Annotated in this window: 75 protein-coding genes, 1 tRNA gene and 1 pseudogene; 39 read left to right on the top strand and 38 right to left on the bottom strand. The window is 73.7% G+C overall.

All coding sequences use genetic code 11. The features are described from left to right. A pseudogene (locus IN07_RS25680) lies at positions 1-693 on the top strand (DNA polymerase III subunit gamma/tau); the annotation flags it as partial. Between the two features lie 15 nt (positions 694-708). Here IN07_RS25680 and IN07_RS08300 read toward each other — a convergent pair. From IN07_RS08300 to IN07_RS08310, 3 genes are all read right to left on the bottom strand, one after another. Continuing rightward, entirely contained in the window at positions 709-1,911 is a 1,203-nt protein-coding gene (locus tag IN07_RS08300) for a cation:proton antiporter (protein ID WP_036335092.1), read from the bottom strand. After that, positions 1,911-2,393, bottom strand: coding sequence for a cation:proton antiporter regulatory subunit (locus IN07_RS08305; RefSeq protein ID WP_036335095.1), 483 nt, complete (start codon positions 2,391-2,393; stop codon positions 1,911-1,913). The genes IN07_RS08300 and IN07_RS08305 overlap by 1 nt, the downstream gene beginning before the upstream one ends. A gap of 76 nt (positions 2,394-2,469) precedes the next feature. After that, entirely contained in the window at positions 2,470-3,720 is a 1,251-nt protein-coding gene (locus IN07_RS08310; RefSeq protein ID WP_156119087.1) for an MFS transporter, read from the bottom strand. A 96-nt stretch (positions 3,721-3,816) separates the two neighbouring features. Here IN07_RS08310 and IN07_RS08315 point away from each other — a divergent pair, with 96 nt between their 5' ends. The 5 genes from IN07_RS08315 (at position 3,817) to IN07_RS08335 (ending at position 7,663) form a co-directional block, all read left to right on the top strand. Then, the gene (locus IN07_RS08315) at positions 3,817-4,152 is read left to right on the top strand and encodes a YbaB/EbfC family nucleoid-associated protein (protein WP_036335186.1); all 336 of its coding nucleotides are present in this window, start codon (positions 3,817-3,819) and stop codon (positions 4,150-4,152) included. Positions 4,153-4,195: 43 nt separating this feature from the next. Beyond that, positions 4,196-4,795 (top strand): recombination mediator RecR, encoded by a 600-nt coding sequence (recR, locus tag IN07_RS08320; RefSeq protein WP_036335096.1) that lies wholly within the window; start codon positions 4,196-4,198, stop codon positions 4,793-4,795. Positions 4,796-5,064: 269 nt separating this feature from the next. Continuing rightward, positions 5,065-6,150, top strand: coding sequence for a methionine ABC transporter ATP-binding protein (locus IN07_RS08325; protein ID WP_036335098.1), 1,086 nt, complete (start codon positions 5,065-5,067; stop codon positions 6,148-6,150). Then, complete coding sequence (locus IN07_RS08330) at positions 6,147-6,806, top strand: methionine ABC transporter permease (RefSeq protein ID WP_036335099.1); 660 nt, start codon at positions 6,147-6,149, stop codon at positions 6,804-6,806. Before IN07_RS08325 ends, IN07_RS08330 begins: the two co-directional genes overlap by 4 nt. A gap of 35 nt (positions 6,807-6,841) precedes the next feature. After that, positions 6,842-7,663 carry a MetQ/NlpA family ABC transporter substrate-binding protein gene (locus tag IN07_RS08335; protein ID WP_036335101.1) on the top strand — a complete coding sequence of 274 codons (822 nt, stop codon included), beginning with the start codon at positions 6,842-6,844 and terminating at the stop codon, positions 7,661-7,663. A 49-nt stretch (positions 7,664-7,712) separates the two neighbouring features. On the opposite strand, the gene IN07_RS08340 is transcribed toward IN07_RS08335, so the two are convergent. Next, positions 7,713-8,066 carry a Rieske (2Fe-2S) protein gene (locus IN07_RS08340; RefSeq protein WP_036335102.1) on the bottom strand — a complete coding sequence of 118 codons (354 nt, stop codon included), beginning with the start codon at positions 8,064-8,066 and terminating at the stop codon, positions 7,713-7,715. A 141-nt stretch (positions 8,067-8,207) separates the two neighbouring features. Between IN07_RS08340 and IN07_RS08345 the strand changes: the two genes are divergently transcribed. The 7 genes from IN07_RS08345 to IN07_RS08375 all read left to right on the top strand — a co-directional run bounded on the left by IN07_RS08345 (position 8,208) and on the right by IN07_RS08375 (position 17,545). Next, entirely contained in the window at positions 8,208-8,966 is a 759-nt protein-coding gene (locus tag IN07_RS08345; protein WP_036335103.1) for a VOC family protein, read from the top strand. 255 nt (positions 8,967-9,221) lie between these two features. Next, positions 9,222-9,548 carry a hypothetical protein gene (locus IN07_RS08350; protein WP_231558058.1) on the top strand — a complete coding sequence of 109 codons (327 nt, stop codon included), beginning with the start codon at positions 9,222-9,224 and terminating at the stop codon, positions 9,546-9,548. A 17-nt stretch (positions 9,549-9,565) separates the two neighbouring features. Beyond that, a complete protein-coding gene (locus IN07_RS26660; protein ID WP_036335104.1) occupies positions 9,566-11,644 on the top strand; it encodes a TPM domain-containing protein in 2,079 nt (692 codons plus the stop codon). A 184-nt stretch (positions 11,645-11,828) separates the two neighbouring features. Then, complete coding sequence (locus IN07_RS08360; RefSeq protein ID WP_036335105.1) at positions 11,829-13,466, top strand: ABC transporter substrate-binding protein; 1,638 nt, start codon at positions 11,829-11,831, stop codon at positions 13,464-13,466. A gap of 89 nt (positions 13,467-13,555) precedes the next feature. Then, a complete protein-coding gene (locus IN07_RS08365) occupies positions 13,556-14,665 on the top strand; it encodes an ABC transporter permease (RefSeq protein ID WP_036335106.1) in 1,110 nt (369 codons plus the stop codon). A 1-nt stretch (position 14,666) separates the two neighbouring features. Then, positions 14,667-15,863 carry an ABC transporter permease gene (locus IN07_RS08370; protein WP_036335108.1) on the top strand — a complete coding sequence of 399 codons (1,197 nt, stop codon included), beginning with the start codon at positions 14,667-14,669 and terminating at the stop codon, positions 15,861-15,863. Further along, positions 15,860-17,545, top strand: a complete 1,686-nt coding sequence (locus IN07_RS08375) for a dipeptide ABC transporter ATP-binding protein (RefSeq protein ID WP_036335110.1) — start codon at positions 15,860-15,862, stop codon at positions 17,543-17,545. The genes IN07_RS08370 and IN07_RS08375 overlap by 4 nt, the downstream gene beginning before the upstream one ends. Before the next feature lie 45 nt (positions 17,546-17,590). On the opposite strand, the gene IN07_RS08380 is transcribed toward IN07_RS08375, so the two are convergent. Continuing rightward, positions 17,591-18,556 (bottom strand): pirin family protein, encoded by a 966-nt coding sequence (locus tag IN07_RS08380; protein ID WP_036335112.1) that lies wholly within the window; start codon positions 18,554-18,556, stop codon positions 17,591-17,593. A 10-nt stretch (positions 18,557-18,566) separates the two neighbouring features. Next, positions 18,567-19,565 carry a pirin family protein gene (locus tag IN07_RS08385; RefSeq protein WP_036335114.1) on the bottom strand — a complete coding sequence of 333 codons (999 nt, stop codon included), beginning with the start codon at positions 19,563-19,565 and terminating at the stop codon, positions 18,567-18,569. A gap of 239 nt (positions 19,566-19,804) precedes the next feature. On the opposite strand from IN07_RS08385, the gene IN07_RS08390 reads away from it, so the two are divergent. Then, the gene (locus IN07_RS08390; RefSeq protein WP_036335115.1) at positions 19,805-21,139 is read left to right on the top strand and encodes a glycoside hydrolase family 6 protein; all 1,335 of its coding nucleotides are present in this window, start codon (positions 19,805-19,807) and stop codon (positions 21,137-21,139) included. Between the two features lie 123 nt (positions 21,140-21,262). Here the strand turns inward: IN07_RS08390 and IN07_RS08395 are convergent, their stop codons facing one another. The 8 genes from IN07_RS08395 to IN07_RS08430 form a co-directional block, all read right to left on the bottom strand. Beyond that, positions 21,263-21,892, bottom strand: coding sequence for a maleylpyruvate isomerase family mycothiol-dependent enzyme (locus IN07_RS08395; protein WP_036335117.1), 630 nt, complete (start codon positions 21,890-21,892; stop codon positions 21,263-21,265). A gap of 73 nt (positions 21,893-21,965) precedes the next feature. Beyond that, the gene (locus tag IN07_RS08400) at positions 21,966-22,916 is read right to left on the bottom strand and encodes a glycoside hydrolase family 88 protein (RefSeq protein WP_036335118.1); all 951 of its coding nucleotides are present in this window, start codon (positions 22,914-22,916) and stop codon (positions 21,966-21,968) included. A 21-nt stretch (positions 22,917-22,937) separates the two neighbouring features. Beyond that, positions 22,938-23,660, bottom strand: coding sequence for an SDR family NAD(P)-dependent oxidoreductase (locus IN07_RS08405; protein ID WP_036335119.1), 723 nt, complete (start codon positions 23,658-23,660; stop codon positions 22,938-22,940). After that, entirely contained in the window at positions 23,657-25,054 is a 1,398-nt protein-coding gene (locus IN07_RS08410; protein ID WP_036335120.1) for a GH1 family beta-glucosidase, read from the bottom strand. Before IN07_RS08410 ends, IN07_RS08405 begins: the two co-directional genes overlap by 4 nt. A gap of 132 nt (positions 25,055-25,186) precedes the next feature. Continuing rightward, positions 25,187-26,284, bottom strand: a complete 1,098-nt coding sequence (locus IN07_RS08415) for an ABC transporter ATP-binding protein (protein WP_036335121.1) — start codon at positions 26,282-26,284, stop codon at positions 25,187-25,189. Positions 26,285-26,336: 52 nt separating this feature from the next. Next, positions 26,337-27,248, bottom strand: a complete 912-nt coding sequence (locus IN07_RS08420; protein WP_036335123.1) for a carbohydrate ABC transporter permease — start codon at positions 27,246-27,248, stop codon at positions 26,337-26,339. Between the two features lie 9 nt (positions 27,249-27,257). Continuing rightward, positions 27,258-28,241 (bottom strand): carbohydrate ABC transporter permease, encoded by a 984-nt coding sequence (locus IN07_RS08425; RefSeq protein WP_036335124.1) that lies wholly within the window; start codon positions 28,239-28,241, stop codon positions 27,258-27,260. 153 nt (positions 28,242-28,394) lie between these two features. Then, complete coding sequence (locus IN07_RS08430; protein ID WP_036335126.1) at positions 28,395-29,726, bottom strand: ABC transporter substrate-binding protein; 1,332 nt, start codon at positions 29,724-29,726, stop codon at positions 28,395-28,397. A 198-nt stretch (positions 29,727-29,924) separates the two neighbouring features. Here IN07_RS08430 and IN07_RS08435 point away from each other — a divergent pair, with 198 nt between their 5' ends. The 12 genes from IN07_RS08435 (at position 29,925) to mnhG (ending at position 43,848) form a co-directional block, all read left to right on the top strand. Beyond that, positions 29,925-30,953: a LacI family DNA-binding transcriptional regulator gene (locus IN07_RS08435; RefSeq protein ID WP_036335128.1), complete on the top strand. Its 1,029-nt coding sequence runs from the start codon at positions 29,925-29,927 to the stop codon at positions 30,951-30,953. An 81-nt stretch (positions 30,954-31,034) separates the two neighbouring features. Beyond that, positions 31,035-32,675, top strand: coding sequence for a circularly permuted type 2 ATP-grasp protein (locus IN07_RS08440; protein WP_231558059.1), 1,641 nt, complete (start codon positions 31,035-31,037; stop codon positions 32,673-32,675). Further along, positions 32,669-33,619, top strand: a complete 951-nt coding sequence (locus tag IN07_RS08445; protein ID WP_036335131.1) for an alpha-E domain-containing protein — start codon at positions 32,669-32,671, stop codon at positions 33,617-33,619. The genes IN07_RS08440 and IN07_RS08445 overlap by 7 nt, the downstream gene beginning before the upstream one ends. Before the next feature lie 5 nt (positions 33,620-33,624). Beyond that, entirely contained in the window at positions 33,625-34,530 is a 906-nt protein-coding gene (locus IN07_RS08450) for a transglutaminase family protein (protein ID WP_231558060.1), read from the top strand. Between the two features lie 69 nt (positions 34,531-34,599). After that, positions 34,600-35,244 (top strand): dihydrofolate reductase family protein, encoded by a 645-nt coding sequence (locus IN07_RS08455; protein WP_036335132.1) that lies wholly within the window; start codon positions 34,600-34,602, stop codon positions 35,242-35,244. Positions 35,245-35,304: 60 nt separating this feature from the next. Then, positions 35,305-37,122 carry an ABC-F family ATP-binding cassette domain-containing protein gene (locus IN07_RS08460; protein ID WP_036335135.1) on the top strand — a complete coding sequence of 606 codons (1,818 nt, stop codon included), beginning with the start codon at positions 35,305-35,307 and terminating at the stop codon, positions 37,120-37,122. 131 nt (positions 37,123-37,253) lie between these two features. Beyond that, entirely contained in the window at positions 37,254-40,142 is a 2,889-nt protein-coding gene (locus IN07_RS08465) for a Na+/H+ antiporter subunit A (protein ID WP_036335138.1), read from the top strand. Beyond that, positions 40,139-40,681, top strand: a complete 543-nt coding sequence (locus IN07_RS08470; protein WP_036335141.1) for a Na(+)/H(+) antiporter subunit C — start codon at positions 40,139-40,141, stop codon at positions 40,679-40,681. The genes IN07_RS08465 and IN07_RS08470 overlap by 4 nt, the downstream gene beginning before the upstream one ends. 23 nt (positions 40,682-40,704) lie before the next feature. Then, a complete protein-coding gene (locus IN07_RS08475; RefSeq protein ID WP_231558061.1) occupies positions 40,705-42,432 on the top strand; it encodes a Na+/H+ antiporter subunit D in 1,728 nt (575 codons plus the stop codon). After that, entirely contained in the window at positions 42,429-43,022 is a 594-nt protein-coding gene (locus IN07_RS08480) for a Na+/H+ antiporter subunit E (RefSeq protein WP_052091037.1), read from the top strand. Before IN07_RS08475 ends, IN07_RS08480 begins: the two co-directional genes overlap by 4 nt. Next, the gene (locus IN07_RS08485; RefSeq protein ID WP_036335146.1) at positions 43,019-43,360 is read left to right on the top strand and encodes a monovalent cation/H+ antiporter complex subunit F; all 342 of its coding nucleotides are present in this window, start codon (positions 43,019-43,021) and stop codon (positions 43,358-43,360) included. The genes IN07_RS08480 and IN07_RS08485 overlap by 4 nt, the downstream gene beginning before the upstream one ends. After that, positions 43,357-43,848: a monovalent cation/H(+) antiporter subunit G gene (gene mnhG / locus IN07_RS08490; RefSeq protein WP_081975275.1), complete on the top strand. Its 492-nt coding sequence runs from the start codon at positions 43,357-43,359 to the stop codon at positions 43,846-43,848. The genes IN07_RS08485 and mnhG overlap by 4 nt, the downstream gene beginning before the upstream one ends. A gap of 44 nt (positions 43,849-43,892) precedes the next feature. Here mnhG and leuA read toward each other — a convergent pair whose 3' ends face one another. Together leuA and IN07_RS26665 are read right to left on the bottom strand one after the other, a co-directional pair. After that, a complete protein-coding gene (leuA, locus tag IN07_RS08495; RefSeq protein WP_081975276.1) occupies positions 43,893-45,626 on the bottom strand; it encodes a 2-isopropylmalate synthase in 1,734 nt (577 codons plus the stop codon). A 157-nt stretch (positions 45,627-45,783) separates the two neighbouring features. Further along, complete coding sequence (locus tag IN07_RS26665) at positions 45,784-46,416, bottom strand: helix-turn-helix domain-containing protein (protein ID WP_052091038.1); 633 nt, start codon at positions 46,414-46,416, stop codon at positions 45,784-45,786. A 567-nt stretch (positions 46,417-46,983) separates the two neighbouring features. Here IN07_RS26665 and IN07_RS08505 point away from each other — a divergent pair. Beyond that, positions 46,984-48,249: an aspartate kinase gene (locus IN07_RS08505; RefSeq protein WP_036335149.1), complete on the top strand. Its 1,266-nt coding sequence runs from the start codon at positions 46,984-46,986 to the stop codon at positions 48,247-48,249. Next, positions 48,246-49,298 carry an aspartate-semialdehyde dehydrogenase gene (locus IN07_RS08510; protein ID WP_036335152.1) on the top strand — a complete coding sequence of 351 codons (1,053 nt, stop codon included), beginning with the start codon at positions 48,246-48,248 and terminating at the stop codon, positions 49,296-49,298. The genes IN07_RS08505 and IN07_RS08510 overlap by 4 nt, the downstream gene beginning before the upstream one ends. A 247-nt stretch (positions 49,299-49,545) precedes the next feature. Here the strand turns inward: IN07_RS08510 and IN07_RS08515 are convergent, their stop codons facing one another. The 3 genes from IN07_RS08515 to IN07_RS08525 form a co-directional block, all read right to left on the bottom strand. Continuing rightward, positions 49,546-51,351, bottom strand: a complete 1,806-nt coding sequence (locus tag IN07_RS08515; RefSeq protein WP_036335154.1) for a S9 family peptidase — start codon at positions 51,349-51,351, stop codon at positions 49,546-49,548. A gap of 195 nt (positions 51,352-51,546) precedes the next feature. Then, positions 51,547-51,623, bottom strand: a tRNA-Pro gene (locus tag IN07_RS08520). 88 nt (positions 51,624-51,711) lie between these two features. Continuing rightward, positions 51,712-52,617: a metallophosphoesterase gene (locus IN07_RS08525; protein WP_052091039.1), complete on the bottom strand. Its 906-nt coding sequence runs from the start codon at positions 52,615-52,617 to the stop codon at positions 51,712-51,714. Between the two features lie 66 nt (positions 52,618-52,683). On the opposite strand from IN07_RS08525, the gene IN07_RS08530 reads away from it, so the two are divergent. Further along, complete coding sequence (locus IN07_RS08530) at positions 52,684-53,136, top strand: GatB/YqeY domain-containing protein (protein WP_036335156.1); 453 nt, start codon at positions 52,684-52,686, stop codon at positions 53,134-53,136. Between the two features lie 72 nt (positions 53,137-53,208). Here the strand turns inward: IN07_RS08530 and IN07_RS08535 are convergent, their stop codons facing one another. The 4 genes from IN07_RS08535 to IN07_RS08550 form a co-directional block, all read right to left on the bottom strand. Then, positions 53,209-55,467: a transglycosylase domain-containing protein gene (locus IN07_RS08535; protein ID WP_036335157.1), complete on the bottom strand. Its 2,259-nt coding sequence runs from the start codon at positions 55,465-55,467 to the stop codon at positions 53,209-53,211. 100 nt (positions 55,468-55,567) lie between these two features. Continuing rightward, positions 55,568-56,692: a fatty acid desaturase gene (locus tag IN07_RS08540; protein WP_081975278.1), complete on the bottom strand. Its 1,125-nt coding sequence runs from the start codon at positions 56,690-56,692 to the stop codon at positions 55,568-55,570. A 143-nt stretch (positions 56,693-56,835) separates the two neighbouring features. Continuing rightward, complete coding sequence (locus IN07_RS08545; protein WP_036335158.1) at positions 56,836-58,059, bottom strand: ArsA family ATPase; 1,224 nt, start codon at positions 58,057-58,059, stop codon at positions 56,836-56,838. After that, entirely contained in the window at positions 58,056-59,078 is a 1,023-nt protein-coding gene (locus IN07_RS08550) for an ArsA-related P-loop ATPase (protein WP_231558062.1), read from the bottom strand. The genes IN07_RS08545 and IN07_RS08550 overlap by 4 nt, the downstream gene beginning before the upstream one ends. Positions 59,079-59,139: 61 nt before the next feature. Between IN07_RS08550 and IN07_RS25685 the strand changes: the two genes are divergently transcribed. From IN07_RS25685 to IN07_RS08560, 3 genes are all read left to right on the top strand, one after another. Beyond that, complete coding sequence (locus IN07_RS25685) at positions 59,140-59,313, top strand: hypothetical protein (RefSeq protein WP_197058400.1); 174 nt, start codon at positions 59,140-59,142, stop codon at positions 59,311-59,313. A gap of 7 nt (positions 59,314-59,320) precedes the next feature. After that, a complete protein-coding gene (locus IN07_RS08555) occupies positions 59,321-59,788 on the top strand; it encodes a RidA family protein (protein WP_036335160.1) in 468 nt (155 codons plus the stop codon). 163 nt (positions 59,789-59,951) lie between these two features. Continuing rightward, on the top strand, positions 59,952-60,743 hold the full coding sequence (locus tag IN07_RS08560; protein ID WP_231558063.1) for an NUDIX hydrolase: 792 nt from the start codon (positions 59,952-59,954) through the stop codon (positions 60,741-60,743). 313 nt (positions 60,744-61,056) lie between these two features. On the opposite strand, the gene IN07_RS08565 is transcribed toward IN07_RS08560, so the two are convergent. Then, the gene (locus IN07_RS08565) at positions 61,057-61,755 is read right to left on the bottom strand and encodes a Crp/Fnr family transcriptional regulator (protein ID WP_269159669.1); all 699 of its coding nucleotides are present in this window, start codon (positions 61,753-61,755) and stop codon (positions 61,057-61,059) included. 141 nt (positions 61,756-61,896) lie between these two features. Beyond that, positions 61,897-62,169 carry a hypothetical protein gene (locus IN07_RS08570; protein ID WP_036335206.1) on the bottom strand — a complete coding sequence of 91 codons (273 nt, stop codon included), beginning with the start codon at positions 62,167-62,169 and terminating at the stop codon, positions 61,897-61,899. Positions 62,170-62,324: 155 nt separating this feature from the next. Here IN07_RS08570 and nth point away from each other — a divergent pair, with 155 nt between their 5' ends. The 5 genes from nth to IN07_RS08595 are packed head-to-tail and all read left to right on the top strand — an operon-like array spanning position 62,325 to position 66,208. Further along, the gene (gene nth, locus IN07_RS08575; protein ID WP_197058401.1) at positions 62,325-63,137 is read left to right on the top strand and encodes an endonuclease III; all 813 of its coding nucleotides are present in this window, start codon (positions 62,325-62,327) and stop codon (positions 63,135-63,137) included. Beyond that, a complete protein-coding gene (locus tag IN07_RS08580; protein WP_036335162.1) occupies positions 63,134-63,730 on the top strand; it encodes a TlpA family protein disulfide reductase in 597 nt (198 codons plus the stop codon). The genes nth and IN07_RS08580 overlap by 4 nt, the downstream gene beginning before the upstream one ends. Beyond that, entirely contained in the window at positions 63,727-64,491 is a 765-nt protein-coding gene (locus tag IN07_RS08585) for an NUDIX hydrolase (protein ID WP_036335163.1), read from the top strand. The genes IN07_RS08580 and IN07_RS08585 overlap by 4 nt, the downstream gene beginning before the upstream one ends. Next, positions 64,488-64,979, top strand: a complete 492-nt coding sequence (locus IN07_RS08590) for a cupredoxin domain-containing protein (RefSeq protein ID WP_081975280.1) — start codon at positions 64,488-64,490, stop codon at positions 64,977-64,979. The genes IN07_RS08585 and IN07_RS08590 overlap by 4 nt, the downstream gene beginning before the upstream one ends. Before the next feature lie 47 nt (positions 64,980-65,026). Next, entirely contained in the window at positions 65,027-66,208 is a 1,182-nt protein-coding gene (locus IN07_RS08595) for a MarP family serine protease (RefSeq protein WP_036335164.1), read from the top strand. A 70-nt stretch (positions 66,209-66,278) separates the two neighbouring features. Here the strand turns inward: IN07_RS08595 and IN07_RS08600 are convergent, their stop codons facing one another. The 3 genes from IN07_RS08600 to acs all read right to left on the bottom strand — a co-directional run bounded on the left by IN07_RS08600 (position 66,279) and on the right by acs (position 69,967). Beyond that, a complete protein-coding gene (locus tag IN07_RS08600; protein WP_231558064.1) occupies positions 66,279-67,238 on the bottom strand; it encodes an alpha/beta fold hydrolase in 960 nt (319 codons plus the stop codon). A 47-nt stretch (positions 67,239-67,285) separates the two neighbouring features. Beyond that, positions 67,286-67,816: a phage holin family protein gene (locus IN07_RS08605; RefSeq protein WP_036335166.1), complete on the bottom strand. Its 531-nt coding sequence runs from the start codon at positions 67,814-67,816 to the stop codon at positions 67,286-67,288. Positions 67,817-67,999: 183 nt separating this feature from the next. Continuing rightward, positions 68,000-69,967, bottom strand: a complete 1,968-nt coding sequence (acs, locus tag IN07_RS08610; protein WP_036335167.1) for an acetate--CoA ligase — start codon at positions 69,965-69,967, stop codon at positions 68,000-68,002. Positions 69,968-70,094: 127 nt separating this feature from the next. Here acs and IN07_RS08615 point away from each other — a divergent pair, with 127 nt between their 5' ends. Then, on the top strand, positions 70,095-70,820 hold the full coding sequence (locus IN07_RS08615) for a (2Fe-2S)-binding protein (RefSeq protein ID WP_036335168.1): 726 nt from the start codon (positions 70,095-70,097) through the stop codon (positions 70,818-70,820). A gap of 40 nt (positions 70,821-70,860) precedes the next feature. Here the strand turns inward: IN07_RS08615 and IN07_RS08620 are convergent, their stop codons facing one another. Continuing rightward, positions 70,861-72,192: a hypothetical protein gene (locus IN07_RS08620; RefSeq protein ID WP_036335169.1), complete on the bottom strand. Its 1,332-nt coding sequence runs from the start codon at positions 72,190-72,192 to the stop codon at positions 70,861-70,863. A 60-nt stretch (positions 72,193-72,252) separates the two neighbouring features. After that, a complete protein-coding gene (locus IN07_RS08625) occupies positions 72,253-72,801 on the bottom strand; it encodes a CGNR zinc finger domain-containing protein (RefSeq protein WP_036335171.1) in 549 nt (182 codons plus the stop codon). A 78-nt stretch (positions 72,802-72,879) separates the two neighbouring features. Between IN07_RS08625 and IN07_RS08630 the strand changes: the two genes are divergently transcribed. Continuing rightward, a complete protein-coding gene (locus IN07_RS08630; RefSeq protein ID WP_036335173.1) occupies positions 72,880-73,887 on the top strand; it encodes an EamA family transporter in 1,008 nt (335 codons plus the stop codon). 18 nt (positions 73,888-73,905) lie between these two features. Here IN07_RS08630 and IN07_RS08635 read toward each other — a convergent pair whose 3' ends face one another. From IN07_RS08635 to cobC, 8 genes are all read right to left on the bottom strand, one after another. After that, positions 73,906-74,157: a helix-turn-helix transcriptional regulator gene (locus IN07_RS08635; RefSeq protein ID WP_036335176.1), complete on the bottom strand. Its 252-nt coding sequence runs from the start codon at positions 74,155-74,157 to the stop codon at positions 73,906-73,908. A 4-nt stretch (positions 74,158-74,161) separates the two neighbouring features. Then, positions 74,162-75,016 (bottom strand): ABC transporter permease, encoded by an 855-nt coding sequence (locus IN07_RS08640; RefSeq protein WP_036335177.1) that lies wholly within the window; start codon positions 75,014-75,016, stop codon positions 74,162-74,164. After that, on the bottom strand, positions 75,013-75,978 hold the full coding sequence (locus IN07_RS08645; protein ID WP_052091040.1) for an ABC transporter ATP-binding protein: 966 nt from the start codon (positions 75,976-75,978) through the stop codon (positions 75,013-75,015). Before IN07_RS08645 ends, IN07_RS08640 begins: the two co-directional genes overlap by 4 nt. Before the next feature lie 93 nt (positions 75,979-76,071). Beyond that, positions 76,072-76,941, bottom strand: coding sequence for an alpha/beta fold hydrolase (locus IN07_RS08650; RefSeq protein WP_036335178.1), 870 nt, complete (start codon positions 76,939-76,941; stop codon positions 76,072-76,074). Positions 76,942-77,009: 68 nt separating this feature from the next. After that, positions 77,010-77,597, bottom strand: coding sequence for a hypothetical protein (locus tag IN07_RS08655; protein WP_156119088.1), 588 nt, complete (start codon positions 77,595-77,597; stop codon positions 77,010-77,012). Positions 77,598-77,627: 30 nt separating this feature from the next. Then, a complete protein-coding gene (gene cobA / locus IN07_RS08660; protein ID WP_036335180.1) occupies positions 77,628-78,872 on the bottom strand; it encodes a uroporphyrinogen-III C-methyltransferase in 1,245 nt (414 codons plus the stop codon). After that, on the bottom strand, positions 78,869-79,957 hold the full coding sequence (gene cobT, locus IN07_RS08665; protein ID WP_231558066.1) for a nicotinate-nucleotide--dimethylbenzimidazole phosphoribosyltransferase: 1,089 nt from the start codon (positions 79,955-79,957) through the stop codon (positions 78,869-78,871). Before cobT ends, cobA begins: the two co-directional genes overlap by 4 nt. After that, positions 79,954-81,189 (bottom strand): Rv2231c family pyridoxal phosphate-dependent protein CobC (gene cobC / locus IN07_RS08670; protein WP_231558065.1); only part of this gene is annotated, 1,236 nt, incomplete at its 5' end. The genes cobC and cobT, both read right to left, overlap by 4 nt.

An 81,189-nucleotide genomic window follows, 5' to 3' on the forward strand; every position in this document is an offset into this window, starting at 1 on the left:
GAGCCCACCGACGACGAGGACTGGCCGCAGCCGTCCCGCCCCGCCGCTCCGGAACCGCGGCCGGCCAGCACACCGGCCGCCGACGCCGCTCCCGCCTCCACGCCCGCGCCCGGGGCCGCAGCGGAGTCGGCGCCTGCGCCCCGCGGCGGCGAGCCGACGCCGCTGGTGTCGGCCACCCCGGAGGAGCCCGCCGGTGACGACGGTGCGCTGACCACGGCCGACGTCCGGCGGATCTGGCCGGAGCTGCTCAAGGTGGTGCGCGGGCACAAGCGCACCACCGAGGCGCTGCTCAAGAGCGCCCAGGTGCACGACCTGACCAACGGGGCGCTCACCCTGGCGGCCACCTCGCCGGCGCTGGCCAAGATGCTGGGCGACGACCTGAACAAGGACGTCATCCGGCAGTCGCTGGAGGAGCTGCTGGGCGTCCGCTGGAAGGTGCAGGCCGTCGTCGAGGGCGGCCCGGGTCAGCCCGGCGGCGCCGAAGGCCGTCCGGGTGGGGCGCCGGTGTCACCCGAGGCCGCGCGGGCCGCCGTGCAGGCCGCGGAGACCGCCGAGGCCGACGAGCTGATGGCCGAACGGGCCGCCGACGCGGACTCCGGCGGAACCGCGAACGACGCGCCGGCGCTGGACCCCGAGGCCGCCGCGCTGCAGCTGCTGCGCACCCAGCTCGGCGCGCGACCGATCGACAGCTGACCCGCGGCCCGGCGGCTACGCGGTGGTCGGGGCGCGTCCGCTCGGGCGCGGCGGCCCGGCTCGCCGGGCGAGCCGGCGCACCCACGGGTCGACCAGCCGTGGGGCCAGCGGCCCCAGCACGGCCAGGATCAGCACGTAGGCGGCGACCGTCGAGCCGAAGGCCGCCGGGACGCTGCCGAGCACCAGCCCGGCGATGATGATCGAGAACTCACCGCGGGCCACCAGCGCGGCACCGGCGCGCACCCGTGCGGGTGGCCCGACCCCGGCCCGGCGCCCGGCGATCCAGCCGGTGCCGAACTTGGTGACGATGCCGACGGCGGCGAGCGCTGCCGCGGGCAGCAGGGCGGCCGGCAGCTGGGTCGGGTCGGTCGAGAGCCCGAAGAAGACGAAGAAGACGGCGGCGAACAGGTCGCGCAGCGGCGAGAGCACGTCCCCGATCCGCTCCGCGACCTCACCGGAGAGGGCGATGCCGAGCAGGAACGCGCCGACCGCAGCCGACACGTGCACCGCCTCGGCGGCGCCGGCGACGAGCAGCGCCAGCCCGAGCACCCGGAGCAGCAGGATCTCGTTGGACCGCGTCCCCACGAACCGGGTCACCGTGCTGCCGTGCCGCACCGCGACGGCCAGCACGACCGCGAGGGTGGCCAGCGCGACGGTCACCGACAGCACCGCGTCGCCGGTGCTGCTGGCCGCCACGACGCCGGTGAGCACCGGGAGGTACGCGGCCATCGCCAGGTCCTCGATGACCAGGACGCCGAGGACGGCCGGGGTCTCCCGGTTGCCGAGCCGCCCGAGGTCGGTGAGGAGCTTGGAGATGATCCCCGAGGAGCTGATCGCGGTGACGCCGAACAGGGCCAGGGCGGCGGTGGGGCCCCAGCCGAGGAACAGTGCCAGCGCAGCGCCGGGCAGCCCGTTGAGCAGCAGGTCGGCGACGCCGACCGGGGCCTGTCGGCGCAGGTTCTCGACCAGGTCGCCGGCGGTGTACTCCAGCCCGAGGACGAGCAGCAGCAGCACGACGCCGACCTCGGCGCCGGCGGAGAAGAAGCCCTCCGGCGCGTCCAGCGGCAGCAGCCCGCCGGTGCCGAACGCCAGCCCGGCCAGCAGGTACAGCGGGATGGGGGACAGGCCGATCCGGCCGGCCAGCGAGCCGAGCAGCCCCAGCCCGAAGACGACGGCGCCGAGCTCCAGCAGCAGGACCGCGGTGTGCCCGACCTCCATCAGCGGGGGTTGAGCAGGTCACCGACCGCTGCGACGCCGTCCGACGTCCCGACCACGACCAGCCGGTCATCGACCTGGAACCGGAAGTCCGGGGTGGGGGAGGCGATCATCTCCTCGCCTCGGACCACCGCGACCACGGAGGCGCCGGTGCGGGTCCGGATGGCCGCGTCGCCCAGGGTGGCGGCGACGTAGGGGGAGCCGGGCTCGATCGGCACGCCCTCGGTGGCCAGGCTCTCCACCTGCTCGCGCAGCCGGGACAGCCGCTCGGTGATCCGGGGCGCGCCCAGCAGCTCGGCGACGACCTCGCTCTCCTCGGCGGTCAGCTCGATCGTGGCCGCGGTGGCGTCGGGGTCCTGCTCGTCGTAGAGGACGACGTGGCGCGCCCCGTTGCGCTGGGAGATGACCCCCACCCGCCGTCCCTGCGCGGTCACCAGGTCGTGGCGGAGCCCGATCCCGGGCAGTCGTGTCTCCTCGACGTCCATCGGCGTCCGTGCTCCTGTATCGTCCCGGGTGCAGGCGGTTCCCCGCCGTCGGCGCTCATCGTGCCGCGCCGGTTGTTCAGCCGACAGCGGTCCTTGGTCCCCGGTCCAGGGCTCGGAAGCGGGTCAGGGCGGCGACCGACAGCACCGGGCCGGCGGCGAGCAGCACCAGCGTCCACCGCCAGGAGACCGCCTCGGCCAGGTACGGCAGCGCGCTGATCGTCACGGTGGTGAGCAGGAAGCCCGTCGCGGTCTGCACGGTCAGGGCGGTGCCGACCCAGCGCCGGTCGGAGACCTCGCTGAGCAGGGTGGAGAACATGGCCGAGTCGGCGATGACGCTGGCTCCCCAGACGCAGACGAAGACGGCGAACACCCCCGTCGGCCACGACCAGGCCCACGGGGACAGCAGACAGCACACGCCGCTGGTGGCCACCGCGACGGTGGCGACCGGCGCCCGGCCCCACCGGCCGGCGAGCCAGCCGGCCAGCACGCAGCCCGCGGCACCGCAGATCCCGAACGCCGTCAGGGTCAGCAGGGCGATCCGGGCGGCCGGCAGGGCGGGGTCGTGCACGTCCCGCGAGGCGGTCATCCAGACCGCGGCCCAGGTCCAGAGGGCGTAGAGCTCCCACATGTGCCCGAGGTAGGCGAGGTTCACCAGCCGCGGGCGGGCCGACCGGAAGCCGTCGAAGGCCTGCGCGGCGCGGGGGCGGACGCCGACCGCCAGGTGCGGCCCGGCGCGCAGCAGCCCGAGTGCCAGCAGGGCAGCGACCGCGCCGCTGGCCGCGGCGGCGACCAGCACGGTCCGCCACGAGTCGCCGAGGACGCCGACCAGCAGCTGCGGCAGCAGCGAGCCCAGGGTGAGCGCACCGATCAGCACGCCGAGCGCCAGCCCTCGGCCGCGGGCGCCGAACCAGGAGGCCATCAGCTTCATGCCGATCGGGTAGACCAGCGCCAGGCCCGCCCCGGTGAGGAAGCGCAGCGCGATGCCGACCAGCGGTCCGTCGGCGAGGACGGCGACGCCGAGGGTGCACGCGGCGGCGGCCCCGGCCCCGGTGGCGAGCAGCCGCTCGGGGCGGACCCGGTCGGCCAGCCCGGTCGTCGCCGAGGCCAGCGCGCCCACCACGAAGCCCAGCTGCACGGCGACGGTGAGGCCGACCCCACCGGCGGTGCCCAGCTCCCAGTCGCGGCGCAGCACGGGGAGCACGGCGGAGGCGGAGAACCACACCGCCAGGGCCAGCACCTGGGTCAGCGCGATGAGCGCCAGCTGCGACCACGGCCCGGTGCGTGCCCCGCCCGCGGGGCTGCCGACCGGTACGCCGTCGTTGGCCACGGCACGACCCTGCCACCGACCCCGCCCGCACCTCACGTCGGCCCGGCGCGGGAGCGGGTGCGGCGGGCTGTCGGTGCCAGCACCTACGCTCGGACCATGCGACCCGGTGGCCAGCCCGACATGCAGCAGATCATGAAGCAGGCACAGCAGATGCAGCAGCAGTTGGCTGCTGCGCAGGAGGAGCTGGCCCGCGCCGAGGTGACCGGTTCCGCCGGTGGCGAGCTGGTCACCGTGACCATGACCGGCAGCGGTGAGGTCACCGCCGTCACGATCGCCCCGGCCGCCGTCGACCCCGACGACGTCGAGACCCTGCAGGACCTGGTGGTCGCGGCCGTCCGCGACGCCCAGCGCGCCGTCGGCGAGCTCACCGCCTCCACGATGGGCCCGCTGACCGGCGGTCTCGGTGGCGGGCTGGGTCTCCCCGGCCTCTGATCCACCCGGGTGCGCACACCGCCACCCGCACCGAAGGAGAACTGTGTACGAGGGCGCTGTCCAGGACCTCATCGACGAGCTCGGGCGGCTGCCCGGCGTCGGTCCCAAGAGCGCGCAGCGCATCGCCTTCCACCTGCTGGCCGCCGAGTCGGCCGACGTCGGCCGGCTGGTCGCGGCCCTGCAGCGGGTGCAGGCCGAGGTCCGCTTCTGCGTGACCTGCCACAACGTCGCCGAGGCCGAGCAGTGCCGGATCTGCCGTGACCCGCGGCGCACGCTCGACGTCATCTGCGTCGTCGAGGAGCCCAAGGACGTCGTGGCGATCGAGCGGACCCGGGAGTTCAAGGGCCGCTACCACGTGCTCGGTGGGGCGATCAGCCCGATCGAGGGCATCGGCCCCGACGACCTGCGGGTCAAGGAGCTGATGACCCGGCTGATGGACGGCCAGGTCACCGAGCTGATCATCGCCACCGACCCGAACCTGGAGGGCGAGGCGACCGCCGCCTACCTGGCCCGGCTGGTCGGCCCGCTGGGCCTGGCGGTGTCCCGGCTGGCCAGCGGGCTGCCGGTGGGCGGCGACCTGGAGTACGCCGACGAGGTCACCCTGGGCCGGGCGTTCGAGGGCCGCCGCCGCATCGACGCCTGAAGAAGGACCCAGGCCTCTGGTTGAGGGTTCGATCACAGCGACCCCTGGGAACTGGCGGGTGCAGGAGTCACCGGGCACTCTGGACGAGTGGTCGGGCCCGGTTCGTTGACGCGTCGTCGCGCCATCGACCTCATGCGCCTGGCCGGCACGCTCTGTCGGTGAGCCGACACCCCTGACCGGAGGTCCGCGCCGCGCCCCTGGGCGCCGAGCCAGCTGGACCCCGGCAGTGGGAGCAGTGCCCGCCGTCCGCTCCACCTGCGAGGACTCCCGTGATCGAGCTGTCCGACGTCCGCAAGGTCTTCCCCGCCCGTCGCACCGCCGGCGAGGTGGTCGCCCTCGACGGCGTGAGCCTGTCCGTCGCCCGTGGTGAGTTCGCCGGCGTGGTGGGCCCCAGCGGCTCGGGCAAGAGCACGCTGGCCCGGCTGGTCAACCTGCTCGAGCGGCCGACCTCGGGCACGGTCACCGTCGACGGCCGGGTGCTCACCGACCTCGACGCCGCCGGGGTCCGGGAGGCCCGGCGCAGCATCGGCATGATCTTCCAGCACTTCAACCTGCTCGACTCCCGCACCGCGGCCGGCAACGTCGAGCACCCCCTGGAGCTGGCCGGGGTCGGCCGCACCGAGCGCCGCCGCCGGGTCGCTGACCTGCTGGACCTGGTGGGCCTGGCCGACCGGCACGCCTCCCGGCCGGCGCAGCTCTCCGGCGGGCAGAAGCAGCGGGTCGCGATCGCCCGCGCCCTGGCCGCCCGCCCCTCCGTGCTGCTCTGCGACGAGGCCACCTCGGCCCTCGATCCGGCCAGCACGACCGGCGTCCTGGAGCTGCTCCGGCAGGTGCGCGCCGAGCTGGGGCTGACCGTGCTGCTCATCACCCACGAGATGTCGGTCGTCCGTGCGGTCTGCGACAGCGCGGTGCTGATGAGCGAGGGCCGGGTGGTCGACGGCGGTCCGCTGGCCGAGGTGCTCGCCCGGCCGGACTCCGCGCTGGCCGCCCAGCTGGTGCCCGCACCGGCCGGCTCCGGGGTCGGTGGTGACCTGGTGCTGGTCACGGTCACCGACGCCACCCCGCACGGCGCGGTCCTGCAGACCCTGACCGCCGAGCTCGGCCTGTCGGTCGAGGTGGTCGGTGGCTCGGTGGAGACCGTCGCCGGCCGGCGCTTCGGCCGGCTGCTGCTGCGGGTCGAGGGGGACGACGGCCGGCTGGACCCGGCGCTCGCGCGGCTGCGGGCCGGCGGCGCGCTGGTGGAGCGGGCCGCCGCCGGTGACCCCCGCCCCCAGTCGGACGCCGACGACACACCCCGCCCGGACCGCGAGCCCGACGTGCAGCGGCTCGCCGACGCCCCGGACGTGCAGCGATGAACGACTGGTCCCGGATCGCCCCGCAGCTGCTGGACGCCACCGGCGAGACGCTCTACATGGTCGGCGTCGCCACTGCGCTGACCGTGCTGCTCGGGGTGCCGCTGGGCGTGCTGCTCACCATCACCGCGCCGGGAGCGCTCGCCCCGCACCCGCTGGTGAACCGGGTGCTCGGCCTGGTCGTCAACCTCGGCCGCTCGCTGCCCTTCATCATCCTGCTGGTCCTCGTCGCCCCGGTCACCCGCGGCATCGTCGGCACGACCATCGGCTCGACGGCGACGATCGTGCCGCTGACCATCGGCGCCGTCCCGTTCCTGGCCCGACTGGTCGAGACCAGCCTGCGCGAGGTGGCGCACGGCAAGGTCGAGGCGACGCTGGCCATGGGCGCCCGGCGCCGCGACGTCGTCCGGACCGTGCTGCTGCCCGAGGCGCTGCCCTCGCTGGTCGCCGGGGTCACCGTCACCGTCGTGGCGCTGATCAGCTACTCGGCCATGGCCGGCGCGATCGGTGGCGGCGGGCTCGGCGACTTCGCCATCCGCTACGGCTACCAGCAGTTCCGCACCGACATCACGCTCGCGACCGTCGTCCTGCTGCTCGTGGTGGTGCAGCTCCTCCAGTGGGCCGGCGACCGCTGGGCCCGCCGGCTCGCCACCTCCTGACCGTCCGTCCCGTTCCACCGAGGAGAGAACCGATCATGCGCACGAAGAACCCCCTGGCCGCTGCGGCCGCCGTCGCGACCGCCCTGGCGCTGAGCGCCTGCGGTGGGGGCACCGCCGAGCTGTCGGCCGAGGACGAGCCCTTGCAGGTCGGGGCGTCGCCGGTCCCGCACGCGGAGATCCTCCGTTTCGTCGACGACGAGCTGGCCGACGAGGCCGGCCTGGACCTGGAGATCGTCGAGTTCACCGACTACGTCCAGCCCAACGTCGCCCTGGACGACGGCTCGATCGACGCGAACTACTTCCAGACGATCCCCTACCTGGAGGAGCAGGAGGCCAACGCCGGCTACGACTTCACCGCACTGGAGCCGGTGCACATCGAGCCGCTGGGCATCTACTCCGACTCGCTGACCGACCTCGCCGCGCTGCCCGATGGCGCGACGGTGGCGATCCCCAACGACCCGACCAACGCCGGCCGGGCGCTGCGGCTGCTGGCCGCCAACGACCTGATCACGCTGGCCGACACCGGTGACGCGGCGCCCACCGCGCTCGACGTGGAGGGCAACCCCAAGAACCTGCAGATCCAGGAGATCGAGGCGGCCCAGCTGCCCCGGTCGCTCGTGGACGTCGACGCCGCGGTGATCAACGGCAACTACGCGATCGACGCCGACCTCTCGCCGGCCGAGGACGCCCTCGCGCTGGAGGAGGCCGAGGGCAACCCCAACGCCAACCTGGTCGTCGTGCGCGCCGGCACCGAGGACGACGAGCGGATCGCCCAGCTCGAGGAGCTGCTGCACTCCGACGAGGTGCGGACCTTCATCGAGGAGACCTACGAGGGCGCGGTCATCCCCGCCTTCTGACCCACCCTCCTCCCCACCACAATGGCCATTCTGGTGGGGAGGAGGAGGGTCAGGGCTCGACGACGACGTCCGGGCCCCGCCGGACCGCCCGGCGCACCCGCAGCCGGAACAGCTGGCCGAACCGCTTGACCAGCCCGGAGTAGCCCGGCGTGGGCCCGTGCCAGCCGAGGAAGCCGCGCGGGCCGGAGACCATCTCGCCGGTGGACAGGTCGTAGCGGGCCTGGTGCCACGGGCAGACCAGACAGCCCTCGGCATCGACGTGGCCGTCGGCGAGGTCGGCGAGCTGGTGCCGGCACCGGCGGGAGACCGCGGCGAGCCGGTCGCCGGTGTTGGCCACCGCCCACTGTCCGGCGGAGCGCACGGCGCCCGGTGGGAGGTCGTCGGCGGGGACGCGGTCGGGCACGGGGGCTCCTGGTCTGGCGGTCTGGTCTCGGGGTGTGGCCGTGCCCCTACCCCGCGCGGGGGCGGGCAGACGTGGCGCGGCGAGCTGGTCGAACTGTCGGTGCCCGGTGGGACGGTGGGCCTCCCGACCCGAGGAGCAGTCATGCCCACTCGTACGACACCCTGGCCGTCCGGTACGCCGTGCTGGATCGACCTCGGCACCCCCGACTCGGACGCCGCCCGGTCCTTCTACGCAGCGGTCCTCGACTGGACCTACCGCGACACCGGTCCCGACTCCGGCGGCTACCTGTTCTGCCTGAAGGACGGGCACGAGGCGGCCGGGCTCGGCCCGCAGCAGGACCCTGCCGACCCACCCCGCTGGACGACGTACTTCGCCACCGACGACGCCGATGCGACGGCCGCCCGGGTGACGGAGGCCGGCGGCACGGTCCTGGCTCCGCCGATGGACGTCGGCCCGGCCGGCCGGATGGCGATCGTCGCCGACCCGCAGGGCAGCCCGTTCGGGCTCTGGCAGGCCGGCACCACCACCGGCGTGCAGGTCGTCAACGAACCCGGCGCGCTGGCCTGGAACGAGGCCGCCGTCGACGACCCGGCGGCGGCACAGGAGTTCTACACCGCCGTGTTCGGCTTCGCCTGGGAGGAGATCCCGGACGCCGGCGGCTACAGCACCTTCGCCACCGGTGACCGCCCACTGGGCGGGCTGGGGGGCGTGGTCGAGGGGCTGCCCCGCGGCTGGAGCAACGCGTTCTCGGTCGCCGACACCGACGAGGCGGTCCGGGCGGTCGAGACCGGCGGCGGCAAGGTGCTGATGCCGGCCGAGGACACCCCGTACGGCCGGGTTGCCGTCGTCACCGACCCGTGGGGCGCGGCGTTCACGGTCATGCAGGAGCCGGCCGGCTGAGCCCGCGCAACTCCTGACATCTGGCACCTGTGCCCGGCGGCCGACCGGGGACAGGCTGCTCCTGCCCGGTCGACCCGACGACGTGGGCAGGACCGGGCCGGTTCACCGGCTCGCCGGAGGGGAGTGGTCGGCGTGCGTGACGTCGTCCTGCAGCTGCACGTCGTGACCGGTACCGGTGGTCTGCTGCTCGGCCCCACCTGATTGCTGGCCCGGCGGCGGGAGCGGTTCGATCGGCTCCTCGCGGTCGGCTACCAGGTGGCGGTCGGGGTGGTGGCGGTGTCGGCCGGCCTGCTGGCGGTCACCGACCCGAGCCTGGTGTGGCTGCTCCCGCTGGCCGTCGGCACCGAGGTGCTGGCGGTCACGGGGGCGCTGGCCCGGCGCCGCCGGTGGTCGGGGTGGCGCAGCTGGCAGTCGCACCTGTTGGGTGGCTCCTACATCGCCCTGGTCACCGGCGTGCTGATCGCCGAGACGGGCAACCCGGTGTGCTGGCTGCTGCCCGCGCTGATCGGGCAGCTGCCGATCGCCGTCGCCAAGCGCCGGCTGGCGGTGGCGGGGCCCTCGATCACCCCCAGCACAGCGTGATCGGCGACGATGGACCCATGCGTCTCCTCTCCCGGCTGCTCCTCCCGCTGGCCGTCGGTGTGCCCGCCGTGCTCCTGGGGGCGGGTCCGGCCCTCGCCGTCGAGCCGTTCGCGCCGGACGAGCAGCTCGTCGACCAGGTCGACGTGCTCGACGGCGGCGAGGAGGCGGAGGTCGAGGCGGCCCTGCAGGAGCTGCAGACCGAGGACGGCACCCAGCTGTACGTGGTCTACGTCGACGACTTCGCCGACCTGTCCGGTCCACAGTGGGCGGCGGAGGCCTTCCAGGAGGCGGGCCTGGGCACCAACGAGATCCTCTTCGCGGTCGCCACGGAGCAGGAGCGCCTCGGCTACTACGTCGGGCAGAGCTCCCCGGTCACGCAGAGCGGGCTCGACTCCTTCATCAGCACCGACGTCGAGCCGTACCTGGCGGAGGGGGACTGGACCGGAGCCGCGGTCACCTTGGCGGAGGGGATCCAGTCCGGGGACGGGTCCGCGGCCGGCAGCAGTGCCGGCGGTGGGGACGGCGGCGGGGGAGCCCTTGCCGCGCTGGTCGGGATCGCCGTCGTCGGCGGTGGCGGGTACGCGCTGATGAAGAGCCGGCGGCGCAAGAAGCAGCAGGCCACCGCAGCCCGGGCAGCGGAGGAGCGCGCCGCCGCCGAGGCAGCCGCGCGCGACCCGCACCACGGCACCTCCACCCAGCAGTTGACCTTCCGGGCCAGCGAGGAGCTGCTCGCCCTCGACGAGGCGGTCAAGACCTCCGAGCTCGACCTGGCGTACGCCCGCTCGCAGTACGGCGAGCAGTCGGTCGCGGGCTTCCAGGACGCGCTGAGCCGGTCCAAGGCAGAGCTGTCCCAGGCCTTCGCCCTGCGCCAGGAACTGGACGACGAGTTCCCCGAGGACGAGCCCACCCAGCGCCGCATGCTCACCCAGCTGCTGCAGCTCACCGCGGCGGCCGATGCCCGGCTGGCCGAGCAGGCCGAGGCCTACGCGAAGCTGCGCCACCTGCAGGAGTCCGCACCCGAGACCCTGGCCGCGCTGACCCCGGCGATCCAGGGTGTCCGGGACCGGATCCCGGCGGCCGAGGCGACCCTGGAGGACCTGCAGCAGCGCTACGCCCGCTCGGCCTGGGCGCCGGTCGCCGACAACGTGACCGAGGCACGCACCCGTACCGAGCTGGCCGAGCAGGCGGTCGCCTCTGGTCGGACGGAACTCGACGAGGGCCGGCCCGCCGGGGCGGTCCCGGCGATCCGGGCGGCCGAGGACGCGCTGGCGCAGAGCCGCACCCTGCTGGACGCGGTGGGCCGGCTCGCCGATGAGCTGGCCGCCAGCGGCGCACGGTACGACGAGGTGCGGGCGGAGACCGAGCGGGACATCGCCGAGGCCCAGGCGATGCTGTCCCGCGGCGTCGACACCCCGGGGCTGCGGGAGCAGCTGGCCCGGGCCGAGCGTGCGCTTGCCAGCAGCGCCGCGGAGCAGCAGCCGCGCGACGGGACCCTGCCCGACCCGCTGGCCGTCGTCCGGCGGCTGGACGAGGCGGACCTGGCCCTGGAGGCGGCCCTGGAGCCGGCGCGCGACGTCCGGCAGCAGCAGGAGCGGGCCGTGGCCCACCTGCAGCAGGCCATCCGTGCCGCCGACTCGTCGGTCGCCGTCGCCGGTGACTTCATCTCCACCCGGCGCGGCGCGGTCGGCAGCTCCGCGCGCACCCGGCTGGCCGAGGCCGAGCGGCACCTGGACGAGGCCTCCCGGTCCGCCACGGCGGACCCCATCACCGCGCTCAGGGAGGCCCAGCGGGCCGACGGCCTGGCCCGGCAGGCGCTCACCGCCGCCCAGCAGGACGTCGAGGAGTACATGGCCGGCGGCTACGGCGGCGGTTACGGCGGGCGCCCCGGCTACGGCGGCCCCCGCCGCGGGTACGGCGGTGGCGGCTTCGCCGGTGGCGTGGCCGGCGGGGTCGCCGGCGGCATGCTCGGCAGCATCCTGCTGGGCGGGCTCGGCGGCGGCTACGGCGGCGGCTTCGGTGGCGGTGGTGGTGGCGGGGGCTTCGGCGGCGGCGGGGACTTCGGTGGGGGCGACTTCGGCGGTGGTGGGAGCTTCTGACCGCCTGGTCACGCCCGAGCGCCACCGCAGCGTCGACGTCCGGTCACAACACGGTCACGCCCCCGCCCCCGACGTCCCACGTCGTGGGAAAGGTGTGTTAGTCATGCATCTCCACAAGCCACCGGCGGCTGCGGTGGCGCCTCGTCGCGCCCGCGGGCCGCCGCCCATGAGAACGAGGTAGCGGATGAACTCCGTGTCCAGGAGTGGCCGGCGTGCGCTGGTCGCCACAGCGGGCATCACGGCGACGGCGCTGGCGCTGTCGGCGTGCGGCGGCGACGACGGTGACGGTGGCGGCTCCGGTGGCGGCGACTCGCTGATCATCGGCACCACCGACAAGATCACCACGATCGACCCGGCCGGTTCGTACGACAACGGCTCGTTCGCCGTGATGAACCAGGTCTACCCGTTCCTGATGAACACCCCGCTGGGCAGCCCCGACGTCGAGCCGGACATCGCCGAGTCGGCCGAGTTCACCTCGCCCACCGAGTACACGGTGACGCTGAAGGACGGGCTGACGTTCGCCAACGGCAACGAGCTCACCGCCTCGGACGTGAAGTTCTCCTTCGACCGCATGGTCGCGATCAACGACGAGAGCGGCCCGGCGTCGCTGCTCTACAACCTCGAGAGCACCGAGGTCGTCGACGACACCACCGTGGTGTTCAACCTGAAGTCGCCCGACGACCAGGTGTTCCCGCAGATCCTCTCCAGCCCGGCCGGTCCGATCGTGGACGAGGACGTCTTCGCCGCCGACGCGCTGACCACGGACCAGGAGATCGTCGACGGCAACGCCTTCGCCGGCCCGTACGCGATCACCAACTACGACCAGAACAACCTGGTCTCCTACGAGGCGTTCGAGGGCTACCAGGGCCTGCTCGGCGCGCCGGAGACCGAGACGGTCAACGTCCGGTACTACGCGGACGCGTCGAACCTGAAGCTCGACGTCCAGGAGGGCAACGTCGACGTCGCCTTCCGCAGCCTGACGGCGACCGACGTGGAGGACCTGCGCGGCGACGACTCGGTCAACGTCGTCGACGGCCCGGGCGGGGAGATCCGCTACATCACGTTCAACTTCAACACCCAGCCCTACGGCGCGACCACCCCCGAGGCCGACCCGGCCAAGGCCCTGGCCGTCCGGCAGGCCGCGGCGCACCTGATCGACCGCGAGGAGCTGGCCGACCAGGTCTACAAGGGCACCTACACCCCGCTGTACTCCTACGTGCCCGAGGGCCTCACCGGCGCCGTCGAGCCGCTGCTGGAGAAGTACGGCGACGGCTCGGGCGCCCCGGACGCCGAGGCGGCCGCGCAGGTGCTGCAGGCGGCCGGCGTCCAGACGCCGGTGGAGCTCAACCTCCAGTACTCCAACGACCACTACGGCCCGTCCTCGGGTGACGAGTACGCGCTGATCAAGGACCAGCTGGAGTCCAGCGGCCTGTTCACGGTGAACCTGCAGACCACCGAGTGGGTGCAGTACTCCGAGGACCGCACCGCCGACGTGTACCCGGCCTACCAGCTCGGCTGGTTCCCGGACTACTCCGACGCCGACAACTACCTGACGCCGTTCTTCCTCACGGAGAACTTCCTGGGCAACCACTACTCGGACCCGGAGGTGAACGACCTGATCCTGCAGCAGGCCACCACCACCGACCCGGCCGAGCGGGAGGCGCTGATCGAGCAGATCCAGGGCCAGGTCGCCGACGACCTGTCGACGCTGCCCTACCTGCAGGGTGCCCAGGTCGCCGTCACCGGGACCGACGTGCAGGGCGCCGAGGACACCCTCGACCCGTCCTTCAAGTTCCGTTACGGGGCCCTCAGCAAGGGCTGATCGAGCCGGAGCAGACCGCCCCGGGTGACCCGCCGTCCGCGGGTCGCCCGGGGCACCGGCATGTCCGCCGCCACCTCAGGCTGGGAGAGATGACCACCACCACGACCGAACCCACCGGGAGCACCGCCGACCCCGTCGGCGCCCCCGACCCCGCGCCCCGGCGCCGGCGCAAGGGCAGTGGGGGGCTGGGCAGTTACCTGCTGGTCCGGTTCCTGCTGATCTTCCCGACCATCTTCATCCTGGTCACGACCGTCTTCTTCCTGATGCGGGCCACCGGTGACCCGATCACCGCCGCACTCGGCGGGCGGCTGCCGGCCGACCAGCTGGCCGAGCGGGTCCGGGAGGCCGGGTACGACCGGCCGCTGATGACCCAGTACCTCGAGTACCTGGGCAACCTGGTGCAGGGCGACTTCGGCACCACGCTCAGCGACCGGCGTCCGGTCCTGGAGGTGCTGACCACCTTCGGCATCGCCACGCTCGAGCTGACCGTCTACGCGCTGATCGTGGCGTTCATCGTCGGCATCCCGCTGGGCATGCTGGCCGCCTACTTCCGGGACCGCTTCCCCGACGCCGTGCTGCGGGTCTTCGCCATCCTCTGCTACGCGACGCCGGTCTTCTTCGCCGGCCTGCTGCTCAAGCTCGTCTTCGCCTCCGGGCTGGGCTGGCTGCCGGTGGCCGGCCGAGCCTCCACCGGCACGGAGATCGAGCTGCAGTTCCTGGAGAGCCCGACCGGCTTCTACCTGATCGACGCGCTCCAGACCGGCGACTGGGACGTCATCTCCGACGTCCTGGAGCACGCCGTCCTGCCCGCCATCGCGCTGGGCCTGCTGACCGCCGGCATCTTCCTGCGCCTGGTGCGCACCAACGTGATCGGCACGCTGGGCACCGGCTACGTGGAGGCCGCCCGCTCGCGGGGCGTCGCGGAGTCCCGGCTGCTGCGCAAGCACGCCTACCGCCCCGCGCTGATCCCGATCATCACCGTCATCGGCCTGCAGATCGCCATCCTGCTCGTCGGCGCCGTCCTCACCGAGACGACGTTCGAGTGGAAGGGCCTGGGCTTCCAGCTCGCCGAGTACCTGCAGGCCCGCGACTTCGTGGCCGTGCAGGGCATCGTGGTGCTGCTGGCGGTCATCGTGGCCGTGACCAACTTCATCGTCGACATCATCGCCGCGCTCATCGACCCCCGGGTGAGGTACTGACATGGCCACGGCGACCTCCGTGCCGACCGCGGCCGGACCGGCCGGCGAGCCCGGTACGACACCGGCCCGCCGGCGCCGGTCCTGGCGCTCGCTGCCGATCGTCCACCAGCTGCGGCAGAGCGTCGGCCTGCAGCGCGGCATGCTCGTGGCCGGGCTGGTGCTGATGGGCGTCTTCCTGCTCACCGCGCTGTTCGCGCCGCTGCTGGCGCCCTACGAGTACGGCCAGCTGCGCGACGCCGAGGGGCTGTTCGGGGCCCAGCAGCCACCGTCCGGCGACCACCTGCTCGGCACGACCGTGGGCGGGTACGACGTGCTGTCCCGGGTGATCTGGGGCTCGCGGACGGCGCTCTACGTGATCGTCGTCGCCGTCCTGCTGTCGATCGTCGCCGGCGTGCTGCTGGGCCTGGTCTCCGGCTACTTCGGCGGCTGGCTGGACCGGGTGCTCGTCGTCATCGCCGACGCGATCTACGCCTTCCCGGCGCTGCTGCTGGCCATCATCGTGGCGATCGTCATCAGCGGGGGGCAGTCCAGCCTGTGGGGTGGCATCATGGCCGCCGCCATCTCCATCACCGTGGTCTTCATCCCGCAGTACTTCCGGGTGATCCGGGCCGAGACGGTGCGGATCAAGGCCGAGGCCTTCGTCGAGTCCGCCCGGGTCATCGGGGCGAGCAACCGCCGGATCATGCTCCGGCACGTGCTGCGCAACGCCACCCGCACGCTGCCGCTGATCCTCACGCTGAACGCGTCCGAGGCGATCCTCACCCTGGCCGGCCTGGGTTTCCTGGGCTTCGGCATCCAGCCGACCGCTGCCGCCGAGTGGGGCTACGACCTGCAGCAGTCGCTGTCCGACGTGACCAGCGGGATCTGGTGGACCTCGCTGTTCCCCGGCCTCGCGATCGTGCTGGTGGTGCTCGGGCTGACGCTGGTCGGCGAGAGCCTCAACGACCTCGCCGACCCCCGGCTGCGCACCCGACGCCGGGTGGCCGACCAGGAGCCGGCGGAGGAGGGCGAGGTCGCCGCCGTCCCCGGTGGCGCGCTGACCGCAGGACCGGCGGGCGTCGGTGGCCTGGAGGTCACCGCGGCCGGCGGACGGCCCGGGAACCCGGCCTCGGCCGGCGCCACCGGCGCCGAGCCTGCCGAGGGGCAGGTGGCCGGGCCGGACGTGACCGGCCAGGACGGAGGAGGGACCCGCTCATGAGCGTCGTCGACATCAAGGACCTGCAGATCTCCTTCGCCACCGACGCCGGCGCCGTCACCGCGGTGCAGGACGTCACCCTCGCCGTCCAGGCCGGTGAGGTGCTGGCCATCGTGGGGGAGAGCGGCAGCGGCAAGACCGTCACCGCGCGCAGCATCCTGGGGCTGCTGCCGGAGACCGCGCGGGTGCGCGGTGCGGTGGTGCTGAGCAGCAAGGACGGCACCACTGAGCAGGACGTCGTCCCGCTGTCCGGCGCGCAGCTGCGCGAGGTGCGCGGGCAGGACGCCGCGATGGTGTTCCAGGAGCCCTCGACCTCGCTGAACCCGGTCTACCCGATCGGTTGGCAGATCGCCGAGGGGCTGCGGGCGCACGGGAAGTACAGCAAGAAGGAGGCCCGGGCCAAGGCGATCGACGTGCTGCGCCTGGTCGGCATCCCCGACCCCGAGCACCGGGTCGACCACTACCCGCACCAGTTCTCCGGCGGGCAGAAGCAGCGGATCGTCATCGCCCAGGCCCTGGTGCTCGACCCCGGCGTGATCATCGCCGACGAGCCGACGACGGCGCTCGACGTCACGGTGCAGGCCGAGATCCTGGAGCTGTTGCGCCGCTGCCGGGACGACTTCGGCGCCGCCATCGTGCTGATCACGCACAACATGGGCGTGGTCGCCGACCTGGCCGACCGGGTCGCCGTCATGTACCAGGGCCGGATCGTCGAGCAGGCCGACGTCCGGACGCTGTTCAGCGCACCGGAGGACCCGTACACCCAGCAGCTGCTGGCCGCCGTCCCGCGGCTCGGTCAGGGCGTCGAGCGCACCCGGGAGCGGGCCGTCCGGCGCGCGGCCGGCTGGGAGAGGACCGCGCCGGTCGTCGAGGCGAAGGACCTGCGGATCGTCTACCCCGGCCGGATGCGCCGGCCGGACTTCGTCGCCGTGGACAGCGTCAGCTTCAGCATCCGCCCGGGCGAGGTGCTCGGCCTGGTCGGGGAGTCCGGCAGCGGGAAGACCACCATCGGACGGGCGATCGCCGGCCTGACCAAGGTCAGCCACGGCTCGCTGACGGTGCTGGGCACCGAGATGAACGGGATGAAGGAGCGCGCGTTCCGGCCGGTGCGCGAGCGGATCGGGTTCGTGTTCCAGGACCCGGCGTCCAGCTTCAACCCGCTGCTCACCATCGCCGAGGCGGTGGCCGAGCCGCTCGTGGTGCACAAGCGCGCCAAGGACCCGCGTGCGGCCCGCCCGCGGGTCGACGAGCTGCTGGAGGCGGTGCAGCTGCCGAAGGCGTTCGGCGACCGGTACCCGCACGAGCTCTCCGGTGGGCAGCGGCAGCGGGCCAGCCTGGCCCGGAGCCTGGCGCTGCAGCCGGAGCTGCTCATCGCCGACGAGCCGACCTCCGCGCTGGACGTGTCGGTGCAGGCGCGGGTGCTGGAGCTCTTCGACGAGCTGCAGCGGGAGCTCGGGTTCGCCGCGCTGTTCATCAGCCACGACCTGGCCGTGGTCGACCTGCTCGCTGACCGGATCGCGGTGCTCTATCGCGGCCAGCTGGTGGAGGAGGGCACGGGGGCCGAGGTGCTGGGCGCGCCGAAGCACCCGTACACGCAGCGGCTGATCGCCTCGTTGCCGGTGCCCGACCCCGACGAGCAGGCCCGCCGCCGTACCCACTGGAACACCCTCCGCGCCTCCGACTGATGACCCGAGAGGGGCCGAAGTCGCGACTTCTGCCCCTTCGGGTCGTCAGCGGACGCGGCCGCGGGGCTTGAGGGGGAGCGGGGGCAGGGCCGGGGCGCCGAGCCGGTGGCCGTCGAAGCCGGGGACGTCGGCGAACCGGTCGCCCTCGGCCCACTGCTCGGCGTACTCGGCGATCTCCTCGCCGGAGCGGCCGACGAAGTTCCACCACATGACGATCCGCTCCTCGAACGGCTCGCCGCCCAGCAGCAGCAGCTGGGCGGCGTCGTCCGCGCGCAGCCGCACGGTGCGCCGGCCCGAGCCCAGGTAGAGCATCGCGCCGGGGGTCAGCGGCACGCCCTCGACGTCGGCGGTGCCCGACGCGGTGAGTACCGCGTACTCGAAGTCCGGTTCCAGCGGCAGCTCCACGTCGGCGCCGGCGGACAGCTCCAGGTCCACGCCGACCAGCGGGGTGTGCGCCGTCCCCGGTGAGGTGGCGCCGGCCATCGCGCCCATCAGCACGGTCGCCCGCACCCCGTCGGAGTCGAAGCCGGGCAGCGCGGTGTGGTGCTCGAACGCCGGGGCGGCGTCCCGGACGCCGTCGGGCAGCGCCACCCACAGCTGCGCGCCGTGCAGGTACCGCGGGTGCACCGCCGGCGACTGCTCGGCGTGCGCGATCGCGTGCCCGGCGGTCATCAGCGCCAGCTCGCGCGGCCGGATCAGCACGTCGCTGCCGAGGGAGTCGCGGTGGTGCACCTCGCCGTCCAGCAGCCAGGAGACCGTCTGCAGCCCGGTGTGCGGGTGAGGGAGGACCTGCATGCCCTCGGAGCCGAACACGTCGTCGGGGCCGTAGTGGTCGATGAAGGCCCAGGCGCCGACCAGCCGCCGGCCGAGGGTGGGCAGCAGCCGGCGGACGTGCGTGGCCTCGCCGAGCAGCACCTCCTTGCCCGGCAGCAGGTCCAGCGCGGGACCGGCCGACGCCTGAGCGCGCCCGCCCAGCTCGTGCGGCGCCGGCCGTGGCTCGAGGTTGCTCATGGCGGCCTTCCTACTCGCTCAGACCGTGCACGTCACCGTGTGCGACCCGGGCGGCCGGGATGGTGCCGAGCCGGCCGGCGGAGGCGTCGGTCATCGCGTCCAGCACCTCCTGCCGGGTGTTCATCACGAACGGCCCGTACATCGCGATCGGCTCCCGGATCGGCAGCCCACCGAGGACGACGACGTCCAGGTCCGGCGTGCGCGCCTCGGCGTGCCGGTCGCCGGGCCGGGTGCCGTGCACGGTCACCGTGTCGCCGGGGCCGAGGACGGCGAGCTGCCCGGTGTGCACCGGAGCGCCGTCGATGCCGACCGCGCCGGACCCGGAGAGCACGTAGACGAGCGCGTTGAAGTCCGGCCGCCAGGGCAGGTCCAGCGAGGCGCCGGGGGAGACGGTGGCGTGCACCATCGTCATGGGCGTGTACGTGCTGCCCGGGCCGCGGTGCCCGCCGACGTCGCCGGCGATCACCCGCAGCAGCGCGCCGCCGTCCGGGCTGGCCAGCAGCACCGACTGGCGCGCCCGCAGGTCCTGGTAGCGCGGCTCCACCCACTTCTGCGCCCGGGGCAGGTTCACCCACAGCTGCAGGCCGTGGAAGAGCCCGCCGCTGAGCACCAGCGACTCCGGCGGCCGCTCGATGTGCAGGACGCCCCCGCCGGCCGTCATCCACTGGGTGTCGCCGTCGCTGATCGTGCCGCCGCCGCCGTGGCTGTCGGCGTGCTCGAAGGTGCCGTCGAGGAGGTAGGTGACGGTCTCGAAGCCGCGGTGCGGGTGCCACGAGGTGCCCTTGGGCTCGCCGGGGGCGTACTCGACCTCGCCCATCTGGTCCATGTGCAGGAACGGGTCGAGGGCACGCAGGTCGACGCCGGCGAACGCGCGCCGGACCGGGAAGCCCTCGCCCTCGAAGCCGGACGGCGCAGTCGTAACCGACCGCACCCGGCGGCGGACCGTGCGGGGCGCGGGCAGGGGGACCCGGGCGAGGGTGGTGGTGTCCTCGACGGTCACGGCGGGCATGGCGGCCTCACTTCTGTTGAATGCTCAACCAGAACCACTGTAAGCCGTGTGGCCCGGTGTTCCTTCCCACCGTGCAGACGGGTCCGGATCCGGAACGTTCGGGTCTTGCCAGGAGCCTGTCGTCGGGAGAGGGTGTGACAGCTCCCACACCTGTTCGGCGGTCCGGCCTGGCCCGCTGTGGGAGCGCTCTCACGCGGAGCGCCGAGGCTCCGCGTGGCCCATCGACCGACAGGACGACGATGTTCTCGAGTTCCCTCCGCCGCGGACGCGCGGCACTGCTGACGGTGGCTGCGACCGCCACCGTGGGCCACCTGGCCCTCGCCCCGGCCGCGGCCGCCGCCCCGTCGGCGCCGGCGCCGGCGACCCAGGCCCAGCCGCTCGACCCGGGCACCCGCTTCACCACGCCGGTGCCGGATCCGGGTGCCGTCCGGCAGACGATCGACCTGGCCCGGGCCGACCGCTTCGCCGACGCCGAGCTGATCGCCCGTGAGGCCGCCACCCCGCAGGCGATCTGGTTCACCGACGGGACGCCGATGCAGGTGCGGCACGAGGTCCGCAAGGCCTCCGCGCTGGCCAGGGCGACCGGGTCGGTGCCGACCTTCGTGGTCTACAACGTCCCCGGCCGCGACTGCTCGCAGTACTCCGCCGGCGGGGCCGCCGACGACGCCGCCTACCGCGCCTGGGTCGACGGGTTCGCTGCCGGGTTGATGCGGAACCAGCAGGTCGTCGTGGTGATCGAGCCGGACGGGCTGGCGCTCATGCCCGGCGACTGCCCGCCGGGCACCTACCCGGCGGGGACGGCGCCCACCGACGCCGGGCGGCTGGCCGACATCCGCTACGCCGGCGAGGCGATCGAGCGGGCGAACCCCGACGCCCTGGTCTACCTGGATGCCGGCCACACCGGCTGGCACAACGTCGGCAGCATCGCCGACCGGCTGCAGGACGCCGGCGTCGCGGAGTTCCAGGGCCTGGCGCTGAACACCTCGAACTACCAGTACACGCCCAACCTGGCGCAGTACGGCACCTGGATCTCCGAGTGCCTGGCCGTGCTCCCGGCCACCTACGTGCACGGCATCGACGCCGACCCGTGCCCGAACCAGTACTGGAACGGTGGCCCGGCCAACGGGTTCGTCGGCGGTGCGCTGGACCCCTTCCAGCAGTGGAGCGACACGGCGACGGACCCTGCGGCGAACACCCTGGGCATCAACCAGCGCTACGACGCCTTGCTCGGTGACCTCGAGCCGACCGCGCACGTGGTGATCGACACGAGCCGCAACGGCCAGGGCCCCTGGGCGCCGGCCGAGGGCACTTACCCGGACCCGCAGACGTGGTGCAACCCGCCCGGCCGGGGTCTCGGTCCGCGTCCCCAGGCGGCTCCGGACCCCGCCTTCCCGCTGGTCGACGCCTACCTCTGGGTCAAGACGCCGGGGCAGTCCGACGGCTCCTGCAACCGCGGCATCACCGGCAGCACGACCGACCCGGAGTGGGGCGGGATCACCGACCCGGCCGCCGGGGCGTGGTTCCCGGAGCAGGCGCTCCAGCTGGCTCAGCTCGCCGTCCCGGCGCTGCGCTGACCCGCGCGGTCCGGACCGCCCGGGGCGTCCCGTCAGGCCACCGGGGCGCCCCGGTGCCCGGCCTCCCCGCGCCGGCGCCCGATGCGGCACCCCTCCGCCGGTGAGCAGCCGGGACGCCGCCGTTCAGCCGGCCAGCCGGACGACGCCGGTCCCGCTCAGGTCCCGCAGCACGGCGGGCCGGCCGAGCATTGCGAGCAGCAGGTCGTCGCCGTGGCCACGCACCTCCGGGTCACCCGGGGTGCCCCACGTCCAGTCGACGTCGGTGCCCACCCACCGCAGTCCGGCGGCCCGCTGCCGGCCACGGAAGGGGCGTCCGCGCCGCACGGCGACGTCCAGCGCCGTCCGGAGCCGGTCCGGCGGGGTGGCGGCGGGACGCCCGAGCGGGCGCCGGAGGTCCTGGGCATGGGCCACCGTCTCCACCAGGACCCCGCCGGGCGTGCCGTCCCGGGGCCGGCGGCCGGAGGTGACGACGTCGCGCCACTGCTGCAGCAGCTCTGCCGTCGGAGCCCGGCCGTGCTCCACCGCCCACTCGGCGAAGTACCGGTCGACGTCGAACCGTGCCCGCGCCAGCCCGACCGTGGCGGCGAGCGGGCCGGTCCGGGTGGGCATGGTCAGGTGGGCGACCAGCTCCCGGACCCGCCACCCGGCGCAGAGGGTGGGCGCGTCCCACTCCGCCGGGGTCAGCTCCTCCAGCAGGTCGAGCACCGCCCTGCGCTCGTCGGTGACCTGACCCCACACCCGTTCGCGGTCCACGGCGCGACCGTCGTCGCCGCGCTGCCCCCGGGCAAGGGGCTGCCGCACGTGCCCCCGGAGCCGGAGCGCCGGTTCAGCGTCCGGCGCGCCAGCGCCGGCAGGCCGCGTCGGCCAGCAGCAGGAACGCCTGGGCCTCGGGGGAGTGACCGGGCCGGTCGAAGTGCGGCGCGGCGCTCGCGCCGGTGACCCGGCCGAGGCCGTCGACCCGCTCGACCACCGCGGCGACCAGCGACTCCCCGACGCCCCCGAACCGGTGCGGGAGCCAGCCCTCCGCCGCCCCGGTCAGCGCCGCGAAGCCGAGCATCGCGGCGACGTTGGTGTCCGCCGGGGTCGCCGGATCGTCGAGCACATCGCCGAACAACCCGTCGGGACGGCGCAGCGGCAGGACGGCGTCCAGCAGGGCGCGCGCCTCCGCGGCGACCGCGGTGCCGGCGGCTCCGGGCAGCCAGCACACCGCCCGGGCCGCGCCGGCGGCGACCCAGCCGTTGCCGGTGCCCCAGGCCCGCGGGTCGGCCAACGCTCCGGCGTCCTCGTCCCAGCGGGCGGCCCACAGCCCGCTGACCGGGTCGCGCAACCGGCTGCGGTGACCGGTCAGCTGGGCGACCGCAGCGGCGCCGTCGCCGCGGCAGGCCAGGAAGGGCACGACCATGTAGACGGTGTCGGCCCACACCTGGCGGCTGCCCAGCAGGTGGAACAGCGTCCCGTCCGCAGCCCGCGGCGCACCGGAGGACACCCAGCCGTGCTGGCGGGCGGCGGCCGCGGCCAGCGCCGGGTCGCCGAGCCGGTGCGCCAGGGAGTCGACGAACTCACCGAGCGCCGCACCGTTCACCGCGCAGGCCGGGTCCAGCTCTGCCAGTCGGCCGTCGGGCAGCTGGCGGGCGACCGCGTCGTCGACCAGCGCCTGCAGCGCGGCGGCCGCGCCCGACTCCTCGAGCACGGCCGCCGTGAGCCCCTGGTCCCAGGAGTGGCGTTGGGAGACCAGCAGGCAGTCCAGCACCCGACGGCGGACGTCGTCGTCCAGCACGGGTTCCTCCAGTCGACGAGCTCAGAAGGCGATCTCGGCGCCGTCCTTGAAGATCCGGCCGGTCACCGCCGGTGGCTCGCGCAGGAGCGCCAGGGCGCCCGCCGCGCTCTCCTCGGGGGTGCCCGGTGCCTCCTGACCGCCCAGGTCGGTGCGCACCCAGCCGGGGTCCAGGGCGTTGACCGCGACCTCCCCGGCCAGCTGCGCGGCCTGCATGAGCACCAGCCCGTTCAGCGCCCACTTGCTCACCCGGTAGCTGCCGATCCCGGCGTCACCGATGAGCTCGGTGGTGCCCGCCCCGGAGCTGACGTGCACCACCCGGGGGTCGGTGCCCTTGCGCAGGGCGGGCAGCAGCGCGAGCACCAACCGGTGCGGGACGACGCAGTTGACCAGCAGGCTCTCCTCGAGCGTGCCGGCCGGCTCGTCCTCGAAGCGGGCCTCGCGGGCGAGCATCACCCCGGCGTTGTTCAGCAGCACGTCCAGCGCGCCCCACCGCTGCCCGACCGCCTCGGCCAGCCGGTGCGGCGTGGCCTCGTCGGTCAGGTCGGCGACCACGGCGGTGAAGGAGCCGGGGCCGTCGGCCAGGTCCCGGGTGAGCTCGTCCAGCCGCCGCTCGTCCCGGGCCGTGCCCAGCACGTCGGCACCGGCCGCGACCAGCCGCCGGGCGACGGCCGCGCCGACCCCGCGGGAGGCGCCGGTGAGCAGCACCCGGCGTCCCGCGAGGTCGGCGGTGGAGGCGTCGGTCACACGCCGTCCTTGGCGCTGCGGATGACGTCGGCGTAGGTGCCGGCGCTGTCCTTGGGCGTCCGGACCTGGGTGGCGTAGTCGACGTGCACCAGCCCGAAGCGCTGCGCGTAGCCGCGGGCCCACTCGTAGTTGTCCAGCAGCGACCAGGCGAAGTAGCCGCGGACGTCGGCACCGGCGTCGATCGCCTCGGTCATCGCCGCGAGGTGCCGCAGCAGGTAGTCGACCCGCTCGGGGTCGTGCACCTGACCGTCCGCGGAGACCTCGTCCGGCCAGGCCGAGCCGTTCTCGGTGATGAACAGCGGCAGCCCGGGCGCGATCCCGGAGATCCGGGTGAGCAGCGCGGTGAACGCCTCCGGGGAGATGCCCCAGCCCATCGTGGTGGTCGGCCCCTCGGGCTCCAGGTCCTGCACGCGCTCGGCGCCGATGAAGGTCGGGTGCTTGCCGCTGGGCTCGCTGAGCCCGCGGACCGTCGACTCGAAGTAGTAGTTCACGCCCAGCCAGTCCAGCGGCGCGGAGATGACCTCCAGGTCGCCGTCCTCGATCGGCAGCGGCGCACCGGCGTCCGCCAGGTCGGCCACGACGTCGGCCGGGTACTCCCCGGTGGCGATCGGCACCAGGAACATCCGGTTCTGCTGACCGTCGAGCCGACGGGCGGCGTCGACGTCGGCAGGGGAGTCGGTGGCCGGCGACATCGGCGTGAAGTTCAGCGTGATGCCCAGGTGGTCGGCGCCCTTGTCGCGCATCACCTGGGTGGCCAGGCCGTGCCCGAGCAGCAGGTGGTGCACCGCGCGGGAGGCCTCGACCGGGTCCTGGTGGCCGGGGGCGTGCTGGCCGGCCATGTAGCCCAGCAGCGAGCTGCACATCGGCTCGTTCAGCGTCGACCAGTGCGGCACCCGGTCGCCCAGGGCGTCGTAGACGACGCCGGCGTACTCGGCGAACCGGTACGCGGTGTCCCGGTCGGTCCAGCCGCCCTGGTCCTGCAGCGCCTGCGGGAGGTCCCAGTGGTAGAGGGTCAGCCAGGGGGCGATGCCGGCCCCGAGGAGCTCGTCGACCAGCCGACGGTAGAAGTCCAGGCCACGCTGCTCGATCGCGCCGGCGCCGGCCGGGAGCACCCGGGGCCAGGAGACGGAGAACCGGTAGGCGTCCAGGCCCAGGTCCTTCATCAGCGCGACGTCCTGGGGGTAGCGGACGTAGTGCTCGACGGCGACGTCGCCGGTGTCGCCCTGGAAGGTCTTGCCGGGGGTGTGGCTGAAGGTGTCCCAGATCGACGGCCCGCGGCCGTCGACGTCGACCGCGCCCTCGATCTGGTAGGCCGCGGTGGCGGCGCCGAAGACGAAGCCTGGCGGGAAGGTCAACCCGGCAGCGGTCTGCGGGCGCACGTCGGTGGAGGTCATGACAGGAGTGCTCCTTGCGAGGGCGTGGGGGGATCGCGCGGCGAGGTCAGGCCGTGCGGAGGAGGAGGTGGCGGCCCCCCTGCAGGGGCCCGCCGCGAGCGTGCGAGTGGTGGGGGGCAGGGCGGTCCTTTGTCAGTCGACCCGCTGCTGGGTCTGGGCGTCGAACACGTGCAGGGCACCGCGGTCCGCGCCCAGCCAGAGCTGCTGCCCGGCGGCGACCGGGGTGCGGGGCTCGGTGCGCACCACCAGGTCCGCGGAGTGCAGCACGTCGTCGGGGGCGTCGGCGAGGGAGGTGTAGAGGAAGGCGTCCGAGCCCAGCTGCTCCACCACGTTGACCCGGACCGGCAGGCCCTCACCGGGGCCGACCAGGCGCACTGTCTCGGGGCGGAACCCGACGGTCACCTTCCCGTTGCTCGCCGCGGCCCGGGTCAGATGGTCCCGGGGGACCGGCAGCATCCCGCTGCCGACCTGCACGCCGCCGTCCACCGCGTCTCCGGTGACCAGGTTCATCGCCGGGGAGCCGATGAAGCCGGCGACGAAGACGTTGGCCGGCCGGTCGTAGAGGACGCCGGGGGTGTCGCACTGCTGCAGGACGCCGTCCTTGAGCACCGCGACCCGGTCGCCCATCGTCATCGCCTCGACCTGGTCGTGGGTGACGTAGACGGTCGTGGTGCCCAGCCGGCGCTGCAGGGCCGCGATCTGGGTGCGGGTCTGCACGCGGAGCTTGGCGTCCAGGTTGGACAGCGGCTCGTCCATCAGGAAGACCTGCGGGTTGCGCACGATCGCCCGGCCCATGGCCACGCGCTGGCGCTGGCCACCGGACAGCGCCTTCGGCCGGCGGGACAGGTACGGCTCCAGGTCCAGGATCTTCGCCGCCTCGCGGACCCGGGTGGCCCGCTCGTCCTTGGAGAGGCCCGCGAGCTTGAGCGCGAAGCCCATGTTCTCCTCGACCGTCATGTGCGGGTACAGGGCGTAGTTCTGGAACACCATCGCGATGTCCCGCTCCTTGGGCGGGGAGTCGGTGACGTCCCGGTCGCCGATCACGATCGACCCGGTGTCGACCTCCTCCAGTCCGGCGAGCATCCGCAGGGACGTGGACTTGCCGCACCCAGAGGGCCCGACCAGGACGAGGAACTCGCCGTCGGCGATCTCCAGGTCCAGGGAGTCGACCGCAGGCCGCTCGGACTTGGGGTAGATCCGGCTGGCCTGCTGGAAGGACACGGTGGCCATGGTCAGGTACCTCTCGGGAGGAGGGAGGGGGAGGACGGAGTCGCGCAGTGGGTCATCCCTTCACCGCGCCCTGCATGATGCCGCCGACGATCTGCTTGCCCAGGATCGTGAAGACGATCAGGACGGGCAGCGTGCCCAGCAGGGTGCCGGCCATGATCACCGAGCGCTGGGGCACGTAGCCCGAGCCCAGTCCGGCCAGCGCCACCTGGACCGTCGGGTTGGCGGTGGTCAGCGCGATGAGCGGCCAGAAGAACTCGTTCCAGGCGGTGAGGAACGTGAGCATCGCCAGCACGGCCATCGCCGGCCGGGCGACCGGGACGACGATCGACCAGAAGATCCGGAACGTCGAGGCGCCGTCAACCCGGCCGGCCTCCAGCAGCTCGTTGGGCAGCGCGGAGATCAGGTACTGCCGCATGAAGAAGACGCCGAAGGCGCTGACCAGCGTGGGCAGGATGACCGCCTGCAGCTGGTTCACCCACTGGAGCTCGGCGATCATCATGAACAGCGGGATCACCGCCAGCTGGGTCGGCACCATCATCGTGCCGATCACCAGGCCCAGCAGCACGCCCTTGCCGCGGAACTGGAGCTTGGCGAAGGCGAACCCGGCCAGCGTGCAGAAGAGCACGGTGCCGACGGTGATGCTGCCGGCGACCAGCACCGAGTTGAGGATCGCCTTGCCGATCGGTGCCTGCTCCAGCGCCGCCTGGAAGTTGTCGAACAGGCTGGCGTTGGGCAGGAACGGCGGCGGGGTCGCGGCGATCTCGGCGTTGGTGTGCGAACCCGCGACGAGGGTCCAGTAGAGCGGGAAGATCGAGACCAGCGCCACCAGGGTCAGCAGCGTGTAGGTCACCGGGCCGGGCTTGCCGGCCTTGCTGCCGCCACGGTGGCCGCGGCGGCGGGTCGTCGGGGCCGCGGGCGGGGTGTCCCGGCCGGTGTCGGTGACGGGAGGAGCGAGGGTCGCCATGCCGGTCTCCTACCGGTCGGCCCGGGCGCGGAGGCGGCCGATGACGGCGTTGACCCCCACGATCACCAGGATGATCATGAACATGGCCCAGGCCGTGGTGGCTGCCTGGCCGATGTGGAAGTTGCTCCAGCCCTGCTGGTACATCAGCAGGCCGAGCGTCTGGTACTGCCCCGAGGAGCCGCCGGAGGTGGTGCCGTTGCCGGCGAACAGCAGCGGCTCGCCGAACAGCTGCACGGCGCCGATGGTGGAGACGACGATGGTGAACAGGATCGTCGGGCGCAGCGACGGGATCGTCACGTGCAGGAACTGCTTCCACTTGCTCGCGCCGTCGATCTCCGCGGCCTCGTAGAGCTCACCGGGGATCGACTGCATCGCGGCCAGGTAGATCAGCGCGTTGTAGCCGGTCCAGCGCCAGGTGACGATCACCGCGATGGCGACCTGGCTGCTGACCGTCCCGGCCTCCCAGTCGATGGCCTGCAGGCCGACGGCTTCCAGCATGGTGTTGATCAGGCCGTAGTCGCGGCCGAAGAGCTGGGAGAAGACCAGCGTCGCCGCGGCGATGGACGTCGCGTAGGGCATCAGCATCACGGTGCGGAAGAAGGTGCGGCCGCGGAGCTTGTAGTTCAGCAGGTGGGCCAGCCCCAGGGCCATGCACAGCTGCGGCACCGTGGCCAGGATCCCGATGGTGAAGGTGTTGCGGGTGGCGTTCCAGAAGAACTCGCTCTGCAGCAGGTCGCGGTAGTTCTCCAGGCCCACCCAGGTGCCGCCGTTGATGTTCGACAGGCTGGTCTCGTGCAGCGAGACCCAGGCGGTGTACATGAACGGGTAGAGGCTGAACGCCGCGAACACCAGGAAGAACGGTGCGACGTAGGCGTAGCCCCAGCGGTTGCGGGTCAGCTGGCGGCGCTTGCGGGGACGGGCCGGGGGTGCGGCCGATCGGGGTGGTGGTGCGGCGATCGCCGCCTCGCGGACGGTGCCACTCGCGATGGTCATGCAGGGTCCTCGACGGTGTCGGTGGGCGCGGATCGGGCCGGGCGGGTCCCGGGGGCGCGAGCGGGCCGGGACGGCGGGACCGGTGCAGGTGCCCGGGAGCGGGGACGCTCCCGGGCACCGCGTCCGGTCGGCGGTGCGTTGAGCCGGGTGGGCTCAGCCGCCGGTTGCCTGCTGGGCGGCCTTGAGGGCGTTGTCCCAGCCCTCGTCGATCTCGGCACCACCTGCGGCGACGTCGGTCAGCGCCGTGGTGAACGCCTCCTGGATCTGCGTGTCGTACGGGCCGATCGGGGTCCGCTGGATGTTCGCCGCCGACTCACCGAAGATCTCGCCGGTCGGGGCGTTGCTGAAGTACTCGTTGGTCGCACCGACGACCTCGGGGTCCTCGGCCGCCTGCGGGCTGGAGGGGAAGTGCGCCGCGCGGGTGAACATCTTCACCTGCTGCTCCGGTGCGGTCAGCCACTCGACGAGGTCCTTGGCCGCCTCGACGTTCGGGCCGTCGGCCGGGACGCCGAGGAAGGAGCCGCCCCAGTTGCTGGCGCTCTCGTCGGAGCCGGGCAGCGGGGCGATGTCCCAGAGGCCGGCCCCCGCCTCACCCATCTGGGAGCTGATGTAACCCAGCATCCAGGCCGGGCAGGCGATCGTGGCGAAGGCCCCGTTGGGGAAGGCCGCGACCCACTCGTCGCCGAACTGCGACAGATTGGCGGTCAGGCCCTCGTCGGCGGCCTGGCTGGCGTACTCCCAGGCCTGCTCGACCCCGTCGCTCTCCGCGGGGATCGGGTTGCCCTCCTCGTCGTTGTAGGCCAGGTCGCCCTGGTAGACCGAGGAGGAGAAGATGCTCGCCGGGCTGTCGAGGAAGAAGCTGTTGGCGGGCTTGGTCGGGGAGGCCATGTACTGCTCGGCGACCTCGAGGTACTCGTCCCAGGTGGGCCACAGCGCCGCGACCTCGGCCGGGTCGGTGGGCAGGCCGGCCTGCTCGAACATGTCCTTGCGGTAGCACATGGCCTGCGGGCCGGTGTCGGTGCCGAGGGCGATCGTGGCACCGTCGGAGGTGGAGGCCTGGCCCCACTTCCAGTCGTAGAAGTTGCCCTCCAGCTCGTCGGCGTTCTCCTCCTGGCTCCAGTCGACGAACTCGTCGGCGTGGTTGCGCACGACGTCGGCGATGAAGCCGATCTCCATGGCCTGGACGTCGTCGAGGCCGGAGTTGGCGGCCATCCGGGTCTGCAGCGACTTGTAGTAGGCCGCGGACTGGGCGACGTTGTTCTGCTTGATCGTGACGTTCGGGTGGAGCTCCATGTACTCGTCGTAGAGCCCCGCGTTGTCCAGGTCCATGGTGCCGAACGTGCCGACGGTCAGGGTGACCGGAGCGTCCGGGTCGTAGTCGGCGGCGTCGGCGCTCGCGTCGTCGGAACCGCCACAGCCGGCGGTCAGCAGGACCGCGGCCAGTGCCGCTCCCCACGCCGCCCTGCTCTTCGAGGAATGGAACATCTGACCTCCTGGGTCGTCCCGGGACGCGTGCTCCACTGCATCGTCCACCGGGGGCGTGAGAACGCTCTCACGGCCGTGGCGCACAGAGTGGTCTGGGCCACAACCGGCTGTCAAGTAACAGCTGGATAACGCCGCAGGACTGTTGGAGAGCGCTCTCACAGTGCACCATGAGCACACTGGCCCGAGCACTGGAGACACATGACCGACACGATGCCGCGCGCCGCGGTGCCGACGCTGGACGAGGTCGCCCTGCTCGCCGGTGTGTCCCGCGCCACGGTGTCGCGGGTCGTCAACGACTCACCGCGGGTGAGCCCGGAGGCCCGGGCGGCGGTGCGGTCGGCGATCGCCGAGCTGCGCTACGTGCCCAACCGGATGGCCCGCAGCCTGGTCACCCGGCGCACCGACACCATCGCGCTGGTGCTCAACGAGCCCAACACCCAGGTCTTCTCCGACCCCTTCTTCGCCAGCATCGTGCGGGGCGTGTCCGCGACCCTGGCCGACACCGACCTGAACCTGGTGCTGCTGACCGCCCAGGACGAACGCGAGCAGGAGAAGATCGGCCGGTACGCCCGCATGGGCCACGTCGACGGCGTCATCCTGATGTCGGTGCACAGCGACGACCCGCTGCCCGACATCCTCGCCGAGGCCGGCATGCCCCTGGTGATGTGCGGGCGGCCCTTCGACGACCGGGCGGTGTCCTACGTCGACGCCGACAACCGCGGCGGTGCCGAGGTCGCCACGGCGCACCTGATCGCCACCGGACGCCGCCGGATCGCCACGATCACCGGGCCGCTGGACATGATCGCCGGGGTCGACCGGCTCGCCGGCCACCGGGCGGCGCTGGCCGCAGCCGGCCTGCAGTCGTTCCCGCAGCTGGAGGCGGAGGGCGACTTCACCGAGGCCGGCGGCGCCCGGGCGATGGAGTCGCTGCTGGGTCGCGACCCCGAGCTGGACGCGGTCTTCGTGGCCTCGGACCCGATGGCGGTGGGGGCGCTGAGTGCCCTGCGCGTCGCCGGCCGGCGGGTGCCCGAGGACGTCGCCGTGGTCGGCTTCGACGACGCCGCCGTCGCCACCCGGTGCGACCCGCCGCTGACCACGATCGCCCAGCCGCTGGCCGACATGACCCCGCTGCTCACCGAACTGCTGCTGCGCCAGATCGAGGGCGCGGGGGAGGCGGTGGAGTCCCGGGTGTGCCGCACCTCGCTCGTCCGGCGCGCCTCGGCGTAGCAGCGGGCGCCGCCCACCGGCCGGGTCGAGGGCGGGCGCTGTCGAAACGCGCGGGACACAGGCCCTGTCTAGGTTCGTCGCATGGCGGACCTCTTCGACGGCTACCCGCTCGGGCAGCAGTGGGACGAGATGTTCGCGGCCCCCGGCCAGCCCCGCGCCCCCTACACCGGCCTGTTCAGCTCGCTGCAGCCGATGTCGGGGGAGGAGCTGGCCGCCCGGGCCGACGTCCTCTCGCAGACCTACCGCGACGCCGGGGTGACCTTCGCGCACGCCGGTGAGGAACAGCCCTTCCCGCTGGACATCGTGCCCCGGGTCATCGGCCACCAGGAGTGGTCGGTGATCGAGCGTGGGGTGGCCCAGCGGGTGTGGGCGCTGGAGGCGTTCCTGGCCGACGTCTACGGCGCCGGTGAGGTCTTCGCCGACCGGATCGTGCCGCGCTCCGTGGTGACCACCAGTGCGCACTTCCACCGGGCCGCGCACGGGCTGGTGCCGCCCAACGGCGTCCGGGTGCACGTCAGCGGCATCGACCTGGTGCGCGACGAGGCCGGCGACTTCCGGGTGCTGGAGGACAACCTCCGCTCGCCGTCGGGCGTCAGCTACGTGATCACCAACCGGGCGGCGATGACCTCGGTGCTGCCGGAGCTGTTCGGTGACCACCGGGTGCAGCCGGTCGCGGAGTACCCGGGCCGGCTGCTCGCCGCGTTGAAGGCCTCGGCACCGGCCGGCGTCAGCGACCCCACGGTCGTGCTGCTCACCCCCGGCGTCTACAACTCCGCCTACTTCGAGCACGCGCTGCTGGCCCGGCAGATGGGCGTGGAGCTGGTCGAGGGCCGGGACCTGGTGTGCTCCGGCGGCCAGGTCAGCATGCGGACGACGGACGGCCAGCAGCGGGTCGACGTCATCTACCGCCGGATCGACGACGAGTTCCTCGACCCGGTCCACTTCCGCTCCGACTCGGTGATCGGCTGCGCCGGCGTGCTCAACGCCGCCCGCGCCGGCCGGGTGACCATCGCCAACGCGGTGGGCAACGGCGTCGCCGACGACAAGCTGCTCTACACCTGGGTGCCCGACCTCATCCGGTACTACCTGGGCGAGGAGCCGGTGCTCGCCAACGCCGAGACCCACCGGCTCGATGAGCCCGACACCGTCGAGTGGGTGCTCGCCTCGCTCGACCAGCTGGTGCTCAAGCCGGTCGACGGCTCGGGAGGCAAGGGCATCGTGATCGGGCCGCGGGCGGACGAGCGGACGCTGGAGGAGCTGGCGGTCAAGGTGCGCAGCAGCCCGCGGGACTGGATCGCGCAGGCGCCGATCGGCCTCTCGACGTCCCCGACGCTGATCAACGGCCGGATCGCCCCGCGGCACGTCGACCTGCGGCCGTTCGCGGTCAACGACGGCACCGACGTCTGGGTGCTGCCCGGCGGGCTGACCCGGGTGGCGCTGCCCGAGGGCGAGCTGGTGGTCAACTCCAGCCAGGGCGGCGGCTCGAAGGACACCTGGGTGATCAGCGCGCCGCGCCCCGCGGTCGAGCCGGCACCCGAGCACGACGTCACCCGGATCGAGTTCACCACCGAGGACCTGCCGGTCGAGCCGCCGGCCCAGGACCCGGGCCCGCCCAACGACAACGCCCTCGCCCAGTCCCAGCAACAGCAGCAAGCCACCACCACCAAAATGGCCATTTTGGTGGAACGGGACGGCGGGGGACGGGGGAGTGCGCCGTGCTGAGTCGGATCGCGGAGTCGCTGTTCTGGATCGGGCGCTACGTCGAGCGCGCCGACGACACCGCCCGGATCCTCGACGTGCACACCCAGCGGCTGGTCGAGGACCCGTGGATCGACGAGCAGCGGGCCTGCGCCAACCTGCTGGCGCTGATGGGTGCGCCCTGCCCGCCCGAGGAGGCCGACACCGAGCGGGTGCTGGCCACCCTGGCCTTCGACCGGGCCAGCCCGAGCTCCATCACCGGAGCGCTGTCGGCCGCCCGGGAGAACGCCCGCGGCGCGCGTGAGGTGCTGTCGGCGGAGATCTGGGAGTCGCTCAACGTCACCCACAACGCGCTGCCGCAGCAGCGCACGATGGCCCGCCGGTACGGCCCGCACTCGCTGTTCCGGTTCGTCCGGGAGCGGTCGGCGATGGTCTTCGGCCTCGCCGACGCCACGATGAGCCGCGACGAGGGCTGGCTGTTCCTGATCCTGGGGCGGTCGCTGGAGCGGGTCGACATGACCGCCCGGATGCTCTCGACCCGGGTGCTGGCCGGTGACGCCGCGCCGTCCTGGACCCTCGTGCTGCGCTCGACCGGCGCCTACGAGCCCTACCTGCGCACCTACCGCGGCGCGGTCAACTCCAGCCGGGCCGCGGAGTTCCTGCTGCTGGACCGGCTCTTCCCGCGCTCGGTGTTCGCCTCGCTGGAGCGGGCGGAGGGGTGCCTGGCCGAGCTGGAGCGGGCCAACGTGCGCGAGGGTCACCGGATCGGCGTCGCCGGTGAGGCGCACCGGATCGTCGGCCGGGCCCGGACGATGCTGGAGTTCATGCAGACCGACGAGATCCTGGCGCGGCTGCCGGCCCGGCTGGACGAGCTGCAGCGCACCTGCTCAGCCGCCAGCGAGGCGGTCACCAACCGGTTCTTCACCGAGCAGGCGCCCCAGGTCTGGGTGCCGGAAGGCGCAGGGTGAGCGCGGTGCCGCAGTCCCAGTCGCAGTCGCAGTCGCAGGTCCAGTCCGGCCCGGCGCGGGTGCCCAGCGACCGCTGGCGGCTGCAGGTCGTGCACCGCAGTTCCTTCCGCTACGGCGGGCCGGTCCGCTCCTCCTACAACGAGGCCCGGATGACCCCGGAGAACAGCAGCCGGCAGACCACGCTGCGCTCCCGGGTGGAGATCGAGCCGACCGCCACGGTGCACGCCTACCGCGACTACTGGGGGTCGACGGTCACCGCCTTCGACACCCACGGTCCGCACACCGAGCTCGTCGTGCAGGCCACCTCGGAGGTGGAGGCCGGCCCGGAGCCGCACGTCCCGGACCCGGTGGACTGGGCCGACCTGGCCGTCCCCGACCTGCAGGACCGGTTCGGGGAGATGCTCCGGCCGACACCGCTGACCGCGATGGACGACCCGGTGGTCGCCGAGGTGCGGGCCGTCCTCCGGGACGCCGACCCGCGGGAGGCCGGGCACCTGGTCTGCGGCTTCGTGCACGAGCACATGGCGTACCTGACCGGTTCGACCAACGTGAAGACCAACGCGATGCAGGCGTGGACGCACCGCAAGGGCGTCTGCCAGGACATCTCGCACGTCTCCGTCGGGCTGCTCCGCGCCCTGGGGCTGCCCGCCCGGTACGTCTCCGGGTACCTGCACCCGGAGCCCGCGGCGGCGATCGGGCAGACGGTCACCGGCGAGAGCCACGCCTGGGTGGAGTGGTGGGACGGCGGGTGGTCCGGCTTCGACCCGACGAACTCCGTGGAGGTCGGGCCCCGGCACGTGACCCTGGCTCGAGGTCGCGACTACTCCGACGTCCCGCCGCTCAAGGGCATCTTCTCCGGCCCCCGGAGCGAGGGCTCGAGCGTGACCGTGGAGGTCACCCGCCTCGCCTGAGCGGGCGGCGATGAGTTCTGCGGTCGGGGGCGGTCCCTCCTGACAGCGACCACGTCAGAGGAGGCTCCCGTGCAACAGCTGCTCAGGGTCCACAACGTCATGCTCTCCAGCGACGGTTTCGGTGCGGGGGAGGGTCAGAGCCTGGAGCGGCCGTTCGGCCACGCCGACCCGGCGGTGCTGGGCGCCTGGGCGTTCGCCACCGCGAGCTGGCCCAACCGCACCGAGCCCGGCGGCACCCGCGGCCTGGACGACCACTTCATGCGTGAGTTCGGGCGCAACATCGGCGCCGAGATCATGGGCCGGAACAAGTTCGGGCCCCAGCGCGGACCGTGGCGCGACCACGAGTGGCAGGGCTGGTGGGGGGACGAGCCCCCGTTCCACACGCCGGTGTTCGTGCTGACCCACCACGAGCGGCCCTCGTTCTCGCTGTCGGACACGACGTTCCACTTCGTCAGCGGTGCACCGGCCACGGTCCTCGAGCAGGCGAAGGAGGCGGCCGACGGTCGCGACGTCCGGCTCGGCGGGGGAGCCGCCACCATCCGGCAGTTCCTGGACGCCGACCTGGTCGACACCGTGCACGTGGCAGTGGCACCGGTCGAGCTCGGCGCCGGGTCGCGGCTGTGGACGTCGCCCGATGAGCTGCTCGACCGGTTCCACCACGAGGTCGTCCCCAGCCCGAGCGGGGTGACCCACCACCTGTTCTGGCGGCGCTGAGGACCCGACGAGCGCGGGCTGGCGGGAGCGGGCCCGACGGACCTGGGATGCTGGGCGGTGATGAGCGCACCCCTGAACCTGGTCAACCTCGAACGGGTGCACAAGGCACACGGCACGACGGTCATCCTCGACGACGTCTCCCTCGGGGTCGCGGCCGGTGAGCGGATCGGCATCGTCGGCCGCAACGGGGGCGGCAAGTCCACCCTGCTGAGCGTGCTCACCGGCACCGACGAGCCCGACTCCGGCCGGGTCACCCGCCGCGGCGACCTGGCCATGGGGGTGCTCGACCAGACCGGCACCCTCCCGGCCGGGACGACGGTGCGCGACGTCGTCCTGCCGACGTCCCGGTTCGCCGAGGAGCACGAGTGGGCCGGCGACCCCGCCGTCCGGTCGGTGCTGAACGGGCTGGAGCTGGACCGGATGGGCCTGGACGCCCCGGTGGCGCCGATGTCCGGTGGTGAGCGGCGCCGGGTCGCGCTGGCCGCCCAGCTGATCCGGCCGCTGGACCTGCTGGTGCTGGACGAGCCGACCAACCACCTCGACGTCGAGGGCGTCGCCTGGCTCGCCGAGTACGTCAAGGCCCGCGCCGGCGGCCTGCTGGTCGTCACCCACGACCGGTGGTTCCTGGACGAGGTGTGCACGACGACCTGGGAGGTCGCCGACGGCAACGTGCACGCCTACGAGGGCGGCTACTCCGCCTACACGCTGGCCCGGGCCGAGCGGGCGCGGATCTCCGCGGTGACCGAGGACCGCCGGCTCAACCTGGTGCGCAAGGAGCTGGCCTGGCTGCGCCGGGGCCCGCCGGCCCGCACCAGCAAGCCCAAGTTCCGGATCGAGGCCGCGCAGGCGCTGATCGCCGACGAGCCGCCGGCCCGGGACACGATGGCGCTGGCCGGCTTCGCCGCGCGGCGGCTGGGCAAGAGCGTCTACGACGTCGAGGACGTCGACTACGCCGTGCCGACCGACGACGGTCCGCGCACGCTGTTCCGCGACCTCACCTGGCACGTCGGGCCGGGCGACCGGATCGGCATCGTCGGCGTCAACGGCGCGGGCAAGACCTCGCTGCTCAAGCTGCTGGTCGGGGAGAACGAGGCCGACTCCGGCACGGTCGCCGTGGGGCAGACGGTCGCACCGGCGTACCTGTCCCAGCACGTCACCGAGCTCGACCCGCGGCAACGGGTGCTCGAGGCGGTGCAGGACGTCGCCCGGATCGCCAAGATCGGCAACCAGGAGATCTCCGCGTCCTCGCTGGCCGAGCGGTTCGGCTTCGCCGCCAACCGCCAGTGGACGCCGGTCGGCGACCTCTCCGGCGGCGAACGCCGGCGGCTGCAGCTGCTGCGCCTGCTGATGGGCGAGCCGAACGTGCTGCTGCTCGACGAGCCCACCAACGACCTGGACATCGACACGCTGACCGCGCTGGAGGACCTGCTCGACAGCTTCCCCGGCACGGTGCTGGTGGTCAGCCACGACCGGTACTTCGTCGACCGGGTCTGCGACAAGGTGGTGGCACTGCTGGGCGACGGCTCGCTGGCCGAGCTGCCCGGTGGCGTGGAGGAGTACCTGGCCCGCCGGGCGGCCGGCGGTGCCCCGCTGACCACCGCGTCCGGCGGGTCCCCGGGCGGGACGGCGGGTGGGACGACGTCGTCCCCGGTCGTGTCCGCGGCGGACTCCCGCGCCGCGCGCAAGGAGGCGTCCAAGCTGGAGCGCCGGATGCTCAAGCTGGACGCCGACGAGAAGAAGCTGCACGAGCAGCTGGCCGCGGCGGCGACCGACTACGCCCGGGCTGCCGAGCTCGACGCCCAGCTCAAGGCGCTGCAGGCGGAGAAGGAGCAGGTCGAGACCGACTGGCTGGCCGCGACGGAGATCGCCGACGCCTGAGCAGTGATCGGCGCGCTGCTCGAGTCGCCGGGTCCGGCTGCGCCCAGGAGGATGGGGCGCAACGTTCGAACGCGCCGATCGGGGGTGCGTGTCTCCGCCCGCCCGCCCGATGACCACCGAAAGGGACCCTTTTGGGCCTGCTGCTCCTGCTCCACCTCGTCGCCGCGCTGGCAGCTCCGCTGCTCGTGCGGTGGTGGGGCCGGCAGGCGTTCCTGGCGCTCGCCCTGGTGCCGGGTGCCGCCTTCGGCTGGGTGCTCACCCGGCTGGGCACCGTCGTCGGTGGGGGAGAGGTCCGCGAGACGCTCTCCTGGATCCCGGCGCTGGACCTGCAGATCGCCCTGCGGCTGGACGCGCTGGCGCTGACCTTCGCTGCGCTGGTCACCGGCGTCGGTGCGCTGGTGCTGGTCTACTGCGCGCGCTACTTCGAGCCCGACGACGAGGGGGTCGGCCGGTTCGCAGGCGTCATGACCGCCTTCGCCGGGTCGATGCTCGGCCTGGTGCTGGCCGACGACGTGCTGGTGCTCTACGTCTTCTGGGAGCTCACCACCGTCTTCTCGTTCCTGCTGATCGGCGGCTCGGGGGCCAAGCTCGCCGGGCGGCGGGCAGCCAGCCAGGCGCTGCTGCTCACCACCGCCGGCGGGCTGGCGATGCTGGTCGGGCTGCTGATGATCTCCGCGGCCAGCGGCAGCCGGCTGCTGTCGGAGATCGTCGCCGACCCGGGCAGCGGCCCGGTGATGGTGGCCGGCACGATGCTCGTCCTGGCCGGCGCGGTCACCAAGTCGGCGATGGTGCCCTTCCACTTCTGGCTGCCGGCGGCGATGGAGGCCCCGACCCCGGTCAGCGCCTACCTGCACGCCGCGGCGATGGTGAAGGCCGGCATCTACCTGGTCGCCCGGCTGGCCCCCGGCCTGGCCGACGTCCCCGGCTGGCGACCGGTCGTGCTGGGGCTCGGCGTGGCCACCATGCTGATCGGCGGCTGGCGCTCGCTGCGGCAGAACGACCTGAAGCTGCTGCTGGCCTTCAGCACCGTCAGCCAGCTGGGCTTCCTGATCACCATGGTCGGCGCCGGCAGCCAGGAGCTGGCCGCGGCCGGCCTGGCGATGACAATCGCGCACGCGCTGAGCAAGTCGACGCTGTTCCTCTCCGTCGGCGTGATCGACCACGCGACCGGGGTCCGCGACCTGCGCCTGCTCTCCGGCCTCGGACGGCGGATGCCCGCCCTCGCCGTCATCTCCACGCTGGCCGCCGCCAGCCTCGTCGGGCTGCCGCCGTTCCTGGGCTTCGTGGGCAAGGAGGCGGCGTTCACCGCGCTGTGGGACGGCGGCCTGCCCGACCGGGTCAGCGCCGTCGTCGTCCTGGTGGGCCTGGTGCTGGGGTCGGTGTTCACCGCCGCGTACTGCGCCCGGTACCTGTGGGGGGCGTTCGCGCGGAAGCCGGATCTGCCGGACTCCGCCCCGGAGGAGCTGGAGCACCACCCCGGCCCGCTGTTCCTCGCGGCGCCGGCCGTCCTCGCGCTCGCCGGCCTCGCCGCCGGCCCGGCCAGCCCGTTGCTGGACCACCTGGTGGTCGTGTACGCCGAGACCCTGCCGTTGATCGCCCCGGAGGCCGAGCACCTGGCGCTCTGGCACGGCCTGCAGCCGGCCCTCGCGCTGTCGGCGGTCACCCTGCTCGGTGGCGCCGCGCTGTTCGCCCTCCGGTCACCGTTCCACCGGCTGCAGCGCCGGCTCGCCGTGGGAGCCTCCGCCGACGAGGGCTACTGGAACGTCCTGCAGGGCCTGGACCGGATCGCCGTCCTGGTGACCGGGACGACGCAGCGCGGGTCGCTGCCGGCCTACCTGGGCACCATCCTCGTCGTCGTCCTGGCGCTGCCGGGCTCGATCCTGCTCTTCCGGGCGCCCTGGCCGCAGGAGTGGCGCGCCTGGGACACGCCCCTGCAGGCGCTGGTCGGTGCGGTGGTGGTGATCGCCGCAGTCGTCGCGGTGCCGATCCGGCAGCGGCTGTCCGCGGTGCTGGTGGTGGGCGTGACCGGCTACGGCCTGGCCCTGCTCTTCGTCCTGCACGGTGCCCCGGACCTGGCACTGACCCAGTTCCTGGTCGAGACGCTGAGCCTGGTGGTCTTCGTGCTCGTGCTCCGCCGGCTCCCCGAGGACATCAGCGAGCGACACCGCCCCGCCGAGCGCACCGGCCGGGCCCTGCTGGCGGTCTGTGTCGGTGTGCTGATGGCCGGTGTCGGCGCCGCGGCGCTGAGCGCGCGCACGGCCACCCCGGTCTCCACCGACATCCCGGAGCTCGCACTGGAGGAGGGGCACGGGGAGAACGTCGTCAACGTCATCCTGGTCGACATCCGCGCCTGGGACACCCTCGGCGAGCTCTCGGTGCTGGTCGTGGCGGCCACCGGCGTGGCCAGCCTGGTCTTCCTCCGCAGCCGGACCGGCGCGGTCGACCGGCCGGGGGACGAGCACACGACCGGCGACGACCCGACCGCGGCCCGGCGGGCGCCGAAGAGCCGCTGGCTCTCGGCGTCCTCCACCCTCGCGCCCCAGCGACGTTCGGTGGTGCTCGAGGTGGCCACCCGCTTCCTGTTCCACCCGATCGTGGTGTTCTCGCTCTTCCTGCTGTTCTCCGGGCACAACCAGCCCGGCGGCGGGTTCGCCGGGGGACTGGTGGCCGGGCTGGCCCTGGTGCTCCGCTACCTGGCCGGTGGGCGCTACGAGCTCGGCGAGGCGGCCCGCGTGTCGCCGGGCCTGCTGCTCGGCGGCGGTCTGCTGGTGGCCGGCGGCACCGGGCTGGCCGGCCTGCTGCTGGGTGACGCGGTGCTGGAGTCCGCCTACCTGGAGACCGACGTGGCGGTGCTCGGCCACGTGAGCCTGCCCACCGCGCTGTTCTTCGACATCGGCGTCTACCTCATCGTCGTCGGCCTGGTCCTGGACGTGCTGCGCAGCCTGGGCGCCGAGCAGGACCGGCAGGAGGACGAGCAGGACCCGAGCGAGACCGCTCCTGAGGAGGTGATCGCCCGATGACGCCCACCATCGTGCTCCCGGTCGTGATCGGTGGCCTCTACGCGGCAGGCGTCTACCTGCTGCTGGACCGCAGCCTGACCCGGGTGATCCTGGGCTTCATCCTGCTCGGCAACGCGACGAACCTGCTGCTGCTGTCCGCCAGCGGCCCGGCCGGGCTGTCCCCGATCTTCGGGTACGCCGAGGCCGAGGAGATGAGCGACCCGCTGCCGCAGGCCCTGGTGCTCACCGCGATCGTGATCACCTTCGGGGTCACCGCGTTCCTGCTGGCGATGGTGCACCGGTCCTGGCGACTGGTCCGGCAGGAGGTCATCGAGATCGACGAGGAGGACCGGCGGGTCGCTGCCCGGAAGGGCACGGACGCCGACGACATGGACCCCGACGACATCGAGCCCGGCCGGCTCGCGCCGCAGGACCGTCCGGCCGGGAAGGGGAACACCCTGCACTCCGACGTCGACGTCGAGGAGCAGCTGGCGCACCGGTACGGCGAGTTCGCCTCCGACGACGTCACGCTCCCACCGACCCGGCGGGGCGAGCAGTGATCGGCGCTCTCGCACCCTTGCCGGTGCTGCTGCCGTTGCTCGGGGCGGCCGCAGCACTGCTGGTCGGTCGTCACCCGCGGGTGCAGCGGGCGGTCAGCATCGCGGTGCTGGCGGGGGTGGTCGGGGTGTCGGTCGCCCTGCTGCTCATCGCCGACGCCGAGGGTGCGGCTGCGGTCGCCGTGGGTGACTGGCCGGTCCCGGTGGCGATCATGCTCGTGGTCGACCGGCTCTCCGCGCTGATGCTGGTGGTGGCCAGCACGGTCGGGCTGGGCGTCCTCGTGTTCGCCGTGGGCCAGGGCACGGCCGACGGCGACGAGGAGACGCCGCTGTCGATCTTCCACCCGACGTTCCTGGTCCTGATGGCCGGTGTGAGCTACGCCTTCCTGGCCGGGGACCTGTTCAACCTCTACGTCGGTTTCGAGGTCCTGCTGACCTCCAGCTACGTGCTCCTCACCCTGGGCGGCTCGGCGCCGCGGATCCGGGCCGGCATCACCTACGTCGTGGTGAGCCTGCTCAGTTCGTTGCTCTTCCTCGCCTCGATCGCCCTGATCTACGCGGCGACCGGCACGGTCAACCTGGCCCAGCTGGCCATCCGGCTCCCGGAGCTGCCCGACGGGACCCAGCTGATGCTGCAGGCGATGCTGCTGATCGCCTTCGGCATCAAGGCGGCGGTGTTCCCGCTGTCGGCGTGGTTGCCCGACAGCTACCCGACCGCCCCGGCCCCGGTGACCGCCGTGTTCGCCGGCCTGCTCACGAAGGTCGGCGTCTACGCGATCATCCGCACCCAGACGCTGCTGTTCCCCGGCGGTGCGCTCGACGACGTGCTCATGTGGGCCGCCCTGGCCACCATGCTGGTCGGCATCCTCGGCGCGGTCGCGCAGAGCGACGTCCGGCGCATCCTGTCCTTCACCCTGGTCAGCCACATCGGCTACATGGTCTTCGGGATCGCGCTGGCGACCACGGCCGGCCTGGCCGGCGCGATCTTCTACGTCGTCCACCACATCGCCATCCAGACGACCCTCTTCCTGGTCGCCGGGCTCATCGAGCGGCGGGGCGGCACGACGTCGACGGCGCGCCTCGGCGGGCTCGCCACCGCGTCCCCCGTGCTGGCGGTGCTCTTCTTCGTGCCGGCGATGAACCTGGCCGGCATCCCCCCGTTCTCCGGCTTCATCGGCAAGGTCGGCCTGCTGGACGCGGGGATCGCCGTCGGTGGCTGGCAGGTGTACGTGCTGGTGGGGGGTGCGGTGGTGACCAGCCTGCTCACCCTGCTGGCCATGTCGCGGGTCTGGACCCGGGCGTTCTGGCGGCCGCCGACCCAGGCTGCGTCCGCCGACACGGCAGCCGCCGCGGCGCGCGACGCCGGACCGGACGACGGCGCCGAGGACGACCCGGCGGGGGGCGAGGAGCCGGCCGAGGAGCCCCTGCCCGAGGGGCTGGCCGGCGGGGCGACCTCGACCACCACCGCCCGCCGGACCGGACGCCGGGGAGCCTGGCAGCGGCACGTCGCGGTGGCGACGGCGGCGCCCGCCGGCGGCGAGGGACAGCCGACTGGCGGGGCGAACGGCTCCCGGCCGTCGACGCGCCCGTTGCCGGCGGTGATGATGGCGGCGACCACCACGATGGTGCTGCTGACCGTCGGCCTCACGGTGATCGCCGGGCCGTTGTACGGGATGACCACGCGGTCCGCCGGTGACCTGCGGGAGCGGACGCCCTACATCGAGGCCGTCTACGGCGCGGAGGTGGGCGGGTGACCGTCATCGACTCGCCCGTCCGCCGGTTGCGGCTCCGGCTGCCGCTGATCGTCTGGCTGGTGCTGATCTGGAACCTGCTGTGGGGCACCTGGTCCTGGGCGAACCTCATCACCGGGCTGCTGGTCGCCCTGACGGTGACCGTGGTCCTTCCGCTGCCCGCGGTCACCGGTGGCGGCCGGCTCCACCCGGTGGCGGCGCTGTACTTCCTCGGGCACTTCCTGGTGAACCTCATCGTCTCCAGTGCGCAGGTCGCCTGGCAGACGCTGCGGCCCAGCGGGATCCGGCAGAGCGCCGTGCTCCTGGTGCAGCTGCGCACCGACTCGGACCTGCTGCTCAGCGTCATCGCCCAGACCCTCACGCTGGTACCCGGCTCGATGGTGATGGACCTGGACCGGCGGCGGATGACCTTGGGGGTGCACGTGCTGGACGTCGGTGACGAGGCCGACGTCGAACGCCAGCGCGCGGACGTGCTGGCGACCGAGCGGCGGGTGGTGCGCGCCTTCGGGTCCGCGGCGGACATCGCCCGGCTGGACCAGGAACCACCCCGTGGGCACGCCGCTGCCCCTGCCACCACGGAGCCCACCCGATGACCCCGGTGGTGGCACTGATCTTCGGGATGCTCGGGCTGGGCGCGGTCCTGGCGATGATCCGACTGGCGCTGGGGCCCTCCCTGCTGGACCGGGTGGTGGCCACGGACACCATCCTGGTCATCGTCACGGCCGGCCTCGCCGTGCACGCGGCCGTGAACCGGGACCCCACCGTCGTCCCGGTGCTGGTGGTCGTCGCCCTGCTGGTCTTCGTCGGTGCCATCTCCGTCGCCCGTTACGTCGGCGGCATGCTGCTGCGCACCGGCGCGGACGTCGAGGAGCTGGGGGTCTCACCGGCGGCCGAGCAGGTCCAGGGTCACGAGGGGACGGAGAGACCGTGAACGACGTCGAGTCGCTGGCCGACTGGATCGCCCTGGCCTGCCTGCTGACGGGGGCGTTCCTCTGCCTCACCGCCGGTGTCGGGCTGCTGCGCTTCCCCGACGTCCTGTCCCGGATGCACGCCGGCACCAAGCCCCAGGTCATGGGGGTGCTGCTGATCATGGTCGGTGGGGCGATCCGGCTCTCCGGCTGGTCGGCCACCTGGATGCTGCTGCTGGTCGCGGTGTTCCAGCTGATCACCGCGCCGGTCAACGCGCACATGGTCAGCCGGATCGCCTACCGGCGTGGGCACGTCGGACGGGACAGCCTGTTCGTCGACGAGCTGGGGGTGGCCCCCCGCGGCGCGGAGGTGACCGCGGGCGAGGAGGGGCGACGCGGCGACCAGCCGGCGGATGCACCGATCGGCGACGAGACGGAACCGCAGGTCGACGAGGACGACGGAGCCGGCGATCAGGCTGTGGACGAGCCGGCCCGAGAACCGCGCGGCTGAGCCGTCCGGGTGCGGCGTCCTGCCACACCCGGACGGCGGCGGTCCTACCGCTGGGCCCGGTTCACCGCGGAGACGACCGCCCGCAGTGACGCGGTGACGATGTTGGCGTCGATCCCGACGCCCCACAGCACCCGCTCGCCGACGGCGCACTCGACGTAGGCGGCCGCCCGCGCGTCGCCGCCGGAGGAGAGCGCGTGCTCGGCGTAGTCGAGCACCCGGACGTCGACGTCCATGCCGGCCAGTGCGTCGACGAACGCGGCGATCGGGCCGTTGCCGCGGCCGTGCACCGTGGTGGGCACCCCGGAGTCGACGAGCTGGGCGGTGAGCTCGTCGGGGCCGGCGCCGGACGCGGTGTGCTCGTGCCCGCTCAGGGCGAACCGGCCCCAGGGGGCGTCGGCGTCGGGCAGGTACTCGCTGGAGAAGGCGGTCCACATCTGTTCGGCGGTCACCTCGCCGCCCTCGTCCTCGGTGTGCCGCTGGACGACGGCGCTGAACTCGATCTGCAGCCGGCGCGGCAGGTCCAGGTGGTTCTCGGTCTTCATGATGTAGGCGACGCCGCCCTTGCCGGACTGGCTGTTCACCCGGATCACGGCCTCGTAGCTGCGGCCGACGTCCTTGGGGTCGATCGGCAGGTAGGGGACCGCCCACGGGATCTCGTCGACGCTGGTACCGGCCGCCGCGGCGTCGGCCTTCATGACGGCGAACCCCTTGTTGATCGCGTCCTGGTGCGACCCGGAGAACGCGGTGTAGACCAGGTCGCCGCCGTAGGGGTGCCGCTCGTGCACGCCCAGCTGGTTGCAGAACTCGACGGTGCGCCGGATCTCGTCGATGTCGGAGAAGTCGATCTGCGGGTCGATGCCCTGGCTGAACAGGTTCAGGCCCAGGGTCACCAGGTCGACGTTGCCGGTGCGCTCGCCGTTGCCGAACAGGCAGCCCTCGATCCGGTCCGCGCCGGCGCGGTGGCCCAGCTCCGCAGCGGCCACCGCGGTGCCCCGGTCGTTGTGCGGGTGCAGGCTCAGCACGACGGAGTCGCGACGGCCCAGGTTGCGGTGCATCCACTCGATCTGGTCGGCGTAGACCGTCGGCTCGGCCATCTCCACGGTCGCCGGCAGGTTGAGGATGGTCGGCCGGTCGGGGGTCGGCTCCCAGACGTCGGTCACGGCGTTGCAGACCTCGACGGCGAAGTCGAGCTCGGTGCCGGTGAACGACTCGGGGGAGTACTGGAACCGGATCTCGGTGTCCCCGGCCTGCTCGGCCAGCTTGCGCACCAGCTGTGCGCCGTGGACGGCGATGTCGGTGATGCCCGCGCGGTCCTGGCCGAACACGACCCGGCGCTGCAGCGTGGAGGTCGAGTTGTAGAGGTGCACGATCGCCTGCTTGGCGCCGCGCAGGGACTCGAAGGTCCGCTCGATCAGCTCGTCCCGGGCCTGGGTGAGCACCTGGACGGTGACGCCGTCGGGGACCAGGTCCTCCTCGACCAGCTCGCGGATGAAGTCGAAGTCGGTCTGGCTGGCCGCCGGGAAGCCGACCTCGATCTCCTTGTAGCCCATCCGCACCAGCAGCTCGAACATCCGCCGCTTGCGCTCGGGGGTCATCGGGTCGATCAGCGCCTGGTTGCCGTCCCGCAGGTCGACGGCGCACCAACGCGGGGCGGCCGTCGTGGTCGTCTCCGGCCACGTGCGGTCGGGGAGCGCCACGGGAGCGAAGGGCGCGTACTTGCCGATCGGCATCGGCGAGGGGCGCTGGGGATTGCGGGCGTGCGGGTGGTTCTCGTTCACGGGGGGCTCCTCTGGCGGGCTGCGGACAGCTCCGGGATGCGGTCAGCTGGCGCCCGGGGACGCGCGATCACCGCGGCGAGGGAGCCGACCTAGGAGAGGGCCTCGCCGCGGCTGATAAGCAGGAGGCTGCCGCGCACGGGGCAACCGTAGCAGCGGGTCAGGCGACGTCGCAGCCGCAGGCGCAGGCCGGTGCGTGCCCGAGGTCCTCGTTGGAGCCCTCGGCGTACTCGCAGCCGGGCGGGCAGGTGCAGCCGGTGCCCCAGTCGGGGCCACCGAGGTCGCCGGCCGCGCGCCTCGCGCGCCACGCGGCCTCCCGCCGCTCCCGCTGGCGGCGGAGGGCTGCCCACTTCCGCGCGGCGGCGCGTTCGGCCAGGGAGTCGCCGGGGCGGTGCACGTGGTGGTCGTCGGCCGTGCCGCGCTCACTGCGCCGGGAGTCCCGGTCGCGGCGGTCCCGGTCGAAGGTGAAGTCCGGCGGGCTGCGGGTGTAGCGGTGTGGGCCGGACCACCAGCCCTCGTCCCCGTGTCGGGTGTCCAGGTGTGCGGGGAAGCGGCGTCCGCCGCGGTCCCGGACGGTGGCCGGGGACATCGGTGCCACCTCGTGCCCCTGCGCGTCCAGGAGGACCAGCCGGAGCCGGGCCAGCGAGACGATGCGGCTGAACTCGCCGACGCGCAGGTCGCCACGGCCGGCCTCCGCCCGCCCCAGCCGGTCCCGGGACACGCCGGCCACCCCGGCCAGCTCCCGTTGCGACATGTCGGCCAGCCGCCGCACCCGACGCAGCAGCCCCGCCACGTCGGCGTTCGTGCTGCCCGGCGCAGCCGCCGCGGGTTCTCGACGGCACTCCGGTCCCGGCTCGGTTCCCGATCCCGGCTCTGGCTCTGGCTCTGACACGGAGCGAGCGTGTCGACCCAGCCGCCGGCTGGCACCACTCACCCGAGAACTGTGGACAGAGCCCTCCGGAGCGAGGGGTGCCGAGCAGGTCGCGAGCAGTAGTGCTCTGGCTGCACTGGTGCGCCAGAGCACTACTGGCTCCGACACTGCTCTTGGTGCCAGCACGGGCCGCGGGCCTCACAGAACTGCCGCGGGCCCCGCAGCCCTGCTACCTGTGGGCCTGGCGCGAGTCACCGGCCTGCGGCGATCGGAGGCCTGCCGAGGAGCCACGGGCGCGCGACGGCCCCAGGACTGCTGAGAGCCGTGGCGCCTGTCGCGGCGGAGGACCTGCGGCTCCTGTGCTCGGAGGGGCCCTCCCGTCCGGCGGGCGAGCGCAACGGGCGCACAGCTTGCAGGCGTGGTGGGCGACCGCCGCATGGCCTGCCGTGCGGGCGTGGGGCAGTCGCGTCGCGCCGGTAGCCTGAGCCCGTGGCCTTGGTGGTACAGAAGTACGGCGGCTCCTCTGTCGCGAACGCCGAACGCGTCAAGCGTGTGGCCGAGCGCATCGTCGAGGCGAAGAAGAACGGCGACGACGTGGTCGTCGTCGTCTCAGCCATGGGCGACACGACCGACGAACTGCTCGACCAGGCGAGCCAGATCACCGCGAACCCACCGGGTCGCGAGCTGGACATGCTGTTGACCGCCGGCGAGCGCATCTCCATGGCGCTGCTCGCCATCGCGATCTCGACCCACGGGTACGAGGCGCGGTCGTTCACCGGCTCGCAGGCCGGGGTGATCACCACCTCCAGCCACGGCAAGGCGCGGATCATCGACGTCACGCCGGGCCGGCTGCGGGACGCGCTGGACGACGGGTCGATCGTCATCGTCGCCGGCTTCCAGGGCGTCAGCCAGGACACCAAGGACGTGACCACCCTGGGTCGCGGCGGCTCGGACACCACCGCCGTGGCCGTCGCGGCCGCGCTGCGCGCCGACGTCTGCGAGATCTACACCGACGTCGACGGCGTCTTCACCGCCGACCCGCGGATCGTGCCGAACGCCAAGCGGCTGGAGACCATCACCTACGAGGAGATGCTCGAGCTGGCCGCCTCCGGGGCGAAGGTGCTCATGCTCCGCTGCGTCGAGTACGCCCGCCGGTACGGCATCCCGGTGCACGTCCGCAGCTCCTACTCACAGCTCCCCGGCACGATCGTGGCCGGCTCGATGGAGGACCTCACCGTGGAACAGGCGATCATCACCGGCGTCGCGCACGACCGGAGCGAGGGCAAGATCACCGTCTCCGGGGTGCCCGACCGCCCGGGCGAGGCAGCGCAGATCTTCCGCGTGCTGGCCGACGCCGAGGTCAACATCGACATGATCGTGCAGAACGTCTCCAGCGAGGCGAAGCTGACCGACATCTCCTTCACCCTGCCGGTCAGCGACGGCCCCACCGCCATCGCCGCCCTCGAGCGGGTCAAGCACACGGTCGGCTACACCGACATCAGCTTCGACCAGCACATCGGCAAGGTGTCCCTGGTGGGCGCGGGCATGCGCTCGCACCCGGGCGTCTCGGCCAAGTTCTTCGGCGCGCTCGCCGACGCCGGGGTGAACCTCGAGCTGATCAGCACCTCCGAGATCCGGATCTCGGTGGTCTGCCGCGACACCGACGTCGACCTCGCCGTCCGCGCGGTGCACGACGCCTTCGACCTCGGCTCCGACGCGGCCGAGGCAGTGGTCTACGGAGGGACCGGACGATGAGCACCTTCTCCACCGACGGCCTGCGGGTCGGCATCGTCGGCGCCACCGGCCAGGTGGGCGGCGTGATGCGCGAGCTCCTGGCCGCACGCCGCTTCCCGCTCAGCGAACTGCGCTTCTTCGCCTCGGCCCGGTCGGCCGGCAGCACGCTGCCCTGGGGCGACGGCGAGATCACGGTCGAGGACGCCGCGACCGCCGACCCGACCGGCCTGGACATCGCGATCTTCTCCGCCGGCGCGACGACCTCCCGGGCGCAGGCGCCCCGCTTCGCCGCCGCCGGCGTCACGGTCATCGACAACAGCTCCGCCTGGCGGCGCGACCCCGACGTCCCGCTCATCGTCAGCGAGGTCAACCCGCACGCGCTGAGCGAGATCCGCAAGGGGATCATCGCCAACCCGAACTGCACCACCATGGCCGCGATGCCGGTGCTGCGCCCGCTGCACGACGAGGCCGGCCTGGTCCGGCTCATCGCGAGCACCTACCAGGCGGTCTCCGGCAGCGGCGTCGCCGGCGTCGAGGAGCTGCACGGGCAGGCCAAGGCGGTCGTGGACAAGGCCGACGCACTGGCCCACGACGGCTCCGCGGTCACCTTCCCCGAGCCGGTGAAGTACGTGGCGCCGATCGCGTTCAACGTGCTGCCGCTGGCCGGTTCGATCGTCGACGACGGCAGCTTCGAGACCGACGAGGAGCAGAAGCTCCGCAACGAGAGCCGCAAGATCCTCGGCATCCCCGACCTGCGGGTGTCCGGCACGTGCGTCCGGGTGCCGGTCTTCACCGGGCACTCGCTGTCGCTGAACGTCGAGTTCGCCCAGCCGCTGTCGGTGGCCCGGGCGACCGAGCTGCTGTCCGGTGCGCCGGGCGTGCAGCTGGTCGACGTCCCGACCCCGCTGCAGGCGGCGGGGAACGACCCGAGCTACGTGGGCCGGATCCGGCAGGACCCCGGCGTCGATGACGGCCGCGGGCTGGCGCTGTTCATCAGCAACGACAACCTGCGCAAGGGGGCGGCGCTCAACACCGTGCAGATCGCGGAGTTGATCGCTGCGTCACGGTGAGGTGCACCCTGTCACCCTCCGGGTCACACCGCGGCCAGGAGCCGTGCCCGGGCTGCGCTGAGCCGTTGGGTCGCCGCTCGTCGGGCAGCCTCCGGCCGCCGCGACGGGCGACGACTGCGGCACGCGGTGGTCGCCCGTCGGGAGCCTTCGGCCCCGCGCCGGGCGACCACCAGCAGCTTCGCTGCGGTGTCGCGGTCCGTACTCGGACCCGCGCTGGCGACCCGGCCCTGCACTGAGCGCCCTGTTCCTATGGCTTCACGTGGCGGAGTGCGAAGCTGAGGGCGACCTCTACCTGGCGGATGGTCTCCTCGATCACCAGGGAGCCGTGGCCGGCGTCGAAGCGGTAGACCTCGTGGTCCTTGCCGCGTTCGGTCAGCGCGGCCAGGTAGTTGTCGATCTGGCGGATGGGGCAGCGCGGGTCGTTGGCGCCCGCGACCACGAGCACCGGGGCGGCCACCGCGTCGACGTAGGTGATCGGCGAGGAGCGCACGTACACGTCGCGCACCTCCTCCGGTGAGCCGCCGAACAGCGCACGGTCGTAGGCGCGCAGCCCCTCCATCTCGTCCTCGTAGGCAGCCAGGTAGTCAGCGACCGGCACCTCGGCGATCCCGGCCGACCAGCGCTCGGGCTGGGTGCCCAGGCCCAGCAGGGTGAGGAAGCCGCCCCACGAGCCGCCCGAGAGGATCGTCCGGGTCGGGTCGACCACGCCCTCGGCGACCAGGGCGTCGTAGACGGCGCCGACGTCCTCCAGCTCGGTCAGCCCCGGTCGCCCGGTGAGCGCGTCGCGCCACTCGCTGCCGTAGCCGGTCGAGCCCCGGTAGTTGACGTGCACGACCGCGTACCCGGCATCGACGTAGGCCGCCCGGCGCGCGCGGTAGGAGTCGTCGTCCTGCGACTCCGGGCCACCGTGGACGAGGAACGCGGTGGCGAACGGTCCCTCGCCGGCCGGCCGGACCAGGAGCGCGTGCACGTCGCCGCCCGGACCGGGCACCCAGCGGTCCTCCACGGGGTAGGCGGCCGGCGGTGCCTCACCCGGCGCGGCGAGCACGACCGGGCCGTCGGCCCGGCGGATCACCGGCGGCAGCTCGGACGACGACCAGGCCAGCTCCACGGTGCCGTCCGGACGCGCGGTCGCGCCACGGACCACGCCACGGGGGGTGTCGAGCTGCTCCAGCGACCCGGAGCCCAGGTCGTAGCGGTACAGCTCGCTGCGGGCGGCGTGGTCGTGCCCGACCAGCAGCGCCGAGCCGTCCGGGTACCAGCCGGCGGTGACGTCGCCGGGCAGGTCGAGCACCAGCTCGGTCTCGGTGCCGGCAGCGACGTCCCAGATCAGCAGCTCCTCGCGGCCACGGCGCTCGTGGCCCACCAGCAGCCGTTGGTCGCCGGGGGAGGGGGAGAAGCTCAGCGCGTGCAGGCCGCGGCCCTCGCCGTCCCACTTGTCGGCGACCAGGGAGAGGTCGGCGGTGCGCAGCACGCGCAGCGCCGGGTAACGCGGGTCGCCGTGCTCGGAGTGCGAGAAGACCAGCAGCGAGTCGTCGCGGGACAGCGCGTCGACCCCTGCGGTGTCCGGCGAGGCGTAGAACACCGACGGCGTGCCGCCGGCCGGGGCGATCCACAGCTCACTGCCGTCGTCGGTGGAGCGACCCACCGCGGTGACCGTGTGCCCGAGCTCCAGGCCGGCGGGGTAGGCCGGACCCACCTCGGGCAGGGCGACGACGTCCGGTCCGCCGGCGAAGGGCTGGGTCATCCAGATGCCGAACTCGTCGCCGTCGGTGTCGGCGAACCACCAGATCGTCTCGCCGTCGGGGGTCAGCGTCGCGGCCAGGGTGCCGTTGGCGCGGTCGGTGACCTGGCGGTGGGTGTCCGTCTCGCGGTCCCAGGCGTACTGCTCGACGACCCCACTGACGTCGGAGGCGTACAGGCTGCGCTGCGGGGCGTCCTCGGCCCAGTCGGGCAGGCTGACCCGAGGGGCGCGGAACCGGGCCTGCCAGCGCGCGGTGACCTCCTCGGGGAGGGCGGGTGCGGGCGGGTTCGGCGATGGCTCGGCGGTCACCGGGTCATCTTCCCCCTGTGCCGACGGCCGCCTCCGCAGCGGGCGCCCTGCCGGCGGCCGGCCGCTCGACGCCGGCATCGCGGACGGAGTGCTCCGACGCGTCCTCCCGGGCCAGCAGGCGCGCACCCGCGCCGGCAGAGGGGCCGGGCCCCGGAACGCACTCAGGGACCGCCGGATCGGCGGTCCCTGAGTGACTGGTCGGGGTGACAGGATTTGAACCTGCGGCCTCGTCGTCCCGAACGACGCGCGCTACCAAGCTGCGCCACACCCCGCGGTGCGTCGACAACTGTAACCGACGCCCTCGTCGGCGCTGCGACCCCCCGGGGCTCCCCTGCAGAGCAGGGGCAGGCGCGGGTCCTCCTACCGTGCGGTGAGGGTCAGCAGCGTCGCCTCCGGGGGGCAGGCGAACCGCACGGGCGCGTACGGACTGGTGCCCAGCCCGGCCGAGACGTGCAGCCAGGTGCCGTTCGGGGCGGCACCGGAGGGCTCTGCCCACCGGTGCAGCCAGCGCACGTGCTCGCGGTCGATGCCGCAGTTGGTGACCAGGGCGCCGTAGAAGGGCACCCGCAGCTGCCCGCCGTGCGTGTGCCCGCACAGCAGCAGGTCGTACCCGTCGGCGGTGAACCGGTCGAGCACCCGCGGTTCCGGGGAGTGCACCAGCCCGATCCGCACGTCGGCCGTGGGGTCGGCCGGGCCGGCGACGTCGTCGTAGCGGTCCAGCTTGAGGTGCGGGTCGTCGACGCCGGCCAGGGCGATCCGGACGCCGCGCACGGTCAGCGTGCCGGTGTGGTTGGTGAGGTCCAGCCAGCCCCGCGCGGTCATCCCGTCGCGGAGCTCGCGCCACGGGAGCTCGTCACCGTGCACCCGCTTGTGCTCGGTCTTGAAGTACTTGAGCGGGTTCTTCGGCCGGGGTGCGTAGTAGTCGTTGCTCGCCAGCACGAAGGCGCCGGGGAGCTCCATCAGCGGCTCCAGGGCCCGCAGCGTCGCCGGGACGGCGTCCATCCCGGCCAGGTTGTCGCCGGTGGTGATGACGACGTCCGGGTGCAGGGCGGCGAGCCCGGCGACCCAGGCCTGCTTGCTGTGCTGGCCGGCGGTCATGTGCAGGTCCGACAGCTGCAGGACGGTGAGCGGCCGGGAGCCCGGCGGCAGCACCGGGACGTCGAAGCGCCGCAGGGTCCAGTGGGTGCGCTCGACGAGGCCGGCGTAGGCGACGGTGGCGGCGCCGGTGGCCAGCAGGGCAGCAGGGACGGCGGTGGTCGCGCGCATGCGTTGAGCCTAGGGGGAGGGGAACTGCGTCGTCCCGGTCCGGGCGGAGGTGGCAGGCTCTGCACCGTGCCTGAGCTGAAGGACCGACTGCGTGCCGACCTGACCACCGCCATGAAGGGCCGCGACGAGCTGCGCACCGCGACGCTGCGCATGGTGCTCTCCGCCGTGACCGCCGAGGAGGTCTCCGGCAAGGAGGCCCGGGAGCTGAGCGACGAGGAGGTGCAGGCGGTGCTGCGCCGGGAGGCGAAGAAGCGCCGTGAGGCGGCCGACGCCTTCGCCGGTGCCGGCCGCGCCGACCAGGCCGAGCGGGAGAAGGCCGAGGAGGGCGTGCTGGCGACCTACCTGCCCGCCCAGCTCGAGGACGCCGATCTGACCGCGCTCGTCGCGGACGTGATCACCACGACCGGTGCCGCCGGGATGAAGGACATGGGCAAGGTCATGGGCGCCGTGCAAGGCCGGGTGGCAGGTCGGGCCGACGGCGGCCGGGTGGCCGCAGAGGTGCGCCGCCAGCTCGGCTGAGCGGGGGCGCGCTCAGCGTCCTCAGAACGGTAGAGGGGCCGGGCCCGTAGGCCCGGCCCCTCTGCCGTTCGGTCAGCCGGGCTGACCGTCCCCGTTCAGGTCGGGCTGCGGAGCGGCGGGGTCGGCCGGGGGAGCCGCTTCGGTGGACGGCGCTGCGGCGGTCGACGGTGCCGGCTCGGTGGCCGTGCTGCTGTCCCGGCTCGACGTCCGGTTCCAGCGCTGCGATCCGCGGTCGTCGTCGTTCGAGGACGAGGACGACGGCCGGGCGCTCGTGGGCGGCGCGTCGACCCCGCGCCCGGCGAACCTCGGGTCGGCCGCCGGGAACTCCGCGGCGGGCTGCCCGGAGAGGATCGGCAGCATCGCGTCGTGCCAGATGGTGGCCGGCCGGCCACCGCCGTAGCCACCGACGCTGTCGGTCCCGGTCGGGCGGAACACCATGACGCTGGCGGTGTACTCCGGGGTGGACCCGACGAAGGTCACCGAGTCGTTGTTGTTCACCGTGCCGGTCTTGCCGGCGATCTGGTGGCCGGGGATGTAGGCGCGCGCGCCGGTCTGCATCCGGTTCCCCGGCTCGACGTCCTTGCGCAGCATCTGGCTCAGGGTGTTCGCGAGGCCGGGCTCGACCACCTGCTCGCACTGGTCGCCGGGGACGAGCGGCTGGCCGTCGTCATCGGTGACCGGCTCGCCGTTGCGGTCGACGATCTGCAGCACCGGCTTCGGGGTGCACTTCACGCCGCTGGCCGCGATCGTCGCGTAGGCGTTGGCCAGGTCGAGCGGGCTGACCCCGTCGGTGCCGTAGGCGAACGAGGGCCGGTTCTCGTCGATGATCTGCTGGGCCGGGGTCTGGGTCACTGAGTAGTCGAAGGTCATGCCCAGCCGCTCGGCCATCCGGACCGCCGGCTCGATGCGGCCCAACGCGTCCTCCAGCGCCAGGAAGTAGGTGTTGGAGGACATGTAGAGCGCCTGGGTCATGGTCAGCGTGTTCGGGTAGTTGTTGCCCACGTTGCCGACCGAGTAGGGCTCGTACTCCGCGGTGTCGGTGTTGAAGCCCCGGTAGACCCGGCTGGTGTAGGGCTCGCTGGTGGTGATCGTGTGGCTGGCCGGCAGCCCCTGCTCCAGCGCGGCCGCGGCGACGAAGGTCTTGAACGTCGAGCCGGAGCCCTTGGTGGGGATGGTGGCGAAGTTGACCGACTCGCAGCCCGCTGCCGGGTCACCGCAGCCGAACCGCCGGTTCACGCTCATCGCCAGCACGTGCCCGGTGCCGGGCTCGATCGCGTCGTAGACCCCGACGATCGGGTCGCCCATGCCCTGGGTGGCCAGCACGGCCGCGTCACCGGCGAGCTGCATGTCCGGGCGGAGGGTGGTCTGGATCGTCCAGCCGTTGTTCTTGATGTCGTCCGGGCTCACCCCCAGCGTGCCGGTCAGGTAGCTCATGACGTAGTCGCAGAAGAAGCCGCCGATCGCGGCGTCGATGCAGCCGTTCGGCGCGTTGCCGCCGGGGGCCAGCGGGATCGGCGCGGCGGAGACGTCGGCGAGCTCCTGGTCGGTGATGTGCTCGAGCTGGTGCATCCGGTTCAGCACCTGATCACGCCGGGTCGTCGCCTCGGCCGGGTAGGCGATCGGGTCGAACTTGGGGCTCTGCACCAGCCCGGCGAGCACCGATGCCTGCGGCAGCGTCAGGTCGGCGGCGTTCACGCTGAAGTACTTCTGCGCGGCCGACTGGATGCCGTAGGCGCCCTGGCCGAAGTAGGCGATGTTCAGGTAGCGGGTGAGGATCTCGTCCTTGGAGTACTCCTCCTCCAGCGCGAGGGCGAGGCGGGCCTCCTTGAGCTTGCGGCCGACCGACTCCTCCTCGGCAGCGGCCCGCTCCTCCGCGTTGTCCGCGGTCTGCAGCAGGGTCTGCTTGACCAGCTGCTGGGTCAGCGTCGACCCGCCCTCGAGCACCTCCCCGGCGGCGAGGTTCTTCGCCAGCGCCCGCGTCGTGCCCTCGACGTCCAGCCCGTTGTGCTGGTAGAAGCGCGAGTCCTCGATGTCGACGATCGCCTGCTTCATCACGTCGGAGATCTGGTCGTGCGTCACCGGCGTGCGGTTGTTGTCGTAGAACTGCGTGATCGGCGTCCCGTCGGCGGCCACCATGGTGGCGTTGCCGTTCGGCGTCTCGTCGGTGAGCTCGACCGGGAGGGCGTCGAGCAGGCTGGCGGAGTTCCGGGCGACGAGCCCGGTCCCCCCGACCAAGGGCAGCAACATGGCAGCGACCAGGGCGCCGGCCACGACGATCGTGACGGCCAGCTTGACCAGGGCACCGAGCGGGGAACGCGCAGAGTCGGACATCGCAGGCCAAGGTACCTGCCCGGGGGGTCTGTGTGGGGTGCCTCTGACGCAACGCGCGGAGCGGCCGCCGAGGACGTCGGCAGGCCGCCCCGCACGGCGGTCAGGACATCTGGTAGCGGTTCGCCCGCTTGAACGTGCCCATGTCGTTGAATCGCACCCCGTTGGCGGCCAGCACCGGGTGGATGTCCCGCTCCATCAGCTGCCGCACGTAGAACGGGTCGGCCACGTAGAAGTGGTGGATCGGGTGGGTGCTGCCGAAGTTCAGGCAGAAGACCTGGAAGGGCACCAGGTACCAGCGGTTGAACACCTGGGTCTGCTGCAGCACGTTGCCCTGCTCGACGTCCCCCTGATAGTGCATGTTGCTGCTGATGAAGTGCAGGCAGAAGCCCCGCCACACGTTCGGGCCGACCCAGACGACGGTCAGCACGGTGAGCACCTGGAGCCAGGACGTCGGCACGGCGGCGCCCAGCCAGCTCGCCACGTGCAGGCCCAGGAACGCGTACCAGATGGTGATCGCCACCGGGGTCAGCCCGATGCTCGCCTTGAGGATGGTGCGCCGCCAGAGCGCGTCCTCGGCGTCCTTCGGCCGGGTGGTGACGATCCGGATCAGGGCGGGCACGTACGGGTCGAGCAGGCTGTAGAGCCGGACGGCGCCCCACGGCTTGCCGTTGGTGATCGACACCTCCTCGATGTCGTCGGGCAGCCCCGAGTACGCGTGGTGCCGCAGGTGCAGCCGGATCCGGTAGACCGGGTTGATCGTGTACGGCCGGATCGCCCAGACGCCGAAGAGCAGCGCGTACCGCACGGCCTTGCGGCGGCGGAAGTAGAGGGCGTGGATCAGGTCGTGCTCCACCTCGTGCCCGATCGCGGCGAAGGCCGCCGACAGCAGCAGGGTCACGTACCAGGGCAGCACGCCGGTCAGGTACAGCGCGCCGCTGCCGACGAAGCCGAGGACGGCGACGGAGAAGGCGGTCAGCCCGAGGGCGTCCTGGTGCCGCAGCACCGGGTGGTCGCGCCGCAGCTCCTGCGACCGACGGCGGATCGCGCTGGTGATGACCTTGGTGCGGGCCTTGTCGTCGGGGGAGAGCCCGACGGTGTCGACCGGGATCTCGACGGGGAGGTCGGCGGCGGCGGGGACGGCGATGCCGGTGCCGGTGACGAAGAGGCCGGCCGGCTCCGGCGACGTCGTCGCGGTGGTGCGGTCGAGCTCGGGTGCGGTGCTCATGCCTGGTGTGTCATCCCTCCGACGGAACGGTCGGGCGGACGCTAACGGAGCGTCACGACCGCGACCAGGTCCCGGGATGACGTGGGCACGAACGGGTGACCGGCCTGCCCCTCCTGCCCCTCGAGCCCCACGGAGGGGTGGGGTCAGCCGGCCTGGGAGCGCAGCGGCAGCACCCGACTGCGCGGCGTGCCCGTCCCGGTGCCGTCCTCCGCGGCGAGCAGCGCCTCACCCATCACCCGCAGCCCGTCCAGGTCGTGCACGTCCCCGGCCGCGGCCGGCACCGTCCGCACCGGCACCTCCGGGTGGGCGCTGGTGAACCGGTCGGCCAGCCGCTGCTCGCGGGTCGCGACGGTCATCCGCTCGGCGTGCACCCGCAGCGCTCCCGCGGCCAGCTTCGAGCCCGGGCCCCCTGCCTCGGCCACGGCTTCGGCGGCACCCTCGGCGCGGGTGGCGGACAGGGCCGTGGTGGCCGGCGGGTGGGTGCGGTTGAGCACCAGCCCGACCAGCGGCATGCCCTCGGTGGAGAGCCGGTCGACGAAGTACGAGGCCTCGCGCAGTGCATCCGGCTCCGGGGCGGCGACGACGACGAACGACGTCCCCGGCTGGCGGAGCATCTCGTACGTCGCGTCGGCGCGCTCCCGGAAGCCGCCGAACATGGTGTCCAGCGCGGAGACGAACGCCGAGATGTCGTTGAGCAGCTGGCCGCCCAGGATCTTGCTGATGATCCGGCTGAACAGCAGGAAGCCGGCCCCGACGAACCGGACCCCGGCCCGGCCGCCGGCCCGCGCGGGGGCGGTGAGCAGCCGGATCATCGTGCCGTCGAGGAAGCGGCTCATCCGGTTCGGGGCGTCCAGGAAGTCCAGCGCCGACCGGGACGGCGGGGTGTCGACGATCACCAGGTCCCAGCGGTCGCTGGCCCGCAGCTGCCCGAGCTTCTCCATCGCCATGTACTCCTGCGTGCCGGCGAAGGAGGAGGAGAGCGCCTGGTAGAAGGGGTTCTCGAAGATCACCTGCGCCCGCTCGGGCGTCGAGTGCGCGGCGACGACGTCGTCGAACGTCCGCTTCATGTCCAGCATCATCGCGTGCAGCTCACCCGGGGAACCGGGCGTCTCGACCAGCCGCGGCTCGTTGTCCAGCTCGACCAGGCCCAGCGACTGGGCCAGCCGGCGGGCCGGGTCGATGGTCAGCACGACGACCTCCCGTCCGGCCTCGGCCGCGGCCAGCGCGAGCGCCGCCGAGGTGGTCGTCTTGCCCACGCCGCCAGAACCGCAGCACACGATGATCCGCGTGCTCCGGTCGCTGACCAGCGCGGCCAGGTCCAGCGGCGGTGCCGGGGCGGGCCGCCGCGGCGGCTGGGCGGCGGTCACGCCGCGACCTCGTCGCGCAGGTGCCCGTCGAGCCGGTCGGCCAGCTCGAACAGGCAACCCAGGTCGATCGGGGACGACGACAGCGGCAGCTCCACCAGTGGGCGGCCCAGCGCCTCGACGTCCCCGCGCAGTGCGTCCTGGGCGATCCAGCGGCGGGCGTGCTCGACCGCCTCGGCGACCAGCCCGTCCGCCAGCCCGTCGATCCCGGTCAACTGCGCCGCGGTCAGCGCGGGCACCAGGTCGGCGCCGGTGAGCCGGCCCTCGGCGGTGCGGGCCAGGCTGGCGGCCGGGAGGAGCGGTTCGGTCGCCATGTTGACGATCACCGACCCGACCGGCAGCCCGGCCGCGGTCAGCTCGGTGATCGCGTCAGCGGTCTCCTGCACCGGCATGTCCTCCAGCAGGGTCACCACGTGCACCGCCGTCTGCGGCGAGCGGAACACCGCCATCACCCCGTCGCTCTGCGCCCTGATCGGGCCGGACCGGGCCAGCCCGGCCACCTCGTTGGTCACGTTGAGGAACCGGGTGATCCGGCCGGTCGGTGGCGCGTCGACGACGACGGCGTCGTAGACCAGTCGGCCCTTCTCCCGCCGGGTCACCGCCTCCTTGATCTTCCCGGTGAGCAGCACGTCGCGGAGCCCGGGCGCGATCGCGGTGGCGAAGTCGATCGCGCCCATCTTGCGCAGCGCCCGGCCGGCCCGCTTCAGGTTGTAGAACATGTCGAGGTACTCGAGGAAGGCCGCCTCCACGTCGATCGCCAGCGCCTTCACCTCACCGCCCCCGCGGGCCACCGCGACGCGCCGCTCCTCGTAGGGGAGGGGCGGGGTGTCGAAGAGCTGGGCGATGCCCTGCCGCCCCTCGGTCTCCACCAGCAGCACGTGGCCGCCGTCGGCGGCCAGCGACAGGGCCAGGGCAGCGGCGACCGTCGTCTTCCCGGTGCCGCCCTTCCCGGTGACGACGTGGCACCGCACGGGCACCGTTCCTGCGCGCGACGGTTCCCGGTGCACCGGCTCTGAGCTCACCCGCACCAGCCTACGAGCGGTGACCGACTCCGGCGCGTCCCGGCTGCGCTAGCGTCGCGGCATGAGTGATCCCGCCCGCCGTACCTGGGAGTACGCGACCATCCCGCTGCTCACCCACAACACCAAGGCGATCCTGGACTCCTGGGGCGTCGACGGCTGGGAGCTGGTGGCCGTCGTCCCCGGCCCCGGCGGCGGCGACCAGCTGGTGGCCTACCTCAAGCGCCCGACCAGCTGAGGCCACGATGACCACCCCCGTCTCCTGGCACGCCCGGCTCGCCGAGCTCGGTGTCCGGCTGCCCCCGGTGGCCGCCCCGGTCGCCGCCTACGTGCCGGCCGTCCGCACCGGCCAGCTGGTCTTCACCTCCGGTCAGCTGCCGTTCGTCGACGGCGGGCTGCGCCGCACCGGCAAGGTCGGCGGTGCCGTCGACATCGAGGACGCCGCAGCCGACGCGAAGGTCTGTGCGCTCAACGCGCTGGCCGCGATCGACGACCTGGTCGGTCTGGACTCCGTGGCCCGGATCGTGCGGGTCGTCGGCTACGTGGCCAGCGCCGAGGGCTTCTCCGCCCAGCCGCGGGTCGTCAACGGCGCCAGCGAGTTCCTCGGCCGCGTCTTCGGCGAGGCCGGGCAGCACGCCCGCAGCGCCGTCGGCGTCGCCGAGCTCCCGATGAACGCCCCCGTCGAGGTCGAGCTCACCGTCGAGCTGCGATGACACCGCGACCCTCCGGGTCGCAACGCGGCCAGGAGCCGGTGACGGCTGCGCTGAGCCGTTCCCCGTGGCGTCGGCAGGGAGCCCCCGGCCCCCGTGCCGACGCCACCGCCTCCTTCGTCGGCGTCCGTCGGAGCTCGTCGTGAGTTCGACGGATCGTGCTCCCGTGCCGATCCGGCAGGCGGCGACGGTGTTGTTGCTGCGGGACGGCACCGACGGCCTGGAGGTCTACCTGCTCCGGCGCACGCGGGGCATGCCGTTCGCCGGTGGGATGACCGCCTACCCCGGCGGCGGGGTCGACGACCGGGACGGCGACACCGAGCTGGCCTGGGTGGGGCCGCCCCCGGCCCACTGGGCGAGCGCCTTCGGCTGCGACGAGCGACTCGCCCGTGAGCTGGTGTGCGCCGCCGTCCGGGAGACGTTCGAGGAGGCCGGCGTCCTGCTGGCCGGTCCGGCGGACGGCTCCGGGGCCGTCGTGCCCGACGTGTCCGGCGACGACTGGGAGGCGCAGCGGCAGGCGCTGATGGCCCGCGAGCTCTCCCTCGCCGAGCTGCTGGCCGGTCGCGGGCTCGCCCTGCGGGCCGACCTGCTGCAGCCCTTCGCGCACTGGATCACCCCGCCCCCGGAACGGCGGCGCTACGACACCAAGTTCTTCGCCGCGCTGCTGCCCGTCGGGCAGGAGGCGCGGGACGTCTCCGGCGAAGCGGACGAGGCGGTATGGACGACGCCGGCCGCCGCGCTCGCCGAACACGCCGCGGGCACCCGGCCGATGCTGCCGCCCACGATCCACACGCTCGGCCAGCTGGTGCCCTTCGCCGACGCCGCGGCGACCCTGGCCGGCTCGCCACCGGCGCCGCTCGAGCCGATCAGTCCCACCTTCGAACAGGGGCCGGACGGCAACTACGCGGTGCTGCCCGACGGCACCCGGATCCGGATGGTCGCGGCTCTGCCTTCGTGATCCTGGCGGATCACACCGCGGCCAGGTGCCGGGGCCGGCTGCGTCGAGCCGTTGGCCGTGTCCCGGGGAGGGACCCTGCGGGCCCCGTCCCCGGTCCACCGTGCACATGGCGACCCTGACGGGCCGCAGCGCGGCCAGGTGCCGGGGCCGGGGGCGTTGAGCCGTTGGCCGTGTCCCGGTGAGGGACCCTTCGGGCCCCGTCCCCGGTCCACCCCTCGCTTCGCTCGGGTCCGCACCACTGGGGCACCTGACTGCAGCGAATTGACGAGGGCCCTCCCGGTGAACCGGGAGGGCCCTCGTCAGTGCTGGGGGATCAGCGGGCGCGGCGGCGGAGGCGTTCCTCGTCGAGCACGACCACCGACTTGCCCTGCAGCTGGATCCAGCCACGGTGCACGAAGTCGGCCAGCGCCTTGTTCACCGTCTCGCGGGAGGCACCCACCAGCTGGGCCAGCTCCTCCTGGGTCAGGTCGTGCTTGACGCGGAGGCCGTCGGTCTCCCGGCTGCCGAAGCGGTCGGCCATCTGCAGCAGCGCCTTGGCCACCCGGCCGGGGACGTCGGTGAAGATGAGGTCGGCGACCGAGTCGTTGGTGCGCCGCAACCGCCGGGCCAGCACCCGCAGCAACTGCTCGCCGATCTCCGGGTGCGCGGTGATCCACGGCCGGAGCATGGTGTTCGGCATCTTGGCCAGACGCACGTCGGTGACGGCGGTGGCGGTCGCGGTGCGCGGCCCCGGGTCGAACACCGAGAGCTCGCCGAACTGGTCGGACGGCCCCATCACGGCGAGGACGTTCTCCCGGCCGTCAGGCGCGCGGCGGGAGATCTTCACCTTGCCGGACAGGACGACGTAGAGGCTGTCGCCCGACTCGCCCTCGTTGAAGACGACCCGGCCGCGGGGCAGCACCACCGTCTCCAGTGCGCTGGCCACCGGCTCGGCAGCATCCTCCGACAGCCCCTGGAAGAGACCGGACTGGGCAAGGACCTCGTCCACGTGCACCTCTCGCAACGTCCTCACGGGTGCGATGGCGACCCGCGTTACTCGGAGAGTCTAGGGCCTGTGGCCCGCCTCACCAGTGCACTCCGTCACGAACCTGCCCACTCTGAGTGGTAGCGGGGTCGCGACGGCTTCCTGACGTGCAGGTCCTGTGCCTGGAGGTCAGTCCTCGTCGGCCGGCCCGTGGGCCGACTCGGTCAGCACCGGACGGGGGGCGCTGCGGGCCCGGCCGCGGCGGCGGGCCCGCCAGCGGCTCATCGCCCGGCGGATGCCCGAGCTGGCCAGCGTGCCCACCTCGCCCGGGGTGGCGGAGCCGAGGAAGTCCTCGACCTCCCGCTGCGAGGTCGGGCGGCGCAACGGCTCCTCCACCCGCTCCATGACCAGCAGGAACGCGATCAACAGCGGAGGGAACAGGATGACGATGAGGGCGACCACGAGCACCTCCTCGGGAGGACGACCCCCGGCGGGGAGGCCGGGTGGGGACCAGGTCGTCGAGCGGTCGGGGCACGCGCCCGGTCACCGGGCGGGTGTGCACCGCCACCGAGTATGACGGGCGGTGACTGTCAGCGGGGACGCCTACCCTCACACGCGTGTCCCGGCCTGCCACCTCACCTGACGCCCCGCCGGCCTACACCCGGCCGGCGCGCGCTCGCCGCCCCGCACGCGCCGCCCGGCTGGGCGTGTCCCCGTTCGACCCCGAGGAGAGCCCGCTGGCCCGCACCCGCCGGGCCCGGCGGATGGCCCGGGAGCTGGCGGTCATCCACCCCGACGCGCACTGCGAGCTGGACTTCACCACGCCGCTGGAGCTGCTGGTCGCCACCGTCCTGTCCGCGCAGACCACCGACAAGACGGTCAACAAGGTCACCCCGGTGCTGTTCGCCCGGTACCCCGATGCCGCGGCCTACGCGGGGGCCGGCCGGGCCGAGCTCGAGGAGGTGCTGAAGCCCACCGGCTTCTTCCGGGCCAAGGCCAACTCGGTGATCGGTCTGGGTCAGGCGCTGGTCGAGCGCTTCGACGGCGAGGTGCCCGGCCGGCTGGCCGACCTGGTGACCCTGCCCGGGGTCGGCCGGAAGACCGCCAACGTGGTCCTCGGCAACGCCTTCGGCGTGCCGGGCCTCACCGTCGACACCCACTTCGGCCGCCTGGTCCGCCGGTTCGGCTGGACCGCGGAGGAGGACCCGGTCAAGGTCGAGGCCGAGATCGCGGAGGTCATCCCGAAGAAGGAGTGGACGATGTTCTCCCACCGGGTGATCTTCCACGGCCGGCGGGTCTGTCACGCCAAGAAGCCGGCCTGTGGCGCCTGTGGTCTGGCGGCCTGGTGCCCGTCCTACGGCGTCGGCCCGCTCGACCCCGAGGCCGCGGCCAAGCTGGTCAAGACCCCGGCCGCCTCGGACACCGAGTGAGCCGGGCGCTGCGCTCCCTCGTCGCACTCGGCCTGCTGGTTGGCGTGCTCACCGGCTGCTCGTCCGACGATGTGGCGCCCGAGGAGACCGTCGCGTCGCCGGCGGGCAGCGACGTGGGCTCGGTGGACACCGACCTCGAGCCGTGCTCGGAGCAGGCCGACGTCCCGGCCGCCGACAGCGACCTGCCGGCCACCGTCTTCGACTGCTTCGGCGGCGGCACCCTCGACCTCAGCCGCGCCCCCGGCGTGCCCACGGTGCTCAACCTGTGGGCCAGCTGGTGCGGTCCGTGCCGAGAGGAGCTGCCGCTGGTGCAGCAGCTCGCCGACGCCGCCGGTGAGCAGGTCCAGGTGCTGGGCGTGGTCTCCGTGGACCGCGTGCCCGCGGCGGCGTCCTTCGCCGAGGACGCCGGGGTCACCTTCCCCAGTGCGTTCGACGCCGACGGTGAGGTGATGGCCGGCATGGGGGTCAACAACCTCCCGTACACCCTCTTCCTGGCCGCCGACGGGTCGGTCGCGTACGTCCAGGTCGGTCCGGTGCACTCGCTGGAGGAGTTCGAGGGGCTCGTCGCCGAGCACCTCGGGGTGCAGCTGTGACCGTCTCCGCCGCGGAGCTGGAGGAGCTCCCCGAGCACCTGCAGCGGCTGGTGGCCAACGCCGGGCAGCTGCCGCTGTGGCACCGGCACGGCCAGCCCTCCGACAGCGCGCGACGCTCGGCGGTGCTCATCCTCTTCGGTGAGGGCCCGGCCGGGCCCGACGTGCTGCTGATCGAGAAGTCGGCGCACCTGCGCAGCCACGCCGGTCAGCCGGCCTTCCCGGGGGGCGGCGCCGACCCGGGCGACGACTACCCGGTGGGGACGGCGCTGCGCGAGACCCATGAGGAGGCCGGCGTCGACCCGGCCGGCGTGCGCGTGCTGGCGACCCTGCCCGCGCTGTTCCTCGGCCCGTCGGACAACCTCGTCGTCCCGGTGCTGGGCTGGTGGGACGACCCCCGCGACGTCACCACCGGCGACCCGCGGGAGGTGGCGCGGGTGGCCCGGGTGCCGCTGAGCGAGCTGGCCGACCCGGCGAACCGCTTCCGCGTCCGGCACCCCGCCGGCTACGTCGGCCCGGCGTTCGAGGTGGCCGACATGGTCGTCTGGGGCTTCACGGCGGCCCTGCTGGACGCCGTCCTGGAGGCCGCGGGGCTGCACCAGCCGTGGGACGACGGTGACGTGCGTCCCCTCGCCGTCCCGCCGGTGCGGCCCGGCGACGTGCCGGCGGAACCCGTCGACTCCGACGTCGCCGACCGCGCCGCGCCGACGGTGGCCGAGGACGCCGGGCAGAGCAGCTCCGCGCGTACCGTTCCTGGGCGATGACCACGGCCCCCTCGGGTGCCGGAGGCGTACGACGCCACCGGCCCGCCCGCCCGCTGCCCGGCCCGCTGCTGGCCCTCACCCTCGCTGCGGCCCTGCTCGTGGGCTGCAGCAGCTCCCAGCCGGTGCAACCGGAGGTGACCCGCGTCGCCAGTGCGGACGCCGGGACGGTGCGCACCGCCGCCGACGGGGTCCAGGAGATCACCGTGGAGACCGGTGACGACTACGAGTTCACCCCGGACACCTTCACCGTGGCCCCCGGCCAGGTGCGGCTGACGCTGCTCAACTCGGGGGAGCAGATGACCCACAACCTCCTCTTCTCCGAGGGGGCGGGCCCGGCCGAGATCACCGAGCAGATCCCGGTGCTCGGCCCCGGGCTGAGCAAGACGATCGAGTTCACCGTCACCGAGCCCGGCGAGTACCCCTTCGAGTGCAGCTTCCACCTGGCCCTGGGCCAGGTCGGCACGATGACGGTGAGCCTCCCGGGATGACGGTGCCGGGAGCGGGCGGGCTCGCGATCGACCGGGGGCGCTGAGCGATGTCCCTGGTCGACCTGACCCTCATCGTGCTCGCGCTCGTCTTCGCGCTGTCCGGGTTCCGGCAGGGCCTGATCATCTCCGCCACCTCGTTCGTGGGGTTCTTCGGCGGTGCGGTCGTCGGCGCCCAGCTCTCCGGTCCGATCGCCGACGACCTGGCCAACTCCTCGGTGACCCGGGTGTTCGTCGCCCTCGTCGTGGTCCTGGCCGGCGCGCTGCTCGGCCAGCTGCTGGCCGGGCTGATCGGCCGGGCCGTGCGCAGGTGGGTCACCTGGGAGCCGGCCAAGGTCGTCGACTCGGTGGCCGGGGCGGTGGTCTCCGCCCTCGCCGTCCTGCTCGTCGCGTGGATGGTGGCCATCCCGCTGGCCAGCTCCCCGTTCCCCGGCGTGGCCGGCCAGGTGCGCCAGTCGTCACTCGTCCAGGTCGTCGACCGCACCGTGCCCGACCAGGTGCGCACGCTCTACGACTCGCTGCGCGAGGCGATCGACCGGCAGGGCCTGCCCGACGTCCTGGACCCGCTGACCCCCACCCAGGCACGCGACGTCCCGGCACCGGACCAGGCGCTGCTGGCCAGCCCCGTGGTCGACCAGGTGCGGGGCTCGGTGGTGCAGATCCGGGGGATCGCGGCCTCCTGCTCCCGGCAGATCGACGGCTCCGGCTTCGTCTTCGCCGAGGACCGGGTGATGACCAACGCCCACGTGCTGGCCGGGGTCACGGATCCGAAGGTCATCGCCGAGGGTGAGTCCTACGACGCCGTCACGGTGTACGTCGACGAGCCCACCGACGTCGCCGTGCTGGCCGTCCCCGGGCTCCCGCAGGAGCCGCTGGACTTCGCCGACGTGCCCGTCGACACCGGCGCGGACGCGATCGTCATGGGCTACCCCGGCGGTGGGCCCTTCTACGTCGGTCCGGCACGGGTGCGCGACCGCGGGGACATCAGCGGCCCGGACTTCCGGGCCACCCGCACCGTGCAGCGCGACGTCTACGCCCTCTACGGGCAGGTCCGGGCGGGCAACTCCGGTGGCCCGCTGCTGGCGGCCGACGGATCGGTGCTCGGCGTGGTCTTCGCCTCGGCGATCGACGACCCCGAGACCGGCTACGCGTTGACCGCCGAGGAGGTGTCCGAGGCCGTGACGGTCGGTGGGGCGGCGGTCGCCGAGGTCGACACCGGCTCCTGCGAGTAGAAGGACCCTCGCGCCCCCCAGCACTCGCTGCGCTCGCGCCGGGTCCCTGCGCGAGGGCCGTTCCGGTGGGCTACCGGGCCCAGGCGGCGATGGCGGCGGTGACCTCGTCGGGGGCCTCCTCGTGGGGGAAGTGCCCCACGCCGGGGAGCTCCCGCCACTCGTAGGCGCCGGCCACGTAGCGGCCCGACCCGCGCGCGGTCGAGGGCAGCACCGCACGGTCGAGGGTCCCGTGCAGTTGGAGGGTGGGCGCGGTGACGGGTGCGGCCATCCGCCGGGCGAAGCGCCACCCGTCCGGACGCAGCTGCGAGCGACCTGCCCAGCGGTAGTACTCCATCGCCCCGTAGGCCGCCTGGGGGATGCGGCTGGCCGACCGGTACCGGCTCACGGCCTCGGCGAAGTCGGCGGTGTGCACCCAGGAGGGGCCGGCCCATCGGCGCATCAACTCGGCCACCGGGTCGTCGTCGGGCCTGGTCAGGCGCCGTTCGGGCAGCCGGGGGAGCTGGAAGGGCAGCGCGTAGGCCAGGGCCCGCCGCTGCCGGGGGTCGGAGACCGAGCTGCGCAGCCGACGGGGGTGCGCGGCTGAGACGACGACGAGACTGCGCACGCTCCGGGGGTGCAGCGCGGCCATGGTCCAGGCGACCAGACCGCCCCAGTCGGCGCCGACGACCACCGCCTCCTCCTCGCCGAGCGCGCGCACCACCGCCGCGGCGTCGGCGGCGGCGGTCGGCAGGTCGTACCCGCGGGGCGGCTTGTCGCTGGCCCCGTAGCCCCGCAGGTCGGGGGCGACCACCCGGAGCCCGGCGGCGGCCAGCCCGGTCAGCTGGTGCCGCCAGGACCACCAGAACTGGGGGAACCCGTGCAGCAACAGCACCAGCGGGCCGCCGCCGGCCTCGGCGGCGTGCAGCCGGACGCCGTTGGCCGAGACGTCCCGGTGCGCCCACGGCCCCGGGAGCAGGACGCTGGTGGCGTCGGGCTGCTCCTCGGGCACCGTCACGGCCGCCGCCGGGCGGCGTTCCTCGGCTGCGGGCACCTCACGGTCGCCGCGCCCGGTGAGCCGGCGGGCCCGCTCTCGCGGGTTCAGCGCAGGGGGGCGTGCGCGTCCTGGCGGACGACCTGGCCGTTCCGCACGGTCGGCAGGTCGTGGGTCCGCCGGCCGGGGGCCTCGCGACGCATCACGTCGGGCAGGTCCTGCAGCGTCTCGATGGTGCGCTCGGGCTTCTTGATCTTCTTGACCAGCCGCCAGCCCACCAGGCCGACGATCGCAGCCACCAGGACCAGCAGGGCGAACACGATGAGGAAGGCCGCCCACCGGGGGAGCCAGACGGCGAGCAACTCGGCGAGGAAGAAGAAGAAGAAGAAACCGGCGAAGGCGAGCATCACGCCGGCTGCGGCGAACGCTGCGGCGCCGGCCCCGCCCCGCTTGACCGAGGTGCCGATCTCGGCCTTGGCGAGCTCGATCTCGCTGCGCACGAGGGTGGACACGTCGGCCATGGCGCTCTTGGCGAGAGCGCCGACCGAGGGCTCGGCAGGCCCGGCGGGACGACCCGCCAGCGGAGTGGCCCCGGCGGGACGACCCGCCGGCGGAGTCGTCGAGACACTGTGGGCCACGGATGGCTCCTCCCTGGTCGGTGCCGATCGGACGACGCGGCACGGTGCTGTCCCGGTGATCGTGCCGCATGAGCGTTCCGGCCGCCGTCCCGGATGCCCCGAAGGGGTCCCCGGGGGTGCGTTGCGCACCCCCGGGGACCCCCTCAGGTCGATCCCCGGACGACCCCTCGCAGGGGTCCTTCGTCAGTCCTCGCTGGGGGCGGCGGGGAGCTTGGAGCTGATCAGGTCCATCACCGAGGAGTCCGTCAGGGTGCTGACGTCGCCCAGCTCACGGTTCTCCGCGATGTCCCGCAGCAGGCGGCGCATGATCTTCCCCGAGCGGGTCTTGGGCAGCTCGGCGACCACCATGATCTGGCGCGGGCTGGCGATCGGCCCGATCTCCTTGCGGACGTGCTGGCGCAGCACCTTCACCAGGTCCTCGCCGGAGTCGACGGCGTCCCCGCGCAGGATGACGAACGCCACGATGCCCTGCCCGGTGGTCGGGTCGGTGGCGCCGACCACCGCGGCCTCGGCCACCGTCGGGTGGCTGACCAGGGCGGACTCCACCTCGGTGGTGGAGATCCGGTGGCCGGAGACGTTCATGACGTCGTCGACCCGGCCGAGCAGCCAGATGTCGCCGTCGTCGTCGAGCTTGGCGCCGTCGCCGGCGAAGTAGACCCCCTGGCCGTACCGGCTCCAGTAGGTGTCCTTGTACCGCTCGTCGTCGCCCCAGATCGTGCGCAGCATCGCCGGCCAGGGCTCGGTGAGCACGAGGTAGCCGGTGGCGCCGGGCTCGATCGGCTTGCCCTCCTCGTCGACCACGCTGGCCGCGATGCCCGGGAACGGGCGCTGGGCGGAGCCCGGCTTCAGGGTGGTCGTGCCCGGCAACGGGGTGATCATGTGGCCGCCGGTCTCGGTCTGCCACCAGGTGTCCACGATCGGGCACCGGCTGCCGCCGATGTTCTTGTGGTACCAGAGCCAGGCCTCGGGGTTGATCGGCTCGCCGACCGAGCCGAGCAGTCGCAGCGAGGAGAGGTCGAACCCGGCCGGGACGTCGTCGCCCCACTTCATGAACGTGCGGATCGTGGTCGGGGCGGTGTAGAGGATCGTGACCCCGTACTGCTGCACGATCTCCCACCAGCGGCCCCGGTGCGGGGTCTCCGGGGTGCCCTCGTACATCACGGAGGTCGCCCGGTTGGCCAGCGGTCCGTAGACGATGTAGCTGTGGCCGGTGACCCAGCCGACGTCGGCCGCCGTCCAGAAGACGTCGGTGTCGGGCTTGAGGTCGAAGGTCGCCCAGTGGGTGTAGGAGACCTGGGTGAGGTAGCCGCCCGAGGTGTGCAGGATCCCCTTGGGCTTCGCCGTCGTGCCCGAGGTGTACATGATGTAGAGCGGGTGCTCGGCGTCGAAGGCCTGCGCCTCGTGTTCGGCCGACTGACCGGCGACCAGCTCGTGCCACCAGACGTCGCGGCCCTCGGTCCACTCGACGTCGGTCTCGGTGCGCTTGACGACGAGCACGCTGCGCACGCCCTCGGTCTTGGTCAGCGCCTCGTCGACGTTCGGCTTGAGCGGGCTGGGCGCACCCCGCCGGTACCCGCCGTCGGCGGTGATGACGACCTTGGCGTCGGCGTCGGTGATCCGGCTGGCCAGGGCGTCGGGGGAGAAGCCGCCGAAGACCACCATGTGGACGGCGCCGATGCGCGCGCAGGCCAGCATCGAGATCACCGCCTCCGGGATCATCGGCAGGTAGATCGCCACGCGGTCACCGGCGGTCACCCCGAGCTCGCTGAGCGCGTTGGCCGTGCGGCAGACCTCGTCCTTGAGCTGGGCGTAGGTGAGCGTGCGGGTGTCGCCGGGCTCGCCGACCCAGTGGTAGGCGACCTGGTCGCCGTGGCCGGCGTCGACGTGCCGGTCGACACAGTTGACCGCGACGTTGAGCTTCCCGCCGACGAACCACTTGGCGAACGGCGGGTTGCTCCAGTCCAGCGCCTGCTCCCAGGGCTCCGCCCAGTCCAGTCGACGGGCGGCGTCCTCCCAGAAGCCGATCCGGTCGGCGGCTGCGCGCTCGTGGACGTCGGGTCCCGCGTTGGCAGACGCGGCCAGCTCCGGCGGGGGCGGGAAGCCGCCCTCGGGCAGCTGGTCGGACAGGGCCTGATCGGTCGTCTCGCTCATGCGCACCTCCGTGGTCGGGCGCCGCCTGGACTCCGCGACGCTGCCTCAGTGAACAACCTATGGCCCCGGTCACCCTGGCGTCAGGTCAGTGCCGCACGCGGTCGGCACGAGGGGGCAGACTGGGCGGGTGAGCGACGACGGTGCCCAGGCGCTGGTGGTGTCCCGGCTGCCCGGGGCCGCCGCCCTCGGGCTGCTCGCCCCGCCGTCGGCGGCCGTCGTCCCGGGGCCGCTGCTGGCCGACCCGGCGTGGACGGCGGAGGTGCTGGCCGCCCGCGCCGTCCGGCAGCGGACCGATGACCGGCGGGTGCTGGCCACGGTGTGGTGGTACTCGCTGTCCAGCGTGCTCCTCACCCCCGTGCTGGCCGGGCTGGTGGCCGGGGTGGGGCTGTCGGCGCGGCTGGCCGACACCACGGTGCACGCACTCGCCGGTGGGGTCCCGGTCGCGGCGACCACCCGTGGGGTCCGTGACCCGGACCTGGCCGGGGACCTGCGGACGACGATCGGCGCGGTCGTGGCCGCGGTGGCCGAGGCCGGCGGGGCCCGGGAGCGGCCGCTGTGGGCGATCGCGACCGACTCGCTGGCCAACCGGCTGCTCGCCCTCGGTCGCGCGGTCGGCGACGTCGCCGCGGTGACCGCGCTGGCCGGGCCGCTGGCCGCCGCGATCGGGGCGCCGCTGCCGGTGCCGCGCTACGTCGACGTCGGCCGGCCCGACGGCAGCACGGCCCGGTTCACCCGGCGTGCCTCCTGCTGCCTGCTCTACCGGGTGCCGCACGAGGTGCTCTGCACCTCGTGCCCGCGCCGGGACCCCGGGGAGCGCCAGGTGCTGCTGGAGGACCTGGCCGAGCGGATGTGACCGGCACGGGGGCGCGCCGCGGCGCCCCCGTGCCGACCGATCAGCAGGCGCCGACGTCGTAGGCCCGCAGCGGCACCGTGAAGCGGCAGCCGTACTGCGGGTCGGCGACCACCTCGGCGTCGAGCACGTCGTCGCCGGCCGGCCGCACGCCGTCCTCGACCCAGGCGACCAGGTCGGTGAACGCCTGCTGGTACTCCTGGGCGCTGAAGTCGCAGTGCGCGACGGAGCGGATGGCCCGCTGCACGAGCAGGTCGCTGTTCCCCCGGGCCGCGGCGTCGCGGGCGTACTCCTGCTCCATGCTGAACGGCACGAACAGGTCGCCCAGGCCGTGCAGCGACAGCACCGGCACGTCGAAGCGCCCGTCGATGGTGGGCACCCCGGAGAGGCCGTTGCTGCCGCGGTCGGCCCGCACCCGCAGGATCTCCTCGTTGAGCGCCTGCTCCTCGGCCGTCAGCTGCGGGTCGCCGTCCAGCTGGTAGACGGTGTCGGCGTTGCCGCCGACGGCGCCGCGCTCCTCCCCGAGGCCCGGGAAGACCGGGTACACGGTGAACAGGAAGTCGGCGAAGGCGCTGAAGCCCAGCTCGAACAGCGGCCGGTCCCCACCGGTCCGCTGCTCGGTCAGGGCGCGCAGGTCCTCGCCGGCCTCGGTGAGCACGTACGGGTAGGGGGTGCCCAGCTCGGCCTTCATCTCCGGCACGGTGGTGGTCAGGTAGTCGGCCGGCGCGGGGTAGACCGGCGGGGTGTCGGTGAGCGCCTGCGCGGCGGCGTTGTAGTCCAGGAACGTGTCGAACAGCCGCCGGTCGCCCATGACACCGCAGGCCGGCAGCGCGCCGTCGTAGGCGTTCGGGTACTGCTCGATGCTCACCCCGGTGACGTGCCCGCCCATCGAGACCCCGGACAGGTAGGTGAGGTCGGCCTTGCCGACGGTCTTCTCGAAGTACCCCAGCAGCCGGTGGGTGCTCTTCACCCCGGAGACGACGTCGTACCCGTTCTCGGTGTAGCTGGAGGCCGCCCAGGCGTAGCCCTCGTCGACCAGGTGTTGCCGGAGGCCCTCGGGTGGGGAGTCGACGGTCAGGGTGGGGCCGGTGCCGCGGTACCCGTGCGCCCACATCACCAGGTCGCCGTTCCAGTCCGCCGGCACCTCGATCCGGTAGCCGGCGCCCTTGAGCACGCCCCAGCTGCGGGTGGTGCTGGTGCCCGGCAGCGCCTCGAACGGCAGCGAGGCCTCGTCGACGACGTACTCGATCTCGGGTGACTGCGGGTACTGGGGGGCGGGCTGGTGCTTCGGTTGCGCACCGGCCGGGCCGGCGAGCACGGTGCTGACCAGGGCCAGCGCCATCGGCGCGAGCAGCAGTCGGGTGGGGCGGTGCATGGGGACCTCCGGGGACGTCGTCGTTGACGGTGACCGGACGCTAGCGCCGCGTGTTGTCGATCACATGGGCGGGTCGGCCGCGCGGCGGGCCCGGTAGGCGGCCACGTGCTCGCGGTTGGCGCACGTGCTGTCGCAGAACCGCCGGCTGGCGTTCTTGGTCAGGTCGACCAGGACGTCGTCGCAGCCGGAGGCGGCACACCGGCGCAACCGGTCGAGCGCACCGGCGCGCACCACGTCGGCCAGCGCCATGGCGGCCTCCACGCCCCACCGGTCGGCGACCGGGGCCTCCGACTCGGTGGCGTGCACGTGGTAGCCCCAGTCGTCGTGCCGGACCAGCTGCGGCAGGGCGTTCCCCTCGCGCAGCAGCCGGTTGACGACGGTCACCACGCCGTCCTCGTCGGCGTCCCAGACCGCGGCCAGCACCGACCGCAGCTCGTGCACCGCGGCCAGCTCGGCGGCGTCGCCGGCGCGGCTGCCGGTGAACTGCCAGTCGTCCAGGAACGCGGCCAGCGCCGCCGGGTCGGGCAGCCGCTCCTCGCCGTCCCCGGTGGTGTTCACCAGCGCGGCGGCGCTGGCGAGCCCCATCTCGGTGTCATGGGCAAAGAGCATGTGACTCCTGTACTCCTCTGCTAGCGTCCGCTGTACAGGAGCGTACGTCGGTTGGCTCCTGACGAGGAGGTGTCTGCCGTGCTGGACCGCCGGACCGGGCTGATCGGACTGCTGCTGGCCGTGGTCTCCGCGGCCGCGTTCGGCACCTCGGGGGTGTTCGCCACCGCGCTGCTGGACGCCGGCTGGACCGCCGGCTCCGCCGTGACCGTGCGGATCGGGGTGGCGTCGCTGGCGCTCGCCGTCCCGGCCCTGGTCCAGCTGCGTGGCAGGTGGTCGCTGCTGCGGGCCAACGCCGGCGCCGTCCTGGCCTTCGGTGCGCTCGCCGTCGCGCTGCCCCAGCTGGCCTACTTCTACGCCGTCTCCCGGCTGTCGGTGGGCGTGGCGCTGCTGCTGGAGTACTCCGGGGTGCTGCTGGTCGTGCTGTGGACCTGGGCGCGGCTCGGGCAGCGGCCCAGCCGGGTCACCGGCGCCGGGGTCGTGGTGGCCGTCGGCGGCCTGGTGCTGGTCCTCGACGTCCTCAGTGGCGCCCGGATCGACCCGGTGGGCGTCATGTGGGGGCTGATCGCAGCGGTCGGGCTCGCCTCCTACTTCGTCCTCTCCGCACACGCCGACGACGCACTGCCGCCGCTGGTCAGCGCCTGGGCCGGGCTCGCGGTGGGTGCGCTGCTGCTCGGGGCGGCAGCTGTCGTCGGCATCCTCCCGTGGCGCACCGCCGCCGTGGACGTCGAGCTGGCCGGCCGGTCGACCAGCTGGCTGGTCCCGGTGCTCGGCGTGGCGCTGGTGTCGGCGGCGCTCGCCTACGCCACCGGGATCGCGGCCGTCCGGCGGCTGGGCTCGCGACTCGCCTCGTTCGTCGGTCTCGGCGAGGTGCTGTTCGCGGTGGTGGCGGCCTGGCTGGCGCTGGGGCAGCAGCCGGGTGTCGTGCAGCTGGTCGGCGGGGTCGTCGTCCTGGTGGGGATCGTGTTGGTCCGGCTGGGCGAGGACCGCCCGCCGGCCGACACGGCCGACGTCGACCCGGTGCCGGCCGGCGCGGAGCCCGCGGCGCCGGCCTCCCGGCCGCCGGCGTCGACGACGCCCGGGAGCTGAACCGACGACGCCCCCCGGTCAGCCTGAGGCGGACCGGGGGGCGGTGGTGTCGCTGATCCGGGGGAAGGGCGTGGTGGAGAAGACCGTCTCGACCGGCAGCTGGAAGAACTCGGCGATGCGCAGCGCCAGGTTCAGGCTGGGGTTGTACTCGCCCCGCTCCAGGTAGCCGATCGTCTGGTAGTGCACGCCGAGGGCGTCGGCGAGCTCGCGCCGGCTGACCCCCTGCTCGGCCCGGAGCAGGGCGATCCGGTTGAAGACGCCCTCGTTCACTCGCTCACCGCACCCACTGCAGAGCCGTCTCCCGTGCCGCCTCGACCGTCGACCCCGACTGCCGCCGGGCCATCCGGCGCAGCACCCGAGGTGCGACCACCAGGCCGGCCACCGCCCAGGCGCCGAGGACCAGCAGCATCGGGCCGGTCCGCCAGGAGTCTCCCAGCTCGCCGACGACCGCCTCCGGGGGGAGGAAGGCCGAGCGCAGCCCGAGCCCGATCCAGTAGACCGGGAAGACCTGGGCCACGGCCTGCACCCAGCCCCACATCGCCTGGATCGGGACGACGATGCCGGAGATGGCGGTGATCAGCAGGACCGGCAGCATCCCCCAGGTGCCCATCTTCTGGACCCCGGGCACCACCGAGCCGAGCACCATGCCCCAGGGCATCGTGGCCAGCATGCCGAGCACGATCAGGCCGAGGACGGCGAGCCAGCTGCCCGCGCCGCCGGGCATCACGCCGTCGAAGAGCAGCAGGCTCGGGACGAGGACGACCAGCAGGCTGGGCAGCAGGGTCAGCGACTGCAGCGTCAGCTGCCCGGTGACGTAGCCCTCCATCCCGTGCGGCAGCGCCTTGTGCCGCAGCAGCGTGCCGTCCTCCCGCTCCATCGCCAGCGAGTAGCCCGGCCCGATCACGAGGCCGAAGGTGAGCAGCCCGCCCAGGATGCTGGGCAGTGCGAACGTCGGGTAGAGCAGGCCGGTCTCGCCCACCTCGTTGTCCCGGTTGAACCACAGGACGGCGAGGGTGACCACGCCGATGAAGAGGTAGAAGCCCTGGTCCTGCGGGCTGCGCAGGCTCTGCACGAACTCCGTCCAGCCGCGTCGCAGGCCTTGGCGCACGGCCTGGCGGGAGGCGCTCACCGGGCCACCTCCGCGAGGTGCCGCTGCGGTCGGGACTCGAAGCGCTGGACCATGGCGATGTACGTGTCCTCCAGGTCGGCCCGCCGGACCTCCAGGTCGGTGAGCTCGTCGCCGTGCTGTTCGAGCAGCCGGCGGACGAAGGGGACGATCTCGTCGGTGGCGTGCACGAACTGCTCGCCGTCCCGGACCCACCGGACCTCGCTGGTGCCGGCCACCTGCCGGGTGAGCGCCGCCGCGCTGCCGTGGGCGACGATCCGCCCGTCGGTGAGGATGAGGATCCGGTCGGCGAGCCGTTCGGCCTCACCCAGGTCGTGGGTGGTGAGCAGGATGGAGGTGCCCTCGAGGTCGGAGAGCCGGTGCACCAGGTCGTGGAAGTCGCGGCGGGCCTGCGGGTCGAACCCGGCGGTCGGCTCGTCCAGGAACAGCAGCTCCGGTCGGCCGATCAGCCCGACGGCGACGTCCAGCCGTCGGCGGCGACCGCCGGAGAGGGTGGCGATCTTCCGGTCGGCCTCCTCGGTCAGCCCGACCGTGGACAGCAGGTCCTCGACCTCCCAGGGGTGCGTGCGCTCGGGCGTCGAGTAGGGCTCGTAGTAGCCGCCCAGGTAGCCGAGCAGCCGGCGGGGCGTCCAGCGTGGGTGGTCGCGCCAGGACTGCAGCACCACCCCGATCCGGGCGCGCCAGGCGTCGTCACCGCGGGCCGGGTCGACGCCGAGCACCTCCACCGAGCCGGCCGAGGGCAGCCGGAAGCCCTCCAGCACCTCGATCGTGGTCGTCTTCCCGGCGCCGTTGGGGCCCAGCAGGCAGACGACCTCGCCCTGGCGGACGTCGAAGTCGACCCCGCTCAGCACCTCGTGGGTGCCGTAGGCCATCCGCAGGCCCCGGACCCGGACGGCGGGTCCGGCGCCCGGCGGACCCAGCTGGGGAGGCTCGGCAGAGTCGGGGAACTCGGGGACTGCGGCCATGGCACACCACTCCTGGAGCAGGGAGGAGCTGACGGCCGTGATAGTAGGGGTACTACATCGAGAGCACCAGTACTCTGCGCGCCGGTCGTCCCGTCAGCCGGCCCGTACCCGGCGGACCCAGCGGGCGATCTGCTCGGCGGTCTCCTCGGCGCGGGTCAGGGCCACCATGTGCCCGGCGCCGGGCAGCTGGACCAGCTCGCCGTCGGCGAGCTCCGGCATCAGCTCGTCGATCTCCTGCTGCGGCACCTCCGGGTCGTGCTCCCCGTGCAGCACCAGGGTGGGGACGGTCAGCGCCGAGGCGTACCGGACGCCGTTGGTGCTGACGCTGGCCAGCGTCGTCCGGGCCAGCGGCACCCGCCGGCTGCCCATGAAGTCCTCCCGCACCTGGGCGACGGCAGCCTCCGGTGCACCCGGCTCGAAGGCGAACTTCCGCACCAGCCGGTCGGCCAGCGGCTCGAAGGGCCGCACCCGGTTCGCGACGACCGCCACCAGGCGCAGCGCCTTCAACCAGCTGCGACGCACGATCCGGCGCGCCATCGGCGGCAGCCCGTCGGCCGGGAAGCCGGCGAACGTCACCCCCGAGCCGCCCGACCCGGCGAACACCACCCCACCGATGCGGTCGAGCCCGAGGTCGCGGGCGTGCACGACGATGATGCCGCCGCCGAGGCTGTTGCCGACCACGACCGCCTGTTCACCGTCGGGCACCACGTCGGCGAGCACGGCGGCCAGGTCCTGGGCGTGGGCCTCGAGGCTGTAGTCGTCGGCGGGGGCGTTGCCGCTGCGGCCGTGTCCCCGCAGGTCGTACCGGACCACCCGGTGGCGGTCGGCGAGCAGCTCGGGCACGCGGCCCCAGGAGTCGGTGGTCATGCCCAGGCCGTTGACGAGCACGACGATCGGGCCGTCGTCCGCGCCCTGGGTGCGCAGGGTCAGGACGGTGGCATCCGAGGAGATGACGTGCGGCATCGGACCAACGTAACCGCGCGGCGAGCCCGCGGCCTGGCGGCGCCCGACCGCCCGGCCGGGACCGGGGTTCACCCCCCGTCGCGCTGTGGGCCGGTGTCGGACCGCCGGCCCCACGCCAGCACCAGTCCGCCGGCGACGGCCGAGCCGAGCATGCCGGCGAGCAGGTCGAGCACCGTGTCGGTGTAGCCGACGTTCATCGAGGAGGGGGCCAGCTGCTCCATCACCACCTCGTAGAACTCCCACACCACCGCAGCGGTGGTGCCGACGAGCACGACCCACAGCACCGGCGCCGCGGAGCGCAGTCGCGGGGTCTGCCGGCGGGCGTCGGGGAGCAGCCGCTGGTGCACGAGGAAGAAGTAGCCGACCGCGGCCAGGCTCCCGGGGGTCAGGAGGTGGACGAGGAGGTCGAAGTGCTCGATCTGGCGGTACCAGTGCCGGACCGCGGCCCACGTCGACACCAGCAGCAGGACGGCGAACGCGCCGGCGAACGGCAGCGGCACGTCACTGGTGCGCACCGCGACCATGACCACGGCGATGACGCCGAACCGGATGGTGGCGTCCCAGTTCCCGGAGACGGCCATCACCACGGCACTGACCAGGGCGACGAGGACGGCGACGTCGAGCACCCAGCGGGCGACGGTGCGCGGAGAACTCATGAGGAACGCGATGCCCGGAGCCCGCCAGGACTAAGCAGGCTCCCCGGGGGCCGACAGCCCGACCACGTCGCCGACGACCCACACGGCGGGCGGGCGGACGCCCTCGTCGGCGATGGTCTTCCCCAGCCCGGCGAGGGTGGTGCGCAGGGTCCGCTGCGCCGGGGTGGCGCCGTCGCTGACCACGGCGACCGGCGTCTCCGGGGCCCGGCCGTGCTCGACCAGGGCGGCGGAGATGGCCGAGGCGGTGTCCACCCCCATCAGCACCACGACGGTGCCGCGCAGCCGGCCCAGCGCCGCCCAGTCGACCAGCGACGCCGGGTGTCCCGGGGGCACGTGCCCGGAGACGACGACGAACTCGTGCGTCATCCCGCGGTGGGTGACCGGGACGCCGGCCAGGCCGGGGACGGCGATGGCACTGGTCACGCCCGGCACGACCTCGACCGGCACGCCGGCGGCCGCGCACGCCTCCAGCTCCTCGTAGCCCCGGCCGAAGACGAACGGGTCGCCGCCCTTGAGCCGCACCACCCGGCGGCCGGCCAGCGCGTGGGAGACCAGCAGCTCGTTGATCTGCTCCTGCGCCATCGAGCGACCGCGCGGCAGCTTGGAGGCGTCGATGACCAGGACGTCGGCCGGCAGGGAGGCCAGCAGCCCCTGCGGGGCCAGGTGGTCGGCGACGACGACGTCCGCCGTGGCGACCGCCTGCCGGCCGCGCACCGTCACCAGCCCGGGGTCGCCCGGCCCACCGCCCACCAGGACGACGCTGCCGGCGGCCACCGAGGGCGTGCGGGACGCGCGGTCGGCGATGGAGCCGTCGGTCAGCCCGGTCAGCACCGCGTCCCGGACGCCGATGGCCCGCTGCGGGTCACCGCCGCCGTGCACGCCGATGACGAGGTCGCCCTGCCGGCCGACCGCCGGGGTCCAGACGCTGGAGGCGCCGCGGTCGTCGGCGCGGGCGCAGAACACCCGGTCGCGCTCGGCCTCGGCGGCGACGGCGGCGTTCACGGCCGGGTCGTCGGTGGCGGCCACGGCGTACCAGGCACCGGCCAGGTCGCCGGAGACCCAGCGCCGCGGGTGCCAGGTGACCGAACCGGGCGCCACCAGCGCCTCGAGGGCCGGCGTGAGCTCGGGGCTGACCACGGTGACCTGCGCGCGGGCCTCGAGGAGGCCGGCGACCCGGCGGTGCGCGACCTGGCCCCCGCCGACGACGACGACGCGGCGACCGGCCAGCCGCAGACCCACCGGGTAGACGGTGCCCGGATCGGGAGAGGCGCTCACTTCTCGGTGACCCCCGCGGAGTCGAAGGTGGCGACGTCGCGCAGCGCGCGGGCCGCGCTGGCTACGAGGGGCAGGCTCAGCAGTGCTCCGGTGCCCTCGCCGAGGCGCAGGTCCAGCCCGAGCAGCGGGCGCAGGCCCAGTGCGCGCAGGGCCTGACCGGAGCCGGGCTCGGCGGAGGTGTGACCGGCGAAGGCGTGTTCCAGGGCGGCCGGGCACAGGGCTGCGGCGACGAGGGCGGCCGAGCCGGCGATCACGCCGTCCAGCAGCACCGGCACCCGGGCGGCGGCGGCGCCGAGCACGAAGCCGGCCAGCGCCGCGTGCTCGAGCCCGCCGAGCTCGGCCAGCGCGGCGAGCGCTGCCTCGGGCGTGGCCGGGCGGGCCGGCACCCGGGCGACCGCGCGGGTGACCACCTCGATCTTGCGGGCCAGCGTGGGGTCGTCGATGCCGGTTCCGCGGCCGGTCGCCTCGACCGGGGCGGCGCCGGTGAACGCGCAGACCAGGGCCGCGGAGGCGGTGGTGTTCCCGATCCCCATGTCGCCGGTGACCAGGCAGCCGTGGTCGGTGGCGAGCGTCGTCGCCACCTCGATGCCGACCTCGACCGCCTGCCGGGCCTCGGTGAGGGTCATCGCCGGGCCGCGGGAGAGGTCGGCGGTGCCGCGGCGGACGTTGCGCTCCAGCAGGCCCGTGGCGGGGCCGACCGGGGAGGCCACCCCGACGTCGACCACGACCACGTCGGCGCCCAGCTGCGCGGCGAAGGCGTTGACCACCGCACCGCCGGCGGCGAGGTTCGCCACCATCTGCGCGGTGACCTCCTGCGGCCACGGGGTGACCCCCTGGGCGTGCACCCCGTGGTCGCCGGCGAAGACCGCGACCGCGGCCGGCTCGGGCAGCGGGGGCGGGCACGCCCCGGCGATGCCGGCCAGCTGCGCGGCGACGTCCTCGAGCACCCCGAGGGAGCCGGGGGGCTTGGTCATCCGGTCCAGCCGCTCCCGGGCGGCCCGCTCGGCGGCGGCGTCCCGCGGGGCGATGGACGCGATGGTCGCACCCAGCAGCGTGCCGGCGAAGGGGGTCGGGTCGGTGCTCAGCGGACCTCCTCGGTCGTGATGTTCGGGTCAAGGGTCTCAGCCAGCGCCGAGGCGAACGCACGGGAGGTCTCCGGGTCGCGGACGGCGATCCGCAGGTGGTCGCTGGTCAGGCCGGGGAACGTGTCGCCCCGGCGCACCGCCCAGCCGTGTTCCCGGAGCCGTTCGCGGACCCGCGCACCCTCCCGCACCCGCACCAGCACGAAGGACGAGCGCGGGTCCGCGACCACCTCGACCGCCGGTGGCAGCACCGCCAGCAGCACGGCCCGGTGTGCGGTCAGCTGGTGCGCCACCTCCTCGGCCTCGGCCCGGGCGGCCGGGCCGGTGCAGGCGGTCAGGGCGGCCAGCGCGGGGGTCGAGACCGGCCAGTGCGGTTGCTGCGCGGCCAGCGCGGCGACCAGCTCGGCCGGGCCCAGGGCGTAGCCGACCCGCAGGCCGGCCAGGCCCCAGGTCTTCGTCAGGCTGCGCACCACGAGCAGGCCGGGCAGGTCGCTGCGGCCGGTCAGCGACTCCGGCTCGCCGGGCACGGTGTCGGCGAACGCCTCGTCGACCAGCAGCACCCGCCCGGGGCGGGCCAGCGCGGCGAGGTCGGCGGCGGGGTGCAGCACCGAGGTCGGGTTGGTCGGGTTGCCGACGACGACGAGGTCGGCGTCGGCCGGGACCGCCGCCGGGTCCAGCCGGTACCCCGGTGCGGGCAGCAGCAGCCGCTCCACCGGGTGGCCCGCGGCTCGCAGGGCGGCCTCGGGCTCGGTGAAGGACGGGTGGACGACGACCGCCCGGCGGGGGCGCAGCGCCCGGGCGACCAGCGTGAACGTCTCGGCCGCCCCCGCGGTCAGCAGCACCTCGGCCGGGTCGCGGCCGTGCGCGGCAGCGACGGCTGCCCGGGCCGGACGCGGGTCGGGGTAGGCGGCGCTGGCATCGAGGGCGTCGACCAGGACGGCGCGCAGCCAGGGCGGGGGCGCGTCGGCGCGGACGTTGACCGCGAGGTCGACCAGCCCGGGGGCGACCTCGGCGTCGCCGTGATGCCGGAGGTCGGGATCGACGGCCACCGCGACGGTCACCCGGCCGTGCACCGTCTTGCCGACGACGAGCCGGCCACCCTCGAGCAGCGCCGCCGCCTCGGCCACCGACGCCGTGCCGACGGCGGCGGCGACCCGCACCGACGGTGCCGGCACCGGGACGGCGGCCAGGGCGTCGGCCGGGTGCCCGGTCAGCGGCCAGCCGCGGCGGGCGGC

The organism is Modestobacter caceresii (genome assembly GCF_000761485.1).
Lineage (GTDB): Bacteria > Actinomycetota > Actinomycetes > Mycobacteriales > Geodermatophilaceae > Modestobacter > Modestobacter caceresii.

Bases quoted from the DNA above. Each gene is read 5' to 3' on its own strand.
- IN07_RS08430 (WP_036335126.1), bottom strand. From the start codon at position 29,726: ATGTTCCATTCCTCGAAGAGCAGGGCGGCGTGGGGAGCGGCACTGGCC.
- IN07_RS08410 (WP_036335120.1), bottom strand. From the start codon at position 25,054: ATGACCTCCACCGACGTGCGCCCGCAGACCGCTGCCGGGTTGACCTTC.
- IN07_RS08390 (WP_036335115.1), top strand. From the start codon at position 19,805: ATGTTCTCGAGTTCCCTCCGCCGCGGACGCGCGGCACTGCTGACGGTG.
- IN07_RS08650 (WP_036335178.1), bottom strand. From the start codon at position 76,941: ATGCCGCACGTCATCTCCTCGGATGCCACCGTCCTGACCCTGCGCACC.
- IN07_RS08595 (WP_036335164.1), top strand. From the start codon at position 65,027: ATGTCCCTGGTCGACCTGACCCTCATCGTGCTCGCGCTCGTCTTCGCG.
- IN07_RS08375 (WP_036335110.1), top strand. From the start codon at position 15,860: ATGAGCGTCGTCGACATCAAGGACCTGCAGATCTCCTTCGCCACCGAC.
- IN07_RS26660 (WP_036335104.1), top strand. From the start codon at position 9,566: ATGCGTCTCCTCTCCCGGCTGCTCCTCCCGCTGGCCGTCGGTGTGCCC.
- IN07_RS08435 (WP_036335128.1), top strand. From the start codon at position 29,925: ATGACCGACACGATGCCGCGCGCCGCGGTGCCGACGCTGGACGAGGTC.
- IN07_RS08645 (WP_052091040.1), bottom strand. From the start codon at position 75,978: ATGGCCGCAGTCCCCGAGTTCCCCGACTCTGCCGAGCCTCCCCAGCTG.
- IN07_RS08300 (WP_036335092.1), bottom strand. From the start codon at position 1,911: ATGGAGGTCGGGCACACCGCGGTCCTGCTGCTGGAGCTCGGCGCCGTC.
- IN07_RS08315 (WP_036335186.1), top strand. From the start codon at position 3,817: ATGCGACCCGGTGGCCAGCCCGACATGCAGCAGATCATGAAGCAGGCA.
- IN07_RS08365 (WP_036335106.1), top strand. From the start codon at position 13,556: ATGACCACCACCACGACCGAACCCACCGGGAGCACCGCCGACCCCGTC.
- IN07_RS08535 (WP_036335157.1), bottom strand. From the start codon at position 55,467: ATGTCCGACTCTGCGCGTTCCCCGCTCGGTGCCCTGGTCAAGCTGGCC.
- IN07_RS08655 (WP_156119088.1), bottom strand. From the start codon at position 77,597: ATGAGTTCTCCGCGCACCGTCGCCCGCTGGGTGCTCGACGTCGCCGTC.
- IN07_RS08525 (WP_052091039.1), bottom strand. From the start codon at position 52,617: ATGCGCGCGACCACCGCCGTCCCTGCTGCCCTGCTGGCCACCGGCGCC.
- IN07_RS08380 (WP_036335112.1), bottom strand. From the start codon at position 18,556: ATGAGCAACCTCGAGCCACGGCCGGCGCCGCACGAGCTGGGCGGGCGC.
- IN07_RS08420 (WP_036335123.1), bottom strand. From the start codon at position 27,248: ATGGCGACCCTCGCTCCTCCCGTCACCGACACCGGCCGGGACACCCCG.
- IN07_RS08385 (WP_036335114.1), bottom strand. From the start codon at position 19,565: ATGCCCGCCGTGACCGTCGAGGACACCACCACCCTCGCCCGGGTCCCC.
- IN07_RS08330 (WP_036335099.1), top strand. From the start codon at position 6,147: ATGAACGACTGGTCCCGGATCGCCCCGCAGCTGCTGGACGCCACCGGC.
- IN07_RS08620 (WP_036335169.1), bottom strand. From the start codon at position 72,192: ATGCACCGCCCCACCCGACTGCTGCTCGCGCCGATGGCGCTGGCCCTG.
- IN07_RS08485 (WP_036335146.1), top strand. From the start codon at position 43,019: ATGACCCCGGTGGTGGCACTGATCTTCGGGATGCTCGGGCTGGGCGCG.
- IN07_RS08360 (WP_036335105.1), top strand. From the start codon at position 11,829: ATGAACTCCGTGTCCAGGAGTGGCCGGCGTGCGCTGGTCGCCACAGCG.
- IN07_RS08510 (WP_036335152.1), top strand. From the start codon at position 48,246: ATGAGCACCTTCTCCACCGACGGCCTGCGGGTCGGCATCGTCGGCGCC.
- IN07_RS08625 (WP_036335171.1), bottom strand. From the start codon at position 72,801: ATGCTCTTTGCCCATGACACCGAGATGGGGCTCGCCAGCGCCGCCGCG.
- IN07_RS08425 (WP_036335124.1), bottom strand. From the start codon at position 28,241: ATGACCATCGCGAGTGGCACCGTCCGCGAGGCGGCGATCGCCGCACCA.
- IN07_RS08555 (WP_036335160.1), top strand. From the start codon at position 59,321: ATGACCACCCCCGTCTCCTGGCACGCCCGGCTCGCCGAGCTCGGTGTC.
- IN07_RS08540 (WP_081975278.1), bottom strand. From the start codon at position 56,692: ATGAGCACCGCACCCGAGCTCGACCGCACCACCGCGACGACGTCGCCG.
- acs (WP_036335167.1), bottom strand. From the start codon at position 69,967: ATGAGCGAGACGACCGATCAGGCCCTGTCCGACCAGCTGCCCGAGGGC.
- IN07_RS08305 (WP_036335095.1), bottom strand. From the start codon at position 2,393: ATGGACGTCGAGGAGACACGACTGCCCGGGATCGGGCTCCGCCACGAC.
- IN07_RS25685 (WP_197058400.1), top strand. From the start codon at position 59,140: ATGAGTGATCCCGCCCGCCGTACCTGGGAGTACGCGACCATCCCGCTG.
- IN07_RS08460 (WP_036335135.1), top strand. From the start codon at position 35,305: ATGAGCGCACCCCTGAACCTGGTCAACCTCGAACGGGTGCACAAGGCA.
- IN07_RS08440 (WP_231558059.1), top strand. From the start codon at position 31,035: ATGGCGGACCTCTTCGACGGCTACCCGCTCGGGCAGCAGTGGGACGAG.
- IN07_RS08590 (WP_081975280.1), top strand. From the start codon at position 64,488: ATGACCACGGCCCCCTCGGGTGCCGGAGGCGTACGACGCCACCGGCCC.
- IN07_RS08470 (WP_036335141.1), top strand. From the start codon at position 40,139: ATGACGCCCACCATCGTGCTCCCGGTCGTGATCGGTGGCCTCTACGCG.
- IN07_RS08370 (WP_036335108.1), top strand. From the start codon at position 14,667: ATGGCCACGGCGACCTCCGTGCCGACCGCGGCCGGACCGGCCGGCGAG.
- IN07_RS08335 (WP_036335101.1), top strand. From the start codon at position 6,842: ATGCGCACGAAGAACCCCCTGGCCGCTGCGGCCGCCGTCGCGACCGCC.
- IN07_RS08345 (WP_036335103.1), top strand. From the start codon at position 8,208: ATGCCCACTCGTACGACACCCTGGCCGTCCGGTACGCCGTGCTGGATC.
- IN07_RS08415 (WP_036335121.1), bottom strand. From the start codon at position 26,284: ATGGCCACCGTGTCCTTCCAGCAGGCCAGCCGGATCTACCCCAAGTCC.